The organism is Streptomyces sp. NPDC002133 (assembly GCF_040296405.1).
In the GTDB taxonomy this organism is placed as follows: domain Bacteria; phylum Actinomycetota; class Actinomycetes; order Streptomycetales; family Streptomycetaceae; genus Streptomyces.
Genome location: NZ_JBEOXF010000011.1, coordinates 57,672 through 168,450, shown reverse-complemented (window position 1 = coordinate 168,450; position 110,779 = coordinate 57,672). Strand labels below are relative to the sequence as shown.

The window sequence follows — 110,779 nt, the reverse complement described above, 5'->3', positions numbered from 1 at the left end:
GCTCGCTAGAAATCGGACTCGAAGTCGATGCGCCCAGCTCGTTGGCCAGACGCGACAGGTCAGTCCCGCCGCACAGCAGACCGCGACCCCGGCCGCGACCAGCCAGACCTGGCCGGTCGGAGCGTCGCCGAGGCCCAGCCCGATCCGGTCGAGGGAGGATGTCCGCGCGAGCAGCCGGGTCAGCGGGCCGGACAGCAGCGGGGCGCAGACCGCGGCCGGGACGGCCAGCAGCAGCGCCTCCAGCGCGGAGAGACCGGCGATCCGGCGGCGCGAACCGCCGCGCGCCCGCAGCAGATCGGTCTCGCCCGCCCGCTCCGTGCTGAGCAGTCGCGCCACCAGCAGCAGTGCGTACCCGGCGAGCAGCACCAGCTGCACGGCGACGATCATCAGCGTGGACCGGGACACCAGCAGAGCCCGCTCGGTCCGGTCGAGCACCGCGGGGAGCGCGGTCGTCACGGTCGCGCTGCCCCGGAACACCGGGTCCTTGCGGAGCGCTTCGGGGCCGCGCACGGCCGCCTCGCGCAGCGCGCCGATCCGGTCGGTGGCGACGGTCCGGTAGTCGGCCGCCGCCACCCAGGCGGTGGAGTCCGACGAGGTGCGGCCGGAGGCGAGCACGGACGGGTCGGTGAGCAATGGTCCGTACGTCGTGAAGACGACGGTACGGACCCCGCGGCCGCCGAGAGCGTCCAGCTGCCAGTACGGATCGCCGGTGTCGGCGGGCCGGTAGACACCCGTCACCCGGACCGTCAGCGGCGTGCCGGCCAGCCGGTCGGTGAGCGTGATCCGCGCCCCGGGGCGCAGCTTCAGCAGCTCGGCGGCGGCTTCGGGCAGTGCGACGGGCACGGGGGCGGTACGCGCGGCGGGGGCCGGTCCCGGCAGTGTGCCCGCGACGAGCCTGATCCGGGACCGGTCCAGGGCGGCGACGTGGGTGAGGTCGGGCTGGCCCTTGCGGGCTTCGGGAGCCTGGAGCGAACGCGGCAGCGCGTACGCGCCCGAGCGCTCCAGCTTCCGTACGGTCACCGGCAGCCCGTCGAAGGTCTGCCGTGCGCCGCGGACCGCGGCCTCGTGCGCCGCGTCCCGCCGGTCCGGCGGCACGTCCGCGCTGATGACGAGCGACGCGGAGGCGGCGGCCGGGCCGCGCAGGGTGTGTCGCAGTGCCGCGTCCCCGACCGACCCTTCGAGCGCGGCGAGGGAGGCGAGCACGGATGTGGTCAGCAGCACTGCGAGGAGTGCGGCCGCGAGCAGCAGGCGGTGCGCTCCCACGCGCAGGAATATGAACCCCGTCACCCGTACCCCCGGTCCAACCCCCATCGAACGTTCATCGGATGCTTTCAGAGGGCACCCGGACGGGAAACCGCTTCCAGGGGGGTTACGGCCGACCTTGACGTGATCGTGACCGATAACCGGACCCGGGAACCCGGGACCCGGCGGTTCAGCCCGCGGAGTTGACCATGGACGCCGCGGCGTAGGTGAGGTACTTCCACAGCTGCTGCTCGTGCTCCTCCGAGAGGCCCAGCTCGTCGACGGCCACCCGCATGTGCTTCAGCCAGGCGTCGTGCGCGGCCTTGTCGACGGTGAACGGCGCATGGCGCATCCGCAGCCGGGGATGGCCGCGGCGATCGCTGTAGGTGCGCGGGCCGCCCCAGTACTGGATGAGGAACAGCGTGAACCGCTCCTCGGCAGGGCCGAGGTCCTCCTCGGGGTACATCGGGCGCAGCAGCGGGTCCTCGGCGACACCCTCGTAGAAGCGCCGTACCAGGCGCCGGAAGGTCTGCTCGCCACCGACCTGCTCGTAGAAGGTCTGCTCCTGAAGTGTGCCCCTCGGAATCTCGTTCACCGTTCCATCGTCTCAGACAGGCCGACGGAAGACCTGGGTCCTAGGTCCTTCCCCGGATCCGGCCCGGGACTCCGTCCGAAAGCGGCCGCCAGGTGCTCGCCTCCCGCCCGGGCGCGCAGGAAAGTGGAGGTATGGGTGCACAGCGGGACGCTCCTGCGGTGCAGGACCCTTTCGCGGGTCCCGCCGCCGAGGTGCGGCGCGCGCTGGTGCGGCGCATCGCCGCGACCGGCGCGCTGGAGGATCACGCCTGGCGGGCGGCCTTCGAGGAGGTGCCGCGGCATCTCTTCGTGCCGTACTACTACGTCTCCACCTTCGCCGGTTACGAGCGGCTCTGGTGCGGCGACCACGATCCGGACCGGCGCGAGCGGTGGCTGAGGGGTGCGTACGCGGACGGGCCGCTCGCCACTCGCGTACGGGACGGGCGGCTCCTCTCCTCCAGCAGCCAGCCGTCGCTGATGGCCCGGATGCTGGACGCGCTGGGGGTACGGGACGGGCACCACGTCCTCGAGATCGGCGCCGGCACGGGCTACAACGCCGCCCTGCTGTCGCATCGGCTCGGCGACGCGCTCGTGACCACCGTCGAACTCGACCCGGAGATCACCGAGTCCGCGCGGGCCCATCTCACAGCGGCGGGCTACCACCCCACCATGATCACCGTTGACGGTGCGCGCGGCTGCCCCGAGCGCGGCCCCTTCGACCGGATCATCGCCACGTGCGCCCTGCCGTCCGTACCGCAGGGCTGGCTCGCGCAGTGCCGTCCGGGCGCCCGGATCCTCGCCCCGCTCGCCACCGGGCTGGTCGCGCTGCACGTACAGGACGGCGGCCATGCGGAAGGGCGCTTTCTGCACACCCCTGCGTATTTTGTCCCGCTTCGCGGTGGTATGTCGGTGCGCGCATCGGTCCCGCGCTCCGCCGGACTGCCGCGGCGGGCGGCCGACAGCGAGCTGTTCCACTTTCTGCTCGCCCTGACCGCGGGCAGCCTGGATCCGCACGAAGCGCTCTCGCTCTGGCAGCGCGAGCAGCGGCCGGAGCGGGAGCGCTTCGGTGTCACGGTCAGCGGCCGGCACCAGTGGGCCTGGCTGGACGACCCCGAAGGGCCGTACGCCTGGCCCCTGGCCGCTACTGGCCGCGACGAAGGGTGATCGTCGTCCAGGCGCCGACGTGCACCCGGTCGCCGTCCTTCAGCGGGACGGGGACAAAGGGCTGGATCGGCTCCTCGCCGCCGTTCACCGTGGTGCCGTTGGTCGAGTTCTGGTCGACCACCGCCCAGGTGCCGTCCGGCTGGTGGACGAGGACCGCGTGCTGGTGCGAGACGCCCGGGTCCTCCGGCGGGACGGAGAGGTCGATGTCCGGCTGCTCACCGGTGGAGTGCCGGCGACGGCCGATGGTGACCTGGTTGCCGGAGAGCGGAAGCTTCTGCTCCGGGGAGTACGCGGGCAGATTCAGCCCGGCGGCCTCGGGGCCGCTGCGCTGCATCATCGCCATGAAGTACGCACGGTCGGGCGCGATGACCGCCGTCCAGCCCGCGGGCGGCCGGTACTGCTGCTGCGGCGGCCCCTGCTGGTGCATGGAGGGAGGCGGCTGCGGCGGCTGCGCCTGCGAGGGCGGTGAGATCACCCAGTCGTCCCCGCCGCCCTGCGGCTGCTGGGGTCCCGGCGCCGGAGCCGGGACGGCCTGCGGGAAACCGGGCTGCGACGGCATCGGGGGCTGACCGGGCCGCTGGAACGTCTGGGGCGGCGCGGGCGGGCCGGACTGCTGGAACGTCTGGGGCGGCGCGGGCGGGCCGGACTGCTGGAACGTCTGCGGGGGCGGGGGAGGGCCCGGCTGCGGCGGCTGCGGCGCCGACGGGTCGCCGGTCAGCGGCTCGGCGGGACGGTTCATCTGCGAGGGCCGCGAGCTCTGGTACTCGAACGGGTCCGGCGGGCGCGGTTGCTGCTGCTGCGCCTGGAAGCCGGGCGGCAGGTTCAACCCGGGCACCGGACCGCCGGGTCCACCCGGCCCCGGGCGGTTCTGCGGGGCCAGCGGCGTGTACGACGTCGCCGTGTTCGTGAGGAAGTTCCAGCGGCACTCCTCGCAGAACGGCGCCATCGCCTCGCGCGGCGTACGGCACTGCGGGCACAGCTCCGCCTGGGCCGTGGCGTCGGGACCCGGGTAGCCGTACCCGGGCGCGGGCGGCGGGGGAGGAGGCGGCGGCACCGCGCCCGCCGGAGCCCCCGCCCCGGCCATGCGATGGCCGCAGACCTCGCACCAGTCGTCGGAACCCGACTGGTGTCCGTTCGGGCAGGTCGGCATGTCGGTGCTTCCCCCTCTCGTTACGTCAGGCCCGCGCAAGGGCCGGACACGTCCTACTGCTTCGCGTTCTGTGCAACGCGTTCCGTTTCATGTCTACTTCTTGACGCGAACTGTCTTCGTGGAGCGCGTTTCGAGTGTCATCTCGTCCGCCTCCGCAACTTTCGCCTTCAGTCGCACAGTACCCGTCGCCACATCGACGACGTCCACCACCTTCGCCAGCAGCTTCGCAGTGTCCTCGTTCCCCGAGGCCGCCGCCAGCTGCACCGCACGCCCCAGTTTCGCCGTCGCGCCGTCCATGTCCCCCGACTTGCGGGCGTCCAGGCCCTGCTGGATGACCTGTGCCAGTTCGGCCTGCCCGGTGTAGTGCGCGACCTGCGGGTTGATCGATGTCGACGCCGCCATGTCGTCCGTCCACACCGCCCGCACCAGCCCCTGGGAGAGGGTTTGCGGGGTGCCGCCCGCCAGGTCGGGGAGGATCAGCGAGACCCGGGCCGCGAGCATCTCCTGGCCGATGTTCGCCTGCGGCACCTGCACACACACGTGATAGTCGCGGGACTCGTCGCCCCACGAGCCGGTGGGGTAGTCACCGGCACGAGGCCCCGCCTCCGTGCGCCGGCCGGTCAGCTCCTCGACCGTCGGCGCCACCTGCTTCACGAACTTGATCTCCACACCGACGGGTGTCCACAGCCGCAGCGACACGTCCGCGACCTCCTTGCCCATCGCGTTCTCCATCATCTGCGTGAAGTCCGCGGCCAGACCGGACGGGTCGGCGACGATGTCGGCGCTGCCGAGGAGCGCCGAGGCGATGCCGGTGACCTCCTTGACCTCCCAGTCCGTCCCCACGCCGCGGGCGTCACAGGTGAAGCGGCCGGCGCAGGCGTCCAGGGCGGCCCGGAGGTCCTGCGGCGACTCGTGCTCGTTGCGGCCGTCGGTGAGCAGAATTCCGTGCCGGATGGTGACGTCCCCCGACTGCAACAGCCGGTCGGCAAGGCGCAGCCAGGTGCCGATCGCGGTGCCGCCGCCCGCGCTCAGCCTGCGCAGCGCTTCCTTGGCCTGCGCGCGCGTCGTGGCACTGGCGACCGCCAGACCGCCACCGCCCGGGTAGACCTCGTTGGCCACATGTGTGCCTGCGACCACGGCGAAGGCCGTGCCGTCGCGCAGGGTGTCGATGGCCGCGGCCGTGGCGTCGCGCGCGTTGCGCATCTTCGTCGGCGGGTAGTCCATCGAGCCCGAACAGTCGACCATGAGCACCACGGCGGCGCTCGATCCCCGACCCGGTATGGACGAGGGGGAGGCGGTCACCCCGGTGAGCGGGACACCGCCGCTCGTACCGCCTCCCGTGGAGGTGACCGTGACGATCGCGTTCACCTCGCGACCGCCCTCCGGCAGGAACTCGTTCTGGTACACATCGACGGAGAACTGCGGCACGGTCGACTTGGAAAAGTTCGCCATCTGATCCGGCTCCTTGAGCTCCACGTAACAGACAGAAATGACAAAGGGGTTGCCGATCGGGCGAAGAGGACGAGGCCTTGTTCAGGCCGATCCTGCCCCCTGTGCCGGGACGGCGAACGGGAGCACGGCCACTGTTACGTTGTCGTGGCCGCCGCCGTCCAGAGCGTGACCGACCAGCACCTGGGCCGCGGCCAGCGGGCGGCCCGCCGCGTCCTGCGGCAGGATCCGCGCCAACTCCTCCGCGGCCTCCGCGTAGTTCCACAGGCCGTCCGTGCAGACGACGACCACACCGGGGCGGTCCGGCTTGAAGGCGGCCGTGTGCGGCTCCAGCTCGTACGCGTCCGCGCCGAGCCAGCCCGTGATGGCGTGGGCGCGCTCGTCCGCGTACGCCTCGGCCTCGCTCATCAGACCCGTGGAGACCATCTGGGCCGCCCATGAGTCGTCCTCGGTGAGGCGGGCGGGCGGGCCGCTGCGGTCGTCGGGCACCCAGTACGCCCGGCTGTCGCCGACCCAGCCCACGACCAGCAGACCGGCCGCGACGACGGCGCCGACGACTGTGCACGCAGGCGCGTTCTGATGGCGGTGCGGATCGTGCTCCATCGCCCCGGCGGGCTCGGCCGCCAGCGAGTTGACCGCCTCGGCCGCCGCGACGATCGCCTCGTGCATCGCCTGCTGCGGATGGCCGCCACGGGGCAGCGACTCCAGCAGCGACTCGTTGGCCGTGGCTGCGGCCGCCGCGGAGGCGTCGTCCGGGCGGGTCGCCGACGACACGCCGTCGCAGACGATCGCGATGACGGCGGGCGAGCCGTCGGGCAGCGCCGTCGAGGAGACCGCGAACGAGTCCTCGTTGCGGTGGTGGCGCAGTCCGCGGTCGCTGACCGCGGCCACCGCGCCGAGCTCCTGCTCCATGTGGTCGCGCTCACGGGGCTGGGCGTGCCCGCAGTGCTCGCAGTAGCCGTCCGTGTCGACATGGCCGGCGCGGCAGGCGACGCACAGCTTCGTCCCGGCGGGGGGTGCCGCGTACGCCGGGGCCGGGGCGGCGGCGCGGGGGTCGGGCGCGGCGAGCTCGAAGTCGCCCGATGTGGACGCGGTGTCGGCGGCCGGGCCGGCCGGGGGCAGCGCGGCGTCCGGGCGGTCGAAACGTACCGCCGTCGCGGGCAGCGGACGGCCGCCCGCGGGCGTGCCGGAGGGCGCGACCACGCCTGCGTCCGGTGCCGTGCCCGGAAGCTCGGCGGGCGGCTGCGGGCCCGGTGGGGCGGCGCCGGAGCCGTCCCGGTCGCCGGTCACCGGCCGCTCCACCGGGGAGCCGATGGCGATCGTGGGCTGGTCCCGCGGCGGCTCGGGTACGGCCGACAGGTCGTACCCGCAGGCACCGCAGAACAGGTCGGTCGACTCCAGAGGCTCCTCGCAACTGGGGCACGCGGAGAGCTGGTGCATCCGGTCCATCACTCACACCCACGTCCGGGGGCGGAAACGGTTGGCCCGCTCCACCAGTTCGATGCGCTCCTCGCCGTGCTGCGCGAGCCGGGCGAGCACCCGGAACGAGCGTTCAAGTCCGAAGCGCAGTCCGCGCTCGTCCAGTTCGCTGCCGAGCAGGACTGTCGCGGTGGGCCGGGCCCCGGGACTACCGGAGAGTACCCAGTCCAGTGCCGTGCCCAGCACCTCTGTGGACAACCGTTCCCGGCGCACCGCGTCCAGGCCGAACCCGTGGAGGGCCGTGACCTGGTCGGCGGCGGCGGTCAGATCGTCGATCAGCGGATCGTGCGCGGCGCGTCTGCGCAGCCTCGCGCGGACCGCGGCGACCCGTGCGGCCGTGTAGTGGATCGACGCCTCGGGCACGGACTCCAGCGTTCGCACGGCCCCGACGCGGTCGCCCGCGGCGAGCTGCACCCGGGCCAGGCCGAACGCCGCGCTCACATAGCTCGGGTCCGTCGTCCACACGAGCCGGTAGTACTCCGCGGCGTTGTCCAGCTGGCCCAGCACCTCGGCGCAGACGCCGAGCGCGAGCTTCGGCGCGGCCTCGCCGGGGAAGGCGTCGTAGATCGCGTCGAAGGACAGCGCGGCGGTCTCGTTGTCACCGGTCGAGAGGGACGCGATGCCGCGGTACCAGACGACCCGCCAGTCGTCCGGGTGCCGGGACTCCAGATCGGCCAGCGACGTCGTCGCGGAGCCGAGGTCGTCCATCTCGAGGCGGGCGCGCAGCTCCCGCAGCCGCAGCTCCACGGAGCTCGCGGGCGCGGCGTGCAGTGCGGCGATCAGCTCCGCGGGGGCGGAAGCCATCAGGCCCGCGAGGAATCCCGCGTTCGGGTCGCCCGGGTCGACGCGTGGCACCGGGAGCGCCAGCGCGGTCGCCCGCGCATCGAGCCCGACGAGCTGCGGTTGCGCCGCGACGGCGGTCTGCGGTGCCGGCACCTCGGTACGGGGCGAGGGCACCGCGGCCTGCGTCTGCGCGTACGCGAACGCGGGTGTCCCCTGTCCTGGGCCTCCGGCGCCCGGGAGGCGGCCGGGTGAACCTGGCACCCCGGCGCTCCCGGCTCCGCCGGGCAGGGCGTGCGTCGCGGCCCGGCCCCCGTTGCCGCCGCCGGCCACGCCTCCTCGGAGGAAGCCGCCCTTGCGGGCCGCCGCTCGTGCACCCAGCACCGACACCTCGCCGTCCAGCTCGGCGAACAACTCCGCGTCCGTCACGCGCAGTTCCGTGCCGAACAGCGTCGACAGCGACGGCCTGGGCCGACCCGTCTGCAGCGCGACGACCTCCCGCAGCACGCCCGTCAGCTGGTCCGCCATCTCCTGTGCGGAGGCGAACCGGCGCGCCGGATCGGGGTCGGTCGCGCGCACGAGCAACCGGTAGAAGGACTCGTAGGTCCGGAACACCTTGATGTTGTCGGGGTCGGGCAGGGAGTCCACGAACACGTTCGTGTAGCCCTGGAAGTCGAATGTCAGGACCGCCAGCGTGCGCGCGACCGTGTACAGGTCGGAGGCGACCGACGGGCCCACCTCCGCGACCTCGGGGGCCTGGTAGCCCACGGTGCCGTAGATCGCCGACTCGTCGTCGTCCATCCGGCGGACCGCGCCCATGTCGATGAGCTTGAGCTGGTCCTCGGTCTGGATGGCGTTGTCGACCTTGAAGTCGCAGTACAGCAGGTTGCGGCTGTGCAGATGGCCGAGCGCCTCCAGCGCCTCGATGCCGTACGCGCAGGCCTGTTCGATCGGCAGCGGGTCGCGCTTCCCGTCGGGTGCCCGGCGCTCGTTGGCGATCTCCTTGAGGGACTTGCCGCCGACGTACTCCATGACGATGTAGCCGTCGAGCGAGCCGGTCCGCTGGTCGAGGTGCTCGACGAAGTTGTAGATGCGGACGATGTTGGAGTGCTCGATCTCCGCGAGGAATCGGCGCTCCGAGATCGCCGCGGCCATGGCGTCCTGGTCTCCGGTGTCCAGCAGGCCCTTGAGGACGACCCAGCGGTCGGAGACGGCACGGTCGATGGCGAGGTAGACCCAGCCGAGGCCGCCGTGCGCGAGGCAGCCGATCACCTCGTACTGCCCGTGCACGACGTCGCCCGCGCTCAGCTTCGGCACGAACGAGTAGGGGTGGCCGCACTTGGTGCAGAAGCCCTCCGTGCGGCCCGGGCGGTCGCCGCGCGCACGCCCGACCGGCGCGCCGCAGTCGCTGCGGCTGCAGAACCGCTTCCGCTCGGGGACCTCGGGGTTCTCCATCACCGCGGAACGCGGGTCGGGGCGCGGCACCTCCGGCATCGAGACCAGGCCCGCGCCCAGCCTGCCCCGTCCGGAAGTGGAGGAGGTGGAACCGGAGCTGCGGACCGACACCGAACGGCCGGTGCTGCGGCCCGACAGCGAACGCGACAGCCGGCCCGAGACCGACCGTCGCGACGTCGAGGAGCGTGACGACCGCGAGGACCGGGACGACGACCGGGCGGACGACCGCGAACCGCTCCTGGCCGAGCTGCTGTTGCTGCCGTGGGCGCCACCGCCGGTGATGCCGGTGGGCGGGGACGACAGCGAGCCGTTCACCGAGACGACCGGGGCGAGGCCGCAGGTGTCGCAGTACAGCTCGCCGCCGCCGACGTCCTCGTACGATCCCTCGCACCCGGGCCGCTGGCAGGCGGGCACGGCACCGGCACCGCTCGCACCGCCGCCCGCGCCCGCCGCCGAGGCCTGCGCGGTGTCGGGCGCGAGGCCGCAGGTGTCGCAGTACAGCTCGCCGCCGCCGACGTCCTCGTACGACCCCTCGCAGCCGGGGCGCACGCACTTGTTCATGTCACTCACGATTCCCCCTGTCGGCCGGTACGGTCTCTGGGCCCCGCCTGTCGCGGCACCAGGACATCCGCCGCCGCCTGCTGATAGCGCAGCACCGCCTGCTCCGCGGCGCGCAGATCGCAGGGCGCGCTCCACAGCATCCGGCGCGCCGCGTCGTAGCGCTCGATCAGCAGCGGATCCTCCGCCATTCCATGGCGGGCGACCTTCGCCTTGTACGCGTCGAGCCGCCCGCGCAGCTCCGCACGGACCGCGAGCGGAGCCGTCACGGCCGTCAACGACTCGCGGGCGCGCATCAGTTCGTCCTCGGCATCCCGCTCCAGCGACTCCAGCAGCGGCGAGAGCCGGTGCCACCTGGCGTGCCGCCGGTACTCGGCGGCCATGGCGAGCCGCTCCTGCAGGGCCGTCGGGGGCCCGCTGACCGCGGGGACCTCGGACGCGGCGATCTTCGCCAGCACCTCACCGCGTGCGACCCGCGCCTCAGCGAGGGTGCGGTCCGCGCGCGAGAGCAGGTCCCGCAGCCGGATCAGCCGGTCCTCGGAGTCCTGCCGCACCGCGAGGACCGCCTCGATCTCACGCCGTACGTCCTCCAGGGCGCGGGCCGCCCGGTCGTAGCGGTCGGTGTCGGGGCGGCCGCCGCCCGGCGCCGAACTCACCGGTGCGGGCGTCCAGAACGCCAGCGGATCCGACACCACCTGCGCCCGCAGCGCGGACAGCTCGTGCGTGATCGACTCCAGGTCGTCGCCGGCCGGATGCTCGCCCGGCCGCACGCCCACCGAGTGCGCGAGGGAACGGGTGCGCTGCAGCTCGGCGGCGAGCAGATCTATCCGGGCGGGCAGCGCCGACCAGACCGAGTCGGCGGCCACGACCATGTCCAGCGAGCGCGCGTACAGCTGGTTCATCCGGCTGACCAGGGCCTCCAGCGTGAACCGCTCGGACAGCTTGGCCGGTCCGGTGATCGACGGGGACGGGTGCGCGGCGGAGCTCGCGATCGTGACACTCGGGCCGCGCAGCCGGTCGGTGAGCTCGACCAGGTCGTCCTTGTTCGGCCAGCGGCGCCGAGCCCGCAGCTCACGCGCGGCCGTGAGCGCCGCGGCGTACGCGTCGAAGTAGCCCCACAGCAGCGTGATCGCCTGCTCCGTGGAGGCCCAGCGGTCCTTGGTGACCCCCGTCAGCTCGGCGCCCTCCAGGAGCCTGCGGCCCGCGTGGTCCTGCAGGGCGAGGAGCGAGGTCTCTATGGCCTCGTGCTCCTCCCCGAGCCGCGCCAGCGCACGGTCCACCTCGTCCCGGTCCATTACCGGCCCGGGGGGTCCCGCGACGCCCATCGATCACCTCTCCGCTCATGCTTCGGTCCACTGCCGCGCATCCCGTCCGGCCCGGCCCGGGCCGGACGCGGACCGGGCAGGTCCTCGTGGTCCCGGTCCTCGTGGTCCCGGTCTCAATTGTTCCGGTACTTCGGCGCCGGCGGGCCGGATATACCGGGCAGGTCCGCCTTCAGCCACTTTGCGTACGCCGTCATCCAGGGGCCCCTGCGGTAGTCGTCGAGGACCTTGTTGACCCGGCGGACGAGGTCGTCCTTGCCCAGTTTGGCGGCCACGCCGTAGTACTCGGTGGTGAAAGGCTTGCCGCCTTTCAGTTCGACGGCCGGGTCCTGCGCCGCCTGGCCGGCCGCGAGGGCGGCGTCCGTCACGACCGCGTCGACCTCGCCGAGCTGCAGCCGGACCAGGCAGTCCAGCTGGTTGGAGACCGTGAGCCGGTCCTTGTCGCCCGGCCCGCCGTCGCCGTCGTCCTTGAAGACCGCGCCGAACGACTCCTTCTCCAGCGCCTCGTAGGCCGTTGAGCCCTCGGCCGAGCAGACCTTGCGGTCGGCCAGGGACTTGTCGTAGCCCGTGATGGGGGACTCCCGCGGGGCGAGCACCTGCTGCCCCGTCTGGAAGTACGCGGTGGAGAAGGCGACCTGCTCGATCCGGGCGCAGTTGATGGTCATCGTCCGGACGACCAGGTCGACCGTGCCGCTGTTCAGTGCGGCGATGCGCTGGTTGGTGGGAATGGCACGGAAGATGACGTCGTCGGGACTGCCGAGAATGTCCTTGGCGATGGCCCTGGCGAGATCGATGTCGAAGCCCTCCAGTTTGCCGTCCGCCGTGCGGTAGCCCCACCGGTAGCTGTTCTGGTCGACGCCGACGATCAGCTTGCCGCGCTGCTTGATCTCGGCGATCGCAGGCCCGTCCGCCGGGGACGGGGTCAGCGACCGCTCCGGGTCCGTGCACTCGTCCGCCTTCGCGGGCACCGCGGCGACCGAGCCCGTGCCCGGCACGCCGGTCGACGCATCGGGCGACGTGGCGTGCGGACCGCCGTGCGAGAGCGGCAGCAGAGTCAGGGACGCGGTCAGCGCACAGGCAGCCGCCATTCCGGCGACGCCTCCCCAGCCGCGGAGCCTGCGCAGCCGGCCCGGCCGCGGCGACGGCCTCGCCGCGCCCGCGTCCGGGGTCACGTCCGGCATCCCGCCGGACACTCCGTCCCCCATCTCTCCCCCTCTCACCGGTACTCCGAAAGCCTGCGGCCGATGCCCAGGACCGCGCCCACCGCGCCGAGCACGGCCAGCACCGCCGCGCCGACCGGCAGTGCGGTCAGCGCGCCGCGCCCGTCCTCGGCGGACTTGGTGAACTCGGCCTGCTCGTGCGCGAGCGCCTGCTCCAGCGCGTTGTCCACGCGGTCGAACGACTGGCCCGTGGACTCCTTCTCGCCGATCACCTTCGCCAGCGCGCCCTCGTAGTCACCGGCCTTGTCGGTGTCGCTGGCCGACTTGTGGCGGGACTTCCACTCGGAGACCGCGGAGACGGCGGCGGCGACCGGGGTGCGGCCCTCGCCGTCGTCGGCGAGGGTGCGGGCGCGGCCGAGGGAGTCGCTGAGCCGGTCCATGCCCGACGTGTAGTCCGTCTCGTACTTGTCGCTCTTGCCGTCGGCCGTGAGGACGGCGCCTCGTGCGACCAGCGTCAGGTTCTCGTTGGCCCGGGCCTTGAGGCTGTTGATCCGGGCGTCGTTGAGGACTTTCAGCGACTCCTGGCCGTGGGCCCGGGCGTCGTTGAGCTCGGTCCTGGCCACCGTGTGCCCTACGGCCAGCCACAGCAGGACCACTGTCGACGCGGCGGTGGCCGCGAGCAGCCCGTGGTTGAACACCCGGTTCGTCCGGTGGTAGTTGCGGCGCTGCGCCCAGACCAGCACGCCCAGCGCGCCCACTCCGATGGCGAGCGACAGGAACGGCCAGAGGCGGGCGTCGCCGTGGTCCTCGTCCAGGCGGGCGGTCTCCGCCTCGTACAGCTTCTGGGCGGCGGGGAGCAGCTCGCTCGTCATCTGCTGGTTCGCGTACCGCAGATACGCGCCGCCGAGGGGGAGGCCCTGGCGGTTGTTGGCCCGGGCCCGCTCGATCAGGCCCGTGTAGCGGGGGAGCTGCTCGTTGAGCGTGGCGATGAAGCGGCCCGACTCGGTCGAACCGTCCGTGTTCGCCGCGGCCTTGACGAGCAGCAGCGACGCGTTGGAGATGTCCTTGCGGTAGCGCTCGCGGACCTCCGCGGGCTCCTGTGCGCCGGCCAGGAAACCGCTCGCCGCGGCCGTGTCGGCGTCGGCCAGTGAGCGGTAGATGCTCGCGGCGTCGGCGCTCAGCGGCTGGCTGCGGTTGACGACGGCGTCGGCGGCGGACGCGCGGTCGGCGATCTCGAAGGCGGTGACGGCGCCGAACGCCACGACGAGAGCGGCGAGCACGGCGCCGATGATCCGCAGCCTGCCCGGCTCCGTCGTCGCCGCAGCGCGCAACTGCGCCGTCGTCTCGGCCCAGGCGCTGCGGCGTGCGAGCGTCCCGGGAGGCGGCGCCGACTGGTCCCCCGACGGCCGCGAGCCCTCGTACCCCGGCTGCCCCGGGACAGGCGCGCCCGGCGGAGCCGGTGGCGCGGGCGGTCCCGCGCTCGGTGTGTATGTCACTCTGACCTCCCCCTCGGTCACTGACGGCGTCCCGCACCCCGCGAGGTCGGGGACGACTGCCCGGCCAGAAGTATGGCCGCAGGGGCGGACATCCACACCCAGGATTGACTGGATCTTGAGCTATCTCGTCTGTCGCGTCAATGCTGCCAATGCGCCCCCTGCCCCGAACCCCCACCATGAATACGCCACACGGACCCGATCGGTTCCCACTCCGGCCCCACAACTCGCCTGCCGCGGACCCACGCGCCGGGCCTCTGTGTGGGGGCGTCGTCGCGGGCCGGCTCGACCTCAAGGCCCTCGCGGCGGCGGTCGGCGGCAAGCGGGCTCCGCCCCAGCCCTCTTTGCGGGGACTCCGCCCCCGAACCCCGGCGCCTCCACACCCCTACGTCCCGCGGACGTGGGGACGGCCGCTCCTTGGGAGCCCGTCCGGCGTTCGAGGCGGACATCCGGGCCGCCCGGACGGAACCGGACTGCGCCGCCCGGGGCCGGGGCGGAGCCCTTACGCGGCGGAGCCGCACGTCGACACAGCCGGGAGGGGCGGGGAGAGGTGAGCCGCACGCAGGCGGCCCCCAGGCACCCCCGCCCGACTCGCCTGCCGCCTACGCGTAGTGCGCCCGCAGCCGCGCCCGGGTCGCCGCCGGGGCGGCGAGATGGTCGAGGCCCAGGAGGGCCGCGCCGAGGACGGGCGGGGACGTGACCACGGAGAGCGTCGCCTTCGGCGCGCGGGCGGCGAGGAGTTCGGCGATGCGCCCGTCGAGCCGGGGATGCCGCGCGGCCAGCACACTGCCGCCCAGCACCACCGGCGCCTCCTCGTCGAGCAGGCCGAGCCGGCCCAGGGCCACGGTCGACATCGCGACGACCTCGTCCGCGAGCCGGTCGACGATCGCCCCGGCCACAGGGTCCCCTGCCGCGCCGGTCGCGAAGAGCACCGGGGTCAGCTCGTGCTTGCGCCCGGCGGGAATGCGGCCCAGATGGAGCGCCTCGATGAGCGCGTACATCGACCCGAGACCGAAGTGCGCCGGAAGAGCCCGCGCCAGCTCCGTCGGCTCGCCGCGCCCGTCCTCGGCCCGCGCCGCGAACCACAGCGCCTCCTCCGCGAGTCCGGCACCGCCGCCCCAGTCCCCGGAGATCTTGCCGATCGCCGGGAAGCGTGCGGTTCGGCCGTCGGGCAGCATGCCCACGCAGTTGATGCCCGCGCCGCACACGACGGCCACGCCCCGGGGTTCGTCGACGCCCGCGCGAAGGATGGCGAAGGTGTCGTTGCGCACCTCCACCGTGCGGCCCCAGCCACGCCCCCGCAGCGCGACCGTGAGCTCCTCCTCCTCGACCGGGAGGTCGGCGTTGGCGAGGCAGGCGGACACGTGCTCGATGCCGTCGATGGCCTCGCCCCGCGCCCTGGCCTGCTCCATGGCCTTGCCGACCGTCGAGGCCAGCGTGTCGAACGCCGCCTCGATGCCGACGTACGGCGGCTGGAAGCCGCCGCCCCGGCCGGAGGCGAGCACCGATCCGTCGGCCCCGACGAAGGCCACGTCGGTCTTGCTGTTGCCCGCGTCGACGGCGAGGACTGAAGCGGTCACGCCCACGTGAGGTGCTCCCGGTTGTGCGCGATCAGCCGGTCCGTGAGCGTCTCGGCGTACTCGTACTGGCCGATCAGGGGGTGCGAGAGCAGCGCCTTGAAGACCCGGTCGCGGCCGCCGCGCAGCGCCGCCTCCAGGGCCAGCTCCTCGTACGCGGTGACGTTGGCGATCAACCCGCTGTACAGGGGGTCGAGTTCGGGTACCGGCAGCGGTGTGGCTCCCTGCGCGCCGACGGCGGCCTGCACCTCGACCACGGCGTCGTCGGGGAGGAACGGCAGCGTCCCGTTGTTGTACGTGTTGACCACCTGGTACGGGCTGCCTCCCGCCCGCCGCCCGCCACCACCCTCGACGGAGGGCCCTTCGGGCCCGCTGCTTGCACTGCCGAGCAGCGAGGCGGCCAGATCGACCGCCGCCTCCGAGTAGAAGGCCCCGCCCCGCTTGGCCAGCAGCGCGGGCTTCTCGTCGAGCGCCGGGTCCCCGTACATCTCCAGCAGCTGCTTCTCCATCGCCGCGACCTCGGCGGCCCGCGACGGCTTGGTCCGCAGTTCTTCCACGACCGCGTCGTGCGCGTAGAAGTAGCGCAGGTAGTACGAGGGGACGACGCCGAGCCGGTCGACGATCTGGCGGGGCAGCCGCAGGTCACCGGCGATGGTGTCGCCGTGCTCGGCGAGCAGCTTCGGCAGGACGTTCGCCCCCTCGGGGCCGCCGAGGCGCACACCGGTCTCCCAGGTGAGGTGGTTGAGGCCCACATGGTCCAGATGCACGTCGCCCGGCGTCACCCCCAGCAGCCCGGCGAACTTCCGCTGGAGGCCGATCGCCACGTTGCACAGACCCACGGCCTTGTGACCGGCCTGGAGCAGCGCCCGCGTCACGATGCCCACGGGGTTGGTGAAGTCGATGATCCAGGCGTCCGGGTTGGTGCGCCGCACTCGTTCGGCGATGTCGAGCACCACCGGTACCGTGCGCAGCGCCTTGGCGAGACCGCCTGCGCCGGTGGTCTCCTGGCCGATGCAGCCGCACTCCAGCGGCCAGGTCTCGTCCTGCTCCCGCGCGGCCTGCCCGCCGACGCGCAGCTGCAGCAGGACGGCGTCGGCGCCGGCCACCCCGGCGTCCAGATCCCCGGTCGTCACGATGCGGCCGTCGTGTCCCTGCCTGGCGAAGATCCGCCGGGCGAGACCGCCGACCAGTTCCAGACGGTCGGCCGCGGGGTCGACGAGGACGAGTTCACTGATCGGGAGGGTGTCCCTCAATCGGGCGAAGCCGTCGATCAGTTCGGGTGTGTAGGTGGATCCGCCACCCACGACTGCGAGCCTCATGTGTGTTCTAGCCCTTCACTCCGGTCAGGGTGACGCCTTCGACGAACGCCTTCTGGGCGAAGAAGAAGACGATGATCACGGGGGCCATGACCAGCACGGTCGCGGCCATGGTCAGATTCCAGTCCGTGTGGTGGGCGCCCTTGAACGACTCCAGGCCGTAACTCAGCGTCCACGCGGCCGGGTTCTCCGAGGCGTAGATCTGCGGACCGAAGTAGTCGTTCCAGCAGTAGAAGAAGTGGAACAGCGCGGACGCCGCGATCGCGGGCCTGGCCATCGGCAGCACGACCTTGATCATCGTACGGAACTCGCCGCAGCCGTCGATCTTCGCGGCCTCGGTGTACTCGCGGGGGATCGTCAGCAGGAACTGGCGCATCAGGAAGATCGTGAACGCGTTGCCGAACGCGAACGGGATGATCAGCGGCCAGAGCGTGCCGGCCAGGTCCAGCTGCTTCGCCCAGAACAGGTACATGGGAACGATGATCACCTGTGGCGGCAGCATCATCGCCGCGATCACCAGCATCATCATCACGTTCCGCCCCCGGAAGCGGAATTTCGCGAGCGCGTACGCCACGGGGAGACTGCTCGCCACGGCGAGCACTGTGCCGAGCCCCGCGTACAGCAGGGTGTTGCGCCACCACGTCAGAAAGCCGGGAGTGTTCCACACGGTGGCGAAGTTGCCCCACTCCCAGGTGTGCGGCCACAGCTCGCGGGTGAGTGCCTGGCTGTCGCTCATCACCGCGGTCAGGAACACGAAGACGAACGGCAGCAGGAAGAACAGGGCGGCGGCGACGGCCAGTGAGTGGACCGCGATCCACTCCAGAGCGGCCCTGCGTCGCGCCGCCCGCCTGGCCGCCGTACCACTCGTCGCGGCGGACGCGGTCGGCCCGGCATCGAGCGGCGGTGAGAATGTCGTCTGCGTCATCGTCGGTCAGTCCTCCGTCCCCATGAAGCCGCTGCGCCGGCGCATCAGGAACCCGGTGAAGATCATGGCGAGCACGAACAGCACGAGCGCAACGACACACGCCGCCCCGGTGTCGAACCGCTGGAAACCCAGGTTGTAGACCACCTGCGGAACCGTGAGCGTGGACTTGTCGGGGTAGCCGGGCTCGAACTGCTGCCCGGAGCCGCCGATCACGCCACTCGCCACTTTCGCCGCCACCAGCGGCTCCGTGTAGTACTGCATCGTGGCGATCACCCCGGTGATCACTGCGAACAGCACGATCGGCGAGATGTTGGGCAGCGTCACGTACCGGAAGCGCTGCCATGCGCTCGCGCCGTCCAGCTCGGCGGCCTCGTACTGCTCCCTGGGGACGTCGAGCAGCGACGCCATGAAGATGACCATGAGGTCGCCGATGCCCCACAGCGCGAGCAGCGTGAGCGACGGCTTCGACCAGGTGGCGCTGTTGAACCAGTCGGGCTCGCCGAGTCCGAGCGTGCCCAGAATGGTGTTGGTTGGCCCCGTGCCCGGGTTGAGCAGGAAGACGAACGCCATCGTCGCCGCCACCGGCGGGGCCAGGTAGGGCAGGTAGAACAGGGTGCGGAAGATCCCCGCCCCGGTCTTGACCTTGGTGATCAGCAGCCCGATGCCGAGCCCGAAGGCGACCCGGCAGGTGACCATGACGAGCACCAGCCAGAGCGTGTTGCGCAGGGCGGGCCAGAAGAAGGGGTTGTCCTGGAGGACGTACGCCCAGTTCTTCAGCCCCACCCACCGGGGCGCCGTGAACCCGTCGTACTCCATGAAGGAGAAGTAGACGGTCGAGATCAGCGGGTACGCGAAGAACACGCCGAACCCGACCAGCCAGGGCGAGAGGAAGCCGAGGGTCCGAAGCGCACCGCGCGTGCGCTTCGCCCTCAGCCCCGGTGACACAGGCACAGGAGCGGTGGTCATCTCAGCCGGCCTGCTCGTTGTCCTTGTCGACCTGCTCGTCGTTCTTCTTCAGCAGCGCGCCCAGGTCCTTCTCCGCGCCCTTCTCGTAGGCGAGGCCGTTGTCCTGGAGCGTCAGCAGGAACGCGCCGCCGTTGACGGACGAGGGGGCGTGCGAGCTCTTGGGGTGCTGGGCGATGTCCACGAACGTGCGGTACAGCGGATCGCTGTTCAGCTTCGGCGAGTTCAGCGCCTCGACGGTCGACGGAACGTTGTGGATGGCGTTGGCGAAGGAGACGACCGCGTCCGTGTCGGTGGAGAGGTACTTCACCAGTTCCCAGGCGGCGTTCTTCTTAGGGCTGTTGCTCGCGATGCCGAGGATCGTGCCCGACAGATAGCCCTTGCCGTAGTCGGCGACCTGGTCGTCCGGCACCGGGAACGGCGCCGCGCCGATCTCGAAGGGCAGCTTGGCGTCCGAGGCCATCTTGCCGCGCCACTCGCCGTCCATCTGCATGGCGACCTGGCCCGTGTGGAACGGGTGCTTCGGGCCCCACTCGTCACCGAACGAGGTGCGGAACTTGTTGAGCTTCTGGAATCCGCCGAGGTCGTCCACCAGCTTCTTCTGCCAGGTGAACATCGACGTGACGGCCGGGTCCTGCGCGGTGTCGGACTTGCCGCTCCCGTCGAGGTACGTCACGCCGAAATTGCCGCCGTAGTGCTCGACCGTGGTCTCGTAGCCCCCGTAGAGCGGCATGAAGCCGAGCTGCTCGAAGCCGTCACCCTTGGTCCTGGTCAGCTTCTTCACCACGGCGTCGAACTCGGACAGCGTCTTCGGGGGCGCCGTGATCCCCGCCTTCTCGAAGGCGTCCTTGTTGTAGTAGAGGCCGTACGCGTCCCCGAGCAGCGGCACCGTGCACCGGGTGCCGTCGTGCTGGGTGTACTTGGCCATCTGGGGCAGGAAGGTCTTCTCCGGGTCGATCTTCGACTTCTCCAGGAACGGCTTCAGATCGGTGAGCGCCTTGGAGGAGCAGAACCGCCCCACGTTGTCCGTGGTGAAGGACGACACCACGTCCGGGGCGTTCGAACCGCCGGCTCGCAGCGATTGCTGGATTTTGGCGTCGGTGATGCCCTTGACGACCTTCACGCTGATGTTGGGGTGCTTGTCCTCGAACGACTTGATGTTGGACTCGATCGCCGCGACCTCGCCCGGCGCGGACCAGCCGTGCCAGAACGTGAGGGTGGTCCTGGCGTTCGGGTCGTCCGTGGCGGCGCCCTCGTTCGACCCCGTGCAGGCCGATGCGAGAAGAGATATCGCGGCCGTCGCCGCGAGCGCGACAGCCGTGGTCCGACGGTTTGTGGGCATGGCGGTGTCTCCCTGTGACAGGACGGGCCGGGGGAAGGGGGCGGGTCAAAGGAGCGTGGAAGGTCCGGAGATTCGTTTCAGCGTGACGTGTCGAAGACTTCGTCGCGGGTGGTCGCCAGTGCGCTCTCCAAGGCGCCGCGCAGCACCGGGTGCTTGCGTACGGAGCCGAGGACCAGCCGGGGCCGGGCCGCAGCCAGTTCGGTGAGTTCCGCCTGAACGCGATCGCGCAGCGGCTCCCCTCCGGCGGCGATCACCTCGCCGGACAGGACGACGAGCTCCGGGTCGAGCACGGCGACCATGGACGCCAGCCCGGTCGCGAGCCCGGTCGCGTAGGCTTCCAGCAGCTGCCGGTACGGCCCCGCATCGGCCTCGGCGGCCCGGGCGACCAGCGTGGTGGCGACCTCGGCGTGCGGGCCGTCGCCCAGGACCTCCACGCCGAGCTCACGGGCCAGCCGCGGCAGCGCCTGCGCACCGGCCAATTCCTGGAAGCCGCCGCTGTTCGCCTTGGTCACATGACGGACGAGCGGCGTGCCCGGCACCGGCAGGAAGCCGACCTCTCCCGCACCGCCCGTGAAGCCGCGATGCAGCCTGCCGCCGATGACGACGGCGGCGCCGAGGCCCTCCTCGTTCCACAGCAGTACGAAGTTCTCGTGGCCGTGGGCGGCGCCGAGACGCTGCTCGGCGACGGCGACGAGGTTGACGTCGTTTTCGTACTCGACCGGCATCGGCAGGACCGCGGCCAGCTCGTCCAAGAGGGTGGGGGAGTGCCAGCCGGGCAGGTGCGATGCGTAACGCAGCCGCCCGGTGGACGGGTCGAAGGCGCCGGGTGTGCCGACGACCGTGCGATGGACATCGGCGCGGGTGACGCCGGCGGCCTTGATCGCGCCGTCGAGCGATTCGGTGACCTGGCGTACGACGCTGTCGGCCCGCCGCCCCGGGGTGGGGAGCTCGAACTCTCCGACGGTCTCGCCGGTGATGTCGGCGACGGCGGCGCGAATGCGCTGCGGGGTGACGTCGAGCCCGGCGGCGTAGGCGGCGCGGGCGTTGACGGCGTACAGCTGGGCGCTGGGGCCGGGTCGCCCCTCGGTGGTGCCGGTGGCGACGACGAGTCCCACGGCCTCCAGCCGGGCGAGAAGCTGGGAGGCGGTGGGCTTGGACAGACCGGTGAGTTTGCCGATCCGGGTCCGGGACAGCGGTCCGTGCTCGAGCAGGAGATCGAGTGCGGCACGGTCGTTCATGGCTCGCAGTACGCGCGGGGTACCGGGCGTGGTTCCGGCCACGGGGTTGCACCTGCCCTTCGAACCTGCACTGTTAGGAAAGTTTCCTATCGGCTCGAACGTAGGCATCGGCCGTTTCGGCGTCAAGGGTGCGATCGGGTCTCGCGGGTGGCGTTATGCAGTTGTGTCCTGCGTCACAAGGTTTGAGGGCGGTTGACTTGTCATGTCTGCTGCAGGCACGATCTCGCAGCAGTCCGAGAAATTCATTTGGGGGAAGTCAATGCGCATTGCACGTAAGGGCGCCGTAATTCTCGGGGCCGTCCTCCTCGCGATGACCACCGCGACGCAGGCTCAGGCGGCGACGTATCCCTACTACAAGGATTCCGTGGACAACGGACCCTGTGGTGCGGGCCGTCACATCGGAATTCCCCAGGGGCCGTCCGGTCACGAGTACATGAAGTACTACGCCGTCTACGACTTCGATCCGGATTGGGCCATTTCCGCGTGCCGTGTCTGGATCGACCAGTGGAAACTCTCCGAATCCACCTGGGTGAGCAAGGAAGGGCGGAGCATCTACGGGACGGCCAGCGGTCAGTACGCCCAGAGCAACTGGGTGTACGACGGCCCGGGCTACAAGGACCGTGTCTGCATCACCAGGGATGTTCAGGGGCCCGGGGGCGTGTCGACCAAATGCACGTCGTGGTACTAGAGGGGGGTAGGGCATCCCCTGACCTCATGTGAAAGGGGCGCCGGTCACGGCGCCCCTTTTGCTGTTGCAGGATTGTGTACCTGCTATTCGGATGTGAGTGCGTGCCGACGTTACGCACTCACCGCTCCGGACTACTTCGACATGTTCGCCGGGGGATTTATCGGGGACGCCGCCACCGACTGCGGCGAGGTGTTCGAGGCGTATGCCGACGGGGCGGCCATGCCTGCCGTCGGGTCCTTGACCGGCTGCTCACCGTCGGCCTGGAGCGGCAGGCCACCGACGATCCGGATGCCCTCCTCGTCGAAGGCGCGTTTGATCCGCCAGCGCAGCTCGCGCTCCACGGCGAGCGCCTTGCCCGGCATCGTCTTCGCGGAGACCGAGACGGTCATCTGGTCCAGCAGCAGCTCGGTCAGGCCGAGCACCTCGATCGGGCCCCACAGGCGCTCGTTCCATGGCTCGTCCTTGGTCATCGTCGCGGCGGCCTCCTCGATGACCGTACGCACGCGGTCCAGGTCCTCGGTCGGACGCACGTTCACATCCACCGAAGCGGTCGCCCAGCCCTGGCTCAGGTTGCCGACCCGCTTGACCTCGCCGTTGCGGACGTACCAGATCTCACCGTTGTCACCGCGCAGCTTCGTCACCCGCAGCCCGACCTCGACCACCTCGCCCGAGGCCACGCCCACGTCGATCGAGTCGCCGACGCCGTACTGGTCCTCAATGATCATGAACACTCCGGACAGGAAGTCCGTGACCAGGTTCCGGGCGCCGAAACCGAGTGCCACGCCCGCCACACCGGCCGAGGCCAGCAGCGGCGCGAGCTCGATGTTCAGCGCGCCGAGGACCATCAGGCCCGCCGTGCCGAGAATCACGAACGAGGAGACCGACCGCAGCACCGAACCGATCGCCTCGGACCGCTGACGGCGCCGCTCGGCGTTCACCAGGAGACCGCCGATGGCCGTGCCCTCGACCGCCTGGGCGCTGCGGTTCATGCGCTCTATCAGCTTCGTGAGCGCACGCCGTACGGCGATCCGCAGCAGCACCGCGATCACCACGATGAGGAGGATGCGCAGACCGACGCTCAGCCAGGTGGACCAGTTCTCCTCCACCCAGCTTGCGGCGTTGGTGGCCTTCTCCGTGGCCTTGTCGATGGTGACGGGCGGGTCGGACGGACCGGCGGCCAGGAACACGGCGGATACCTCCAGGGCGTGCGTGGGCGGTCCCACCACACTAACGGGGCACACCTCCCGTCCCGGCCGCTCCGTCCGCGGGAGACAGGGCCCTCACCGGGGCATTCTCGGGACGGAGGGGCGTGGGCGTGTGGTCGACCGCACACAAAATCCCTCCGGCCCGTTACGGGGACGTAGTGGCGCCACGACCAGGCAGGAGGAGAGACTGGGGGCAGATCGTCCCGGCGCGAGCCACGCGTCGCCGGCGTACAAGGAGGCATCCGTGCCGCATGTCCTGGTCCTCAACGCGTCGTACGAGCCGCTCGGCGTCGTACCGCTCCGCCGCGCGCTCGTCCTCGTCCTCGAGAACAAGGCCATCTGTCTCGAGGAGTCCGGCGCCTTCATGCACAGTGCGACCCGAGTGATCCCCGCGCCCAGCGTGGTGAGACTCAAGCGCTTCGTGCGGGTCCCCTACCGGGGGCCCGTTCCTCTGACCCGACGCGCGCTGTTCGCGCGTGACGGGGGCCGCTGCATGTACTGCGGTGGCGTCGCAACCAGCGTCGACCACGTCATCCCGCGCAGTCGCGGCGGTCAGCACGCCTGGGACAACGTGGTGGCGGCCTGCCGCCGCTGCAACCACGTCAAGGCCGACCGGCACCTGCGCGAGCTGGGCTGGCGGCTGCGGCATCAACCCGCTCCGCCGAGCGGCCTGGCCTGGCGCATCATCGGGACCGGGCATAGGGACCCGCGCTGGCTGCCGTACTTGCAGCCGTACGGCGCGGACGACGCGATGGCCCGGATCGACGGCATCTCCGCCTGATGATCCGGGCCTTTGTACGGCCCGGGCCCGCCACGGGGCCCGGGCGTGCGTGCCCGGGTGCGCGTGTGGCCCCCGGCCCCGCGGCCACCGACGTCCCGGCCGCCCGGGGTGCGCGTCCGCGCGCGAACGGGAGGGTGGTCGTGCCCTCCACATCCACAGCCCTTCGGGCTGGGGAGTCACCCCCCACACGCTGGGGCTTCGTCCTGGCGGGATCAGGGGCCACCTCCCAGGCGAAGCTCTGGGGAGGAACGACTGCCGACGAACCGTCGGCAGGACGGCAGCGCGTAGAACCACCCACGACCCAGGGGGTGTCAGCCCCCGGCCACCGCATACGCCTCCACCGACCACAGCGAGTACCCGTACTGCGTCGCGCGCGCATCCCCCTGCACCCGGACGAACCGCGTGCCCGGCGCGTCCATCCGCACCGTCTCACGGCCGCCTCGCCCGTCCCGGACCGTCGCCGCCGTCCGCCACACGCGCCCGTCCGCGGACACCTGGATGCGGTACCTCGCGGCGTGCGCGTCCTGCCAGTGCAGGACGACATGCCCCACCCGCGCCGGAGCCGCGAGCTCCGCCTGCCACCAGGCGCCGTCCTCCGCCGGCGAGGACCACCGCGTACCGGGGTCGCCGTCCGTCGCCGCGGACGCGGGGAAGTCGGGGGTCTCGTCCCCGGACGAGGAAGCGGACGCGGCCCCGTTCCGGAGCAGATCCGGCCCGCCCGTCTTCGGGTACGCCCGCACCGTCAGGGTGCGCTCCTCTCCGCCGAAGGTGAACGGCACCTGGTACTCGCCCGCCGGCGTCCCCGGCGGCACGGTGACCTCGACCGGCACGGCCGTGCGCGTACCCCGTGGCACCCGTACCTCCTTCGGCACCGCCACCGTGATGCCCTTGGGCGCCTTCGCGGTGAGCGCGCCCCGCACCTCGTCGGGACGCTGCGCCGCGACGTACGCCTCGGTCCGCTGCGGGCCGCCGCCGATCGGCGCGTCCAGCTCGCCCCGTACGAGTGCCAGCCGGGCCCGCGGCTCGTCCGAGAACCACGGAACGAGCCCCCGCACCGGCGGCGCCGCGGCGCCCGACCACACGATCCGGACCGCGTCCGCCTGCAGCCCGGCCGTGCGGGCCTGGGTCCAGCCGGACGCGGCGAGCGGGCCGACGCGCCGCCAACCCTCGCCCGGCACATGAGCCTCCAGCGCCCCGGCGGAGCCGTCCGCGCCAGGCTCGGTCATCGCGGTGACCGCCTCGACGGGCCGGGCCCGGTCCAGATGCACCGTGTACACGGAGGCGGTACGGCTCACCGACCCGGCCTTGCGGTCCGCGCCCGTCCATGCCGCGGACTCCTTCGCCGCCCGGTCGAGGAACGGGTCGAGCACGCCCTTGCCGACCATGACGTGCTGCCCGCGGATCGCCGCGCGCAGCGGCGCCAGTGCCAGCGAGGCCCGCCACGCCGCCTCGCCGTCGCCGCGGGCCTGCGCCTGCAGCATGTCGACGGCGAGCTCGCCGGCCTGCCCGTACCGCGCCAACTGGTCCAGCCAAGGCCCCACTTCGGCGTCCAGGCCGGCGAGCCGCTGCGGCGCCTCGCGCATCACCGTGAACTCCGCTCGCAGCCGCCGCGCGGCCTCGTCGCGCGCGGGCGCTTCGGCCGTGGTCCGGGACCGCCAGAACCCGGCCAGCAGCGGTCGCAGATACGCGGATTCGTGCGGGCTGAGGATCGACGAGGCATGGTTCCCGGCGAGCGCGCCGAGGGCCTCCCGGGTCTTCGCGGCGTCGTCCGCGACGCCCCCCGAGTCGGCGCCCGCGACACCGCCCGCGAGGTCCGCTATCGCCGCTTCCCAGGACTCCTGCGGCCGGTACCCCTTGGGGTTCCAGGCGTAGTCGGCGGCGGTGAAGAGGGGGATGCGCGACGCCGTCGCCTGCTCCATCGCGTTGGCGAGCAGCGCCGCCGAGCCGGTCGCGACGGCCGGCTCACGGCCCGTGTAGGGACCGAGGAAGATACGGTCCTGGGCGTAGTCGTTGACCGGGTAGTTGTCCATGGTGACCAGCGGATGCCGGAACACCGCGCGCGCCCCGGCCAGTTCCCGCCCGGTGATCGTGCGCGGTACGACGCCCACACCGGTCCAGGCGACCTGTACCCGCGGGTCGAGTCGCGCGGCGAGCTCCTGCCGGTACTCGGTGGCGCCGTCCTGGTAGTACTCCGTCGGCATGAGCGTGAGCGGGGCGGCGCCGGGGTGGCGCTCGGCGAGATGCCCGGCCAGCTCCCCTGCGAGCCGCGCCTGAGCGGCCGCGGCGGCCTCCGGGCCCGAGCCGAACGTGTCCGCGTCCCGGTCGCAGTGCCACTCGCTGTAGCTCACGTCCTGGAAATGCAACTGGAAGGCGCGCACTCCGAGCGCCCACATCGCGTCGACCTTGCGCTTGAGGGCCTTGATGTCGTCGTCGGACGCCAGACACATGGACTGCGCGGGGGCGACGGCCCAGGCGAGCGTCACATGGTTGCGGCGGGCCCGTTCGGCCAGCTCGCGGAACTCGGCGCGCTGGCCGGCGGGGTACGGCTCACGCCAGCGGGCCTGCCGGAACGGGTCGTCGCCGGGAGCGTAGAGATAGCGGTTCTGCTTGGTGCGGCCCATGAAGCCGATCTGCGCCAGCCGCTGTTCCCGGCTCCACGGCTGTCCGTAGAAGCCTTCCGCCATGCCGCGCACGGCCGTGCCGGGCCAGTCGCGCACGACGGCCCCGGCGACCGCACCGTCCTTGGTCAGCTGCCGGAGTGTCTGCACGCCGTGGAAGAGCCCGTCGTCGCCGACGCCGTCCAGGGCGACGGTGTCCCGGCCGGAGACGCGTCCCACGGCGGCGCGGTAGCCGCCTGCGGGCAGATCGGCGCGCTCGGGTGCGCGCAGGGCACGCAGGGCGTCCTGCGCGGCGGTGCCGCCGAGAAGGACCAGCGGTCCACGGCCGGGAAGCGTGGTGTGGACCGTCCGCACCCCGGCGGCGCGCAGCACGGCGCGGGCCGCTTCGGCGGCGTACGGGTCGCTGCCGGGGTCCGCGATGAGGGTCACCTCCTCGCCGAGCGGCACGGCGGGCCCGGCGGCCCTGAGCGTCTGCGGCCGCGGCCACACGGGCGGCAGGGCCGCGACGCCTTCGCGGTCCGGCACCGTGGTGGCGGTGGGTGCGGCGGGTTCGCCGGGCGCGGCGACGGCGCCTGGAGCGGTTCCGAGGAGTCCGCCGATGACGGCGACGGCGACGGCGGTCGCCGTCTGCTTGCTGCGCCCGAACCGCACGTACGGCTCCCCTCGCTCGCCCGGTGCCCCGTCGAAACGCACCGAGCCCACCACCCGTGTGGTGAACGTGTCAATGCGCGCGCCTGTTGTGTCCCCTTTGCCTATCGGCGCGCGAAGGCCGCTCAACTCCCTTACGTGGAGCAGAATGTGACACGGAACACGTTGACGAGAGACGTACGTCTGCGGCCGTGCCTGCTGGGTAGGGCTGCTATGTCCTGTTGCCCACCCTTAGGAGGCCACCTGTGGCCGCTTCCGCGCAGCTTCTGCTCTCCGCCCTGTCCAAACAGGTGCCGGGCCCCGATCTGGTGCCGGGCCCTCTGACCAGCGAGCCGCCCCTCGCCGACGCCGCACCCCTGACCAGCGAGCCGCCGCTCGCCGAAGCCGCCCCTCTCACCAGCGAACCCACCGCCCCCGGCACGGCCGGCGGCACGGAGTCCCCAGGAGTCTGAATGGGCCTGGCCCGCCTGGCCGCGCTGCACGGTGTCGCCACCACCCACTCGCCGTCGGCGGGCGTCACCCTTCCCGTTCCCGACACCACCGTCGTCTCGGTCCTCGCCGCGCTGGACGTGGACGCATCGACCCCGGAGGCGGTCCGGTCGGCCCTCACCGCTGCCGAGAGCGCCGCCGAGGACCGGCTGCTCCCCGCGACGGTGGTGCTCTGGCTCCCGGCGCCGGCACCGCCCGTCGCTCTCCCGCACGGCACGAGGGTGCGGGTGCGTCTGGAAGGCGGCGGCACCCGCGAGTGGCGCGAGCCGGCGTCGCAGCGCCAAGGGGCCGCCAAGACCTCCGGCGCCACGTCGCCTTCTGCCGCGCCCGCCGGATGGGCCCAACTGCCTTTCGGAGTACACCGGTTGGACGTGCGCACGGCCGACGAGCGGAAGGCGCGCGCCACGCTCGTCGTCGCGCCCGAGGCCGTGGCCCGGCCCGAGGGCCGGGTGCACGGGTTCCTGGTCCAGCTCTACTCGCTGCTGTCCGGGCGTTCGTGGGGCATGGGGGACCTCGGGGACCTCGCCGAGCTGACGGCCTGGGCCGGCAGGGCGCTCGGGGCCGGCTTCGTCCAGGTGAACCCGCTGCACGCGGCGGTGCCGGGCGCGCCGACCGATCCGTCCCCGTACCGGCCGAGCTCGCGCCGATTCCCCGATCCCGTCCATCTGCGGATCGAGGACATCCCCGAGTACGCGTACGTCACCGGCCAGGACCGTGTCCGGCTCGACACGCTCGTGGAGAAGGCCGCCGGACTGCGGACCTCCGTCCTCGACAAGGGCGCGCTCATCGACCGCGACGCCGTGTGGGAGCTCAAGCTCCAGGCGCTCGAACTCGTGCAGCGCGTCGCGCTCGGCCCCGGGCGGCGGGCCGCGTACTGCGACTTCCTCGCCGCGCAGGGCCAGGCGCTCGACGACCACGCCACCTGGTGCGCCCTCGCCGAGGTGCACGGGGCCGACTGGCACGCCTGGCCCGCCGCGCTGCGCGACCCGCGCTCCGCGGAGACCTCGCGGGCCCGGAGCGAGCTGATGGACCGGGTCGACTTCCACTGCCGGCTCGCCTGGCTGACCGACGAGCAGCTGGCCGCCGCATCGAGCGCCGCCACCGCCGCCGGGATGGGCGTCGGCATCGTCCACGACCTCGCCATCGGGGTGCACCCGGGCGGCGCGGACGCCTGGGCGCAGCAGGACGCCTTCGCCGCGGGCATGTCGGTCGGCGCGCCACCGGACGCCTTCAACGCGCGCGGCCAGGACTGGGGCCTGCCCCCGTGGCGCCCGGACGTTCTCGCCGCCTCGGCCTACGCCCCGTACCGCGGGCTGCTCCGCGGTCTCCTCCGCCACGCCGGCGCGCTGCGCCTCGACCATGTCATGGGGCTGTTCCGCCTCTGGTGGGTGCCGAGCGGCGCCGAGCCGACCGAGGGCACGTACGTCCGGTACGACGCGGAGGCCATGCTCGCCGTACTCGTCCTGGAGGCCCATCGCGCGGGCGCCGTCGTCATAGGAGAGGACCTCGGCACCGTCGAGCCCGGCGTGCGGGAGGCCCTCTCGCGCCGCGGGGTGCTCGGCACGTCCGTGCTGTGGTTCGAGCGCGACTGGGCCGGCACGGGCCGCCCGCTGCCCCCGGAGAGCTGGCGCGACGGTTGCGTGGCGACCGCGACCACGCATGATCTGCCGTCCACCGCGGCCCGCCTCACCGGCGAGCACGTCGCGCTGCGCCACCGGCTCGGACTGCTCACGCGGCCGCTGGAGCTGGAGCGTACGGAGGACTCCGCGGAGGTCGCGGAGTGGCTCGCGTATCTGACCAGGCTCGGGCTGCTGCCGGAGGGCACGGGTGCGGAGGAGGGGGAGATCCGGGCGGTCTACCGCTTCCTGCTGCGCACCCCGGCCCGCATGGTCGGCGTGTGGCTGCCGGACGCGGTGGGGGACCGGCGCCCGCAGAACCTGCCGGGCACGTGGGACCAGTACCCGAACTGGCGCCTGCCCGTCGCCGACTCCGAGGGCCGCCCCCTCACCCTCGAGGACCTGGCGGCGTCCCCGCGGCTGCACGCGCTGATGGAGGTGTTCCGGGCGCGGGGGGCGCGAGGGTAGGCGGCGGTACGCACAGGCCTGTTCGGTGGCGGTACACACCAGCCCGTTCGGCGGCGGTGCGGGGCGCAGGTCACGCCCGTCCGGCAGGTGGGGACGGACGCCCCTGCTCGTCCCGCGGTGCGGGCTGCACGCGAGGGCAGAGGGGAGGGCAGGGGTGTCCGTGGGAGGCGCACCCCGGACCCCCTACGGGCACCCCGGGCGCGCGGGGCGCAGGAGCGTTCGCTACGTTTGCACCGTGGACAAGAAGAACGCCCTGCGCGCCGGCGCCGTCGCGGCCGGTACGACGCTGATGATGCTGCTCATGTCGGGCCCCGCGCACGCGGTGATCCGCGACGACGGCGACGACCCGGGCCCCGGCCTGAGCGTGGCCGAGACGCTCGGCCTGTACGTCGCGGCGCCGATCGGTCTGTTCCTCCTCATCGCCGGTCTGGTCATGGTCCTCGACAAGTCGAAGAAGCAGGCCTGACGGCCAGAGCCTGACGCCGGACCCCGCAAGACGCCCGAAGGCGCCGTACGGTACGCGCACGACGCGTACCGTACGGCGCTCTCGCGCATCCACGGAGCGCGGGCGCCGCGCGCCCTACGCCGCCATCGACCCAGCAGGTTCCGCAGCAGCCTCGTCAACTGCTCCGCCTCCTCCGCGTCGAGCCCTTCCTCCAGCGCCTCCCGCTGCACCGCGAGCCCGGCCGCCACGGCCTCGTCCACCAGCTCGCGCCCCCCGCTCGCTCGGCGTCACCCGCAGTCCACCCTGGTGCTGATCCCGGGCGGCGTGGCGCTGGGTGCGCGCCACGCCGGTGCCGGGCCGGGGGGCTCGGCTGGCGTCACAGCCCGCCGGTGAACAGCAGCCGGTTGGGTGAGCCCTTGGAGATGCTCTTCACCACGTTCTTGGTGCTCTGCGCGACGACCCAGTCCGAGACCGCCCGGACGTCCGCACCCGGATTGGCGGCCCGGTAGAGCGCGGCGACGCCGGCCACATGCGGGGCCGCCATCGACGTACCGTTCATGGCGGTGCTGCCGCCACCCATCAGCGCGGAGACGATCTCGTCACCCGGGGCGTAGAGGTCCAGGCATCTGCCGTAGTTGCTGAAGTCGGTCTCGGCGTCCCTACGGTCGGTCGCACCGACCGTGAGGGCGCTCGGCGCGCTCGCGGGCGAGATGCCGCAGGCGTCCTCGGCGGAGTTGCCCGCCGCGATCACCGGCAGGACGCCGCCCGCGAAGACCGCGTCGGCGGCGGCGTTCGCGGTGGGGGAGGTGGCGCCGCCCATCGAGGCGTTCAGGACGGCGGGCTGCTGGGCGTTCCTGGCGACCCAGTCGAGACCCGCGATGATCCCTGACCAGGCTCCCTCGCCGTTGCAGTCCAGCACACGGACGCTGACCAGGGTGGCCTGCGGCGCGGCACCGTACGTCGCCCCGGCCGCCGTACCCGCCACATGGGTGCCGTGTCCCTCGCAGTCCTGCCCCCGGCGGCCGTCGCCGATCGCGTCGAATCCGAACACGGCGCGCCCGCCGAACTCGCTGTGCGCGAAGTCGATGCCGGTGTCGACGACGTAGATGGTCGCCCCCTTGCCGGTGCCCGTCACCCCGTACTGCCCGTCCAGCGGGAGGCCCCGCTGGTCCGAACGGTCGAGTCCCCAGCTCGCGGCGGGGACCGCCCGGCCGGGCGTGTCGGTGCGGTGGGCGAGGCGGCTGCGGCCTGTGTCGTGGGTGGAGACCTTCGAGTCCTCCTCCACGGCGGCGACCCCGGGCGCCAGCCGCACCGCGGCCAGTTGATCCGCGCTCAGCGAGGCGGAGAACCCGCGCACGGCCCGGTTGTACGTGTACCGCGCCTTCACCCCCGCCTGCCGCGCCACCTCGGCGGGCTCGGCACCCGGCTTCAGCGACACGATGTAGCTGCCCCTGATCGGCTCCGCCGCGTGGTGCAGGGGCGCGGGGCCGGGGGCGGGCAGGTGGACGGGCCCATGGTCCTGGGCGGCGACCGTCCCCTGGGCGACGAGAGGGAGAGCGGCGAGCAGGGCGGCGGTCGCGCCGCGCGCGAACAGTCGCATGGAGACTCCAATCGGAACGATGATCATGTCACCGCTCTCTTCGACCCGGTCGCCGCCGCGCTTGAGCCACTGTCAGCCGTTCGCGTGTCCGCCTTCATCGGCTTCAGTGGCTTCATCGGCTTCAACGGCAGATCTCACCCCGGCTGCGCGCATTCGCCCGTGCGGTCCCCGCACTGAGCCGCTCCTGCGGGCTCGCCTCCCGCAGGACCCCGGGCGGACCATCCCACTCGACGCCCCCTGCAGGCGGTCTCAGCTGTACGCACGGCCCCACGTGACCCATGACCTCGCCGGGCCTGGCGGTGCGGGTGTCGACGACGTACGTCCCTTTCGCCGGCCTCACCGGCCTCACCGGTCCCCGCCCCGAACGACCTCGGTCAGACGCCGGGCAGTCGCCACGCTGCACCTCCCGAGCGCGACGAGCGGCACGGCCGACGCCAACCGCGGCGTCAGTCGCCTTCCTCCAGCAGGCAACCGAGGAGTACCGGCAATGCGCATCATCGACGGACACGACCTGAGCAACGCTGCCTGGCGCAAGTCTAGTTACGGCAACGCCAACGGCGCCGAATGCCTGGAAGTCGCCCCCAACCTCCCCCACACCGTCCCTGTCCGCGACTCCAAGAACCCAGCCGGCCCCGTCCTCCTCTTCCCCGCCCCCGCCTGGGCCGCCTTCATCGCACACCTGCACCGCCACGAGGCGGCATAGGCTCCGCCGCATGCCGATACCACTGAGCGCGTCCGTGCAGAAGCTCCTCGACACCTCCGTGCCCGCCGTGCTCGCCACCGTCAATCCGGACGGCAGCCCGCAGACTTCGGTGGTCTGGGTGGGCCGCGACGGTGACGTCCTGCTGATCTCCTCGCAGGCCGGCCGCCGGAAGGAGCGGAACGTCATCCGCGAGCCGAGGGTCAGTGTGACCCTGTACGACCCGGCCGACCCGCTCCGGTACGTCGAGATACGCGGCCGGGCCGCCGTCACGGAGGACATCGGTCGCGAGTTGGCGTGCGCGCTGGCGGAGCAGTACGAGGGGCCGGGCGCGGGTGCCGAGTATCTGGAGCTGCCGCCGGACGTGGTCCGCGTGGTCATCCGGATCACACCGGAGCGGGTGCTGGGGACCGCCGCGACGTGAGCGGCGCGGCCCGCACACGAGGCGCGCAGCCCGGGCCGTACGACGGCTGAGCAGCTTGTCCGCATGGCCGAGTGGGACGAGTGGGACGTCAAGAAGCTGCAGATCCTACGGACGCTGCGGGACCGCGGCACCGTGACCGCGACCGCCGAGGCGCTCCTCATGACGCCCTCGGCGGTGTCGCAGCAGCTGACGAATCTCGCCAGGCGGCTCGGCGTCCGGCTGCTGGAGGCACACGGGCGGCGGGTGCGGCTGACGGACGCGGCGCACCTCGTGCTGCGGCACGCCGAGGCGGTGTTCGCCGAGCTGGAGCGGGCCGACGCGGAGCTCGCCGGGTATCTGCGGGGCGAGGCGGGCTCGCCGCGAGGGGCGCCGTCCGGACGCGGCTGGATGCGGCGGTCATCGAGCGCCGGGCGGCTGAACAGCGCTTAACATACAAGAAATTGACGGGGCAACGAATACTGGCGCGGGATGACTGGGGCGATCATTTTCGGGCAGAGTTGATCCGCGGTCACCCCCCCCCGCACCAGGACGCAGACTGGAGAGCACGATGAAGAACGGCCTCGTCACGTTCGACGACACACAGGTGCCGTTGTACTACACCCGGAAGACTGCCGACATCCTGTACAAGTACGGCCCCGGACCGCGCGTCCACTTCCACATGGGGCTCTTCGCCCCCGGCGCCCTCAACACCACCGTGTCCCAGCGTGTCCTGAAACGACGCATCGTCGCATCGCAGGAAGCCATCGTCGAGCATGCCGCACGTACGTGGGGGGCGTACGCCACCCCGCCCGCCGACGTCCTCGACATCGGCTGCGGGGTGGGCGGTGGCTCGCTCTACTGGGCGCAGGAGCACGGCTCCAGAGTCACCGGCCTCACCGTGGCGGCCGATCACATACCTGTCATCCAGGACTTCGCCCTCCAGGCCGGTGTCGGCGACCGGGTCACACCCCTTCTCGCCGACGTCCACGACTACGCCGCCGAGCGCGCGTACGACGCGGCATACGCCAACGAGAGCTCCGGCTACATGGACCGCGAGCGGCTCTTCCAGGTCGTCGCGAAAGCACTGCGGCCCGGTGGCTGGTTCGGCATCCAGGAGCACTTCATCTGCCGCCCGGAATGGACCGAGTTCATCGACGGGTACTACAAGACCCGGCTCGGCACCCTCACCGAGTACATATCCGCGGCCGAGGCGGCCGGTTTCGAGCTGGAGCAGGACGAGGACGTCACCGACCGCGTCGCCGAGTTCTGGGTGCAGTCCATGGCCTGGAACACCGCGGAGCTGGAGCGTGCCGAGCGTGGCGGGGAGCCTTGGGGCAGCGCATGGTCGCGCGACCGGCTCACCGAGTCGGCCCTCACCCATGGCAAGCTCTTCCGGATCTGGCGCGACCATGCCATGGAGACCCGGCTGCTGCTCTTCCGGCTGGGAGGGCGCTGACCGTGATCGCCGAGCATGGCCACACCTCTCGGATAGGCTGGCAACTCCCGCCGTTCTACTGCCCGTTCAACGAGGGACTCGTCCACCCCAAGGTTGCGGAACTGGAGCAGCGGGCCGTCGAGTGGACCGACACGTTCGGGATCTATCCCGACGCCGTCGAGCGGGCCTGGGGGCTGGCCACCCACAGTGCCGACTTCTCCTGCCGCATCATCCCGTACGGAGACGTTGAGCCGCTGCTGCTGTTCATACAGTGGAACTACTGGGCCAACGCCGTCGACGACTGGCAGGACTCCGGATCCTCCACGATCAGTACGGCCGACATCACCGACCACAGTGTCCGGCTGGCGAGGGCCATCGAGGCGCCCGGCTCCGCCATGCTCCCGCCGGGTCCGCTGACCGCCGCGCTGGACGATCTGGTGACCCGTACGCGGGCCATGCTCACCCCCTTCCAGCTCCGCAGATTCACCGAGGGTGCCCGGGACTGGCTCTTCGGCGCCGGCTGGCAGGCCGCCAACGCCGAGCGCGGTGTCATGCCCAGCCTGAACGACTTCGTCGCGGTGGGAGCGTTGGCGAACGGAACCCGGTTCTCGCTCACCTGGTCCGACGTGGCGAACGGCATCGGACTTCCGCCGGACGTGCTGTACTCGCCGCCGGTACAGGCCGTCACCGATGCCGCGGGCTTCATCGTCAGCGCGGACAACGACCTGTTCTCGTACAACAAGGACGACGACCAGGAGCCCTGGGAACAGAATTTGATCAATGTCCTCGCCCACCACCACAGCTGTTCGCCGCGGGAGGCGCTGCCCGCGGCCGTGGCCCTGCGGGACCGGGTGATGACGCTGTTCATCCGGCTGCGCACCCAGCTCGCCCGGGACGCGGACGAGCAGCTCGGTCGCTACCTCGACGCCCTGGGCCACTACGTCGCCGGCAGTGTCGAGTGGCAGAACCTGGCGCCGCGCTATGCCAGTCCGCGCAACCGCAATGAGCTCCCCGTCGAGGGAGCCTCCTTCGGCATCACCTACCGCGACACGCCCAGCGACCCGAGTACCGAGCCGCTGCCGCTGCCCGCACTCGCCTGGTGGTGGCGGCAGCTGGAGGAGTGAGCGCAGGAGCGCGAACACGGCGAGGGCCCGCGCCTGAGCGCGGGCCCTCGCCCGGTCACCTCGGCCGTCGGCTCACCGGCGGCTGAACCAGCGGGCCCACCAGGGCCGTCGGCGCTGTTGGCCCGGGATCCCGGCCGACGGAGCGGTCACGGCCGGCGCGGGCGCCGGGGGCACGGCCTCCGGCAGTGGCGCCGACGCGGACGGCGCCGGCTCGGCCGGGGCGTCCCCGGCCGCCACCGGACGGGGCGTGAACTTCACCGGAAGGGCCACCAGGTGCTGGAACATGAGTGAGCCGCGTCGCTGCAGCTCGTGGTCGGGGACGGCCATTTCCAGATCGGGCAGCCGCGCCAGCAGAACCTCGATACCGGTGTCCGCGATGGCCCGGCCGATGTCTTGGCCAGGGCACTCGTGCGGACCGCCGCTGAACGCCAGGTGCGAGCGGTTCCCGTGCACCGGCACCGACAGGTCGGGACGGATCTCCGGATCGACGTTTCCGGCGGCCAGACCCAGCAGCAGCATGTCGCCGCTCTTGATCTGCTGCCCGCCCAGCACCGTGTCGCCGGTCGCCCAGCGGCCCAGCACGGTGTTGATCGGCGGCTGGTCCCACAGCACCTGCTCCAGTGCGTCGGGAAGGGTCATGTGTCCGCCGGACAGGCTGGCCCGGAACCGGCGGTCGGTGAGCACCATCCGCACGGTGTTCGCGATCAGGTTGGCGGTGGTCTCGAAGGCCGCGATCAGGACGACCCGGACGTGCGCGAGGACCTCCATGTCCGTCAGATCCGAGGGGTGCTCCAGCAGCCAGGAGGTGAGATCCCGGCCAGGGGTGGCCTTCTTGGTCTCCAGGAGCTGCTGCAGGGTGGTGGTGACGTACTGGTCGCTCTCCAGGGCCGTCTCGGTGCCACGCAGCATGTCCCGGGCCGCGCGGACCAGCCGAGGCCCGTGCTCCTCGGGCGCGCCGATGAGCTGGGTCATCACCAGCATCGGCAGCTGGGCGGAGAAGTCCTCGACCAGATCGGCGTGACCGTCCGCCACGAAGGCGTCGACCAGTTGGTTGGCGAACCGGGTCACATAGCGGCGGATGCCTCGCCGGTCGAATCGCTCCAGCGATTCCATGACCGCGTCGCGCAGCCGCTCGTGCACCGGACCGTCGGTGAAGTTGCACACCGGCCCCCACGTGACCATGGGCCCCAGCGGATGGTCGGGGGCGACCCGCCCCTCGCGCATGTCGCGCCAGGTGCGAGGGTCACGGGCGAAACGGGACGGCGTGCGCGCCACGTCCAGGTTCTCGCGGTGTCCGAGGACCAGCCAGGCCGGGAGGTCGCCGTGCACCAGGACCGGGGCGACCGCGCCGTGCTCGGCACGCAGCTTCTCGTACAGGGCCATCGGGTCGGCCTCGGCCTCGGGGCCGTACAGGCGGTGCAGCCCGTCGGGTCCGAGGCCGTGCGCCGGGCAGCCCGGCGGCGGGGTGGGGGGAGTGGTCACGATGCCTCCGGAGTTACGGCTAGGGAGTGCAGATAGCGCATCAGCGCCATCAGGACGTCTCTGCTGGAGTCGCGCCGCCGTGCGTCGCAGACGAGTATCGGTACGGACACGGGCAGATCGAGGGCTCCGCGAAGCTCCTCGAGGGAGTGCTCGGGCGCGCCGGGGAACGAGTTGATGGCCACCACGAAGGGAACGCCGCGTTCCTCCAGCCGGCCGATCACGTCGAAGCTGACCTCCAGACGGCGGGTGTCGACCAGCACGACCGCACCCAGCGCCCCTTCGAACAGTCCGCGCCACAGGAACCAGAATCGTTCCTGCCCCGGTGTGCCGAAGAGGTAGAGCACCAGTTCCTTGTTGATGCTGATCCGGCCGAAGTCCATCGCCACGGTGGTCGCGGTCTTGCGCTCCACGCCCACCGTGTCGTCGACGCCGACCCCGGCCTGGGTCATCGTCTCCTCGGTGGTCAGCGGCCGGATCTCGCTCACCGAGCCGACGAGGGTCGTCTTTCCGACTCCGAACCCGCCCACGATCACCACTTTGACGGCGGCGACGGCGGTGTCCGGCAGTATGTCCTCGCGCCGGGGCCCCGCGGGCTGCTCAGAGCTTCTGAAGTCCATCGATCACTGCCTCAATCAAAGCGCGGTCGGGGAGTTGGGAGGGCGCAACGGGCGCACGTGCCAGCACCTGCTTCTCGGCCAGCAGGTCGCTGACCAGTACGGTGACGACGCTCACCGGGAGCCCGGAGTAGGCGGAGATCTCCGCCACCGAGAGCGGTGAGTGGCACATCCGTACGATCGCGGCCTGTTCCGGCTGCATGCCGGGCCTGGGCCCCGACCTGGCCACGATCAGCGTGACCAGGTCGAGAGGGGTGGGGGCGGAGGAACCACTGCGCCCGCCCGTGATGACGTAGAGGCGCTCGGGACTGGCATCCTCCCAGCCCCGGTCCTCGTTGCTCACCTGGTCTGTCCGTCATGACGCGGCGGACTGCTGAGGTGCGCTCCGATGCGGATGACCAGGTCCCGCATCCGCTGCCCCATCAGGCCGGCGTCCACTCCTTCGTCGGCGAGCACCGCGAGGAAGGCTCCGGCACCCGCCGCCATCAGATAGAAGAAGCCGCCGTCCATCTCGATGACGACGAGGCGCATCTTCCCTTCGCTGTGGGGAAGTTCGGCACCCACGGCGCCGGCGAGGCTCTGCAGTCCCGCGCAGGCCGCGGCCAGCCGGTCCGCGGTGTCGTTGTCCGAGCCGTACTGGGCCATGCGCAGCCCGTCCGACGACAGCACGACCACGTTACGCGTCTGCGGAACTCCCTCTGCGAGGTCCTTGAGCATCCAGTCCATGTTGGCCCGCTGCTGAATCACTGCTGGTTCCCCTTGTTTGCCGATGCCGAGGAGGCGTCGCCGTCGCCGTCCTGTGTGGTGTCACCGGACAGGCCGCTCTGGAAGGCGGTCAGCCAGATACCTGGCTGCACCTGTGGTGCCGCCTCCGGTTCGGGTGCGGTCGGGGCGGGGTTGGGCGGCGCAGTGACCCGGTGCTTGCGGCGTCGCTGCGGCAGGCCGTTCTCGGTGCGCTCGGTCACGAGAGGCAGCTCTTCCTCCCGCTCTTGCGCCGGCTGCGGTCCCGTGACCGGCCGGCTGGACTGCTGCTGCGGCAGTTGTGTGGCTGCCCTGGGCCCCGATGCGGTTCCGATGCCGTGCGCCAGGCCGGTCGCGGCCGATGCGCTCGTGATCAGCGCCTGTGGGACGACGAGCACGGCCCGGACTCCTCCGTACGCCGAGGAGCGCAGCGACACCTGGAAGTTGTACGCCTGTGCCAGCCGGCCGACCACGGCCAGGCCCAGTCGTGGGGTCTCGCCCAGGTCGTTCAGGTCGATGCCCTGCTGCGCCTGGCGGAGCATGCGCTCGGCCCGCTTGCGGGCCTCCTCGCTCATGTTGACGCCACCGTCCTCGATCTCGACGGCGATGCCCGACTGCACCTCGACCGCGGTCAGATGGACCCGCGTGTGCGGGGGCGAGTAGCGGGTGGCGTTGTCGAGCAGCTCGGCCAGCGCGTGGATGAGCGGTTCGACGGCCAGGCCGACGACGGCGACTTCGGAGACCGAGTGGAGTTCCACACGCTGGTAGTCGATGATCCGTGACATCGCGCCGCGCAGCACGCTGTACAGCGGCACGGCCCGGCTCCAGGTGCGGCCCGGCCGCGCCCCGCCGAGCACGGCGATGGAGTCGGCGAGCCGGCCGATCAGCGCGGTGCCGTGGTCGAGCCGCAGCAGATCACCGAAGACGTCCGGGGTCCGGCCGTGCCGATCCTCCATCTCCCGCAGTTCCTGCGCCTGTTGGTGGACGATCGCCTGCACGCGCCGGGCGATGTTCACGAAGGCGCGCTGCGCCGACTCGCGCAGGTCCTCCTCGGCGACGACCGCGTCGACGACCGACTTCAGCACCTCCCGGTGCGCCGCCCGGAACTCGGGGGTCAGCCCTTCCACGTGCGGGCCGGACTTGTCCGCCGAGTCGAGCCAGGCGAGGACGTCCTCGGGGAAGTCGCCCCGGCGCAGGCGCTCCATCATTTCCGGCAGGGCCTCGTGGGCCAGCCGTACGGTCTCGACCTCCTGGCGGACCAGCGCGTTCTGCTGCTCCGCGATCTTGTGGCGCAGCTCCGTGACGAGCCGGCCCCTGCGTGCGGCCTCACCGGAGGTCACGGCGACGGCGAGGACGGCTGCTCCGCCGATCCAGGCCGCCGGGACACGCACCGACGAGGAGACCAGAATCATGACCAGCACGGTGGCTGCCGCGGTCGCAACGGCAGGCAGCAGCCACATGTACGACGACATGGGCCGGGCCGTTCCGGGCGGCGAATCCTCTCGGATCATCAGCACCCTCAAACCATTGAAAGAAAGATCTTACGACAATGGCCGGGAGCATAACGGCTTGTGCCAGTGGGAGTTGACACGAGGGCATGTGATTCACCGATGCGAGCGACCCCAAAGCGCCTTCGCCCGCCCAATGCGGGGCATTGGGCGGGCGAAGGGTTCGGGTCGGGCCGGGAGATCAGGCTGCGGCCGCGTCCGCCGCCTGAGCCTTCAGGGCACGCTCGATGCCCGCACGCGACTCCGAGATCAGCCGGCGCAGCGCCGCGTTCGGAGCGGCGGATTCCAGCCATGCGTCCGTCGCGTCCAGTGTCTCCTGCGACACCTGGAGCGAGGGGTAGAGGCCGATCGCGATCTGCTGGGCGATCTCGTGGGAGCGGGACTCCCACACGCCCTTGACCGCCGCGAAGAACTTCTCCGTGTACGCGGCGAGCAGCTCGCGCTGGTCGGTCTGGACGAAGCCGGCGATGACCGCTTCCTGCACGGCGTTCGGCAGCTTGTCGGACTCGACGACCGACGCCCACGCCTCGGCCTTGGCATCGGCGGTCGGTCGGGCGGCCCGGGCGGTCGCCGCGTGGCGCTCACCGGCTGCCGTCTTGTCGCGCTCCAGCTCGGCGGCGATCTCCTCCTCGTCGAAGTCGCCGGTCGCCGCCAGGCGCTCCACGAACGCCCAGCGCAGCTCGGTGTCCACGACCAGGCCCTCGATCGTCTCCCGGCCCTCCAGCAGCGCCGCCAGCAGCTCCAGCTGCTGCGGGGTGCGCGCGGTCGCCGCGAACGCCCGCGCCCACGCCAGCTGGTGGTCGCTGCCGGGCTCCGCCGCGCGCAGGTGCGCCAGCGTCGCCTCCGTCCACCGGGTCAGGCCCGCCTCGCGCCACTCCGGCGCCGCGTACAGGTCGATCGCCAGCTTCACCTGCCGATGCAGCGACTGGACGACGCCGATGTCCGACTCCTTCCCGATGCCCGACAGCACCAGCGACAGATAGTCGCGGGTCGCCAGCTCGCCGTCGCGCGTCATGTCCCAGGCCGACGCCCAGCACAGCGCGCGCGGCAGCGACTCGGTGAAGTCGCCCAGGTGCTCGGTGACCGTCCTCAGCGACTCGTCGTCGAGACGCACCTTCGCGTAGGACAGGTCGTCGTCGTTGAGCAGGGCCACCGCCGGGCGCTGCTTGCCCACCAGCTCCGGGACGGCGGTGAGCCCACCGTCGATGTCCAGCTCCACCCGCTCGGTCCGTACGAGCGCGCCGTCGCGCAGGTCGTAGAAGCCGATCGCGATCCGGTGCGGTCGCAGCAGCGGCTCGCCCTTCGCGCCCGCGGGCAGCGCGGGGGCCTCCTGCTTGACCGCGAAGGAGGTGATCACGCCGGACGCGTCGGTGTCGATCACCGGGCGCAGGATGTTGATACCGGCGGTTTCCAGCCAGGCCTTCGACCAGGTCTTCAGATCGCGGCCGCTGGTCTCCTCCAGCGCGCCGAGCAGATCCGTCAGCCGCGTGTTCCCGAACGCGTGCCGCTTGAAGTACGCCTGCACGCCCCGGAAGAACTCGTCCATGCCGACATATGCGACGAGCTGCTTCAGCACCGACGCGCCCTTGGCGTACGTGATGCCGTCGAAGTTCACGAGAACGTCGTCGAGATCGCGGATCTCGGCCGTGATCGGGTGCGTGGACGGCAGCTGGTCCTGGCGGTACGCCCAGGTCTTCTCCGAGTTCGCGAACGTCGTCCACGCGTTCGGCCACCGGGTGCCCGGCGCGTACGCCTGGCAGGCGACCGAGGTGTACGTGGCGAACGACTCGTTCAGCCACAGGTCGTTCCACCACTCCATGGTGACCAGGTCGCCGAACCACATGTGCGCCAGCTCGTGCAGGATGGTCTCGGCCCGCCGCTCGTAGGCCGCGTCGGTCACCTTCGAGCGGAAGACGTACTGGTCGCGGATCGTCACCGCGCCCGCGTTCTCCATGGCGCCCGCGTTGAACTCCGGCACGAAGAGCTGGTCGTACTTCGCAAAGGGGTACGCGTAGTCGAACTTCTCCTGGAACCAGTCGAAGCCCTGCCGGGTGACCTCGAAGATCGCGTCCGCGTCGAGGTACTCGGCGAGTGACGGACGGCAGTAGATGCCGAGCGGGACGCTCCGCCCGTCCTTCTCGTACGAGCTGTGCACGGAGTGGTAAGGACCGACGATCAGCGCCGTGATGTACGTGGAGATCCGCGGTGTCGGCTCGAAGGCCCAGACGTTGTCCTTGGGCTCCGGGGTCGGCGAGTTGGAGATCACGGTCCAGCCCTCGGGCGCCCTGACCGTGAACTGGAAGGTGGCCTTCAGATCGGGCTGCTCGAAGGAGGCGAACACCCGGCGGGCGTCCGGCACCTCGAACTGGGTGTAGAGATAGGCCTGCTGGTCGACGGGGTCGACGAACCGGTGCAGACCCTCACCGGTGTTCGTGTACGAACAGTCCGCGACGACCTTCAGCTCGTTCGGCCCCGCGTGCAGATGGTGCAGCGCGATCCGCGAGTCCCTGAAGATCGCGGCGACGTCGAGCGACTTCCCGTTCAGGACGACCTCGTGCACGGCGGGGGCGACCAGGTCGATGAAGGTCTCGGCGCCGTGCTCGGCGGAGTCGAAGCGCACAGTGGTCACGGACCGGTAGGTGCCGCCCTCCTGCGCCCCGGTGAGATCGAGGTCGATCTCGTACGAGTCAACGGTGAGCAGGCGCGCCCGCGCTTGCGCCTCTTCACGGGTCAGGTTTGTGCCAGGCACCCGGTCATCTCCTCGGTATGTGACGTTTCCGGTCATCCTTCCACGTGGCCGGTCCGGCAGTGCGGTGGCATCAGGGTGCGCACCTGGGTAGCATCGATGGTATGAAGATTAGTGTGAGCCTTCCGCAGGAGGATGTCGCCTTCGTCGACGAATACGCGATGAGAACCGAGGCCGAGTCCCGGTCTGCCGTGATACACGCCGCGATCGAGCTACTGCGCGCCGCGCAACTGGAGGCGGAGTACACGGAGGCCTTCGAGGAGTGGGACGCGAGCGAGGACGCTGCTCTGTGGAACCGGACGAGCGCGGACGGGATCACCGATGAGACGGGGTGACATCTACCTCGTCGATCTGGAACCGGCGCGCGGGAGCGAGGCCAACAAGGTCAGGCCGGCCGTGATCGTGTCGAACGACGGCGCCAATCAGTCGGTCGAGCGGAACGGCAGAGGGGTGGTCACTGTGGCTCCACTGACGTCGAACACGTCCCGCGTCCTCACCTTCCAGGTCCTTCTTCGCGCTGACGAAAGCCGTCTGCCCAAGGACTCCAAAGTCCAGTGCGAGCAAGTGCGGGCCGTTGCCGCGGATCGCATCCTGCAGAGGGTCGGCTCGGTGCCGCGACAGCGCATGGCCGAGATCGACGTGGCGCTCCGGCGCCACCTCGCTCTCTGACGCCCGCCGGGCCCGTCGCCCGGCCCCGGCCCTCCGCGTGGAACTTCGGGGCCTCCGCATCCGGCGGAACTCCCCGAAGGCGAAGGCCGTCTCGCTCGTCGCGTCCAGGAGGGGCGCGGCACATCGATGTCCGCGAGGCCGCCGTCAGCCGTTGGTGCACGCGCTGCCCACGGCCGGGTTCAGCAGTCCGCAGACCGGCGCCCGCATGCCGGCTGACGGCGACATGGGACGGTTCCCGCGGCACTGGCGGGTCGGCGCCCTCGCGATCCGGGTCCTGGCGCGATCTTGTCGCTCCTGGCCTCGGAACCGAACGCATTGACCGATTTCCGCCAGCGCGGCTGCGCGCCCGTGCGGAGCCTGGACCCATGACGACCGCCACGAAGTACCAGGCCCGCCCCATCGCCCCCGCCGGCCTCGAGGAACTGCGCGCCACCGACGACGCGGGACGGCCGTGCGTCCCGTACACCGCCACCGATGGCGGCGCCCCGCTGCGGTGCTGTCTGCGCGCGAGCCGGGCGGGGGAGCGGATCGCGCTCGTCTCGTACGCGCCGCTGCGACGGTGGGCGGCGCGGAACGGGGCCGAGCCAGGGGCGTACGACGAGCAGGGGCCGGTCTTCATCCACGCCGGCGACTGCGGCGGGCCGGGGCCCTCGGAGGCATACCCCTTCGCGCGCCCGGGCGCCCTGCGCACCCTGCGGCGCTACGACGCGGAGGGCCGGATCGTCGGTGGCCGGCTCCTGGAGATCCCGGAGGCGGCCACCGAGGGGTTCGATCAGGCCTTCGCGGAGGCCTTCGCCGACCCGGCGGTCGCCCTGGTGCACGTCAGGGCCGTCGAGTACGGCTGCTTCCACTTCGAGGTCAGGCGCTGAGCTCCTCCGCGACCAGCTCCGCGATCTGCACCGCGTTCAGCGCGGCGCCCTTGCGGAGGTTGTCGCTGGAGAGGAAGAGGGCGAGGCCGTTGTCGACGGTCTCGTCCACCCGGATGCGGCCCACGTACGAGGCGTCCTTGCCGGCGGCCTGCAGCGGGGTCGGGATCTCGGAGAGCTCGACGCCCTCCGCGTCCTTCAGCAGCTCGTAGGCGCGCTCCACGTCGATCGGGCGCTCGAAGCGGGCGTTGACCTGGAGCGAGTGCCCGGAGAAGACCGGGACGCGCACGCACGTGCCGGAGACCTTGAGCTCCGGGATCTCCAGGATCTTGCGCGACTCGTTGCGGAGCTTCTGCTCCTCGTCGGTCTCGAAGGAGCCGTCGTCGACGATCGATCCGGCGAGCGGGAGCACATTGAAGGCGATGGGGCGCTTGTAGACGCCGGGCTCGGGGTACTCCACGGCCTCGCCGTCGTGGGTCAGCTCGGTCGCGCGGTCCGCGACCTGCCTGATCTGGCCGTCGAGCTCGGCGACACCGGCCAGGCCCGACCCGGACACGGCCTGGTACGTGGTGGCGACCAGCGCGACGAGGCCGGCCTCCTGATGCAGCGGCTTCAGCACGGGCATGGCGGCCATCGTCGTGCAGTTCGGGTTGGCGATGATCCCCTTGGGGCGGTCCTTGACCGCGTGGGGGTTGACCTCGGAGACGACGAGCGGGACTTCGGGGTCGCGGCGCCAGGCGGAGGAGTTGTCGATCACGACGGCGCCCTGGGAGGCGACCTTCTCGGCGAGCGCCCTGGAGGTGGCGCCACCGGCCGAGAAGAGCACGATGTCCAGGCCGGAGTAGTCGGCGGTGGCGGCGTCCTCGACGGTGATCTCCTGGCCCTGCCAGTCGATCGTGGAGCCCGCGGACCTGGCCGACGCGAACAGCCGGAGCTGGTCGACCGGGAACTTCCGCTCGGCGAGGATCTTGCGCATGACCGTGCCGACCTGCCCGGTGGCTCCGACGATTCCGACCTTCACGGGGACTCCTCCGTACGTTGCTGCCAGCTGGGTGGCCTGGATGGCTCTCCATGATGCGTGTGTCCCCGGCCGCCTTGTCCAATCCATTGTCCGGGGTATGAGAAGGGCGGGCGCCCTGTCGGACGCCCGCCCTCACATTCCGTACCGGTACGGCTACGGAATGACCTTCTCGATCACGACACTGCCGGTGCCCGCGGCCGTGCCGCGCGCGTTCAGCAGCTGTACCTCGCCGAAGAACTGCCGGCCCTCGGGGGCGGCGCTGCCCACCACGACCTCGGCGGCGACCTGCGCCGACGCGCCGTTGGCGAGAGTCACCGACTGGGTCTCGTCGACCTTGACGGTGCCGAGCGAGGACGCGAAGAACACGTCCCGGTAGTTGTACTCGGTGGTGCCGGCCGGGACCGCGAAGCCGACGATCTTGATCGTGTACGTGCCGGCGGCGGGCTTGACGAGGCTGACCGCCTCCTCCGAGTCGCCGTCCGCGGACTGGCCGACCTGCTCGTCGCCCAGCCAGACCTCCAGGTCGAGGTCGGCCGCGGTGTCCGAGACGCCGCCGATGGCGACGTCGAGACGCTCGACGCCCTCACCGATGGTGACGCTGGTCTCCTGCGTCTCGTGGTTGGCGATCGTCGGACGGGTCACCTTCGCCGAGCCGAGCGAGCCGCCCTTCAGCTTGCCGTCGAGGGCGGCGAAGCCGTTGGTGACCTTCCAGTCGACCGCGGTCGGGGTGCCGACCTTGGCCTCGGGGAGGGTCTTCACAGCCGGGTCGAACGCGGCACCGAGCACCGAGACGTCCAGCTTGTACGGGTTGTTCAGCAGCGGCGACGTACGGCGGGACTCGACCTCGATCTCCCAGACACCCGGCTGCGGGTCGGCGTACGACCGCAGGTCGGGGCGGCAGGTGTTGGCCGGGCTCACGTAGTTGGGGTAGCAGAAGATCGACGAGCTGTCCTCGACGGCCACACCGTACGGGTGGATCGAGATGAAGCGCGTCTGGCTCTTGCCGGCCAGACCGCCGAGCGCGACCTCGAGGGTCTTGGCGCCCTCGGGAACCGTCACGAAGTACGACTTGTGGCTGTTGCGCTGCACCGAACCGGACGCCGAGAAGGAGTACGACGGCTTGGCCAGCTCCTGCGAGGCGACCACGGTGGCGAGGATCTGCTTGTCCACGCCCTCGCTGCGGACGTCGTCCACCTCGAGGATCGCGCTGTGGACACCAGCGGTGACGGCCCCCGCGTCGACCTTGACGGTGACCGGCTTGTTCAGCGGCAGCATGACGGAGCCGGAGCCCGGCAGGTCGAAGGTGCCGTCGTTGTACTTCCAGTCCAGCTCGTGCCGGATCGGCCAGGACGGTCCCGTCTTCCGGGTGATGGTGACCTCGTACGACTTCTTCTTGCCGGTCTTGAGACCGCCCTCGCGGTCGTAGAGGCCGGTGCCGAAGCCCGGGGTCTTGAGGAACTGGTCGATCGCGGTGTCGACCGGGGCCTTCACCGCGTACTCGTGGGCGGTGGCGCCGTCCTTGATGGCCTTCCACGCGTCCACGATGTCGATCAGACCGGAGCCCTGCTCGTGCGCCGCCACCCCGCTGATCCGGTTCGCGGTGCTGGTCAGCGCGGTGCGCAGCGTCGCCGGGGTGAGGTCGATCCTCCGCTGCTTGGCGGCGGAGATCAGCAGCGCGCTCGCGCCGGCGGCCTGCGGCGAGGACATCGAGGTGCCCTGGAGCATGCCGTAACCGGCAGGCAGCGCGTAGCCGGCATCCGCCACCGGCGAGCCGGGCACCCAGGTCTGGATGGTGTTGATGGCCGCGCCGGGGGCGGTGATGGTCGGGGCGAAGCCGCCGTCCTCACGCGGGCCGCGCGAGGAGAAGGGGAACATGGCGTACTTCTTCTCCACGGCCGAGCCGTAGTTGGCGGCCCACGTCTCCTTGGAGATCGCCGCGCCGACGGAGAGCACCTTGTCGGCCAGACCGGGGTCGCCGATGGTGTTGATGCCGGGGCCCTCGTTGCCGGCCGAGATGACCAGCTGGACGCCGTACTCGTCGATGAGACGCGTGTAGAGCTCGGCGCGGGCGTTGTTGCCGTCGTTCAGCGCCGGCAGACCGCCGATGGACATGTTGACGATGTCCACACCGCGGTTGATGACCAGGTCGGCCATGCCCTCGGTGAGCGCCACGTTGGTGCAGCCGCCGCTCCAGGAGCAGGCGCGCGAGGAGACCAGCTTCGCGCCGGGGGCCGCGCCGTTCATCCGGCCGCCGAACAGGCCGTTGGCGGCGGTGATACCGGCCACGTGGGTGCCGTGCGAGCCCTCGATGATGCCGACGTTGACGAAGTCGGCCTTCCGGCCGACCCAGTCGCCGCCCAGCGGGTCCATCGGGACGTCCTTGCGGATCTCGATCACGAAGGGGATCCGCTCGACGACCTCGGTCGCCGGGTTGTCCGTGCCGAAGTACCCGATCTGGTGGCCGTCCTTGTACGGCTTCATCGGGGCGTTGTCCGTGAAGTCGAAGTCCTGGTCGGTGTCGACGCGGACGGTGCCGGTGGCCGGGTCGTAGAGCAGGCCGAACTCGTCGGTGGTGTCGCCGTCGCGGTTGACGTCGCCCTGCATGTCACCGTTGGCGGTGATCGACTCGCGGAACCGGCTCCACTGGAAGCTGCCCTCAGGGGCCTTCCAGGTGCTGCCCACGGCCGTGAACACCGGGCCGTCGACGGGCGTGATCTGGGCGCGCCAGGTGCCGTCGCCGTCGGTGATCGGGTCGGTCGCGGTCACCCAGTCGGCGATCTTGCGCTCGCCGGTCGTGGTCTTCTGGAGCGCCGGGTGACCGAGGTCGACACCGGAGTCCATGATGCCGATGGTCACGCCACGGCCGTCGTACTTCGGGTTGTCCTGGACGAAGTCCACCGCGCCCGTCTCGAACGACGGGTTGTACGGGTTCTTCGCGGGGGTGTTCCTGCCCGGCGCCGGGTAGAGGCCCGCGGTCGGAGCGGTGGCCGCGTCCTTGCTGCGGTCGGCTGCCGGGGTGGGGTCGTCCAGCTCGATCTCGTGCTTGAGGTCGATGCCGTGAACGGTGGGCAGCTTGGTGGCCGCCTTGATGGCGGCCTCGGCCCTGGCCGTCGGCAGTGTGGCGCGTACGTAGCCGAGCTTGTCGTACGTCCTGCCGACCGAGCCGCCCTGGACGGCGTCCAGCTGAGCGGCGACCTGCTCGGTCTGGCCGGGCGCGGTGGCGACCATCAGCGTGACGGACTTGTCGCCCTTGGTCTCGGCCTCGGCGAGCAGTTCGGCGTCGGCGGCGCCGAGCTTGTCGGCAGGCGCGGTCTTGACCGGTGCGGAGCCGGCCGGATCGTCGGCGGAGGCTGCCGAGAACGCGGGCGTGGCGCCGGTGGCGACCAGTGCGGCCACCAAGGAGGCGGCCGCCGCCACTCGGGCCACGCGTCTCGGCCCGGATATGGAGCTCTGGGACTCGGAGGTCATCAGCATCCCTGTGAGGTGAATTCGGGTCCGGATTTCGGTGCCGGATGACCGCTCACCCTGTCGTAAGAGACAGGGGTTTGTGGAGAGTTGCCGGGGGCGGGATGTGGTCATGGCGCACATCCGCCACTGGCGGAGAGCGCCCTACGAGGACAGAGAGCTCGATAACCGGCATTCCGGCGGCGAGGATCGTTTAGCGTCTGACGATTTGAGCTGTGGACGATTTCGGTCGTCGTCGAGCCTCGCCGGGCCCTTAACCTCGCCGCATGAGCCAGGAGTTGAGGGTGGCGGCCTACGCCGTGTGCGTACGGGACGGACAGATCCTGCTCGCCCGCTGGGTGGCGCGCGACGGCGCGAAGCGATGGACCCTGCCCGGCGGCGGGATGGACCACGGGGAGGACCCGCTCGACACGGTCGTCCGTGAAGTCGCCGAGGAGACCGGGTACGAGGCCGAGGTCACCGCGCTCCTCGGGCTCGACTCGATGCGGGTCCGCCGCCCGCGCAGAGGCAGGGTCGGCGCGGGCTCGGACTTCCACAGTCTGCGCATCGTCTACGAGGGCCGGATCACCGGCGGCGAGCTGCGCCCCGAGGCGGACGGCTCCACCGACCTCGCCGCCTGGCACCCACTGGACGCCGTCCCCGGCCTCGAACGGGTCGGGCTCGTCGACATCGGCCTGGGCCTCTGGCGCGACCGGCCCGCGGTGGGCCGGGTGGACGGACACCATCCGAAGCACCCATCGGTGAACGGCTGAAACACGCCCAACTGCCGACAGGGCGGGCAACGCGCGCCGTCCCGGCGGAGTCCTGCCGGTCGAACCCACTCACAGTCGCTCGCAGACAGGAGAGTTCGTATGACAGTGCGTACCGTCCGGACGGCCCTGACCGGAGCGGTGGTGGCGGCAGCGGTCGCCGCCACCACCGCCTTCGTCGCTCCCGCGGCGAACGCCGCATGGCCGGGAACCGGCGGCGGCCACGACGGCACCCGCGCCGCGGTCGAGGCGGCCGTGCGCGCCGGAGTACCCGGTGTCGTGGCCCGCGCCCAGGAACCGGGCGGCGCCTGGGACGGCACCACCGGCCTCGGGAACACCGCCACCGGCCGCGAGCGGCTCCCGCAGGACCGCTTCCGCGTCGGCTCCATCACCAAGACGTTCGTCGCCACCGTCCTGCTGCAACTGGAGGCAGAGGGCAGGCTGAGCCTCGACGACCGCGTCGAGAAGTGGCTGCCCGGCGTCGTCCGCGGCAACGGCCACGACGGACGGAGGATCACCGTGCGGCAGCTCCTCAACCACACCAGCGGCGTCCACAACTACACCGCCGACCCCGACTTCGGGGCGAAGGTCTTCGGTCCCGGTTTCTTCGAGCACCGCTACGACACCTGGAAGGACCGTGAACTCGTCGCCGTCGCCATGGCGCACAAGCCGGAGTTCGCGCCCGGCACCGGCTGGAGCTACTCGAACACCAACTACGTCCTCGCCGGAATGGTGATCGAGGAGGTGACGGGCCGGCCGTACGGGAAGGAGGTCGAGCGCCGCATCCTGCGCCCGCTCCGGCTGCACGCGACCAGCGTGCCCGGCACCGCTGCCGGGATGCCCCGGCCCAGCGGCCGTGCGTACTCGAAGCTGTCCGACGACCCCGCAGCGGACAAGGTCCACGACGTCACGGAACTGAATCCGTCGGCCGCCGGCGCCGCCGGCGAGATGATCTCCAACACCTCGGACCTCCAGCGCTTCTACCGTGCGCTGCTGGGCGGAAAGCTCCTGCCCGCGGAGCAGTTGAAGGAGATGACGGACACGGTGCCGCTGTCGCCGGAGAGTCCCCGGTACGGCTACGGGCTCGGCCTGATGCGCACCGAGCTGTCCTGCGGAAAGGAGGTCTGGGGCCATGGCGGCGGCATCCACGGCTCCCTCTCCGAGGCGGTCGCCACCCGGGACGCCCGCCACTCCCTCGCGCTGAATCTGAACGCCGACTGGACGGGGGACACGGCGGCGATCGTCGAGGCCGAGTTCTGCTGACGCCCGGCCGCCCGGCCTGTCTGCCCCGCTAACGGGGCAGCACGACCACGTAGGCGGCGGGATCCCGTTCCGGCGCTGCCATCAGGGCCGTACGGAGCACCGTCGCCTGCTGGTCGTGGGTCTCCCGCAGCTTCTTCGGAGTGATGCGGACGACGGTGATGCCGAGCCGCTCCAGGTGCTCGCGCTTGCGGGTGTACTCGTCCCACTCCGGGTCGGCGGCGGCGCCGTGGCGCGGGGCGCGGGTGTCGAGCTCCACGGCGACGGCCTGCTCGGGCCAGTAGGCGTCGACGCCGCCGAGGTGGGGGCCGCCGGGCAGACGCAGATCCACGTTCCACACCGGCTCGGGGAGGTCGTACGCCCGTACGAGCCGGTACAGCCGGCCCTCGGCCCGGGCCCGGCCCTCGGCGAGCAGCGAGTCCACGGCGCCCACGACGTGGGGCCGCGACAGCAGCCGGGCACGGGTCAACTCCCGTACCACCGCGGAAGGTTCGCAGTGACCGTTGCGGACGGCCTCCGTGAGCAGCCGGCGCACGGACACGGCGTCGGAGAGCCGTGCGACGGAGTCCGCGAGCGCGCGGGCCACCGGGGCGACGGGCAGCCCCGTCACTTCCTCCGGTCTCGGCGGTGTGAGCGTCCGGATGAGCCGGGCGCAGCCCGCCGACCGGAGCCTGCGGGTCCGCGGCACCAGCACGTCGATCCGGTCGAGCGACGGCAGCGGCGGCGCCGAGGCGAACCCGTGCAGCGCGAGGGCGGCGAGCCCGGTGATCATGGCCTCTCGCGGTACACCGGGCCGGTCGGCGTACAGCAGCACGGCGTGCAGCCGCTCCTCGCTGGTCGGCGGCCCGGGGTGCAGCACGTACACGCCCGGCAGCACCTGCTGCCAGGGGCCGCCCGGCCTGCACTGTTCGGCGGCCTTGGCCGCCGGCACACCGTGCTCGCGCAGCTGCGCGGTGGTCAGGACGCGGCTGCGGGCGTCGGACAGGTGGCTCAAGGGGCGGGGGGAGAGCGGGGTGTTGTGGTTCATGACCCGCCAATTCCCGCGCTCCCGGCGGCTCCTAACCGCTGTTACAGAGCCGTCGACAATTCTGGACAACACCGTCCTAAAGTACGGACGTTCGACTGCCGATCAGCCCCCCGGCTCCCGGTGCCGCTGCGTGGGCCTTTCCCCACCCCGGCCCCCTTCCCGGCTGTGCCGATGTGCGGCTCGGCGCGCGGAGGACTCTGCCCCCAGCCCTCCGTCGGGGCTCTGCCCCGGCCCCCTACGCCCTGCGGGCGGCACCGGGCGCGGACCGGACCGGTCCGGCGTTCGACGGCGGACATACGGGTCTGCTGCGCGGTGCCGGGCGTATGCCAAGCCTGTTCGGGGTTCGGGGACGGACACCCGGGCCCACCGCGCGGTCCGGGCGCCCGCCAAGCCTGTCCGGGGTTCGAGGTCGGCCGTGCGGGCCCACCGCGCGGTTCGGTCGCGGTCGGGGTCCGCGGGGCCCGCCGGTCGGGCGCGGGGCAGCGTCGCCGCGGGCGGGACGCCGGGGGAGGGGGCGGGCGCCGCCCCCTCCCTCTCAGGCAGTCCGCGCCGCGTCCCGCGCCTGCGCGCGCAACGCGCGGGCGAGGTCGTCGCGGGACTCGAGGACGAGGCGCCGGAGGGCCGGCGCGGCGGAGGCGTGTGCGGCCAGCCACGCATCGGCGGCCCCGAGCGTCGCCTCGCTGTCCTGGAGCCCGGGGAACAGCCCCTGCACCACGTCCATCCCGATCTGGATCGAGCGCTCGGCCCACACCCGCTCGATCGTCTCGAAGTACTTCTCCGCGTACGGCGCGATGAGCTCCCGCTGCGAGGCCTGCACAAACCCCGAGATCGTCGCCGTCACCAGCGCGTTGGAGAGCGTGTCGGACTCCACGACCTGTGCCCACGCCTGGTCCTTGACCGCCGCGGACGGCCGCGCGGCCAGGCACCGCACCTGGTAGCGCTTGCCGGACGCGGTGTCGTCCCGCGCCAGTTCCGCGCCGATCGCCGCCTCGTCGGCGACCCCGTGCGAGGCGAGCGGCTCCAGGAAGGCCCAGCGCAGTTCCTGGTCGACGTCCAGCCCGTCGATCTTCGCCGTACCGTCCAGCAGCCCCTGCAGCAGCTGCAGATCCGCGTCCGTCGTCGCCGCCGACGCGAAGAACCGCGCCCACGTCAGCTGGTGCTGGCTCCCCGGCTCCGCCATCCGGAGCTCCCGCAGCGCGCACGCCGACAGCAGCCGCGCACCCTCCTCGCGCCACTCGGGCGCCGCGTAGTGCACCAGGGCCGTACGCGCCCACGCGTGCACCATCTGCAGCACACCGATGTCCGACTCGCGGCCGGCGAAGTCGAGAACCAGCGCCACGAAGTCCCGTGCCGGCATCAGGGCGTCCCGCGTCAGGTTCCACAGCGCCGACCAGCAAAGCGCCCGCGCGAGCGGATCCGTCACGGCACCCAGGTGCGACCGCAGCGTCTCCAGCGAGCCCTCGTCGAAGCGGATCTTGCAGTAGGTCAGGTCGTCGTCGTTGACCAGGACCAGCGCCGGCCTCTCCGCGCCGGTCAGCTCCCCGACCACCGTCCGCGCCCCGACGACGTCCACCTCGGCGCGCGCGTAGCGCACCAGGTCCGTGCCCTCGTGCCGGTACAGCCCGACCGCCACCCGGTGCGGCCTCAGGTGGTCGCCGTCCTGGACCACGGCCAGCTCGGTGATGCGGTCCCCGGCGTCGTACGTCACGGCGGGGGTGAGGGAGTTGACGCCCGCCGTCTCCAGCCAGGACCGCGACCACGCCGCCATGTCCCGCCCGGACGTCTCCTCCAGGACGGACAGCAGGTCGCCGAGCTGCGTGTTCCCGTACGCGTGCCGCTTGAAGTAGCGCCGCGCGCCCTCCAGGAACGCGTCCCGTCCCGCGTACGCGACGAGCTGCTTCAGCACCGACGCGCCCTTGGCGTACGTGATCCCGTCGAAGTTGAGCTTCGCGTCCTCCAGGTCACGGATGTCGGCCGTGATCGGGTGCGTCGACGGCAGCTGGTCCGCACGGTAGGCCCACGCCTTGCGGTTGTTCGCGAAGGTCACCCACCCGTTGCGGAAGCGGGTCGCCTCCACCATCGAGAAGGACCCCATGAAGTCCGCGAAGGACTCCTTCAGCCACAGGTCGTCCCACCACTGCATGGTGACCAGGTCGCCGAACCACATGTGCGCCATCTCGTGCAGGATGACGTTCGCCCGCCGCTCGTACGACGCCTGCGTCACCTTCCCCCGGAAGACGAACTCCTCCCGGAAGGTCACGCACCCCGGGTTCTCCATCGCGCCGATGTTGTACTCGGGCACGAAGGCCTGGTCGTACTTCCCGAACGGGTACGGACAGTCGAAGTGGTCGTGGAAGAAGTCCAGGCCCTGCTTGGTGACGAGGAAGATGTCGTCCGCGTCGAAGTGCTTGGCCAGCCCCTTGCGGCACATCGCTCCGAGCGGGATCTCCAGCGTCGTGCCGTCGTCGAAGGTGCGCGTGTAGAGGTCGGTCTCGTAGTGGTACGGACCGGCGACGACGGCCGTGATGTAGGTGGAGATCGGCTCGGTCTCCGCGAAGCGCCAGGTCTCGCCGCCCTCCCGTCGCCCGCCACCACCCTTCTGCGGAAGCTCCCCCAGACTTCGTCCGGGGATACCCCCATCGCGCCCTTCGATTCCCGACTCCTCCGCGCCGTTGCTCCAGACCGTCCAGCCCTCGGGCGCGGCCACCTCGAATCGGAAGGGGGCCTTGAGGTCCGGCTGCTCGAAGTTCGCGAAGACACGGCGGGCGTCGGCCGGCTCGTACTGCGTGTAGACGTAGACCTCGCCGTCCTCCGGGTCGACGAACCGGTGCAGGCCCTCGCCGGTCCGGCTGTACGCGCACTGCGCGTCGACGACCAGGACGTTCTCGGCGCGGAGCGCGGGGAGCGCGATCCGGGAGCCGTCGAAGACGGCGGCCGGGTCCAGCTCCTCCCCGTTGAGGGTGACGGCGGTCACGGACGGGGCGACCAGATCGGCGAAGGTGCCTGCGCCCGGTTCGGCCGCGCGGAAGCGGATCGTCGTCACGGAGCGGAACGTCCGCGGCTCCGGACCGTCTTCCTCGATCGCGGACCGCAGATCGAGGAAGACCTCGTACCCGTCGACGGCCAGCAGTGCGGCCCGCTCGCGGGCCTCGTCGCGGGACAGATTCTCTCCGGGCACGGCCACTCCTTCGTGTCTCGTTTGAACAGCACCGATCCTCGCATGTGCGCCTGACCGCCGATATCGGGGAATGCCCGCGGCGACCGGCGATGTTCCACGGGGGAGCTGTGCTTCCCACACGAGGAGAGACATGTCCGAGAGCAGGACCCCTGCCGACTTCTGGTTCGATCCCCTGTGCCCGTGGGCCTGGATGACCTCCCGCTGGATGCTCGAGGTCGAGAAGGTCCGGCCGGTGGACGTCCGCTGGCACGTCATGAGCCTGGCCGTGCTCAACGAGGACAGGCTGGACGAGCTGCCCGAGCAGTACCGCGAGCTGCTCAGGACGGGCTGGGGCCCGGTCCGTGTCGTCATCGCCGCCCAGCAGAAGCACGGTGACGACGTCGTCGGCCCGCTCTACACCGAGCTCGGCACCCGCATCCACAACGACGGCCGCGGAGCGACCCCCGAGGTGATACTGGAGGCCCTGGCCGCGGTGGACCTCCCTGCCGAGCTCGCGGAGTACGCCGAGTCGGACGCGTACGACGTCGAGCTGCGCGCCTCCCACCGGGAGGGCATCTCCAAGGTCGGCCAGGACGTCGGCACGCCGGTCATCGCGGTGCCGGGCGCGGACGGCGAGCAGATCGCCTTCTTCGGCCCGGTCGTCACCCCGGCGCCCAAGGGCGAGGCGGCGGCGAAGCTGTGGGACGGCACGCTGCTGGTGGCGTCGGTCCCGGGCTTCTACGAGATCAAGCGGACGCGCACGAACGGTCCCGACTTCTCCAACCTCTGATCGTTTCACCCGTGCCCCGCACGGAAGGGCCCCCGCGAGTCACTCCCCCCAGAGCTCCTGGGAGGTGCCCATTCGCGGGGGCCCTCCTTCATTCCGCCTGCAGGTGAAGGTTGAGAAGACGATCACGAGCAGGACGACTGTGCTCGCCCCGTCAGGGGGCGATGAGCGGGGTGCGCTCCTTGGCTTCGGCGTAACGCTTCGCCACGTCCTGCCAGTTGACGACCTGCCACATGGCGTCGATGAAGTCCACCTTCTGGTTCTTGTACTGAAGGTAGAACGCGTGCTCCCAGGCGTCGAAGACCAGGATCGGCACCGACCCCTGTCCGACATTGCCCTGGTGGTCGTACACCTGCTCGACGATGAGCCGTCCACTGACCGGCTCGTACGCGAGGACGCCCCAACCCGAGCCCTGCGTGGTCGCGGCGGCCTTGGAGAGCTGCGTCCTGAACTTCCGGAAGGAGCCGAACGACTTGGCGATCGCGTCCGCGAGCTCGCCCACACCGTCCGCGGCCAGCGGCTCACCGCCACCTTCGCCGGTCATGTTGTGCCAGTAGATGCTGTGCAGGATGTGCCCGGAGAGATGGAACACGAGGTTCTTCTCCAGCCCGTTGATCGCTCCCCACTGCTCCTTGTCGCGCGCTTCCTCCAGCTGCTCCAGCGTGTCGTTGGCGCCCTTGACGTAGGCGGCGTGGTGCTTGTCGTGGTGCAGCTCGATGATCTTCGGATTGATCACCGGCTCCAGCGCCGCGTAGTCGTACGGAAGTTCAGGAAGCGTGTACATGGCCATGTCCGAGCCCTCCGAGCTGCTTATTGCAAGTGATTCGCAATTGCATGTTAGCAGCAGGAGGGCCCGGAAGTTGATCAGCCCTTCGTCCTAGGACAAGGCGTCGCGGGCGATCGCGGCGAGATCGGCGAAGTCGGTGACCACGGCGTCGACGCCGAGGGCGTAGTGCCGCTCGTACTCGGCGAAGGCGTCGCCGAACGCGATCGGGTCGGTGCCGCGACGCAGGTCGGCGGGCAGATACTGGTTCTCCGCGCGGAAGGTGTAGGCGCCGACCTTCAGCCCTGCCGCGTGCGCGTCGGCGAGCAGCGGCGAGGGCGGGACGACGGAGGACTTGTCCGGGCCGATCCACCGGGCGTACGTCGCCATCTCGTGCAGTCCGGCCGGCGTCATCATCTCCCGGTAGGTGACCGGGTGGCCGTAAGGGCCGCCGGTCGTGCCGAGCGCCTGCCACAGCGGCACCCCCAGCCGTTCGCCGGCGATCCGGTGCAGGCTGTCCGGCTCGAAGGACTGCACGACGCACTCGTGGGGACGCAGACGGGCACGGCGGATCGCGACGGCCAGCGGTGGCTCCAGAGGAAGGCCGATGGAGCGGAAGTACGTGGGGTGCTTGGTCTCCGGGAAGACGGCGACGGTGCGGTGGTGCTGCCGGGACAGGGCCCTGGCCAGGTCGACCACCTCCTCGAACGTCATGATCGGTTCGCGCCGGTCGAAGACGGTGTTGCGGTTGCGGACGGCCGGGAGGCGCTCGACGGCGCGCAGGGTCTTCAGCTCCGCGAGCGTGAAGTCCTCGGTGAACCAGCCGGTGACGGCCCGGCCGTCGATGGTCTTCGTGGTCCTGCGGTCCGCGAACTCCGCGTGCGCGGCGATGTCCGTCGTCCCCGAGATCTCGTTCTCGTGCCGCACCACCAGACGGTGGTCGCGGGTCACCACCAGATCCGGCTCGATCCAGTCGGCCCCGGCCCGCACCGCGTATGTGTACGACGCGGCCGTGTGCTCCGGCCGCCACCCGGCGGCTCCCCGGTGCCCGATGACGACGGGCCCGCGCGGCCGGTGCGGCGCAGCCGCGACCGCGGCCCCCGCGCCCGCCGTGGCGGCGGTCGAGGCGGCGGTCGCCCCCGCCGCGAGAAGTATCGAACGGCGCCTGAACCCTGCGGACATGGAGTCCTCCCGTCACTCGACTTCCGGCAACGCGTGGCGTCGCGCTCGGGCGGTCCGCCAGGTCGCCGCTTGCGCTCCACGACACGGCACCAAGACTTCGGGCAGGCCACACGCAGTTGTCGAGGACGGTTCAGTCGGAGGACGGTTCGCCGACGGTCCTTCGGGTCATCGCTCGGCGCGACGGCCGGCCACCCGGGCAGGGCCGTAGCCGGACACGCGAAGGACCCCCGGGCCGTCCTCGGCCCGGGGGTCCCGTGTGCGCGGCGGCTGCCGGCGCCGTCAGTCCGTCGAGGTCTGCTTCGTCGGCTCCGCCGACGCGCGGCGCTTCTGCAGGAAGAGGCCGCCGGCGGCCAGCACCAGCGTCATCAGGCCGGTCGCGAGGAGCTGGTCGCGGGTGCCGGGCTGGCGGAGCATCAGCACGAAGATCCCGAGCATGCCCGCGATCGCGACCCAGGTGAGCACCGGGAACAGCCACATCCGCACCACGAGCTTCTCCGGAGCCTCGCGCTCCACCCGTCGCCGCAGCACCAGCTGGGAGACGGCGATGAAGAGCCAGACGACGAGGATCACCGCGCCGATCATGTTCAGCAGCCACGGGAAGACGTCGTCAGGACGCCAGTAGCTGAGCAGCACGCACAGGAAGCCGAAGACGGAGGAGACCAGTACGGCGATCCGCGGCACACCCCCGGAGATCCGGCCGATCGCCTTCGGGCCCTGGCCACGGGCGACCAGCGAGTACGCCATGCGCGAGGCGCCGTAGATGTTGGCGTTCATCGCGGAGAGCAGGGCGACCAGCACCACGATCTGCATCACGGTGCCGGCGCCCGGGATGTCGAGGTGGTTCAGGGCGGTGACGTACGGGCCCTTGTCGGGGTTGGCGACGTCCGGGTCGTCCCACGGCACCAGTGTGACGATGACCGCCATCGAGCCGATGTAGAACACCGCGATGCGCCACATCGCCGTACGCACGGCCTTGGTGACGCCCTGGACGGGGTGCTCGGACTCGGCGGCCGCGATGGTGACCGTCTCCAGGCCGCCGTACGCGAAGACGGACGCCAGCAGACCGATGACGAGGCCCTCCGAGCCGTTCGGCAGGAAGCCGCCGTCGCCGGTGAGGTTGGCGGTGCCGGGGGCCTCCGTGCCGGGCAGGAAGCCGAGGATCGCGAGGCCGCCGAGGATCAGGAACAGCGTGATCGCGCCGACCTTGAGGGCGGCGAACCAGAACTCGAACTCGCCGAAGTTCTTCACGGCCGCGAGGTTCGTCCCGCAGAACACCAGCATGAACAGGGCGACCCAGGCCCACTCGGGCGTGCCGGGCAGCCAGCCGCTGACGATCTTCGCCGCGCCGATGCCCTCCAGGCCGACCGCGACGGACAGCAGCACCCAGAAGGACCAGCCGGCCGTGAAGCCCGCCCAGGGTCCGATGGCCCGCTCGGCGTGGACCGAGAACGAGCCGGAGGCCGGATTCGCGGCCGACATCTCGCCGAGCATGCGCATCACCAGCATGACGAGCAGGCCGGATATCGCATAGGCGACGACGATCGACGGTCCGGCGGCGGCGATACCGGCTCCGGAGCCGACGAAGAGACCGGCTCCGATCACCCCGCCGAGGGCGATCATCGAGAGATGGCGCTGCTTGAGGCCGTGCGCGAGCGCGGAGTCGGCCTTGTGGTCGACGGGCGCGGGCGCCGAGGTCCGAGACATGGGTATGCCCTGTTCGTGGGGGACGAGGGGATTGGCCCACAGTCTGAGGCCCATTCCGCTCACAGGGCTCGGATGACCGCTATACGGACAAGATGCTCACACAATGTGAAGGGTCAGAAACGGTCGGCCCGAGTCTCACGCCACTCCCGTACCCCCGCCACGACCAGCACCGCAGCCGCCGCCGCCGCCGACCAGAGGACCTGCGGCCGCGCACCGTCGTCGAACAGCATCAGCACCACCACAGCCGCCATCCCGGCCAGCGCCACCCAGGTCAGCCACGGGAAGCCCCACATCCTCAGGACCAGCTTCTCCGGTGCCTCCCGCTCGATGCGCCGCCGCAGCCGCAGCTGTGACACCGCGATCAGGGCCCACACGAACAGCAGCACCGCGCCGACGGCGTTGAGCATGTAGAGGAAGACGGAGTCCGGCCATTTCAGATTGAGCAGGACGGAGACGAAGCCGAAGGCCACCGAGGCGAACACGGCCCGCCGAGGCACCCCGCCCCCGGAGACCTTCAGCAGACCGGCGGGCGCCTCGCCGCGCTCGGCGAGCGAGAAGACCATCCGCGAGGAGCCGTAAAGATTGGCGTTGAGGGCGGACAGCAGCGCCACGAACACCACGATGTTCATGATCTGCCCGGCCGCAGGCACCCCGATCGCGTCGAGGACGGCGACGTACGGGCTCTGTCCCGGCTTCATCGCGGTCCACGGCAGCACGGTCACGATGACCAGCATCGAGCCGACGTAGAAGAGGAGGATGCGCCACACCGCGCTGCGCACCGCACGCCCGACCGCGCGGGCCGGGTCCTCGGACTCGGCGGCCGCGATCGTGACGACCTCCAGACCGCCGAAGGCGAAGACGACCGCGAGGACTCCGGAGACGACGCCCTCCCAGCCGTTCGGCAGGAAACCCCCCTGCCCGGTCAGATTGCCGAGCCCGACCGGCTCCGTGTCGGGCAGGACACCGAAGATCGCCAGCGTGCCCAGCAGCAGGAACAGCACGATCGCGCCCACCTTCAGGGCGGCGAACCAGAACTCGAACTCGCCGAAGTTCTTCACGGCCGCGAGATTGGCGGCGGTGAAGACCATCATGAAGATCAGCACCCAGGCCCACTGCGGCACGCCCGGCACCCAGCCGTTGGCGATGGTCGCCGCGCCGGTCGCCTCCACGGCGAGCACGACCACCAGCAGGAACCAGTACAGCCAGCCCACGCTGAAGCCGGCCCAGCGGCCGAGCGCCCGCTCCGCGTGCACCGAGAAGGCACCGGAGGCGGGCATCGCCGACGACATCTCGCCGAGCATCCGCATCACCAGCATCGCCAGCGTGCCGGCGAGTAGATACGACACGACGATCCCGGGCCCGGCGACCGCGATCCCGGCTCCGGAGCCGACGAAGAGACCGGCTCCGATCACCCCGCCGAGGCCGAGCATCGTCAGATGACGCTGCTTCAGCCCGTGCGAGAGAGGTTCGGCCTCGGTGGCCAACGGGGTGGGCGGTGCGTCGTGCATGGTGCTCGTCACTCTCGGGAATTTGGCAAGAATCCACAGTCTCCCCGAGCTCGGCACCGATCGCCAAAAACGGGATCTTCGGCCCGCCACCTCAGTGACGAGTGTCACGCGCCCCGGGCGCTTACCCTGTGCTCTTTGTGAGGAACCCACCAATGCGTCGGCCGGCCCTTTGTCATCGGCTGACGGTGATCGGTCGTTCACTCCTGGGTTAACGTCGCCATGTCCACACCGATGTGAGTACCCACTCTCCACACCCTCGCGGAGTCCCGATGAGCACTGCTGCCGCCCCCGTCCGATCCGGACTGGTTCTCGCCGACCTGCTGCCCACCAGCCGTACGAAGTCCGCGGTGGACGCGGCCCTGGTCGTCGGCGGCGCCGCGCTCACCGGCATCGCGGCCCAGATAGCCGTCCCGGTCCCCGGCTCCCCGGTGCCGGTCACGGGCCAGACCTTCGCCGCGCTCCTCGTCGGCACGGCGCTCGGCGCCCGCCGTGGCTTCCTCGCTCTCGCGCTGTACGCAATCGCCGGTGTGGCGGGCATGCCGTGGTTCGCCGAGGCGTCCTCCGGGTACGCGATGCCGTCGTTCGGCTACATCCTCGGCATGCTGCTCGCCGCGACCATCGTCGGAGCCCTCGCCCGCCGTGGCGCGGACCGCTCCGTCCTGCGCACCGCCGGCAGCATGGTGCTCGGCTCCGCGATCATCTACGCGGTCGGCGTGCCGTACCTGGCCCTCGCCACCGGCATGACGCTCTCCCAGGCCGTGGCCGCGGGCCTCACCCCGTTCCTCGTCGGTGACGCGCTCAAGGCCGCGCTGGCGATTGGCGTGCTGCCGGGCGCCTGGAAGCTGCTCGGCCGCCGCGGCTGACACGTATGCGAAAGCCCCGGTCCGCTCGCGGCGGACCGGGGCTTTCGCGTACGTGCGCGCCTGAGCCGGGGAACTAGGCGTCGACCTCGGCCTTGCGCCTGCTCTTGTCCTTGGACTGGAGCACGAAACCGATGATCATCACGACGGCCGCGACCATCAGCGACAGCAGCACGACCTCGCGGTTGGCGTCGTCGAAGAGCATGTAGCCCAGCACGAAGACGATCATCGCGGCGGTCGCCCAGGTCAGGTACGGGAAGAGCCACATCTTCACCGTCACCTTCTCCGGGACCTCACGCATCAGGATCCCGCGCATCCGCAGCTGGGTGAAGCAGATCACCAGCCAGACGAAGAGTGCGACGGCACCCGACGAGTTCAGCAGGAACAGGAAGACCGTGTCCTTGAACGCGTAGTTGAAGTAGACGGCGAGGAAGCCGAAGACCACGGAGCCCAGGATCGCCCACATCGGCACGCCCTTGGCGTTGACCTTGGCGAAGGCCTTGGGGGCGTCACCGCGCTCGCCCAGCGAGAACGCCATGCGCGAGGCGGTGTACAGGCCGGAGTTCAGGCAGGACAGCACGGCCGTCAGGACGATGACGTTCATGATCTGGCCGGCGGCCGGGATGCCGATGGAGTCCAGGGCCGCGACGTACGAGCCCTTCTCGACGATCGACTTGTCGTTCCACGGCAGCAGAGTCAGGACCACGAAGATCGAGCCCAGGTAGAAGACGCCGATCCGCCAGATCACGCTGTTGGTGGCCTTGGTGACCGCGCGGCGCGGGTCCTCGGACTCACCTGCGGCCAGCGTGACGATCTCGCTGCCCATGAAGGAGAAGACGACCATCAGCACACCGGTGAGGATGGCGCCCGCGCCGTTGGGCAGGAAGCCGCCGGCATCGGTCAGGTGCGCGAAGCCCGCGCCCGGGTTGTCGGAGCCCGGCAGGATGCCGAAGACGGCCAGCAGACCGATGACCACGAACGCGCCGATGGCGACGACCTTGATGCCGGCGAACCAGAACTCGAACTCGCCGTACGACGAAACCGAGACGAGGTTGGTCGCGGTCAGCACGACCATGACGATCAGCGCCCAGGCCCACTGCGGCACGGCCGGGACCCAGCCCTCCAGGATCACGGCACCCGCGGTCGCCTCGACCGCCAGCACCACGACCCAGAAGAACCAGTACAGCCAGCCGATGGAGAAGCCCGCCCAGCGGCCGAGCGCGCGGTCGGCGTACGCGGAGAACGAGCCGGAGTTCGGGCTCGCGGCCGCCATCTCGCCCAGCATCCGCATGACGAAGACCACCATCGCGCCGACGAGGAGGTACGACACGAGGATGGCCGGGCCGGCCGCGGCGATACCGCCGGAGGACCCGACGAACAGGCCGGCGCCGATGACGCCGCCGATGGCGATCATGGACAGATGGCGGTTCTTCAGTCCGGCCTTGAGACCGTCCGAAGGCTGGGGAATGCCGGGTTCTCCGGTGCTTCCGCCTGCCTTCGTAAGGGTCGACTGCGAGGTCATGGACGATTCCTTACGTGTGCGGTTCGCTCGGGTTACGAGCCCGTGCATTCAAACCGGTGACTCGCCGGTACGGAAGACCTGATTCCGTTTCGTGATATTGGGCACCTTTCGTCCGGTCGTGCGACCGAAACCCGTACCGACCCCGCTGACCGCTACCCGGCCTCCCGCGTGCCACACTCGGATCATGCGCGTGTACCTCGGCTCCGACCATGCCGGCTTCGAACTCAAGAACCACCTCGTCGAGTGGCTCACGGCCCACGGCCACGAGCCCGTCGACTGCGGCCCCCACATCTACGACGCCCAGGACGACTACCCGCCGTTCTGCCTGCGTGCCGCCGAGCGGACCGCCGCGGACCCGGACAGCCTCGGCGTCGTCATCGGCGGCTCCGGCAACGGCGAGCAGATCGCCGCGAACAAGGTCGAGGGTGTGCGCGCGGCACTGGCCTGGAGCGTGCAGACGGCCACACTGGGCCGTGAGCACAACAACGCCAATGTCGTGGCCGTCGGCGCCCGCATGCACACCACCGACGAGGCGACGACGTTCGTCGAGGTCTTCCTGAAGACGCCCTACTCGGGTGAGGAGCGTCACTCCCGTCGCATCGAGATGCTCTCGGCGTACGAGACCACCGGCGAGCTCCCCCCGATCCCGGCCCACCACCCGCAGGAGCCCACCGCCTGATGCCCGAGGGGCACACGATCCACCGACTGGCCGCCGACTACCGGGAACGGTTCGGCGGCCGGTCCGTCCGGGTGACGAGCCCGCAGGGGAAGTTCGCCGACTCAGCGGCGCTGCTCGACGGCACGGTGCTGGAGCGCACCGAGGCCCACGGCAAGCACCTCTTCCTCGGCTTCGGCGGCGAGGAATGGGTCCACATCCACCTCGGCCTGTTCGGCAAGGTGAACTTCGGCGACGTCCCGGCGCCCCCGCCCGCCGAGACCGTGCGGCTGCGGCTCGCCCACGCGCGGGCGTACGTCGACCTGCGCGGCCCGACCACGTGTTCCCTCATCACGGACCCCGAGAAGCGCGCGATACACGAGCGCCTCGGCCCCGATCCGCTCCGCACGGACGACGGCCCCGAGCGCGCCTGGGCACGGATCTCCCGCTCCCGTACGACCGTCGCGGCCCTGCTCATGGACCAGAAGGTCGTCGCGGGCGTCGGCAACGTCTACCGCGCGGAAGTCCTCTTCCGTCATGGCATCGATCCGTACCGCCTGGGGAAGGACCTCACCGAGCGCGAGTGGCACGCCGTCTGGGCGGACCTGGTCGCGCTCATGCGTGAAGGCGTGCGGAACAACCGCATCGACACCGTCCGACCCGAGCACACCCCCGAGGCCATGGGCCGCCCGCCGCGCGTCGACGACCACGGCGGCGAGGTCTACGTCTACCGCCGGGCCAGCCGGCCCTGCCACATCTGTGGCGGCGAGATCCGCACCGCCGATCTCGCCGCCCGCAACCTCTTCTGGTGTCCGACCTGCCAGGGGCCGGGCCGGTCGGGGACGTGAGGACGCCTCCCGCCCGCTAGAAGCCGTGCGGCAGCCACGGCGCGAGGTCCGAGCCGAAGGCGAGCGAGGCCTCGGCCAGCGCCCCGCCGCGCAGTTCGCGCACCCGCCCCGCGCCCGCCAGCGAGGAGAGCGTCACCCCGCCGAGGTACGCAGAGCCCAACTCCCTTGCGGACAGCGCCAGATCGGCCTCGTCCGCGGTGCGCTCGCAGGACGCGCCCTTCATGTCGCCGGTGAGCCGCCAGCGCCCCTCGTTCCAGGGGCAGAAGGCGTCCTCGACCTCGAACACCACGTCCACCGGCGCCTGGTAGGTCCGTGCCGCCAGCGCCGCGCCCAGGTCCACCAGCCGTACGTGCATCGAGTCGCGCACGAGAACACCGCACCGGCGGATGTCGGTCACCAGCTGCAGCAGCGGGTCGTCCACGGGCCGCATCCCCGCACGGACCGTCGAGGTCAGGTCGATGTCGAAGAGGAACCGCCACAGTGCCGCGTACGCCGCAGGGTCCAGCGCGTCGATGTGCCGGAGCATGATCGAGCCTTTCGCTCCCGACGCCTGCCACTCCGGCTTGTTGCGGAAGCGGACGTATCCCACCAATTCGCCGTCCCGCTCGGCGAGCACGCACTGCATGGGCGACGCGCCCTCCCGCTCGCCCCGGGGGTCGAGCAGCGGCAGCCGCTCCCAGCCGGGCGTCCGGGCGATCATGCCGGGCCGTGAGCCGATCGTGCGCAGATACACGGCCTCGCACGCCTCGGCCGCCTCCGCGACCGGAACGAACCGCAGTCGTACGCCGTCCGTTCCGGGCGGCGCGACGATCCGCACCCGGGACGTGTCGATCTCCAGATTCAGCTGATGCGTCCCGACGCCGTACCCGAACCGTCCGTAGATCTCCGGCTCGGACGCCGTCAGCACGGCGAGCGGTTCACCCCACATGTGTACGTCATCCAGCTGACGCCGCATCATCGAGGTCAGCACTCCGCGCCGCCGGTGCGTCGCCGCGACGCTCACCATCGTCACGCCGGCGGCGGGGACGAACGCGCCGCCGGGCACCGACACCTGGTAACTGAACGCCCCGGCCGTACCGACGCACTCGTCGCCGTCCCACGCGGCGATCGAACGGTCGAACTCCGTCAGCGTGCGAAACAGTTCGCGTTCCTCCGGGGCCTCGGGCACTCCGCCGAAGGCGCGCTCCAGCTTTCCGTACCACTCGTCCCACTGTGCCCGCTGGAGCACCCGCAGTTCAGTCGTCATGTGCCATCCCTACCAGGGGTGTCCGATCCGCCGCGACCCGATTTCGAACGCAATGTCACAGGGGCCGCCCTGCACGCCACCCGAGCGGGTGGATAGGGTCCACGACGATGGCACGTGGCGCAGCAGACTCACTCACGGCCCGGCTGCGGAAGTCCGCACACCGGGCCCGCACCGCGCTGCGCAAGTCCGGCGTCGACTACTTCCGAGGCGACGGCTCGGACTGGATCGCCCTGGTCGGACTGCTGCTGACCATCCCGGCGATCGCGTGCGGCACGATAGCCCTGCCCGTCTGGTTCTCGCCGGCGGCACTCGTCCTCCCGATCGTGGCGGGCGGTCTGCTGCTGCGGCCCGCCAGTCTCCTCGGGCTGTACGCGGCTGCGGCGGGCGCGCTCATCGTCGAGTCGCTCACGCTGGGCCCGTACATGGAGGGCCCGGCGCGGGTCACCCCCGGAACGGTGCTGGTCGTGGCGGCCTGCGGCTTCTTCGGACTGCTCATCGCACAGTTCCGGGCCCGGGTCGGCGTGCCCTGGCGGCGCGGCGGCACGATGCTCTTCGACCTGCGTGAACGCCTTCGGGTGCAGAGCGCGCTGCCCCGGCTGCCCAAGGGCTGGCACCGCGAGATGGCGCTGCGTCCGGCCGGCGGACAGTCCTTCTCCGGCGATTTCGTGGTCGCGGCCCGGACCAACGGCGGTCGCACACTCGAAGCCGTCCTGACCGACGTCTCCGGCAAGGGCATGGACGCGGGATCGCGCGCCCTGCTCCTGTCGGGCGCGTTCGGCGGACTCCTCGGCTCGCTGCCGCCGCACGGCTTCCTGCCCGCCGCCAACGGCTATCTGCTGCGCCAGGACTGGGACGAGGGCTTCGCGACCTCCATCCATCTCGTCCTCGACCTGGACTCCGGCGACTACGAACTCCTCTCCGCCGGCCATCTCCCCGCCCTCCAGCTCCACGCGGGTTCGGGCCGCTGGGAGGAGAAGTCCGCGGAGGGGCCACTGCTCGGCGTGTACGCCGGCGCCCAGTTCGACCCGGTCAAGGGGACACTGCGGCCGGGCGACGTGCTGATGCTCTTCACGGACGGCCTGGTGGAGGCGTCCGACCGCGAGATCGCCGAGGGCATGGACCGCCTCACCGGCGAGGCCGACCGCTATGTCGCGACCGGCTTCGAGGGCGCGGCCTGGCACCTCATCGAGGCCGTGGCCAAGGACGTCAACGACGACCGCGCCCTGCTTCTGCTCCGCCGCGAGCTGTGACATGAACCCCTCCGGGTTCTGAGAACGGACACCCGGGTCGATCGGCGCCCCCGTACAGTCCGCTCATGCCCTTCCTCACTCTGACCGACGTCGAGGCCGTGGCCCGCGAGGCGCACGCGGCGCAGACGGACAAGGCGGGACGCCCGTACACGGAGCATCTGCAGGCCGTCGCCGACGGCGTCCGCGCCCGTGGCGGCAGCGACGAGCAGATCGCCGCGGCATGGCTGCACGACGCCATCGAGGACGACGCCCTCTCCCGCGACTGGCTGGACGCCGCCGAACTCCCGCAGTCCGTCAAGGAGATGGTCCTCGCGCTGACCAAGCGCAAGGGCGAGGACCTCGCCGACTACACCCGACGCATTCTCGCGACGCCGGGCGCACTCCTCGTCAAGGAGTCCGACCTCGCCCACAACGCAGACCCTGACCGCCTGGCCGTCCTCGACGATGCGACCCGGGCCCGGCTCACCGCGAAGTACGCGACGGTGCGCCGGCTGCTGGGCCTGACAGCCGAGTGACGTCCCGCCGGAACGCCCAGGACAGCTCCGGCTCCGTCGCGAAGCGCAGAGCCCGCCGCACCGGAGGCGTACAGAGCAGCGTCACCGCCGCGGCCATCGTCAACGTCACCACGAGCTCTCCGCCCGGTGTGGCGAGCCACGGATGCTCCGCCGCCAGGCCCATGTAGTCGAAGGTCTTCACCAGGAAGCCGTGCAGCAGATACCCGCATATGGTGCCCGCACCCAGCACGGTGAACCAGGTCCGCCCGCGCGGCACCCAGGCCAGGAAGGCCGCCGTGAGCACGAGCGCGCAGGCGAACAGGCCGAACGTCATGAGCGGCCCCGCCCACCACGGCGCGCCCAGGTCCCCGGCCCCGGCCGAGCGGTAGAACCAGCCCATCCTCAGGTCCGGCGCGATCCAGTAGGTGAACACCGCCGCGCCCGCGACCACCGGCAGCGCCAGCAGCCGCACCTCGCGCCGCCGCACCAGCTGGAAGTGGACCGGCTTGAGCGAGAGCCCGAGCACGAAGAACGGCAGGAACTGCATCACGCGCTGCAGCTCGAGATCCCCGCCGATGCCCGTCGTGAGCGAGCCGAGCGCGGCGACGACCAGCGCGAGCGGCAGTGGCCACCGGATCGCGCGCCACAGGGGAGTGGACAGCCGCCAGACGAACAACGCCAGCAGGAACCAGGTGAGGTAGAAGGGGTCGGTCAGACTGAACGGGTGCCCGGGGTCGCCGTCGCCCCAGCGCTTGTGGAGCGTGTACGCCACCTCGAAGACGACGTACGGCACGACCACCCCGCTCACCAGCCGCTTCAGCTGGCCGGGCCGGGCGTCGAAGTTCCGCGAGAAGTAGCCGGAGATGATGATGAACGCCGGCATGTGGAAGGTGTAGACGAGCATGTACAGCGCTCGGGTGGCGCGACTGCCCTCCATCACCGGTTCCCACGCGTGCGCCACCGCCACCAGCACGATGGCCAGGTACTTGGCGTTGTCGAAGTAGGGGTCGCGTCTCCCGGCCGATGCCGCCGCGGGCGGCACGTGCGGGCGTGCCGCCGGTGCCGGTGACGCCGGTTCCTTCGCCTTCGCCGTCGTCTCGGGGACGGGCTCCGGCTCCCGGGAGGCCTCGGGGAGTCGGTCCCTCTGCAATCCATTCGGAGCGTGGAACATTCGAGGCACCCTAGCCCTGCGGAATGGATTACGTAAAACCCGCTGGAGGGCGCGTCCATTCGCCACTGAAACTACCGTCAAACGCGCAATATGCCCTAGTTAATACCGCTTAAACGGTGCAAATCGACACGCCGAATGTGAGGGTGAATTTCCTCACCGCAATTGCCTGAATTTCCTGTGACCGGGCTGTGTGTATTTCGCGCCCGGCGGGTAGGTGCCGTGTGTCGGTGCGCCATGGCCGGGCCTGTCGGCCCGGCCCGGTGTGACGTGATCCATCAGCCGACGATGTGTCAGCCGGCAGCCAGCACCAGGGGGTTGGTGGCACGATGGACGTGACGGGGGTGTGCTGGGCCGCATGCTCCCGGGCGGGGCAAGGGTGGACCGACCGAGGGTGTGATCAGTTGTGGCCATTTCGCTGTCTGTGGTGCTGCTGTTGGCGATCATCCTCGTGGTGATGATCCGCGGCGGTTCGATCAAGGCCGGACCCGCGATAGTCGCGGCGCTTTTCGGCTTCTTCCTCGCGTCGACCGGCATGGCGCCGTCGATCAACAACTTCCTGAACTCGCTGGCCGACTCGCTCAACGCGATCCAGTTCTGACGCCGACGCGCACTTCTGGCGTCGGCGCGCACCGCAGTACGACAACGACTCAGGGCCAGGCCGGAGGACGAACCTCCGGCCTGGCCCTGAGCCATGCGGAGCGGGCGACGGGAATCGAACCCGCGTAGCTAGTTTGGAAGACTAGGGCTCTACCATTGAGCTACGCCCGCGAGGATCGCGCCGCAGGTCATGAAGGCCGCGGCACGAAGAGCATCGTAGCGGGTTCCTGCCGCTCGCCGCACACCCATTCCGTACCGGGCGCGTACGTACGAAACAAAGGGGCAGGAGCACTGGCTGCGGGCATGTACCCTACGTGTCGCACCGACGGGGTGTGGCGCAGCTTGGTAGCGCGTCCGCTTTGGGAGCGGAAGGCCGTGGGTTCAAATCCCGCCACCCCGACCACCAGTCCTGATCACAGCTCAAGATCACGTTGTGGGGCTCATCCCGCTTGCGGTTACTATGCAAGCTGTGTGCCCGTGTGTCTGACGAGTGTCTGAAGAGCCGGGCCCGATCCGCTGAGTCGCCGCAGGACATCCCACCGCGGTGACCACAGCAGAACCCCTGATTTCAGCCACCAAGGAGACCGAACCGTGAAGAGCGCCGTGGAGACCCTGAACCCGACCCGGGTTCGGCTCACTGTCGAGGTGCCCTTCGAGGAGCTCAAGGACAGCCTCGACGCGGCGTACAAGAAGATCAACCAGCAGGTCACGGTCAAGGGCTTCCGTAAGGGCAAGATCCCGGCCCGGGTCATCGACCAGCGGTTCGGCCGCGGTGCGGTGCTGGAGGAGGCCGTCAACGACGCCCTCCCGAAGTTCTACACGCAGGCGGTCAACGAGGCCGAGGTCAACGTCCTCGGCCAGCCCGAGGTGGACATCACGGAGCTGAAGGACGGCGAGACGCTGGCCTTCACCGCCGAGGTGGACATCCGCCCGACGATCGAGATCCCGGACTACTCCGGCATCTCCGTCGAGGTCGACGCCATCGAGGTCAGTGACGAGGATGTGGAGAAGTCCGTCGAGCAACTGCGCTCGCGCTTCGCGTCCACTTCCCCGGTCGAGCGCGCCGCCGCCGAGGGCGACGTCGTGACGATCGACCTGGAGGCCAAGGTCGACGGCGAGGTCCTCGCGGACGGCGTCGCGGACGGCGTGCAGTACACGATCGGCTCCGGTGAGCTCCTCGACGGCATCGACGAGGCCGTGACCGGCCTGGAGGCCGGCGGCGAGGCCACCTTCACCTCGCAGCTGAAGGGCGGCTCCGCCGAGGGCCAGGACGCCGAGGTCACCGTCAAGGTCACCCAGGTCGCGGCCCGTGAGCTCCCCGAGCTCGACGACGAGTTCGCGCAGATGGCGAGCGAGTTCGACACCCTCGAGGAGCTGAAGGCCGACAGCCGCAAGCGCCTCGAGAACATGAAGGAGTACGACCAGGCCACCCAGGCCCAGGAGCGCGTCCTGGACAAGCTCCTGGAGCTGGTCGAGGTCCCGATGCCCGAGAAGCTCCTCGAGGACGAGGTCAACACCCGCAAGCACAACCTCGAGCACCACCAGCTCGGTCAGATGGGTCTGACCCTCGACAAGTACCTGGAGATCCAGGGCAAGACCGCCGAGGAGTTCGAAACCGAGACCAAGGAGCAGGCGGTCAAGGGCATCAAGACCCAGTTCGTCCTCGACGAGCTGGTCTCCAAGGAGAAGCTGAACGTCAGCCAGGAGGAGCTCACCGAGCACCTCATGCGCCGCGCCGCCTCCTCCGGCATGTCACCCGACCAGTTCGCCCAGGCCGTCGTCGAGGGCGGCCAGGTGCCCATGCTCGTCGGCGAGGTCGCCCGCGGCAAGGCGCTCGCCGTGGTCGTCGAGGCCGCGACGGTCACCGACACCAACGGCGAGGTCGTCGACCTGAGCGACGACGAGGACGAGGTCGAGGAGGCCGCGGAGGTCGCCGCCGCCGCCACCGGTGGGGTCGACGCCGACGCCGCCGCCGCGAAGGACGCCGAGGACGAGACCGAGGCCTGAGCCTCGCGCTGATCCCGTACGACGGGCCCGGACGCGCCCTGTGCGCGTCCGGGCCCGTCGCCGTACCGGAGCCGCGCGCACCGGCCTCCCGGCCGAATCGCCGCGGGTCGCGGCGGAGCCTGCTCAGGTGGGCGTACGCGGGGCGCTGACGTGGGCGTCCACGACGCCTGCACGCTCCCGCACCTTGCGCTCCCAGCGAACAGTTCGAGAAGCGGGATGGCGCCCGCCCACCAGCGCGTTAGGGTCCATGAGTACGAGGGCAGGGGACTACCCGCCCAGGGGATCTTCCAGCCCCCGGTAGTACGAAGACGCTGAGACGGCCGCAGCCGTCAGAGACGAGCAGGTGGATTACGTGACGAATCTGATGCCTAACGCCGCCGGTGAACCGTCCATCGGTGGAGGCCTCGGCGACCAGGTCTACAGCCGGCTGCTCGGCGAGCGCATCATCTTCCTGGGTCAGCAGGTCGACGACGACATCGCCAACAGGATCACGGCGCAGCTCCTCCTTCTGGCCGCAGACCCCGAGAAGGACATCTACCTCTACATCAACAGCCCCGGTGGCTCGGTGACGGCCGGCATGGCGATCTACGACACCATGCAGTACATCCCGAACGACGTCGTCACCATCGGCATGGGCATGGCCGCCTCCATGGGCCAGTTCCTGCTCACCGGCGGCACCGCGGGCAAGCGCTTCGCGCTCCCGCACACCGACATCCTGATGCACCAGGGCTCCGCCGGTATCGGCGGTACCGCATCGGACATCAAGATCCAGGCCGAGTACCTGCTGCGCACCAAGAAGCGCATGGCGGAGATCACCGCCCACCACTCCGGCCAGACCGTCGAGACGATCATCCGCGACGGCGACCGCGACCGCTGGTTCACCGCCGGGGAAGCCAAGGACTACGGGCTCATCGACGAGATCATCTCCCTCGCTTCGGGCGTTCCGGGCGGTGGTGGCACCGGGGCCTGATCCCCGGCACCGGGGCCGCCGGGCCTGATCCCCGGCACCAGGCCCCGGACTCCGCACCCCACCCAGACCCTCAGCCCGCCGAACGCCACCAGGATGGTGAACACCGACATGCACATGCAGAACAATCTCTCCGCGAGCGGCCTCTACACGGGCCCGCAGGTGGACAACCGCTACGTCGTTCCCCGCTTCGTCGAGCGCACCTCGCAGGGTGTGCGCGAGTACGACCCGTACGCGAAGCTCTTCGAGGAGCGCGTGATCTTCCTCGGCGTCCAGATCGACGACGCCTCCGCCAACGACGTCATGGCGCAGCTGCTGTGCCTGGAGTCGATGGACCCGGACCGCGACATCTCGATCTACATCAACAGCCCCGGTGGTTCGTTCACCGCGCTGACCGCCATCTACGACACGATGCAGTTCGTGAAGCCGGACATCCAGACGGTCTGCATGGGCCAGGCGGCCTCCGCCGCCGCCGTCCTGCTCGCCGCCGGCACCCCCGGCAAGCGGATGGCCCTGCCGCACGCCCGTGTCCTGATCCACCAGCCCTCGACCCAGACGGGCCGGGAGCAGCTCTCCGACCTGGAGATCGCGGCCAACGAGATCCTGCGCATGCGTGAGCAGCTCGAGGAGATGCTGGCCAAGCACTCGTCGACGCCGATCGAGAAGGTCCGCGACGACATCGAGCGCGACAAGATCCTGACCGCCGAAGAGGCCCTCTCGTACGGCTTGGTCGACCAGATCGTCTCGACCCGCAAGAGCACGGCCGCAGCGGCCGCCTGACGCCCGACCTTCCCTTGGCGCGGTACACGTCAATGTGAACCGCGCCAAGGGGGGCCCGAACGAGGGGCCCGGCAAGGTACCGTCGGATATGAGGCACCAGGAGCCGCTGAACCAAGCGCTCCCAGGCGAAGGGGAAGCACCTCGTGGCACGCATTGGTGATGGCGGCGATCTGCTCAAGTGCTCGTTCTGCGGAAAGAGCCAGAAGCAGGTGAAGAAGCTCATCGCAGGCCCCGGGGTGTACATCTGCGACGAGTGCATCGACCTCTGCAACGAGATCATCGAGGAGGAGCTCGCCGAGACCTCCGAGGTGCGGTGGGAGGAACTCCCCAAGCCGCGCGAGATCTACGAGTTCCTCGAGGGGTACGTCGTCGGGCAGGAGCCCGCGAAGAAGGCGCTCTCGGTCGCGGTGTACAACCACTACAAGCGCGTCCAGGCCGGCGAGACCGGCGGCGCGCAGGGGCGGGACGACGCGATCGAACTCGCCAAGTCCAACATCCTGCTGCTCGGCCCCACCGGCTCCGGCAAGACGCTGCTGGCCCAGACGCTGGCTCGCATGCTCAACGTCCCGTTCGCCATCGCCGACGCGACGGCGCTGACGGAGGCGGGCTATGTCGGCGAGGACGTCGAGAACATCCTGCTCAAGCTGATCCAGGCCGCCGACTACGACGTCAAGAAGGCCGAGACCGGGATCATCTACATCGACGAGATCGACAAGGTCGCCCGCAAGAGCGAGAACCCGTCGATCACACGGGATGTGAGCGGTGAAGGGGTCCAGCAGGCGCTGCTGAAGATCCTGGAGGGCACGACCGCCTCCGTGCCCCCGCAGGGTGGCCGGAAGCACCCCCACCAGGAGTTCATCCAGATCGACACGACCAACGTGCTCTTCATCGTGGGCGGCGCCTTCGCCGGCCTGGAGAAGATCATCGAGTCGCGGGCGGGAGCGAAGGGCATCGGCTTCGGCGCCACGATCCGCTCCAAGCGGGAGATCGAGGCGAGCGACCAGTTCCAGGAGGTCATGCCCGAGGACCTGGTGAAGTTCGGCATGATCCCCGAGTTCATCGGCCGACTGCCGGTGATCACGTCGGTCCACAACCTGGACCGCGAGGCGCTGCTGAAGATCCTGGTCGAGCCGCGCAACGCCCTGGTCAAGCAGTACCAGCGGCTGTTCGAACTCGACGGCGTCGAGCTGGACTTCGACCGCCCTGCGCTCGAGGCCATCGCCGACCAGGCGATCCTCCGCGGCACGGGCGCGCGCGGCCTGCGCGCCATCATGGAGGAAGTCCTCATGTCCGTGATGTACGAGGTGCCGTCGCGCAAGGACGTGGCGCGTGTCGTCATCACGGCAGACGTGGTGCACAACAACGTGAACCCGACACTGGTGCCGAGGATCGTGAAGAACGACGGGCGGCACGAGAAGAGCGCGTAGCGCTCGACACACGTACGAAGACCGAGGCGCCCGGCCGGTTCGACGAACCGGCCGGGCGCCTCGGTACCGTTTCAGCCGCTAACCCCAGTGGAGATTGGTTCCTTCGGCCGTCTCGCACATCAGTTTCAGAGTGTTGCCGTCAAACACTCCCACCTGTGTCCAAGCCAGTCGGATGCCTCCGTTGTCCGTGGCCGAGGTTCCCCAGCTCTGGGATGTCCCGGAACCGGAGTGGAGACGCTTCCACGGCCAGGCGTGATTGGTGCCGTTGCTCTTGCGGGTGACGAGCCGGACGCCGACGTTCATTCCGTCCGCCTTGCGGTCCTGGACCGTGAGTGTCACAGGGTTCAGGCGCGTGCGGCTTGCGAAGTTCCACGTTCCCCCACCGGTTGCCGGCGGTGTGACGATGACACCGCCGATCACAGGGCTGCACCTCGAGTCGTAATGGGCCGCGGCAGCCGGTGTGGCGGCCAATGGCACGAGGAGGCATGCAACGCCTCCAGCTGTCGCATGCATGGCTCGCCTGCGCACAATTGCCCCCAAGGATGATCGAGTTGGTCAGACTTGATCGGCTCCAACCCATCGAATGCCAGTTCCAGGTGGGAATGTCGAGAGGACCACTCGGACGCCAGGCCGGTCCCGCCGACTGGTCGAGCGCGCCTTCGTGCCGCCTGTTCCTGCGGATCAGACCTTGGTGCGCGAGGCGTTGTAGAGCTTGGCCGCCAAGCCTGCGACCTCGTCCTGCGGGACGGCCTTGCCGCCCGTGCCCACGATCTGCGCCACGTTGATGACGTTCACGGCGGCGATGGTGCTGTAGTCGGCCCAGACGCAGATCGGAAGCTCGAGCTCCTTGGCTCCGACGCCCGACGAGGCAGCGTCGCCGGTGGGCGTGAACTTGGCGCTCTGGCACTTCATGAGCGCACCTTCGAAGCCTTCGGGCTCGACAGCGGTGGGGCTGCCGACCAGCTCGACCTTGAAGTCCTCCTCGTCGTCCTTCTCGCCCTCCTCGAGCTTCTGGAAGTAGCCGTCGATCGCCTTCTCCGGGTCGGGGACCTCGCCCCACAGTCCGTTGAGGCTCAGCGACTTCGCCTTCGACGGATCGCTCGGGTCCCCCGCCTTGTACGTGGCGCCCGCCTCCTGAGGGTTCTTGATCCCCAGGAGGGTTTCGACCTCCTTCTTCTCCTTGGCGGTAAGAGACTCCGGGCTGTCCTTGTCCTTCTTGAACTCACCGACCGTGGCCGCCGGGGTGATCTTGTACCCCTTGGTGTCATCGGCCACCGCGCTGTTGCCGCTGCCGCCGAACACGAAGTACGCGCCGACGCCGATCGCCGCGACCACCGCGACCGCGCCGATGATCAGGCCCGTCTTCTTGCCGCCGCCCTGGGCCGGCGGCGGGGGCGGGTAGGCGCCGGGGCCCGCGCCGTACGGGGGCTGCTGGGGAGGCTGGCCGTAGGGGGCGGGCTGCTGCGGGGGCTGGCCCCAGCCCTGCTGCTGCGGCGGGACGCCCTGGGGGGCCTGCTGGGGGTACCCGTAGCCGGGCTGAGGAGCCTGCTGCGGGTAGCCGTAACCGGGCTGCGGGGCCTGCGGCGGCTGGCCGTACGGACCCGGCTGGCCGTACGGCCCGGGCTGCTGGGGCTGACCGTCGTACGGGCCCGGCTGGTTGTAGCTCATTCCTGGGTTCCCCTCCAGATGCTTCTGCGTTCCGAACATCCTGTCGGAACGGGCACCGTCCAGGGGTGCGGGGGCGCACACCGTTACGGAACATTCCCGTTTCAGAACCGGACCGTGACACCTCTAAACTGTGACCCGTGACCGAGAACACTCATCAGCAGCCAGCCAGCAACCCCGAACTGCCGACCCAGTACGCGCCGGCCGAGGTAGAGGGGAAGCTGTACGAGCGCTGGGTAGAACGCGGTTACTTCGAGGCCGACGCGAACAGCGAGAAGCCTCCGTACACGGTCGTCATCCCGCCGCCGAACGTCACGGGCAGCCTCCACCTGGGCCACGCCTTCGAGCACACGTTGATCGACGCCCTCACCCGTCGCAAGCGGATGCAGGGCTACGAGACGCTGTGGCAGCCCGGCATGGACCACGCCGGTATCGCCACGCAGAACGTCGTCGAGCGTGAGCTCGCCAAGGAGGGCAAGTCCCGTCACGACCTCGGCCGTGACGAGTTCGTCGAGCGCGTCTGGCAGTGGAAGGCGGAGTCCGGCGGTCAGATCTCCGGGCAGATGAAGCGGCTGGGCGACGGTGTCGCCTGGTCGCGCGAGCGCTTCACGATGGACGAGGGCCTCTCCAAGGCCGTCCAGACCATCTTCAAGAAGCTCTACGACGACGAGCTGATCTACCGCGCCGAGCGCATCATCAACTGGTGCCCGCGCTGTCTGACGGCCATCTCGGACATCGAGGTCGAGTACCAGGACGACGACGGCGAGCTCGTCTCGATCCGGTACGGGGAGGGCGACGACTCCATCGTCGTCGCGACGACCCGCGCCGAGACGATGCTGGGCGACACGGCCGTCGCCGTCCACCCCGAGGACGAGCGCTACCAGCACCTCGTCGGACGCGAGATCGAGCTGCCGCTGACCGGCCGCCGTATCCCCGTCGTCGCCGACGAGCACGTCGACCCGGAGTTCGGCACCGGCGCCGTCAAGGTGACGCCCGCGCACGACCCGAACGACTTCGAGATCGGCCAGCGGCACGGTCTGCCGAACCTCGCCGTCATGGACGAGCGCGCCGTCATCACCGCACACGGCCCCTTCCAGGGCCTGGACCGGCTGGAGGCCCGCAGCGCCATCGTCGGCGCCCTGCGCGCCGACGGCCGGATCGTCGCCGAGAAGCGCCCCTACGTCCACTCCGTCGGCCACTGCTCGCGCTGCAAGACCACGATCGAGCCGCGGCTGTCCATGCAGTGGTGGGTCAAGGTCGGTCCGCTCGCGAAGGCCGCGGGCGACGCCGTCCGCGACGGCAAGGTCGCGATCCACCCGCAGGAGATGGAGAAGCGGTACTTCGACTGGGTCGACAACCTCCACGACTGGTGCATCTCGCGCCAGCTGTGGTGGGGCCACCGCATCCCCGTCTGGTACGGCCCGAACGGCGAGATCGTCTGCGTCGGACCGGACGAGGAGCCGCCGAGCGGCGAGGGCTGGACCCAGGAGACCGATGTCCTCGACACCTGGTTCTCGTCCGGCCTGTGGCCGTTCTCCACGCTCGGCTGGCCGGAGCAGACCGAGAGCCTCGCGAAGTTCTACCCGAACTCCGTCCTGGTCACCGGCTACGACATCCTCTTCTTCTGGGTCGCCCGGATGATGATGTTCGGCCTGTACGCGATGGACGGCACCCCGCCGTTCCACACCATCGCCCTGCACGGCATGGTCCGCGACCAGTTCGGCAAGAAGATGTCGAAGTCCTTCGGCAACGCGGTCAATCCGCTGGACTGGATGGACAAATACGGCTCCGACGCGCTGCGTTTCACGCTGGTACGCGGCGCCAACCCGGGCGTCGACGTCCCGATCGGCGAGGACTGGGTCCAGGGCTCGCGCAACTTCGCCAACAAGATCTGGAACGCGACGCGCTTCGCGCTGATGAACGGCGCGACGGTCGAGGGCCCGATGCCCGACCCGTCCGCCATGTCGGCGACCGACCGCTGGATCCTCTCGCGCCTGAACTCGGTCGTCGCCGAGGTCGACGCGTACTACGAGGACTACCAGTTCGCGAAGCTGTCCGACACGCTCTTCCACTTCGCGTGGGACGAGGTCTTCGACTGGTACGTCGAGCTGTCCAAGACCACGTTCATGGGCGGCGGCGAGGCCGCGAAGGTCTCCGCACGTGTCCTGGGCGAGGTCCTCGACGTCACGCTGCGGCTGCTGCACCCCGTGGTGCCCTTCGTCACGGAGACGCTGTGGACCACGCTCACGGGCGGCGAGTCCGTCGTCATCGCCGAATGGCCCAGGGACAGCGGCTTCCGCGACGAGGCCGCCGAGCGGGAGATCGAGCTGGTCCAGCGGGTCGTCACCGAGGTCCGCCGGTTCCGCTCCGACCAGGGTCTGCAGCCCGGCCAGAAGGTCCCGGCCAGGCTGACGCTGGACGGCACCGCGCTCGCGCCGCACGAGGGCGCGATCCGGCAGCTGCTGCGCCTCCAGCCGGAGGGCGAGTCCTTCCACGCGACGGCGACGCTGCCGGTCGCGGGCACGGAGGTCGCGCTGGACCTGTCCGGGGCGATCGACATCGCCGCGGAGCGCAAGCGGCTCGCGAAGGACCTCGCGGCGGCCGAGAAGGAGAGGGCCCAGGCCACGGCGAAGCTCGGCAACGAGGCGTTCCTGGCCAAGGCCCCGGACAATGTCGTCGACAAGATCCGCGGCCGGCTCGCGAAGGCGGACGACGACATCGCGCGCATCACCGCTCAACTGGCCGCCCTGCCGCAGGCCTGACGGGCGGGGGTCCGGCCGCCGCCTGCCGGGCCCTCGCCTGCCCGGGCGGGCTCCTCCCGAGCCCGCCCGGGCCTCCGGCCTTTCGAGCGTGTCCGGCGTTCCGGAACGGGCACGAGGGTCGCGGGGCCGTGCCGGCCGCACCCGAGTCCGGATCGGCGCTCGCTCGCGTGCGCCGCACCCGCCACCTTGGATGTTGGACGCATGCCGCCCGCCGTCCTCGCGCTGCGCAGCGCCGTCGCGGCGGGGCGCCGGTACGCGGACCGCTGGGCGGTCTCACCGCGTGCCGTCGACGCCGTCACGGCGCTCAGCTGCTTCGCGCCGATGCTGCTCGACGTGCCGGGCCTGGCCCAGGCGGACAACTCCCTGGGCCGGGTGAGCGCGACCGTCGTCCTGGCGGCCGGCGCGGCGACGCTGCTGCTGCGGCGCCGGGCGCCATGGGTGCCGTACCTGGTCGCCCTCGGCTGTCCGGGCCGGCTGCACGAGCTGACGTTCATCCAGTTCGCGTTGTACTCGCTCGGCCGGTTCCGCGGGCGCACCGCCGGCGTCATGGCCACGCTCGGCCATGTCCTCACGGCGTACGCCCTGTTCGACACCCCCGGCCGGCCGGCCCATCTCGGGGACTCCCACAGCGAGTTCCTGAGCCTGGTCGTGCCGATCGGCGTCCTCGCGTCGGGCGTCGGGATCGCCGCGTACCGCCAGGACCTGATCCGCGAGCTGGAGGCACAGCGCGCGGAGACCCTGGCCCTCCAGGCCGTGCAGAAGGAACGCACCTCCGTCGCCCGCGATGTGCACGATCTGGTGGGCCGTGAGCTGACCGTGCTCACCGTGCGGGCCGAGGTGCCGGCGGTACGGGCCCGGGCCGAACCGCAGGCGCCGATTTCGACGAGCTCGCCGAAACGGCCCGCCGCGCCGATCACATGCTGAACGAGATCATCGTGCGGCGCGCCGACGAACGGACCGCGACGCCCGGCCTCGAGGGCCTCCCCGCCCTCGCGGCGGAGGGGGAGCGGATGGGCAGCCCGGTGCAGCTGGAGATCAGCGACCGGGCCGGCCGGATCTCGCCGCTGCGGCAGACGGCGGTGTACCGGGTCGTCCAGGAGTGCCTGACGAACGCCGCCAAGCACGCTCCGGGCGAGACGGTGACCGTGAGCATCGACGTGGAGGGCCGCGGCTGCGGATCGACTTCGGCAATTCGCTGTCGGCCGAGGACCCGGCCCGTGAGCGGCCCGTGTCGGCGGGACCGGCACCTTCTCGATGCGCGAGCGGGTGGAGAGCATGGGCGGCACGCTCACCGCGGGTCCGCGGGAGGGGTCGTACCACGTGCCGGCCCTGCTCCCGTCGGGCCTGTGAGGACCGCGGGGGCACGGGCAGGCGGGCCTCGGCCGTCGTGTCGGTGGGCCTCCGTAGACTGGCAGCGTGAGTGAGCAGCAGCAGCCGGATCCCTTCGACGACGCCGAAGACACCGACGGCGTCGACAACGTCCACGAGCCCGACGTGTTCGACGAGATCGTCGACGCGGAGACCGACCGTGACCCCGACCTGGCGGTGATCGAGGCCGGCAGCCGCACCCTGCGCACCCAGGCCGGGCCGCCCCAGGGTGACCAGATGCCCACGCGGCCCGCCGACCCGGAGGTGGACAAGGCACTGCGCGAGGTCGAGACGGACCTCGCGACCCGCTGGGGCGAGACGAAGCTGGAGCCGTCGGTCAGCCGGATCTCCGCGCTGATGGACGTGCTGGGCGAGCCCCAGCGCGCGTACCCGTCGATCCACATCACCGGCACCAACGGCAAGACGTCCACGGCCCGCATGATCGAGGCCCTGCTCGGCGCCTTCGAACTGCGCACCGGTCGGTACACCTCGCCCCACGTCCAGTCGATCACCGAGCGGATCACCCTGGACGGCGTGCCGATCGCCCCCGAGCGCTTCGTCGCCACGTACCACGACATCAAGCCGTACGTGGAGATGGTCGACGCGGCCCAGGAGTTCCGGCTCTCCTTCTTCGAGGTGCTGACCGGCATGGCGTACGCCGCGTTCGCGGACGCGCCCGTCGACGTGGCCGTCGTCGAGGTCGGCATGGGCGGCAGCTGGGACGCGACCAATGTCATCGACGGGTCGGTCGCCGTCGTCACCCCGATCGCGCTGGACCACACCGACCGGCTGGGTGACACCGCGGCAGCGATCGCGGGCGAGAAGGCCGGCGTCATCAAGCAGGGCGCGACGGTGATCCTGGCGCAGCAGCCGGTGGAGGCCGCGCAGGTCATGCTGAAGAAAGCCGTCGAGGTGGACGCGACGGTGGCCCGCGAGGGCATGGAGTTCGGGGTCGTGTCCCGTGAGGTCGCGGTCGGCGGGCAGCTGCTGACGCTGCGCGGGCTCGGCGGGGAGTACGAGGAGATCTTCCTCCCGCTCTACGGCGCCCACCAGGCGCACAACGCGGCGGTCGCGCTCGCCGCGGTCGAGGCCTTCTTCGGCATCGGTGAGCAGCACGCGCGCACGCTCGACATGGACGCGGTCCGCTCGGCGTTCGCGTCCGTCGTCTCTCCCGGCCGTCTCGAGGTCGTGCGCCGCAGCCCGACAGTCGTCCTGGACGCCGCGCACAACCCCGCGGGGGCCCAGGCGGCCGCCGACGGCATCACGGAGGCCTTCGGCTTCTCGCGGCTCATCGGTGTCGTCGGCACCAGCAGCGACAAGGACGTGAAGGCGATCCTCGAAGCCTTCGAGCCGGTCTTCACGGAGATCGTCGTCACGCAGAACTCCAGCCATCGCGCGATGAACGCCGACGAGCTGGCCGCGGTCGCCGTGGAGGTCTTCGGCGACGAGCGGGTGGTCGTCGAGCCGCGCCTCGACGACGCGCTGGAGGCGGCGGTGACGCTCGCCGAGGAGGAGGCGGAGTACGCGGGCGCAGGCGTCCTGGTGACCGGCTCCGTGATCACGGTCGGCGAGGCACGCCTGCTGCTGGGAAGGGGCTGAGTTCCATGCGTACGCTCTGTGCGTCCACGCTGATCGGCGAGTTCTTCGTGATCGGTTTCGCCGGTCTGGTGGCGATGAAGACCGACGGGCCGTCCGTGACGCTGGTCTGGACGGTCTGCGGCATCGCGATGCTGCTGTCCGTGCTGCTGTGCGGGATGATCACCCGCCCCGGCGGGGTGCAGCTCGGCTGGGTCCTGCAGATCGGCCTGATCGCGAGCGGATTCGTGGTCCCGGTCATGTTCATCCTCGGCGTGGTGTTCGCCGCCCTGTGGTGGGCCTCGGTCCACTACGGACGCAAGGTGGACGAGACGAAGGCGGCATGGGCCGCGCAACAGGCCGTTAGTCCTTCGTCAGAGCCTGACGCTGCGTAACGGGTGGCGTCGGGGGCCCTGTAGCCTCTGCATGCCGGCATGTCCAGCACCCCCCACCCCGAGACCGACTCCCGGACTCGACATCCGAGACTCGACATCCGAGACTCGGGACACCTGAGACCCGCACTCGAAGGAGCCCGCACCGTGAGCCAGCGCACGCTCGTCCTGCTCAAGCCCGACGCCGTACGCCGCGGCCTGATCGGCGAGATCATCGGCCGTATCGAGAGCAAGGCCGGCTGGCAGATCACCGCGCTGGAGCTGCGCACGCTCGACCGCGAGACGCTGGAGCAGCACTACGCCGAGCACGTGGGCCGGCCGTTCTACGAGCCGCTCGTCGAGTTCATGCTGTCCGGCCCGGTCGTCGCCCTCGTCGTCGAGGGCGAGCGCGTCATCGAGGGCATCCGCACCCTGGCGGGCCCGACCGACCCGATCGCGGCCGCCCCCGGTTCCATCCGCGGCGACTACGGCACGATCGTCCGGGAGAACCTCATCCACGCCTCGGACTCCGAGGAGTCCGCCATCCGGGAGCTGAAGCTCTTCTTCCCGGCGGTCTGACGGCTCTTCCTCCCCGGGTCCTTCCTGATTGCTCGTCAGCCATCCAGGGCCCTGGCCTGGGGCGACCGAAGGAATTTCGGTCGCCCTTCGGCATACGAACCCCGAAACCGGGAACGCATCGCTCCGAATCGTCGTCACCCTTACTGAGGCGGGCCAGCGCGCGGTGTCCGTGCAGGCGCCACTACGATGGAAGCCTTCACGCCACAGCGCCCGTGCAACACCTCCTGCCTACCTGAAAAGCCATCAAAGCTCGATTTGGGAAGGCCCGACGCATCCTCATGGGAAACAAGGGGAACTCAATGTCGTTCATCGGCCGTGACATGGCTGTCGACCTCGGGACCGCCAACACGCTGGTGTACGTGAGGGGTCGTGGGATCGTCCTCAACGAGCCGTCCGTCGTCGCCATCAACACGAACACCGGCGGCATCCTCGCGGTGGGCGCCGAAGCGAAGAAGATGATCGGCCGCACGCCGGGGAACATCGTCGCGGTGCGCCCGCTGAAGGACGGCGTGATCGCCGACTTCGAGATCACCGAGCGGATGCTCCGCTATTTCATCCTCAAGATCCACAAGCGCCGCTGGGCGGCCCGCCCGCGCATCGTCGTCTGTGTGCCCTCCGGCATCACCGGAGTCGAGCGCCGCGCCGTCATCGAGGCCTCGACGCAGGCCGGTGCCCGTCAGGTGCACATCATCGAGGAGCCGATGGCCGCCGCCATCGGAGCGGGTCTTCCGGTCCACGAGGCCACGGGCAACATGGTGGTGGACATCGGCGGCGGCACCACCGAGGTCGCCGTGATCTCCCTCGGAGGAATCGTCACGGCACAGTCCATCCGGGTCGCCGGTGACGAGCTGGACAACGCGATCATCCAGCACATCAAGAAGGAGTACAGCCTCCTTCTCGGCGAGCGCACCGCAGAGAACATCAAGATCACCATCGGCTCGGCGTACGCCATGGACAAGGAGGAGCACACCGAGATCCGCGGCCGTGACCTGGTGTCCGGCCTGCCGAAGACCGTGGTCATCTCCGCCGCCGAGGTCCGCAAGGCCATCGAGGAGCCGGTCAACGCGATCGTCGACGCCGTGAAGACCACGCTCGACAAGTGCCCGCCGGAGCTCTCCGGCGACGTCATGGACCGCGGCATCGTCCTCACCGGCGGTGGCGCCCTGCTGCGCGGCCTCGACGAGCGGCTGCGCCAGGAGACCGGTATGCCCATCCACATCGCCGAGGACCCCCTGGACTCGGTCGCGCTCGGCTCCGGCAAGTGCGTCGAGGAGTTCGAGGCGCTCCAGCAGGTGCTGGACGCCCAGCCGCGCAGGTAGCGGACACGACCGAAGCCTTCCCCGGCCGCCCGTCCGGCCCGGGGGACCCCCGTGCGGGCGCTGCCGGACCCGAACGGCGGATCGTTGGTATAACGGCACAAAGCAACATCACAGAGCACAACGGCACGCAGCACACACATTCCTATGAGGAAGGCACGGCCGCCGCACGTGAGGGACACGAAAGAGAGCCGGCTGCTCCTGGTCCTGCTGATCGCCATCGCGTTCGCGCTGATCACGGTGGACATCCGCGGCGGCCAGGAGTCACCGGTGGGCGGCGCCCGGCAGGCTGCAGCCGCGGTGTTCGGACCGGTCGAGAACGGCGTGGCAGCCGCCGTCGATCCGGTCGGCAACGCCATAGGAGCGATCCGGGACTCGGGGGAGCGCCACAGCCGGATCGCCGTGCTGGAGCGGGAGAACGCGGCCCTCAAGGCGAGGCTCGGCAGCGATGCCCGCAACCAGAGCCGGCTCCGCCAGCTCGACGACATGCTGAAGAAGGCGGCCAACGGGCAGTACGGCATCAAGGCCGCGGAGGTCATCGCCATAGGAGCGGCGCAGGGCTTCTCCTGGACCGTCACCATCGACGTCGGTTCCCGGGACGGCATCCTCCGCGACATGACCGTGCTCAACGGCGACGGGCTCGTCGGCCGCGTCACCACCGTCGGTCCGGACACCGCGACCGTACTCCTCGCCAACGACCCGGACTTCACGGTCGGTACGCGGATGGAGGGCAGCGACGAGCTCGGCTTCGCGACCGGTCAGGGCGACCAGCCGCTCTCCGTGCAGCTCCTCAACGGCAGGGCGAAGGTGAAGAAGGGCGACCGGCTGGTCACCTTCGGCTCGCAGGCCGACAAGCCGTTCGTGCCCGGAGTCCCCGTCGGCGAGGTCGTCCGCGTCGACCCCTCCGGCGGCGACCTCACGCGGACCCTCTTCGTCCGTCCGTTCGCCTCCTTCTCCAAGCTCGACATCGTCGGAGTCGTCGTCCAGGCGCCCCGCACCGACCCGCGCGACACGGTCCTCCCGGCGAAGCCGAAGCCGACTCCCACGCCCACGGTCACGGTGACGGTCACCCCGTCGCCCAACGGGCAGGGACAGGGCGAGGGTGAGGGCGAGGACCAGGGCAACGCCACGGACAACGGCACCGGTACGGACACCGCGGTGGACAACGGCACCGGTACGGACACCGCGGCTGATACCGGCCCGGACACCGGCCGGAACGACGAGTAGCAGGAGGAGCCGAACACCATGCGCTTCAACCGGATGCTGCTCTCCACCACGCTCGTGGTGGTCGCCCTCGTCGTCCAGGTCTCCGTCCTTGCCCGGCTCCACCTCCCCGGAGCCGTCCCCGACCTGCTGCTGCTCGTCGTCCTCGCCCTGGCGCTCGTGTACGGGCACGTCAGCGGCGCCCTCATCGGCTTCGGCGCGGGCCTGCTCGCCGACCTCGCCCCGCCCGCCGACCACGCCGCGGGACGCTACGCGCTCGTGCTGTGCGTCATCGGCTATCTCGCGGGCCTGGTGAGGCCGGAGACCCGCCGGCTCACCTCGGCCACGGGCCCGATGCTCGTGGTCGTCGCCGCCGCCGTCGGCTCCACGCTGCTGTACGCGGGCGTCGGCGCCCTCGTCGGCGACACGGCCGCCCGCCATGTCGGCCTCGGTTCGCTGCTGTTCACCGCGGCCGTGTACGACCTGCTGCTCGCGCCGTTCACCGTGCCGCTGATCATGGCGCTCGCCAGACGCGCCGAGAGCGATCCGCTCGCCGACAGCCAGGCCGGCGCGTCCGACGTGTCCAACGCCTGGACGTCCTTCGGCACCGGACTGCGGATCGGCAGCCAGCGCAGCGGTGGACTGCGTGTGAAGGCGGCCAGGACGCGGGTGTCCCGCGCCGGCCGCATCAAGGGAATCAAGCGACTGTGATCGAGGGGGCAACGGCAGCGTGAGCAACATTCCCGAGACCGGGCGGACTCCTCGCGTCCAGATCCGGCTCGTCGTCATCCAGGTCCTCGTCTTCTCCCTCTTCGCCACCCTCGGCGGACGCCTCTGGTTCGTCCAGATCCGCGACGGCGAGGAGTACGCCAAGGAGGCCTCGGGCAACGGCGTCCAGCAGGTCGTCCAGCCCGCCGTCCGCGGCGCGATCCTCGACGCCCGTGGAGTGCCGCTCGCCGACAACGAGACGCGCCTCGTGGTCTCCGCGTCGCGCACCGACCTCATGAAGATGAAGGACGACGGCAAGGGCGTCCTCACCCGGCTCGCCGGGGTCCTCGGCATGAAGCCGAAGGACGTCATGGACAAGGTCCGGCTCTGCGACGCCGAGACCCCGCAGCCCTGCTGGAACGGTTCCCCGTACCAGCCGATCCCGGTCACCGACGAGGCCACCACCCAGCAGGCCCTCCAGATCCGCGAGCGCGCCGAGGACTTCCCCGGCATCACCGCCGAGCCCACCGCCGTACGCCGTTACCCGGCCCCCGGCAAGGCCAACACCTCGCAGGTCCTCGGCTATCTCTCGCCCGTCACCGACGGGGAGATCGAGAAGGCCAAGGACACCGATTCGCCGTTCCTCCGCTCGGACCAGGTCGGCCGCTCCGGACTCGAGCGTACGTACGACAAGGAGCTGCGCGGCAAGGCCGGCGTCACCCGCTACGAGGTGGACAACCTCGGTCGCGTCATGGGCCAGGCGAAGGCGGACAAGGCCGAGCCGGGCGCCAATGTCGTCACCTCCGTCGACGCCCGCGTCCAGGCGGTCGCCGAGTGGGAGCTCAACAACGCGATGAAGGAAGCCCGCAAGGTCTTCGACGACAACACCAACCGCAACTACAAGGCGGACTCGGGCGCCGTCGTCGTCATGGAGGCGAAGACCGGCCGTGTGGTGGCGATGGCCTCGCTGCCCACCTACGACCCCAACGCCTGGGTCGGCGGCATCTCCGCCAAGGACTACGCGAAGCTGACCGGCAAGAAGTCCAACTTCCCGCTGCTGAACCGGGCCATCCAGGGCCAGGCCGCACCCGGCTCGATCTTCAAGGTCGTCCCGACCACCGCGGCGGTCAACGCCGGCTACGACTTCAAGGGCCGCTACCCCTGCCCCAGCTCGTACTCCATCGGCAACCAGGTCTTCAAGAACTTCGAGTCCCAGGGCCACGGCAGCATCACCCTCGGCCAGGCCCTCGAGGTCTCGTGCGACACGGTCTACTACGCCCTCGCCCACCAGCAGTGGCTCAAGGACGGCGGCCTCAAGCCGAAGAAGAACGCGGCGGACTGGTTCTACAAAACCGCCCACCAGTTCGGCCTCGGCGCCGAGACCGGGATCGACCTGCCCAACGAGGAGACCGGCCGGGTCCCCGACCGCCGCTGGAAGCAGAAGTTCTGGGAGGCGAACAAGGACTACTGGTGCAAGATCGGGAAGAAGGGCGGCACCTACATCCAGCAGCTCTCGTACGAGAACTGCCTCGAAGGCAACATGATGCGCGCCGGTGACTCCGTCAACTACTCCATCGGGCAGGGCGACACGCTCGTCACCCCCATCCAGATGGCCACGATCTACGCCGCCATCTCCAACGGCGGCACGCTCTACGACCCCACGGTCGGCAAGGCGGTCATCAGCGCCGACGGCAAGAGCGTGCGCGAGATCAAGCCCAAGGCGCACGGCAAGCTGCCGATGGACGCCAAGACGCGCAAGCTGATGGACGAAGCCCTGGCGGGCGTCGCCACCCGCGGTACGGCCGCCTGGCGATTCGGCGGCTGGCCGCAGGACAAGATCCCGATGCACGCCAAGACCGGTACGGCCGAGGTCCACGGCAAGCAGACGACCTCGTGGTTCGCCACGTACACCAAGGACTACTCGATCGTGATGACGATCTCCCAGGGTGGTACGGGCTCCGGTGCCTCGGGCCCCGCCGTGCGCAACATCTACAACGCGCTCTACGGGCTGGACATGGAAGGCAACCAGGACCTCAAGAAGGCCCTCCTGCCGCAGCCGCAGAAGACCCTGCCGAAGATCAACCCCGACGGCACGATCGACGCCCCGCAGATCAAGCCGTACGCGCCGCAGAAGCCGAAGCCGGAAGAGGACAGCACGCTGGCGGGCCCGCCGGCCGCGACCGGGCGGAGGGACTGACCCATGGCCGGAACCCACGGCTTCTCGGTCGCGCGGTACGCCCCCGAACGCGGGCCCTGGGCCCGGCTCACCGCCCGGGACTCGATGCTGCGGCGGCTCGACTGGCCGATGCTGCTGTCGGCGATCGCGCTCTCGCTCATCGGCTCGCTGCTCGTGTGGTCGGCCACCCGCAACCGGACCGAGCTCAACCAGGGCGACCAGTACTACTTCTTCTTCCGCCACCTGCTGAACACCGGCATCGGCATCACCCTGATGGTCGGCACGATCTGGCTCGGGCACCGGACTCTGCGCGGTGCCGTTCCGGTGCTGTACGGGATCTCCGTCCTGCTGGTCCTGCTGGTGCTCACACCGCTCGGCGCGACGATCAACGGTGCGCACGCCTGGATCCAGGTCGGCGGCGGATTCTCCCTGCAGCCCTCCGAGTTCGTGAAGATCACGATCATCCTGGGCATGGCGATGCTGCTGGCGGCCCAGGTCGACGCGGGCGACCACGTCCACCCCGACCACGGCACCGTCGCCAAGTGCCTCGTCCTGGCGGCCGTCCCGATGGCGATCGTCATGATGATGCCGGACCTCGGCTCGGTCATGGTGATGGTCGTGATCGTCCTCGGCGTGCTGCTCGCCTCCGGCGCCTCCAACCGCTGGGTCCTCGGGCTGATCGGCGCGGGCGTGGCGGGCGGCGTGCTGGTCACCGCGCTCGGCCTGCTGGACGAGTACCAGATCAACCGCTTCGCCGCCTTCGCCAACCCCGAGCTCGACCCGGCGGGCGTCGGCTACAACACCAACCAGGCGCGCATCGCGATCGGCTCCGGCGGGCTGGTCGGCACCGGGCTCTTCAAGGGTTCGCAGACGACGGGCCAGTTCGTGCCCGAGCAGCAGACCGACTTCGTCTTCACGGTGGCGGGCGAGGAACTCGGCTTCCTGGGCGCGGGCTTCATCCTCTTCCTGCTGGCCGTGGTGCTGTGGCGGGCCTGCCGGATCGCCCGCGAGACGACCGAGCTGTACGGCACGATCGTCGCGGCCGGGATCATCGCCTGGTTCGCCTTCCAGTCCTTCGAGAACATCGGGATGACGCTCGGCATCATGCCGGTCGCCGGGCTCCCGCTGCCGTTCGTCTCGTACGGCGGCTCGTCCATGTTCGCCGTGTGGGTGGCCGTCGGACTGCTCCAGTCGATCCGTGTCCAGCGGTCTATAACGGCCTAGGAGCGGCACGCCCCGGACCGAGAACGGCTCGGTTCGTACTGACGCGGGGGCGCCAGGGCGACTAGATTTTGTTCATGGCGGACACGAAGCGGGAAATCGAGCGCAAGTACGAAGCCAGTGCCGGGGCCGAGCTCCCGGACCTGACCGGCGTGGCCGGGGTGACGGCCGTCGTCGACCGGGGCGTGACCGAACTCGACGCCGTCTACTACGACACCCCGGAGCTCCGCCTCGTCGCGGACGGGATCACGCTGCGGCGGCGCACGGGCGGTGACGACGAGGGCTGGCACCTGAAGTTCCCCGTCTCCGTCGGCATCCGCGACGAGATCCGCGCTCCCCTCGCGGACACGCTGCCGGGTGCGCTTGCGGGCCTCGTCCGCTCGCGTACGCGCGACGCCGAGCTCGTGCCCGTCGTCCGGCTGCGCTCCTCGAGGGACGTCCGCCACCTGGCCGACGACCAGGGCGAACTCCTCGCCGAGCTGTCCGTCGACTCCGTGCGCGCGGAACGCCTCACGGAGGGCGGCGGCGAGACGTCCTGGGCCGAGATCGAGGTCGAGCTGGCCGACGACGCCGACCCCACGCTGCTGGACGCGGTCGAGGAGCGGCTCCGCAAGGCGGGTGTCCTCCCGTCACCGGCGACGTCGAAGCTGGCGCGGGCGCTGGAGGAGACCGCGCCCGGCTCCGCCGAAGCCGAGACCGCCGCGGGGGCCGCCGCCGCGCCGGACGAGGCCGACGCCTCCGCGCGCGCCGGCAAGAAGACCAAGGCCGCCAAGGCCGCCAAGGCCGCCCAGACCGTCAGGGACCGCGGGGCGCGGCTCGGACCCAAGGACGCCGGAGAGTTCGTCCTCGCCTATCTGCGGGAGCAGCGGGACGCCATCGTCGCGCTCGACCCCGCCGTACGGCGGGACCTCCCCGACGCCGTGCACCAGATGCGGGTCGCCACACGCCGGATGCGCAGTGCTTTCAAGACGTACCGGAAGATCGTCGACCGGGAGGTGACCGACCCGCTCGGCGACGAACTCAAGTGGCTCGCCGGGGAGCTGGGCGCCGCCCGCGACCAGGAAGTGCTCGCCGAACGGCTGCGCGACCGGATCGACGCGCTGCCGGGGACGCTGCTGCTCGGCCCCGTTCGGGGGCGGCTGCGGATCTGGGGGAACGCGCACCGAGCGGACTCGCGGCGCCGTTCCGTCGCCGTACTAGACACCGAGCGGTACCTCGCCCTCCTGGGTGCCCTCGACGCGCTCCTCGACGAGCCGCCCCTCCTGGATGCGGCCACCGCGAAGGCCACCGACGCCCTTCCCAAGGCCGTGATCAAGGACTACGGCCGCCTCGCCGACCGGGTCGCACACGCCCTCGGCCTCCCCGCCGGCCATGACCGCGACCTCGCGATGCACGACGCGCGCAAGGCGGCCAAGCGCGCCCGCTATGCCGCGGAGGCCGCCACGCCCGCACTCGGCAAGCCGGCCGGGAAGTTCGCCAAGCGCATGAAGGCCGTGCAGACCGTCCTCGGTGACCACCAGGACAGCGTCGTCGCCCGCGACACCCTCCGCGACCTCGCGATCCAGGCCCACGCCGCCGGCGAATCGACCTTCACCTGGGGGCTTCTCTACGGCCACGAACAGGCATCGGCCGCCGAACGGGAGCGGGAGCTTCCCGCCGTATGGCAGAAGGCGTCGCGGCCCCGGCTGCGCGTGGCACTGGCGAGCTGACCCAGGCGGCTTCCGTGCCTCAGGGGCGGGCGAAGGGCACCTCTCGATCGGGTTACGCTTGAGAATCGCTCTTTGCCAGCCCACGAAGGTTTCCTGATGTCTGCCGAGTCGGTCTTCCCACAGCTCGAAGCTCTGCTCCCGCATGTGCAGAAGCCCATCCAGTACGTCGGTGGTGAACTGAACTCCACGGTCAAGCCGTGGGAGAGCTGCGACGTGCGCTGGGCGCTCATGTACCCGGACGCGTACGAGGTCGGACTGCCCAACCAGGGTGTCATGATCCTCTACGAGGTACTGAACGAGCGCGAGGGCGTCCTCGCCGAGCGCACGTACAGCGTGTGGCCGGACCTCGAGGAGCTGATGCGCGAGCACGGCGTGCCGCAGTTCACCGTGGACGGCCACCGCCCCGTCAAGGCCTTCGACGTGCTGGGCCTGAGCTTCTCCACGGAGCTCGGGTACACCAACATGCTCACGGCCCTCGACCTCGCCGGCATCCCGCTGGAGGCCAAGGACCGCACCGTCGACGACCCGATCGTCCTCGCCGGCGGCCACGCCGCCTTCAACCCCGAGCCGATCGCGGACTTCATCGACTGCGCGGTCATCGGTGACGGCGAGCAGGCCGTCCTGGAGATCACCGAGATCATCCGCGCCTGGAAGGCCGAGGACCGCCCCGGCGGCCGCGAGGAGCTGCTCTTCCGCCTCGCGAAGACCGGCGGCGTGTACGTTCCGCGCTTCTACGACGTCGAGTACCTGCCCGACGGCCGCATCGGCCGCGTCGTACCGAACAAGTCCGGCGTGCCGTGGCGGGTGTCCAAGCACACCGTCATGGACCTCGACGAGTGGCCCTACCCCAAGCAGCCCCTCGTCCCGCTCGCCGAGACCGTCCATGAGCGCATGTCCGTCGAGATCTTCCGCGGCTGCACCCGCGGCTGCCGCTTCTGCCAGGCCGGCATGATCACGCGCCCCGTGCGGGAGCGCAGCATCACCGGCATCGGCGAGATGGTCGACAAGGGCCTCAAGGCGACCGGCTTCGAGGAGGTCGGCCTGCTGTCGCTGTCCTCCGCGGACCACAGCGAGATCGGCGACATCGCCAAGGGTCTCGCCGACCGGTACGAGGAGGACAAGATCGGCCTGTCCCTCCCGTCCACCCGCGTCGACGCGTTCAACATCGACCTGGCGAACGAGCTGACCCGAAACGGCCGCCGCTCCGGTCTGACCTTCGCCCCCGAGGGCGGCTCAGAGCGCATCCGCAAGGTCATCAACAAGATGGTCTCGGAGGAGGACCTGATCCGGACCGTCGCCACCGCGTACGGCAACGGCTGGCGTCAGGTGAAGCTGTACTTCATGTGCGGCCTGCCGACCGAGACCGACGACGACGTGCTGCAGATCGCCGACATGGCGACCAAGGTGATCCAGAAGGGCCGCGAGGTCTCCGGTTCGAACGACATCCGCTGCACGGTGTCGATCGGCGGCTTCGTGCCCAAGCCGCACACCCCCTTCCAGTGGGCCCCGCAGCTCTCCGCCGAGGGCACCGACGCCCGTCTCGAGAAGCTCCGCGACAAGATCCGCGGCGACAAGAAGTACGGCCGCTCCATCGGCTTCCGCTACCACGACGGCAAGCCCGGCATCGTCGAGGGCCTGCTCTCCCGCGGTGACCGCCGCATCGGCGCCGTCATCCGCGCCGTCTACGAGGACGGCGGCCGCTTCGACGGCTGGCGTGAGCACTTCTCGTACGACCGGTGGATGGCGTGCGCGGAGAAGACGCTGCCCGAGTTCGGCGTGGACGTCGACTGGTACACGACCCGTGAGCGTACGTACGAGGAGGTCCTGCCCTGGGACCACCTGGACTCCGGTCTCGACAAGGAGTGGCTCTGGGAGGACTGGCAGGACTCTCTCGACGAGACCGAGGTCGAGGACTGCCGCTGGACGCCGTGCTTCGACTGCGGTGTCTGCCCGCAGATGGACACGTCCATCCAGATCGGCCCGACGGGCAAGAAGCTGCTTCCGCTGACGGTCGTGAAGTGACGGTCGTCACGTAACACTCCTGCGACGGCCCGGCCCGGGGGGAACCCCGCGCCGGGCCGTCGCGTCTTCCCGATCATGGACCTGGAGAAGCGGGAGCCGTCACCTTCGCCCGAGGGCTGTCTGACGGCGGCCATCAGGATCCCCGTACGGATCGTGGTCCTGCTCGTCGTCGTGCCCGTACGCATGGTCTGGGACGCTCTCGTCGTGTGCGGCCGGGCGCTGCACCGGGTGCTGCTGCGTCCGGCCGGCCGCGCGCTGGAATGGCTGTACGAGACGGCGCTCGTCCCGCTGGGCCGCGGGACCGCCTGGATCGCCGCAGCGCTCGCCATGGGGGTGTGGTGGCTGGCCAGGGCCGCCTTCTACTGGCCGTGGCTGGGACTGTGGCGGTACGTGATCGTGCCGGTCGTCGCCCACGGCGTCGTGGCTCCGCTGGCCTGGCTGTACCGGGCCGTCCTGACTCCGGTCGGTCATGGACTGGCCTGGGTGTACGCCCGTCTGCTCACTCCGCTCGGCCACGGCGTCGGGTGGCTCCTGTGGGCGGTCCTCGTCCGGCCGTGGACCGCGCTGTACCAGTGGGTGCTGACCCCGCTGGGCCACGGCGTGATCTGGCTGTGCGCGCACGTCCTCGCCCCGGCCGGCCGCGGCCTGTGGGCCGCCGTCGTCTGGCTGATCCGCGCGCTGGTCGTCGCGCCCGCCGTCTTCGTGTACCGCCGGATCCTGACGCCCGTCGGCCGCGCCCTCGCCGTCGTCGGGCGGGAGATCGGCGACGCGTTCGTGGTCGCCTGGCGTGTCGCCGGCTACGTGTCGCGGGCCGTCGGGCGTGCACTGAAGTGGCTGGCGTGGAATCTGCTCGGGCGACCGGCGAGCTGGTTCTACCGCACCGTCTGCACCCCGGTGGGACATTTCCTCCGCGACCAGGTCTGGGCCCCGGTCAGGCAGGCGTCCGTCGAGGCCGGACGGGCTGTGCGAGGGGCGCTCGCCTCGGCCCGGGAGACCGTGCGGCAGGCGCGCCGGGACGCCTGGCGCGCGCTCGTCGGCGGGCCGCGCGAGCCGCGGGCCGTGGAACCGGCATCGGCCCGGGCGCGTAACCTGGAGGAGACGCAACACATACCGACTGTCCCCGGTGTGGCGCCCGGACCCGGGATCTCCCTGCACAAGCGGGCGTGAGCCGGGCGGGACGTCCTCCGGGGGAACCGCAGGCCACACAGGGCGGCGCACGAAGGCGCCCGCCCCGCACCGAGGAGAAGAACCACTGGGCAAGCGACAGCCCGAAGGCCCGCCGCCCGCACCCGCGGTGCAGCGCATCCGACTGCGCTACACCAAGCGCGGCCGCCTCCGGTTCACGAGCCACCGCGACTTCCAGCGCGCCTTCGAGCGTGCGCTGCGCCGCGCCGAGGTGCCGATGGCGTACTCGGCGGGCTTCACTCCGCACCCGAAGGTGTCGTACGCGAACGCCGCGCCCACCGGCACGGGCTCCGAGGCCGAGTACCTGGAGATCGCGCTCACCGAGGCCAGGGACCCCGAGAGGCTGCGGGTCCTGCTCGACGAGTCGCTGCCGGACGGGCTCGACATCACGGACGCGGTCGAGGCGCGTACGTCGGGTCTGGCGGACCGGCTGACCGCGTCCGTGTGGGAGTTGCGGCTCGACGGCGTCACGGTCGAGGACGCGCAGAAGGCCGTCGATGCCTTCCTCGCGGCCGAGACCGTGGAGGTCCAGCGCCGGACGAAGAACGGCATGCGGACCTTCGATGCACGCGTTGCCGTGGCCGGGCTGCAGGCGGACTCTCCACAGCCTGATAGGCCCGGAGAGGGGCCCTGTGCGATACTGCGGCTGGTTGTGCGGCACGTGACACCTGCCGTGCGACCCGACGACGTCCTGTCCGGTCTCCGAGCTGTGGCCGACCTGGCGCCGCCGGTCCCCGCAGCGGTGACCAGGCTGGCGCAGGGGCTCTTCGACGAGGAGTCCGGCACGGTGACCGACCCGCTCGCGCCCGATCGCGAGGCAGTCACGGCCGCCCCACCCATGGCCGCCGGACTCGCCTCCCCCTAGCTCCGCTGGGGTTCCAACGACGGCGCCGGAAGGTGGCGGTCCCGCGCAAGGGCAGTCGTCGTAGCGCCGCCCTCGTACTCGGGAGCCACCTGGGTCGGGCAGCGCGCAGACCAGGAGACTTTCGCCAGGCCGTGCGTACATCGCGTACGGAACCGGCGAGCCAGACATACAGCTCCCGTGCGGCGCCCGCGCCCCGGACAGCGGCTTTCGCGCTCATCGCGTGGACGTGCCGCCGGACCGGAACCAGACGCGGCGCCCGGGAGCGTGACGGGAGAACCGCCCGCATGCTCGAGCCGAACGACCCCGGCGTGACCGGGGACGACAACATCCAGGACAACGAGAACTCCACACCCAGCGACACGCTGCCCCCGCGCCGCCGTCGCCGTGCCGCGTCCCGCCCGGCGGGTCCGCCGACGGCAGCGGCGGTGCAGACGGTGACGGATGTGACCGCGTCCGTCTCGTCACCCATACCTGCACCGTCCGCGGAGGCGCCCGCCGCCGAGGCGGCGGAGCCGCGTACGCGCCGTCGGGCCACGCGCAAGGCGACCGCGCCCGCGGGTGCGCCCGCCACCGGCGAGGCCGTTGCCGAGACCGCCGCTGCGGCGGACGCCCCCGAGGCCGCCGCCGCCGCATCAGAGGCCGCCGCTGACGGGGAGACCGCCCCGGCGCCTGCCCGCACGCGTCGCCGCGCGACCCGTAAGGCGACCGCTCCGGCCGACGCGCCTGCGGCTGCCGAGGCCTTCGTCGAGCCCACTGCCCCATCGGAACCTGTCGCGGAGGCAGCTGCCGAGCCCGCCGCTGAGGCGACCGCGCCGCGTACGCGGCGCCGTGCGACGCGCGAGGTGACCGCGCCTGCCGCCACCGAGATCGTTGCCGAGCCCACTGCGGCGCCTGCCGCCGCCGAGCCCGCCGCCGAGGCGCCCGAGCCGCGTACGCGCCGTCGGGCCACGCGCAGGACGGCCGCCCCCGCGGGCTCGCCCGCACCGGTGGAGGCGGCCGTGGCCGCCGGCGCCGTCGAAGACATTGAGGAAGGTGCCGTGAGCGAGAACGCCGCGGAGACCGAGGGCGCCGCGAAGGCGCCCGCGCGCCGCACCCGCCGCCGGGCGACCGCCCCGGCCGGTGCGCCGGAGGCGGCGGAAGCTGCCCCCGAGGCCGTAGAGGCCGTGAAGACTGCGGAGACCGAGGAGGCCGAGGAGGTTCCGAGCGGCCGCACGCGTCGCCGTGCCACCCGCCGGGTCGGCACGGCCGTCCAGGAGGACGAGGCCGCGGCCGGAGGCGAGGGCCTGCCCGCGGACACCGTCGCGCAGATCGCCGCCGACGAGGCCGAGGTCGAGGCGGCCGAGCGAGCCGCTTCGCGTGGCCGTACGCAGCGCCGCGCCGCCGCGCCGAAGTTCACCGCCACCCCCCAGCCGGAGAAGGCCGAGGAGCCCGCGCGCGGGCGCCGTGCCGCGCGGCCCGCCGTGGCCGTGTTCCAGGCGCCGGTGTTCACCGAGCCGATGTTCCAGACGCCGGAGACCGCCGCTGCCGCGGCCGCCGCCGAGGCCGCCGAGGTGGCCGAGGAGGAAGAGGCCGTCGAGCCCGCCCCGGTCGCCGAGACCGCCTCGCGCCGTCGCCGTCGCCGCCGTGGCGAGTCCGTCGAGGTCGCCGAGGTCGCCGAGGAGCCCGAGACCGAGGCCGTCGAGGAGCCCGAGACCGAGGCCGTCGAGGAGCCGGAGGCCGAGGCCGTCGAGGAGCCGGAGGCCGAAGCCGAAGAAGCCGAGGCTGAGGAGACCGAGGAGGCCGACGAGTACGAGGACCGGCCTTCGCGCCGCCGCCGCCGCGGTGGCCGTCGCCGTCGCCGTGGCGAGGCCGTGGAGGCAGAGGGTCCCGAGGCCGCCGACGAGGCCGAGCAGGGCGAGGAGGAGACGGAGGAGGAGACCGAGGACGAGGACGAGGACGAGGGCCTCACGCCGTCCGCCGCCGGCACCAGCAGCAGCCGTCGTCGCCGTCGCCGGCGTCGTCGCAGCGGTGAGCCGGCCGAGGTCGAGCCGGGCACCGACGAGCCGGAGCGCACGGTCGTCAAGATCCGTGAGCCCCGCCCCAAGGCCGAGCCGTCCGACGAGGTGCAGTCCATCAAGGGCTCGACCCGTCTCGAGGCGAAGAAGCAGCGCCGCCGCGAGGGCCGCGAGCAGGGCCGCCGCCGCGTCCCGATCATCACCGAGGCGGAGTTCCTCGCGCGCCGCGAGGCCGTCGAGCGCGTGATGGTCGTCCGCCAGAACGGCGACCGCACCCAGATCGGCGTCCTCGAGGACAACGTGCTCGTCGAGCACTACGTCAACAAGGAGCAGTCGAGCTCGTACGTCGGCAACGTCTACCTGGGCAAGGTGCAGAACGTCCTGCCGTCCATGGAGGCCGCCTTCGTCGACATCGGCAAGGGCCGCAACGCCGTCCTGTACGCGGGTGAGGTCAACTTCGAGGCGCTCGGGCTCGCCAACGGCCCGCGCCGTATCGAGTCCGCGCTCAAGTCCGGCCAGTCCGTCCTCGTCCAGGTCACCAAGGACCCGATCGGTCACAAGGGCGCCCGGCTCACCAGCCAGGTCTCCCTGCCCGGCCGCTACCTGGTCTACGTGCCCGAGGGCTCGATGACCGGCATCAGCCGCAAGCTGCCCGACACCGAGCGCGCCCGGCTGAAGACCATCCTCAAGAAGATCGTCCCCGAGGACGCGGGCGTCATCGTCCGCACCGCCGCGGAGGGCGCCAGCGAGGACGAGCTGAGCCGCGACGTCGAGCGGCTGCAGGCGCAGTGGGAGGAGATCCAGAAGAAGGCGAAGAACGGCAACGCCCCGACCCTCCTCTACGGCGAGCCGGACATGACTGTCCGTGTCGTCCGCGACATCTTCAACGAGGACTTCTCGAAGGTCATCGTCAGCGGTGACGAGGCGTGGGACACCATCCACGGCTACGTCTCACACGTCGCGCCCGACCTGGCGGACCGGCTGAACCGCTGGACCTCCGAGGTCGACGTCTTCGCGACGTACCGGATCGACGAGCAGCTGATGAAGGCGCTGGACCGCAAGGTCTGGCTGCCGTCCGGCGGTTCGCTGGTGATCGACAAGACCGAGGCGATGATCGTCGTCGACGTCAACACCGGCAAGTTCACCGGTCAGGGCGGCAACCTCGAGGAGACCGTCACCAGGAACAACCTGGAGGCGGCCGAGGAGATCGTGCGCCAGCTGCGGCTGCGCGACCTGGGCGGCATCGTCGTCATCGACTTCATCGACATGGTGCTGGAGTCCAACCGGGACCTGGTGCTGCGGCGACTGCTGGAGTGCCTGGGCCGGGACCGTACGAAGCACCAGGTCGCCGAGGTCACCTCGCTGGGTCTGGTCCAGATGACCCGTAAGCGGGTCGGCCAGGGGCTGCTGGAGTCGTTCTCGGAGACCTGCGTCCACTGCAACGGCCGTGGCGTGATCGTGCACATGGAGCAGCCGACCACCGTCGGTGGCGGGGGCGGCGGCAAGCGTGCGAGGAAGCGCGGCCGCGGCGGCGCCGAGCACGTCCACGAGCACGAGGTCGTTCTCGAGGCGCCGGGTGGCGAGGCTCCGCCCGCCGACGAGGAGATCGAGGCCGAGATCGAGACCGAGGCCGAGGTCGCGGCGGAGGCCGCGGCGCCGGTCGCGCTGCCCGAGCCCGCCTTCGCCCCGGACGAGGAGCTGTACGGCAGCGCCGCCGAGGCCGAGGCCGCAGCGACCCGGGGCCGTGGCCGCCGCAGGGCGACCCGCAAGGCGACCGCTCCGGCGGGCGCGCCGAAGCAGGCCGCGCCGGCGCAGCCCGAGCCGGTGCAGGAGGCCATCGAGGCCCCCGCCGCCGAGCCCGTCCGCCCGGTCGAGGAGGAGCCGGCCCCCACAGGCCGTACCCGCCGCCGTGCCACCCGCAAGGTGACGGCCCCGGCCGGCTCGCCGAAGGGGACCGAGGCTCCCGTCGAGATCGTGGCCGAGGTGCCGGCGGTCGTCGCCGAGGTGCCGGCGCCCGAGCCCGTGGCCCCCGCGGCCGAGGCCCCGTCGGCCGAGGCCGAGGCGGCCGTCGCCGCTCCGCCGCGGGCCCGTCGGCGGGTGACCCGCAAGGTCACCGCTCCGGCCGGTTCGCCGTCCGGCACGGACGAGGCCGCGGTCGTCGTGGTCGCCACGGCGCCGCAGGCGTCGGAGCCGGAGGCCGCGGAGGACGTCGCGGAGGTGCCGGTCAAGAAGGCGACCCGCACGACCGCCAAGAAGGCCACGGCGAAGAAGGCCGCCACCAAGAAGACGGCGGCCAAGAAGACCGCGGCGAAGAAGACGACCGCCAAGAAGGCCACCAAGGCGGCCGCCAAGAAGACCGCCGCCGCGGAGCAGCAGACGCTGCCGTCCGTGACGGCGGCCGCGCCCCCGGCCGTGGAGAGCTGAACAATCGGTGGCCGGTGTCTGAACGTTCGCGTCCCGTCCCTCATGATTGAGGGACGGGACGCGGCGTTTGTGGCGCAATCGATGCCTGGCCCGTTAACGCACCAGAAATTGACTAGGAAATTCCTGATAATGTGACGGCGGTCGCTGCCGGGTCGGGGCCCCGCCCGGAGACTACGGTCGGTGACCGGCCCGGTTAAAGGGACAGACCGGTCCCAGCAATTCCTCGGTAGGGCGTCGGCCTTCGCGCCGGAGGGGTACGCGCGGCCCACAGGACGCCCCGCAGCCCCTGACCTCTGCCACATAGAGCTCTTGCGGTGTTCAAGGAGGACGTCCAATGCCGAGCAGCAACGAGCAGCCCATCCCCGCTGCCCGCCCGGTCATCGGTGAAGAAGAGATCGAAGCCGCCGTGCGCGTACTGCGCAGCGGCCGGGTCGTACAGGGCCCTGAGGTGGCCGCTTTCGAGGAGGGCTTCTCGGAGCTCGTGGAGGGCCGTCACTGCGTGGCGGTCAACTCCGGTACCTCCGCGCTGCACCTCCTTCTGATGGCTTTGGGCATCGGACCGGGTGACGAGGTGATCGTCCCGTCGTTCTCGTTCGCCGCCTCGGGCAACGCCGTCCGCCTGGTCGGCGCCGACGTCGTCTTCGCCGACATCGAGGCGGACACGTACTGCCTCGACCCGGCCGCCGTCGAGGCCGCCATCACCCCGCGCACCGCCGCGATCATGCCGGTGCACCTGTACGGCCACCCGGCCGCGATGGACAAGATCATGGCCATCGCCGACAAGCACAAGCTCGCCGTCGTCGAGGACGCCTGCCAGGCGCACGCGGCCGCGCTCAACGGCACCCCGGTCGGCGCCTTCGGCTCCGGCGGCACGTTCAGCTTCTACCCGACCAAGAACATGCACAGCCTCGAGGGCGGCATGATCTCGACGGCCGACGCCGAGATCGCCCGCACCCTCCGCCTGCTGCGCAACCAGGGCATGGAGCAGCGGTACGCGAACGAGATCGTCGGCGCCAACATGCGCATGACGGACGTCGCCGCCGCCGTCGGCCGTGTCCAGCTGTCGAAGCTGGGCGGCTGGACCGAGCAGCGCATCGCGAACGCCGCGTACCTCTCGGAGAACATCACGACGCCGAACATCGTGACGCCGGTCGTCGCCGAGGGTGCCCGCCACATCTACCACCAGTACACGGTCCGGGTCCGCGGTGACCGCGACGCCGTCATGGCCGGGCTCACCGAGGCGGGCGTCGGCAACGCCGTCTACTACCCGACCCCGATCCACCGGCTGAAGCCGTACTGGGTGCCGGACCAGAAGGCCGGCCGCAACTGGGACCTGCCCGAGACCGAGCGTGCGGCTGCCGAGGTCGTCTCGCTCCCCGTCCACCCCTCGCTGTCCGAGAACGACCTTGAGCGCATCGTCACCGCTGTGAACGCGCTGGGAGAGAATCTGTGACTGCCGCTGCACTGCGAGCCGGGCTGATCGGCCTCGGCTCCATGGGACGCCACCACGCGCGCGTCCTGGCCGGTCTCGACGGTGTCGAGCTGGTCGCCGTCGTCGACCCGATGGGCGACAAGAACGGCTGGGCGCAGGGCGCCCCCGTGCTGTCCACCGTCGAGGAGCTGATCGCCCTCGGCATCGACTACGCCGTCGTGGCCACCCCCACCGGTCTGCACGAGGAAGTCGGACTGAAGCTGGCCGAGGCCGGGGTCTGCGCGCTCGTCGAGAAGCCCGTCGCGGACACCGTCGACGGCGCCCGCCGCCTCGTCGAGGCCTTCGAGTCGCGCGGCCTGGTGGCCGGTGTCGGCCACATCGAGCGCTGCAACCCGGCGCTGCGCTCCCTGCGCTCCCGGCTGGAGTCGGGCGAGCTCGGCGACGTCTACCAGGTCGTCACCCGCCGTCAGGGCCCCTTCCCGCACCGCATCGCCGATGTCGGCGTGGTCAAGGACCTCGCCACCCACGACATCGACCTCACGGCCTGGGTCACCGGCCGCGAGTACACCTCGATCGCGGCGCACACGGTCTCCAAGTCCGGCCGCCCGCACGAGGACATGGTCTCCGCCGTCGGCAAGCTCAGCGACGGCACGATGGTCAGCCACCTCGTCAACTGGCTGAGCCCGCTCAAGGAGCGCTTCACCTCCGTCACCGGCGAGCGCGGCTGCTTCATCGCCGACACCCTCACCGCCGACCTGACGTTCTACTCGAACGCGGCCGTGACCACCGAGTGGGAGGCGCTGAGCGCGTTCCGCGGTGTCGCCGAGGGCGACATGATCCGGTACGCCATCCCGAAGCGCGAGCCGCTCCTCGTCGAGCACGAGCTGTTCCGCGACGCCGTCCTCGGCAGGTCGCAGGACATCTGCACGCTGCGCCAGGGCCTGCGCACCGTAGAGGTCGCCGCGGCCGTCATCGACTCCGCCAACACCGGCCTCACGGTGAAGCTCGAGAGCGGGGACCGCGCGAGCTCATGACCGCCGACCACACCGCATGGCCCGGCCGCGGTACCCGCGGCCGGATCGTGATGCTCGTCGACAACAGCGTCCACGGTGACTCTCGGGTCCAGAAGGCCGCGGCGTCCGCCGCCGCGGTCGGCTGGGACGTGATCCTGCTCGGCAAGTACTCGGGCAAGGGCGAGGACACCTGGAAGCTCGGTGACGCCGAGGTCCGGTTGATCCGGATGAACGCCAAGCTGTCCGTCAAGCCGAAGGATCTGCGGGGCGCGCCGCTGCGGCGGCCGCTCGCGTACTCCTCGGACCGGATCCACGCCTTCCGGGTGCAGCAGGTCAAGGCCTGGCGCGCGGATCTGCGGGTCCGCACCGACGAGCTGAAGGCGACGGGCAGCGCCGGGCTCGGCGCCACGCTCAGCAAGGGCTGGCTGACCGTCCCCAAGGCCGCCTCGAGGGCCACCTCCAAGTGGGTGACGCTGCGCGGCCGCGAGACCAAGAGGCTCGCGAAGATCAGGCGGACCCGCTCCGCGCCGCTCGACAAGCTCACCACCCGGTTCTGGCTCGCCACCATGGGCGACCGTGCCTGGCGGCGTCTCGACCCGGGCGTGTGGGACTTCGAGCTGAACTTCGGCCCCGTGATCGACGCGCTGAAGCCCGATCTGATCCACGCCAACGACTTCCGGATGCTCGGCGTCGGCGCCCGCGCCACGCTGCGCGCCCGCGCCGCGGGCCGGAAGACCAAGCTGGTCTGGGACGCCCACGAGTTCCTGCCCGGCGTGCGCTCCTGGGCGAACCAGCGCAAGCTCCCCGCGATGGTGGGGTACGAGCGTGAGCACGCCAAGTACGCGGATGCGGTCATGACCGTCTCCGGCGGACTCGCCGACCTGCTGCAGAAGACGCACGGACTGGCCGAGCGCCCGGCCGTCGTCCTCAACGCGCCGGACGCCGAGGCCACCCAGAAGGTCATCGACGAGCCGGTGCCGGACATCCGTGAGCTGTGCGGCATCGGCCCCGACGTCCCGCTTCTCGTCTACAGCGGCCTGGCCGCCGCCCAGCGCGGCCTCGGCATCATGGTCGAGGGCCTGCCGCAGATCCCGGACGCCCACGCGGTGTTCGTCTGCGGGGACCCGCAGGCCGCGTACGTCCGCGGACTGCTGAAGCGCGCCGAAGAGCTCGGTGTGGGCGACCGTGTCCACGCCGTGCCGTACGTGCCGCACTGGCAGGTCGTGCCGTTCCTGTCGGGCGCCGATGTCGGCGTCATCCCGATCCACCACTGGCCGAACCACGAGATCGCGCTGATCACCAAGTTCTTCGAGTACTCGCACGCGGGCCTGCCCCTCGTGGTGAGCGATGTGAAGACGATGGCGGAGGTCACCCGCGAGACCGGCCAGGGCGAGGTGTTCACCGCACAGGACACCGACGACTACGTCCGCGCGGTCGAGGCCGTGCTCGCCGACCCGAAGAAGTACACCAAGGCGTACGAGAAGGAAGGCCTGCTCGAAGGCTGGACCTGGGAGGCCCAGGCCAAGGTTCTCGACGGCGTCTACACGAGACTTCTGCAGGGGGCGGGGGATGACCAGAACCCCTGACGTCACCGTCGTCGTCGCCGTCTACAACACGATGCCGTACCTCACCGAGTGCCTGAACTCGCTGGTGGGGCAGAGCATCGGGGTGGACCGGCTGGAGGTCGTGGCCGTCGACGACGGCTCGACCGACGACAGCGGCCGGGAGCTCGACCGCTTCGCCGAGCGCTACCCCGGCACCGTGAAGGTGCTCCACCAGGCCAATTCCGGCGGCCCGGCCGCGCCCAGCAACCGGGCCCTGGAACTGGCCACCGGCCGTTACGTGTACTTCATCGGCTCCGACGACTACCTCGGCAAGGAAGCGCTGGAGCGGATGGTGGCCTGCGCCGACGAGCACGGCTCCGACGTCGTCGTCGGGAAGATGGTCGGCACGAACGGCCGCTACGTCCACCAGGTGCTCTACCGGCAGAGCGACCCGGACATCAGCCTGTACGACTCGGCGCTGCCGTTCACGCTGGCCAACACGAAGCTGTTCCGGCGAGAGCTCGTGGAGCGGCACAAGCTGCGCTTTCCCGAGGACCTGCCGGTCGGCAGCGACCAGCCGTTCACCATCGAGGCGTGCGTCCGGGCGAAGAAGATCTCGGTCCTCGCCGACTACACGTACTACTACGCGGTGAAGCGCGGCGACGCGAGCAACATCACGTACCGCGCCAACCATCTGGCACGGCTGCGCTGCACCGTCGAGATCATGAAGTTCACGGCCGGTCTCATCGAGGCGGGCCCGCAGCGTGACGCGGTGTTCAAGCGCCACTTCACCTGGGAGCTCGCCAAGCTGGTCCAGGACGACTTCCCGGCCCTCGACCGGCAGACCCAGGTCGAGGTCTGCGCCGGGATCGCGGCCCTGGCCGACGAGTACTTCACCGAGCCGCTGCGCGACTCGATGGACGTCAAGCGGCGGGTACGGATCGCGCTGGCCCAGCGCGGCGCCGTCGGCGAGCTCGACCGTGCCATCAGCGACGAGGCCGCCCACGGCGCCCCCCCGATGCTGCTGGAGGACGGTCGTGCGTATGTCCGCTACCCCGGCTTCCGCGACCCCGCCCTGGGCCTGCCCGACCGGCTCTTCGAGGTCATCGGCGAGTCCGTGCCCAAGCAGCTCGCCGACGGCACCGGGCTGGTCTCCGCCGAGTGGCGGCAGTCCGGCCAGGACCTGTCGCTGGCCCTCGCGGTCCGCGTCCCGGTCGCCGGGGAGACGGACTCCGCCGTCATCAGGCTGGCCGCCAAGGCCATGCCGAAGAGCGCCGACAAGCCGGGTGCCCGCCGGCTGCCCGTCGGCACCGAACTCCCCTCCCCGGCAGGGGAGTTGAGCCGTACCGCGACCGCCGACGGCACGGGGACGGTGCTCAGTGCCCGGATCCCGGTCCAGCCCGTGCGGGCCAAGCTCGGCGTCCGCGCCTATCTGGACGTGGCAGGCTCGACGTACGAGGTCCCGGTGAAGACCCTGGGCCTGCCGCTGCCCCTGGCACGGCGCTGGCGCGAGGCGGTCCCGTACCGTGTCTCCGCCAACGCGAACGCCAAGGGACGGCTGGTGATCACCACCGCTCCGCTCTGGGAGTCCTCGTCCGGCGAGGGCGGCCGGCTGCGCCACTTGATGTCCCGTGTGAAGAGGAAACTGACCCGATGAATATCTGTGTAGTCGCGCTCGGCAAGATCGGGCTTCCGCTCGCCGTGCAGTTCGCCGCCAAGGGCCACAAGGTCATCGGCGCCGACGTCAACGAGAAGGTCGTCGAGCTGGTCAACGCCGGCACCGAGCCCTTCCCCGGCGAGCACGACCTGGACGTCAAGCTGAAGCAGGCCGTCGACGCGGGGCTGCTGTCCGCCACCACCGACACCGCCACGGCAGTCGCGCAGTCCGAGGCCGTTGTGGTCGTCGTCCCGCTGTTCGTGGACGCCGAGGGCACCCCGGACTTCGGCTGGATGGACGCCGCCACCCAGGCCATCGCCAAGGGCCTCAAGCCCGGCACCCTCGTCTCCTACGAGACGACCCTGCCGGTCGGCACCACCCGCACCCGCTGGGCGCCGATGCTGGAGCAGGGCTCCGGCCTGACCGCCGGTGAGGACTTCCACCTGGTCTTCTCACCGGAGCGCGTCCTCACCGGCCGTGTCTTCGCCGACCTGCGCCGCTACCCGAAGCTCGTCGGCGGCATCGACGAGGCCTCGACGCAGCGCGGTGTGGAGTTCTACGAGCAGGTCCTCGACTTCGACGAGCGCACCGACCTGCCGGAGCCCAACGGCGTGTGGGACCTGGGCACCGCCGAGGCCTCCGAGCTCGCCAAGCTCGCCGAGACCACGTACCGCGATGTCAACATCGGCCTGGCGAACCAGTTCGCGCGCTTCGCCGACAAGAACGGCATCGACGTCAAGAAGGTCATCGAGGCCTGCAACTCGCAGCCGTACAGCCACATCCACCAGCCCGGCATCGCCGTCGGCGGCCACTGCATCCCGATCTACCCGCGGATGTACCTGTGGAACGACCCGGAGGCGACCGTCGTGCGCTCGGCCCGCGAGGCCAACGCCGCCATGCCGGAGTACGCCGTCGACCTGCTGGCCGCCGCCTACGGCGACCTGCAGGACGTGAACGTGCTGGTGCTGGGCGCCGCCTACCGCGGTGGCGTCAAGGAGACCGCCTTCTCCGGCGTCTACGGGGTCGTCGAGTCGCTGAAGGCGCGCGGCGCTGTGGCGTTCGTCTCGGACCCGATGTACACGGCCGAGGAGCTGGCCGCGCACGGGCTCACCCCGCACCAGGGCGAGAAGGTCACCGCCGCGATCCTCCAGGCCGATCACGCCGAGTACCGCGAGCTGGCCGCCTCCGACCTGCCGGACGTGACCGTCCTCGTGGACGGCCGCCGCACCACCGACCCGGCCCGCTGGGAGGGCGTCCGCCGCGTCGTCATCGGCGGCTGAGAAACACCTCACACCTGTGGGCGTCCCCGGCTCTCCGGGGGCGCCCACAGCCGTGTCCGGGCGAAGCCGACAGGGCCGCCGCGGCCCTGGCCAAAGCCGGGCTGAGGGTTGCGTCATGCTAGCGTTCTGGGGTGTCTCCCACCCCTGCTACCCAGCGCACAGAGGTCCGTCGGAGCGACGGCGGACGCAGGCATGTGATCTACCTTGCGATCGGCTTCCCGCCGGCCGCGAAAAGCTGCGCCTACCGGATGACCGAGACGGCCAACCAGTTCATCGCCCAGGGCTGGGACGTCACCGTGGTGACCATCCAGCAGGAGTCCTGGGAGCGTGACTTCGGTCTCGACCACACCCTCTCCGAGCGCGTCGACCCGCGCGTCCGCGTCGTCGAGCTGCCGCTCGTGCGCGAGGACCTCGAGACGGACCTCCGGAAGTTCCCCGAGTCCCGTGCGCTGAACCCCGGCAAGTGGGTGCAGGACTACCGCCAGGCGGGCATGAGGGCCTTCCCGGAGCCGATCTACGGCGGCTGGCGCCACGACCTGGAGAAGGCCGTCCAGCGGCTGCACCGGGAGAAGAAGGCCGACCTGGTGCTCGCCACCTGCGTGCCGTACGTGAACATGGCCGCCGCGCTGAAGCTGTGGGAGACCGCGCGCGTGCCGTACGCCATCGACTTCCGCGACGGCTGGTCCGTCGACGTCATCGACGGCGGCGAGGCCTTCACCCACGACTCGGTGTCCGGCAAGTGGGAGCGCAAGGTCCTCACTCACGCCGTGTCGCACTGGCTGGTCAACGACCCGATCGCCGACTGGTACCGGGAGCGCTACCCCGACCTCGCCGACAAGATCCACGTCGTGCGCAACGGGTACGACGAGGCCAGCGTCCCCGCCGCGACCCGCACCCCGGATCCGGAGAAGGGCCTGGTCTTCGGCCACCTCGGCGTGGTGACCTCGCCGCCCAGGATCCTCAGGTCCGTGCTCGACGGCTGGCGCATCGCCCGCGAGCGGGACCCGCTCGTGGCCCGCTCCAGCCTGGAGATCCGCGGCCAGATCGGCTCCGGCGCGCACCGCGAGGCCAACGCCCACATGGAGCTCATCCGGCAGTCCGCCGGCGACGCCGTCTCCTTCGGCGGCCCCGCCCCCAAGGCCGAGGTGCCGGAGATCTTCGCCTCCTGGGACGTACTCCTCCTGATGATCATGGGTGGCAAGTACATGACCTCGGGCAAGGTGTACGAGTACATGGCCACCGGCCTGCCCGTGATGTCCGCGCACAAGGTCGAGCACGACGCCACGACCGTGATGACCGGGCACCCCCTGTGGACCGGCGCCTGCGGCTTCGACCCCGAGAAGCTCGCCGACCTCTACTCCACCGCCGCGCGCATCGCGTTCGAGGCGACGGACGAGGAGCGGGCCGCGGCGAAGGCGCACGCCGCTCAGTACGCACGAGCGGCCCAGATGGGCCCTGCAGTCCGCAAGCTGACGGAACTGGTGACATCCGGACAGGCGTCCCCCTCCGTGCGGACCAATGACGTGGAGGGCCTCCCCGCATGATCGACGTTCTCCTGATCGCGGGCACCGTGCCACAGCCCGCGGTCCTGAAGGCATCCCTGGACAAGTTCCGCGAAGCCGGCGCCACCGTCCGGCTTGCCGGGCTGTTCGACATCGCGGACATCGACGCCGACGGCCTCGACCTCGCGGGCCTGCACTCGCTGCCCGAGGCCGGCGCGGCGCACGGCGAGAAGTTCCTCAAGGGCACCGAGAAGGGCTCCGCGCTCAGCCGCACCTGGAAGTTCGTCCAGCGGGACCGCTGGGTGCGCTCCCGGGCCCGCAGGGCGGACGTGCTCGTCGCGCTCGACCAGCCCGCGGTCTACACGGTCTGGCGGCTGTCCCAGCGCAACCGCCGCGCCGACGCGGTCTTCGGTATCGTCCCGGCCCTCAAGGCGGTCGCCGACCGCCGCGAGCGCCCCGGGCACTACGCGCTGAGGGGCGTCTACCGCAGCCTTCCCTCGCCCGTCGTGGCGGCCCGCACCGTCACGCGCACGGCCCGCCGCGGCGCCAACGGCGTGTACCGGAAGGCGACATCGCCGCGCGTGCTGCGCACCTCGGTCGGCGCGAAGGCCTGGCGGGCCATCGTGTCCGCCCCCCGCGTCCCCGACACCCCCCGTGCCGAGCTGGCGCACCGGGTCAGCCACAGCATGTCCAAGGGCGGCCGCAAGGCCGGCGCCTCGATCGTGCTGAACTCCGCCGCCGCCCGGATCGCCGACGGCGCGCTCAGGGCGGAGCTGCTCGCCGAGGCCGCCCGCAAGGACATCGCCCGCGGCCACGACGACCCGAAGGCCCGCGCCCAGGCCATCAAGGCCCTGCTCGCCCTGGCCGACCAGCGCTTCGCGAACCACGACGCCAAGCAGGCCGCGCACGCCCTGTCGTCGGCGCTCACGCTGGCCTTCCACCGGGCCCTGCACTTCGACGACCTGTCGTCGCCGCTCAGCTCCGACACCGACGGCTACATGGCGCCGTTCCGCGCCAGCAAGGCCTTCGCCGCGCTATCGGCGCCGCGCGGCCGCGAGCTGCCCGCCGCGGCCGGGCTGCCCGCCGACCGTCCGCTGCGGCTGCTTGTCACCACGTACTCCAACGCGAACTTCCTGAAGCCGATCATGGATCGGTACGCCGATCACCCCGGCGTCGAGATCCGCTTCCTCGACCTCAAGGCGGACGACGAGCTGCGCCCGCTCGCCAAGGGCGGCCAGCGGATGATGGAGTACCTGCTCGGCGGCCAGCGCGGCTTCGGCAACAAGGTCGAGGACGCGCTGCGGCCCCACCTGGACTGGGCCGACACCGTCTTCGTCGACTGGGCCACCAACGCCGCGGCGCTGTTCACGCTGGTCGACCCGGGCACGACCCGGATCGTCGTACGGCTGCACAGCTACGAGGCGTGGACCTTCTGGCCGCACCTCGTCGACCGCTCCCGCATCGACGACCTGGTGTTCGTCGGTGACCACCTGCGTGACCTGGCCGTCGACATACTCCCCGACCTGGGTGAGCCCGGCGGTCCGGAGCTGCACGTCATCGCCAACGCGATGGACCTGGAGCGCTACCAGCTCCCGAAGGCCGAGGCGGACGCCCGGTTCACGCTCGGCCTCGTGGGCGTCAGCGCCGTCGCCAAGGACCCCCGCTGGGCGCTCGACGTCCTGCGTGAGCTGCGCAGGCACGACAGCCGCTACCGGATGGTCATCGTCGGCGACGGCCTCGACCCCAAGGCCAGCGCCGCCGCCCGCCGCTACGACGACCTCCTGCGCGAGGACCTCGAGGAGCTGGAGGCCGAGGGCGCGGTCGAGCTGTACGGGCGCACCGAGGACGTGCCGGGCGCGCTCACCGGGATCGGTGTCATCCTCAGCAGCTCGGTCCGGGAGAGCTTCCACTGCGCCCTGGTCGAGGGCGCGGTCAGCGGGGCGCTCCCGGTGGTCCGCGACTGGCCCTTCTTCGCGGGCAAGGAGAACGGCGCCCGGACGCTGTACCCGGCCGACTGGATCGTCACGACGCCCACGGAGGCGGCCGAGCGGATCCTCGAGTGGACCGGCTCCGAGGAGCGCTGGCGCGAGGCCACGGCCGGTGCGGCGAAGCTGTCGCTGTCGACGTGGGACTGGTCGGTCGTGAGCGTCGAGTTCGACAAGCTGTTCCTCCACGAGGACTGACAGCGCTTCGGCCGAGCATGCGGCCCCGCACCACCCGTGGGTGGTGCGGGGCCGTTGCCGTATCCGCCGGAGGCTGCCCCTAGGCGACGCGCTCGGACAGGACCCCGTCCTTCTCGTCGAACAGCGCACCGGTCTGCGGGCACTCCCACACCCCCGGCTCGCCCTCGCGCTCGGTCAGGCGCACGCCCGCGCGGCCGACCCAGCCGATCTGCCGCGCCGGAACGCCGACGACCAGGGCGAAGTCGGGTACGTCACGCGTCACGACGGCACCCGCGGCGACCATCGCCCACCGGCCGATGCGGACCGGGGCGACACACACCGAGCGCGCGCCGATCGAGGCACCGTCGGCGATCTTCACGCCGACGGCCTCCCAGTCGCCGCCGCGCTTCTGCTTGCCCTCGGGGTCCACGGAGCGCGGGTTGAGGTCGTTGGTGAGGACCACGGCGGGACCGATGAAGACACCGTCACCGAGCTCCGCCGGTTCGTAGACCAGCGCGTAGTTCTGCAACTTGCAGTTGTCGCCGATCTGCACACCCGTACCGACGT

At 71.0% G+C, this 110,779-nt stretch carries 86 protein-coding genes, 2 tRNA genes and 2 pseudogenes (1 of these 90 running past the window's edge); 50 read left to right on the top strand and 40 right to left on the bottom strand.

Going from position 1 to position 110,779, the window contains the following annotated elements; translation table 11 throughout:
* On the bottom strand, nt 1–1,287 hold a 1,287-nt coding region (locus ABT078_RS15265), incomplete at its 3' end, for an FtsX-like permease family protein (RefSeq protein ID WP_351227699.1).
* Nucleotides 1,288–1,432: 145 nt separating this feature from the next.
* Nucleotides 1,433–1,837 carry a globin gene (locus tag ABT078_RS15260; protein WP_351227697.1) on the bottom strand — a complete coding sequence of 135 codons (405 nt, stop codon included), beginning with the start codon at nt 1,835–1,837 and terminating at the stop codon, nt 1,433–1,435.
* Nucleotides 1,838–1,968: 131 nt separating this feature from the next.
* Here ABT078_RS15260 and ABT078_RS15255 point away from each other — a divergent pair, with 131 nt between their 5' ends.
* Nucleotides 1,969–2,979 carry a methyltransferase domain-containing protein gene (locus ABT078_RS15255; RefSeq protein ID WP_351227695.1) on the top strand — a complete coding sequence of 337 codons (1,011 nt, stop codon included), beginning with the start codon at nt 1,969–1,971 and terminating at the stop codon, nt 2,977–2,979.
* On the opposite strand, the gene ABT078_RS15250 is transcribed toward ABT078_RS15255, so the two are convergent.
* The 13 genes from ABT078_RS15250 to ABT078_RS15190 all read right to left on the bottom strand — a co-directional run bounded on the left by ABT078_RS15250 (nt 2,957) and on the right by ABT078_RS15190 (nt 21,228).
* Nucleotides 2,957–4,129, bottom strand: coding sequence for an FHA domain-containing protein (locus ABT078_RS15250; protein ID WP_351227693.1), 1,173 nt, complete (start codon nt 4,127–4,129; stop codon nt 2,957–2,959). The genes ABT078_RS15255 and ABT078_RS15250 overlap by 23 nt on opposite strands.
* Before the next feature lie 93 nt (nt 4,130–4,222).
* Nucleotides 4,223–5,581 carry a vWA domain-containing protein gene (locus tag ABT078_RS15245; protein ID WP_351227691.1) on the bottom strand — a complete coding sequence of 453 codons (1,359 nt, stop codon included), beginning with the start codon at nt 5,579–5,581 and terminating at the stop codon, nt 4,223–4,225.
* 81 nt (nt 5,582–5,662) lie between these two features.
* Nucleotides 5,663–7,027, bottom strand: a complete 1,365-nt coding sequence (locus ABT078_RS15240) for a PP2C family protein-serine/threonine phosphatase (protein ID WP_351227689.1) — start codon at nt 7,025–7,027, stop codon at nt 5,663–5,665.
* A 3-nt stretch (nt 7,028–7,030) separates the two neighbouring features.
* The gene (locus ABT078_RS15235) at nt 7,031–9,853 is read right to left on the bottom strand and encodes a serine/threonine-protein kinase (protein WP_351227726.1); all 2,823 of its coding nucleotides are present in this window, start codon (nt 9,851–9,853) and stop codon (nt 7,031–7,033) included.
* Nucleotides 9,854–9,858: 5 nt separating this feature from the next.
* Nucleotides 9,859–11,175 (bottom strand): hypothetical protein, encoded by a 1,317-nt coding sequence (locus tag ABT078_RS15230; RefSeq protein ID WP_502981221.1) that lies wholly within the window; start codon nt 11,173–11,175, stop codon nt 9,859–9,861.
* 113 nt (nt 11,176–11,288) lie between these two features.
* On the bottom strand, nt 11,289–12,353 hold the full coding sequence (locus tag ABT078_RS15225) for a glutamate ABC transporter substrate-binding protein (RefSeq protein WP_502981224.1): 1,065 nt from the start codon (nt 12,351–12,353) through the stop codon (nt 11,289–11,291).
* A 35-nt stretch (nt 12,354–12,388) separates the two neighbouring features.
* Nucleotides 12,389–13,828, bottom strand: a complete 1,440-nt coding sequence (locus tag ABT078_RS15220) for a GlnX family signal transduction membrane protein (RefSeq protein WP_502981220.1) — start codon at nt 13,826–13,828, stop codon at nt 12,389–12,391.
* Nucleotides 13,829–14,427: 599 nt separating this feature from the next.
* The gene (locus ABT078_RS15215) at nt 14,428–15,411 is read right to left on the bottom strand and encodes an N-acetylglucosamine kinase (protein WP_351227685.1); all 984 of its coding nucleotides are present in this window, start codon (nt 15,409–15,411) and stop codon (nt 14,428–14,430) included.
* Entirely contained in the window at nt 15,402–16,721 is a 1,320-nt protein-coding gene (locus ABT078_RS15210) for a 6-phospho-beta-glucosidase (protein ID WP_351227683.1), read from the bottom strand. Before ABT078_RS15210 ends, ABT078_RS15215 begins: the two co-directional genes overlap by 10 nt.
* Before the next feature lie 7 nt (nt 16,722–16,728).
* Nucleotides 16,729–17,643 (bottom strand): carbohydrate ABC transporter permease, encoded by a 915-nt coding sequence (locus ABT078_RS15205; RefSeq protein WP_351227681.1) that lies wholly within the window; start codon nt 17,641–17,643, stop codon nt 16,729–16,731.
* Nucleotides 17,644–17,649: 6 nt separating this feature from the next.
* Entirely contained in the window at nt 17,650–18,609 is a 960-nt protein-coding gene (locus ABT078_RS15200) for a carbohydrate ABC transporter permease (RefSeq protein WP_351227679.1), read from the bottom strand.
* Nucleotide 18,610: 1 nt separating this feature from the next.
* A complete protein-coding gene (locus ABT078_RS15195; RefSeq protein WP_351227677.1) occupies nt 18,611–19,948 on the bottom strand; it encodes an ABC transporter substrate-binding protein in 1,338 nt (445 codons plus the stop codon).
* A 77-nt stretch (nt 19,949–20,025) separates the two neighbouring features.
* Nucleotides 20,026–21,228, bottom strand: coding sequence for an ROK family transcriptional regulator (locus ABT078_RS15190; RefSeq protein WP_351227675.1), 1,203 nt, complete (start codon nt 21,226–21,228; stop codon nt 20,026–20,028).
* Between the two features lie 217 nt (nt 21,229–21,445).
* On the opposite strand from ABT078_RS15190, the gene ABT078_RS15185 reads away from it, so the two are divergent.
* Nucleotides 21,446–21,874 carry a hypothetical protein gene (locus ABT078_RS15185; protein WP_351227673.1) on the top strand — a complete coding sequence of 143 codons (429 nt, stop codon included), beginning with the start codon at nt 21,446–21,448 and terminating at the stop codon, nt 21,872–21,874.
* A 131-nt stretch (nt 21,875–22,005) separates the two neighbouring features.
* Here ABT078_RS15185 and ABT078_RS15180 read toward each other — a convergent pair whose 3' ends face one another.
* Entirely contained in the window at nt 22,006–23,061 is a 1,056-nt protein-coding gene (locus ABT078_RS15180; RefSeq protein ID WP_502981223.1) for a mechanosensitive ion channel family protein, read from the bottom strand.
* A gap of 262 nt (nt 23,062–23,323) precedes the next feature.
* On the opposite strand from ABT078_RS15180, the gene ABT078_RS15175 reads away from it, so the two are divergent.
* Nucleotides 23,324–23,860: an HNH endonuclease gene (locus ABT078_RS15175; protein ID WP_351227671.1), complete on the top strand. Its 537-nt coding sequence runs from the start codon at nt 23,324–23,326 to the stop codon at nt 23,858–23,860.
* A gap of 311 nt (nt 23,861–24,171) precedes the next feature.
* Here ABT078_RS15175 and ABT078_RS15170 read toward each other — a convergent pair whose 3' ends face one another.
* A complete protein-coding gene (locus ABT078_RS15170) occupies nt 24,172–27,129 on the bottom strand; it encodes a glycoside hydrolase family 84 protein (RefSeq protein WP_351227718.1) in 2,958 nt (985 codons plus the stop codon).
* 242 nt (nt 27,130–27,371) lie between these two features.
* On the opposite strand from ABT078_RS15170, the gene ABT078_RS15165 reads away from it, so the two are divergent.
* The 3 genes from ABT078_RS15165 (at nt 27,372) to ABT078_RS15155 (ending at nt 30,165) form a co-directional block, all read left to right on the top strand.
* Nucleotides 27,372–27,578 (top strand): hypothetical protein, encoded by a 207-nt coding sequence (locus tag ABT078_RS15165; RefSeq protein WP_351227669.1) that lies wholly within the window; start codon nt 27,372–27,374, stop codon nt 27,576–27,578.
* Nucleotides 27,579–29,699 carry a 4-alpha-glucanotransferase gene (gene malQ / locus ABT078_RS15160; protein WP_351227667.1) on the top strand — a complete coding sequence of 707 codons (2,121 nt, stop codon included), beginning with the start codon at nt 27,579–27,581 and terminating at the stop codon, nt 29,697–29,699.
* A 235-nt stretch (nt 29,700–29,934) separates the two neighbouring features.
* Nucleotides 29,935–30,165 carry a hypothetical protein gene (locus ABT078_RS15155; protein WP_351227665.1) on the top strand — a complete coding sequence of 77 codons (231 nt, stop codon included), beginning with the start codon at nt 29,935–29,937 and terminating at the stop codon, nt 30,163–30,165.
* A gap of 131 nt (nt 30,166–30,296) precedes the next feature.
* Here ABT078_RS15155 and ABT078_RS15150 read toward each other — a convergent pair.
* Both ABT078_RS15150 and ABT078_RS15145 read right to left on the bottom strand, forming a co-directional pair.
* Nucleotides 30,297–30,444: pseudogene (locus ABT078_RS15150) on the bottom strand (MarR family transcriptional regulator); the annotation flags it as partial.
* 76 nt (nt 30,445–30,520) lie between these two features.
* Nucleotides 30,521–31,744 carry a S8 family peptidase gene (locus tag ABT078_RS15145; protein ID WP_351227663.1) on the bottom strand — a complete coding sequence of 408 codons (1,224 nt, stop codon included), beginning with the start codon at nt 31,742–31,744 and terminating at the stop codon, nt 30,521–30,523.
* A gap of 487 nt (nt 31,745–32,231) precedes the next feature.
* On the opposite strand from ABT078_RS15145, the gene ABT078_RS15135 reads away from it, so the two are divergent.
* From ABT078_RS15135 to ABT078_RS15115, 5 genes and pseudogenes are all read left to right on the top strand, one after another.
* A complete protein-coding gene (locus tag ABT078_RS15135) occupies nt 32,232–32,447 on the top strand; it encodes a DUF397 domain-containing protein (RefSeq protein WP_351227659.1) in 216 nt (71 codons plus the stop codon).
* 10 nt (nt 32,448–32,457) lie between these two features.
* The gene (locus ABT078_RS15130; RefSeq protein ID WP_351227657.1) at nt 32,458–32,868 is read left to right on the top strand and encodes a PPOX class F420-dependent oxidoreductase; all 411 of its coding nucleotides are present in this window, start codon (nt 32,458–32,460) and stop codon (nt 32,866–32,868) included.
* Nucleotides 32,869–32,931: 63 nt separating this feature from the next.
* A pseudogene (locus tag ABT078_RS15125) lies at nt 32,932–33,237 on the top strand (LysR family transcriptional regulator); the annotation flags it as partial.
* A 178-nt stretch (nt 33,238–33,415) separates the two neighbouring features.
* A complete protein-coding gene (locus ABT078_RS15120) occupies nt 33,416–34,303 on the top strand; it encodes an SAM-dependent methyltransferase (RefSeq protein ID WP_351227655.1) in 888 nt (295 codons plus the stop codon).
* 2 nt (nt 34,304–34,305) lie between these two features.
* The gene (locus tag ABT078_RS15115; RefSeq protein ID WP_351227653.1) at nt 34,306–35,406 is read left to right on the top strand and encodes a terpene synthase family protein; all 1,101 of its coding nucleotides are present in this window, start codon (nt 34,306–34,308) and stop codon (nt 35,404–35,406) included.
* A 72-nt stretch (nt 35,407–35,478) separates the two neighbouring features.
* Here ABT078_RS15115 and ABT078_RS15110 read toward each other — a convergent pair whose 3' ends face one another.
* The 6 genes from ABT078_RS15110 to pepN (ABT078_RS15085) all read right to left on the bottom strand — a co-directional run bounded on the left by ABT078_RS15110 (nt 35,479) and on the right by pepN (ABT078_RS15085) (nt 42,500).
* The gene (locus ABT078_RS15110; protein WP_351227651.1) at nt 35,479–36,888 is read right to left on the bottom strand and encodes a cytochrome P450; all 1,410 of its coding nucleotides are present in this window, start codon (nt 36,886–36,888) and stop codon (nt 35,479–35,481) included.
* Nucleotides 36,885–37,505, bottom strand: coding sequence for a GTP-binding protein (locus ABT078_RS15105; protein WP_351227649.1), 621 nt, complete (start codon nt 37,503–37,505; stop codon nt 36,885–36,887). The genes ABT078_RS15110 and ABT078_RS15105 overlap by 4 nt, the downstream gene beginning before the upstream one ends.
* On the bottom strand, nt 37,486–37,845 hold the full coding sequence (locus ABT078_RS15100; RefSeq protein WP_351227647.1) for a DUF742 domain-containing protein: 360 nt from the start codon (nt 37,843–37,845) through the stop codon (nt 37,486–37,488). The genes ABT078_RS15105 and ABT078_RS15100 overlap by 20 nt, the downstream gene beginning before the upstream one ends.
* Complete coding sequence (locus ABT078_RS15095) at nt 37,842–38,228, bottom strand: roadblock/LC7 domain-containing protein (protein WP_502981222.1); 387 nt, start codon at nt 38,226–38,228, stop codon at nt 37,842–37,844. The genes ABT078_RS15100 and ABT078_RS15095 overlap by 4 nt, the downstream gene beginning before the upstream one ends.
* Nucleotides 38,229–38,245: 17 nt before the next feature.
* Complete coding sequence (locus ABT078_RS15090) at nt 38,246–39,754, bottom strand: ATP-binding protein (RefSeq protein WP_351227716.1); 1,509 nt, start codon at nt 39,752–39,754, stop codon at nt 38,246–38,248.
* A gap of 178 nt (nt 39,755–39,932) precedes the next feature.
* Complete coding sequence (gene pepN / locus ABT078_RS15085; RefSeq protein WP_351227643.1) at nt 39,933–42,500, bottom strand: aminopeptidase N; 2,568 nt, start codon at nt 42,498–42,500, stop codon at nt 39,933–39,935.
* Between the two features lie 101 nt (nt 42,501–42,601).
* On the opposite strand from pepN (ABT078_RS15085), the gene ABT078_RS15080 reads away from it, so the two are divergent.
* From ABT078_RS15080 to ABT078_RS15070, 3 genes are all read left to right on the top strand, one after another.
* Nucleotides 42,602–42,832, top strand: coding sequence for a ribbon-helix-helix domain-containing protein (locus ABT078_RS15080; RefSeq protein ID WP_351227641.1), 231 nt, complete (start codon nt 42,602–42,604; stop codon nt 42,830–42,832).
* On the top strand, nt 42,819–43,166 hold the full coding sequence (locus ABT078_RS15075) for a type II toxin-antitoxin system PemK/MazF family toxin (protein ID WP_351227639.1): 348 nt from the start codon (nt 42,819–42,821) through the stop codon (nt 43,164–43,166). The genes ABT078_RS15080 and ABT078_RS15075 overlap by 14 nt, the downstream gene beginning before the upstream one ends.
* A 365-nt stretch (nt 43,167–43,531) precedes the next feature.
* A complete protein-coding gene (locus tag ABT078_RS15070) occupies nt 43,532–44,035 on the top strand; it encodes a DUF1203 domain-containing protein (protein WP_351227637.1) in 504 nt (167 codons plus the stop codon).
* Here the strand turns inward: ABT078_RS15070 and ABT078_RS15065 are convergent.
* Both ABT078_RS15065 and ABT078_RS15060 read right to left on the bottom strand, forming a co-directional pair.
* Nucleotides 44,025–45,053 carry an aspartate-semialdehyde dehydrogenase gene (locus tag ABT078_RS15065; RefSeq protein ID WP_351227635.1) on the bottom strand — a complete coding sequence of 343 codons (1,029 nt, stop codon included), beginning with the start codon at nt 45,051–45,053 and terminating at the stop codon, nt 44,025–44,027. The genes ABT078_RS15070 and ABT078_RS15065 overlap by 11 nt on opposite strands.
* 153 nt (nt 45,054–45,206) lie before the next feature.
* Complete coding sequence (locus ABT078_RS15060; protein ID WP_351227633.1) at nt 45,207–48,521, bottom strand: S8 family serine peptidase; 3,315 nt, start codon at nt 48,519–48,521, stop codon at nt 45,207–45,209.
* A 263-nt stretch (nt 48,522–48,784) separates the two neighbouring features.
* Between ABT078_RS15060 and ABT078_RS15055 the strand changes: the two genes are divergently transcribed.
* Nucleotides 48,785–49,270, top strand: coding sequence for an NUDIX hydrolase (locus ABT078_RS15055; RefSeq protein ID WP_351227631.1), 486 nt, complete (start codon nt 48,785–48,787; stop codon nt 49,268–49,270).
* Between the two features lie 99 nt (nt 49,271–49,369).
* A complete protein-coding gene (locus tag ABT078_RS15050; RefSeq protein ID WP_351227629.1) occupies nt 49,370–50,530 on the top strand; it encodes a serine hydrolase domain-containing protein in 1,161 nt (386 codons plus the stop codon).
* A gap of 28 nt (nt 50,531–50,558) precedes the next feature.
* On the opposite strand, the gene ABT078_RS15045 is transcribed toward ABT078_RS15050, so the two are convergent.
* Both ABT078_RS15045 and pepN (ABT078_RS15040) read right to left on the bottom strand, forming a co-directional pair.
* Nucleotides 50,559–51,554: a hypothetical protein gene (locus ABT078_RS15045; protein WP_351227627.1), complete on the bottom strand. Its 996-nt coding sequence runs from the start codon at nt 51,552–51,554 to the stop codon at nt 50,559–50,561.
* Nucleotides 51,555–52,089: 535 nt separating this feature from the next.
* The gene (pepN, locus tag ABT078_RS15040) at nt 52,090–54,732 is read right to left on the bottom strand and encodes an aminopeptidase N (RefSeq protein ID WP_351227625.1); all 2,643 of its coding nucleotides are present in this window, start codon (nt 54,730–54,732) and stop codon (nt 52,090–52,092) included.
* A 130-nt stretch (nt 54,733–54,862) separates the two neighbouring features.
* On the opposite strand from pepN (ABT078_RS15040), the gene ABT078_RS15035 reads away from it, so the two are divergent.
* Nucleotides 54,863–55,501, top strand: a complete 639-nt coding sequence (locus ABT078_RS15035) for a mycothiol-dependent nitroreductase Rv2466c family protein (RefSeq protein ID WP_351227623.1) — start codon at nt 54,863–54,865, stop codon at nt 55,499–55,501.
* A gap of 151 nt (nt 55,502–55,652) precedes the next feature.
* Here ABT078_RS15035 and ABT078_RS15030 read toward each other — a convergent pair whose 3' ends face one another.
* From ABT078_RS15030 to ABT078_RS15015, 4 genes are all read right to left on the bottom strand, one after another.
* Nucleotides 55,653–56,288: a superoxide dismutase gene (locus ABT078_RS15030; protein WP_351227621.1), complete on the bottom strand. Its 636-nt coding sequence runs from the start codon at nt 56,286–56,288 to the stop codon at nt 55,653–55,655.
* 87 nt (nt 56,289–56,375) lie between these two features.
* Nucleotides 56,376–57,443, bottom strand: a complete 1,068-nt coding sequence (locus ABT078_RS15025; protein WP_351227619.1) for a glycerophosphodiester phosphodiesterase family protein — start codon at nt 57,441–57,443, stop codon at nt 56,376–56,378.
* A gap of 279 nt (nt 57,444–57,722) precedes the next feature.
* The gene (locus tag ABT078_RS15020; protein WP_351227617.1) at nt 57,723–59,147 is read right to left on the bottom strand and encodes an amino acid permease; all 1,425 of its coding nucleotides are present in this window, start codon (nt 59,145–59,147) and stop codon (nt 57,723–57,725) included.
* A gap of 113 nt (nt 59,148–59,260) precedes the next feature.
* Nucleotides 59,261–60,655, bottom strand: a complete 1,395-nt coding sequence (locus ABT078_RS15015) for an amino acid permease (protein WP_351227714.1) — start codon at nt 60,653–60,655, stop codon at nt 59,261–59,263.
* Nucleotides 60,656–60,924: 269 nt separating this feature from the next.
* On the opposite strand from ABT078_RS15015, the gene ABT078_RS15010 reads away from it, so the two are divergent.
* Nucleotides 60,925–61,518 (top strand): biotin transporter BioY, encoded by a 594-nt coding sequence (locus tag ABT078_RS15010; RefSeq protein ID WP_351227615.1) that lies wholly within the window; start codon nt 60,925–60,927, stop codon nt 61,516–61,518.
* 73 nt (nt 61,519–61,591) lie between these two features.
* Here ABT078_RS15010 and ABT078_RS15005 read toward each other — a convergent pair whose 3' ends face one another.
* On the bottom strand, nt 61,592–63,037 hold the full coding sequence (locus ABT078_RS15005) for an amino acid permease (RefSeq protein ID WP_351227613.1): 1,446 nt from the start codon (nt 63,035–63,037) through the stop codon (nt 61,592–61,594).
* A gap of 184 nt (nt 63,038–63,221) precedes the next feature.
* Here ABT078_RS15005 and ABT078_RS15000 point away from each other — a divergent pair, with 184 nt between their 5' ends.
* Nucleotides 63,222–63,716, top strand: coding sequence for a ribose-5-phosphate isomerase (locus ABT078_RS15000; RefSeq protein WP_351227611.1), 495 nt, complete (start codon nt 63,222–63,224; stop codon nt 63,714–63,716).
* The gene (locus ABT078_RS14995; RefSeq protein ID WP_351227609.1) at nt 63,716–64,540 is read left to right on the top strand and encodes an Fpg/Nei family DNA glycosylase; all 825 of its coding nucleotides are present in this window, start codon (nt 63,716–63,718) and stop codon (nt 64,538–64,540) included. The genes ABT078_RS15000 and ABT078_RS14995 overlap by 1 nt, the downstream gene beginning before the upstream one ends.
* 16 nt (nt 64,541–64,556) lie before the next feature.
* Here ABT078_RS14995 and ABT078_RS14990 read toward each other — a convergent pair whose 3' ends face one another.
* Complete coding sequence (locus tag ABT078_RS14990; protein WP_351227607.1) at nt 64,557–65,786, bottom strand: GNAT family N-acetyltransferase; 1,230 nt, start codon at nt 65,784–65,786, stop codon at nt 64,557–64,559.
* Between the two features lie 107 nt (nt 65,787–65,893).
* On the opposite strand from ABT078_RS14990, the gene ABT078_RS14985 reads away from it, so the two are divergent.
* Together ABT078_RS14985 and ABT078_RS14980 are read left to right on the top strand one after the other, a co-directional pair.
* Entirely contained in the window at nt 65,894–67,036 is a 1,143-nt protein-coding gene (locus ABT078_RS14985) for a SpoIIE family protein phosphatase (RefSeq protein ID WP_351227606.1), read from the top strand.
* A gap of 65 nt (nt 67,037–67,101) precedes the next feature.
* Nucleotides 67,102–67,551 carry an HD domain-containing protein gene (locus ABT078_RS14980; protein WP_351227604.1) on the top strand — a complete coding sequence of 150 codons (450 nt, stop codon included), beginning with the start codon at nt 67,102–67,104 and terminating at the stop codon, nt 67,549–67,551.
* Here ABT078_RS14980 and ABT078_RS14975 read toward each other — a convergent pair.
* Entirely contained in the window at nt 67,499–68,701 is a 1,203-nt protein-coding gene (locus tag ABT078_RS14975) for an acyltransferase family protein (RefSeq protein ID WP_351227602.1), read from the bottom strand. The two genes, ABT078_RS14980 and ABT078_RS14975, sit on opposite strands and share 53 nt — an antisense overlap.
* 403 nt (nt 68,702–69,104) lie before the next feature.
* Between ABT078_RS14975 and ABT078_RS14970 the strand changes: the two genes are divergently transcribed.
* Nucleotides 69,105–69,299 carry a hypothetical protein gene (locus tag ABT078_RS14970; protein WP_351227600.1) on the top strand — a complete coding sequence of 65 codons (195 nt, stop codon included), beginning with the start codon at nt 69,105–69,107 and terminating at the stop codon, nt 69,297–69,299.
* Between the two features lie 99 nt (nt 69,300–69,398).
* Here ABT078_RS14970 and ABT078_RS14965 read toward each other — a convergent pair.
* Nucleotides 69,399–69,469 (bottom strand) — tRNA-Gly (locus tag ABT078_RS14965).
* 155 nt (nt 69,470–69,624) lie between these two features.
* On the opposite strand from ABT078_RS14965, the gene ABT078_RS14960 reads away from it, so the two are divergent.
* The 5 genes from ABT078_RS14960 to clpX all read left to right on the top strand — a co-directional run bounded on the left by ABT078_RS14960 (nt 69,625) and on the right by clpX (nt 74,479).
* Nucleotides 69,625–69,701, top strand: a tRNA-Pro gene (locus ABT078_RS14960).
* A 188-nt stretch (nt 69,702–69,889) separates the two neighbouring features.
* Nucleotides 69,890–71,305 (top strand): trigger factor, encoded by a 1,416-nt coding sequence (gene tig / locus ABT078_RS14955; RefSeq protein WP_351227598.1) that lies wholly within the window; start codon nt 69,890–69,892, stop codon nt 71,303–71,305.
* 364 nt (nt 71,306–71,669) lie between these two features.
* The gene (locus tag ABT078_RS14950) at nt 71,670–72,275 is read left to right on the top strand and encodes an ATP-dependent Clp protease proteolytic subunit (protein WP_351227712.1); all 606 of its coding nucleotides are present in this window, start codon (nt 71,670–71,672) and stop codon (nt 72,273–72,275) included.
* 93 nt (nt 72,276–72,368) lie between these two features.
* Entirely contained in the window at nt 72,369–73,052 is a 684-nt protein-coding gene (locus ABT078_RS14945) for an ATP-dependent Clp protease proteolytic subunit (protein WP_351227596.1), read from the top strand.
* A 143-nt stretch (nt 73,053–73,195) separates the two neighbouring features.
* Nucleotides 73,196–74,479 carry an ATP-dependent Clp protease ATP-binding subunit ClpX gene (gene clpX / locus ABT078_RS14940; protein WP_351227594.1) on the top strand — a complete coding sequence of 428 codons (1,284 nt, stop codon included), beginning with the start codon at nt 73,196–73,198 and terminating at the stop codon, nt 74,477–74,479.
* A gap of 78 nt (nt 74,480–74,557) precedes the next feature.
* Here the strand turns inward: clpX and ABT078_RS14935 are convergent, their stop codons facing one another.
* Complete coding sequence (locus ABT078_RS14935; protein ID WP_351227592.1) at nt 74,558–74,899, bottom strand: hypothetical protein; 342 nt, start codon at nt 74,897–74,899, stop codon at nt 74,558–74,560.
* A gap of 261 nt (nt 74,900–75,160) precedes the next feature.
* Nucleotides 75,161–76,147, bottom strand: coding sequence for a hypothetical protein (locus ABT078_RS14930; protein WP_351227590.1), 987 nt, complete (start codon nt 76,145–76,147; stop codon nt 75,161–75,163).
* Between the two features lie 137 nt (nt 76,148–76,284).
* Between ABT078_RS14930 and ABT078_RS14925 the strand changes: the two genes are divergently transcribed.
* The 22 genes from ABT078_RS14925 (at nt 76,285) to ABT078_RS14820 (ending at nt 110,233) form a co-directional block, all read left to right on the top strand.
* Nucleotides 76,285–78,906, top strand: a complete 2,622-nt coding sequence (locus ABT078_RS14925; RefSeq protein ID WP_351227588.1) for a valine--tRNA ligase — start codon at nt 76,285–76,287, stop codon at nt 78,904–78,906.
* Nucleotides 78,907–79,107: 201 nt separating this feature from the next.
* Nucleotides 79,108–79,830 carry a histidine kinase gene (locus ABT078_RS14920; RefSeq protein ID WP_351227586.1) on the top strand — a complete coding sequence of 241 codons (723 nt, stop codon included), beginning with the start codon at nt 79,108–79,110 and terminating at the stop codon, nt 79,828–79,830.
* Nucleotides 79,831–80,322: 492 nt separating this feature from the next.
* Nucleotides 80,323–81,873: a bifunctional tetrahydrofolate synthase/dihydrofolate synthase gene (folC, locus tag ABT078_RS14915; RefSeq protein WP_351227584.1), complete on the top strand. Its 1,551-nt coding sequence runs from the start codon at nt 80,323–80,325 to the stop codon at nt 81,871–81,873.
* Between the two features lie 5 nt (nt 81,874–81,878).
* A complete protein-coding gene (locus ABT078_RS14910) occupies nt 81,879–82,244 on the top strand; it encodes a DUF4233 domain-containing protein (RefSeq protein ID WP_351227582.1) in 366 nt (121 codons plus the stop codon).
* 144 nt (nt 82,245–82,388) lie between these two features.
* Nucleotides 82,389–82,799, top strand: coding sequence for a nucleoside-diphosphate kinase (ndk, locus tag ABT078_RS14905; RefSeq protein ID WP_351227580.1), 411 nt, complete (start codon nt 82,389–82,391; stop codon nt 82,797–82,799).
* 299 nt (nt 82,800–83,098) lie between these two features.
* Nucleotides 83,099–84,118: a rod shape-determining protein gene (locus ABT078_RS14900; protein ID WP_351227578.1), complete on the top strand. Its 1,020-nt coding sequence runs from the start codon at nt 83,099–83,101 to the stop codon at nt 84,116–84,118.
* Nucleotides 84,119–84,286: 168 nt separating this feature from the next.
* Nucleotides 84,287–85,342, top strand: coding sequence for a rod shape-determining protein MreC (gene mreC / locus ABT078_RS14895; protein WP_351227576.1), 1,056 nt, complete (start codon nt 84,287–84,289; stop codon nt 85,340–85,342).
* 18 nt (nt 85,343–85,360) lie between these two features.
* A complete protein-coding gene (gene mreD / locus ABT078_RS14890; RefSeq protein ID WP_351227574.1) occupies nt 85,361–86,029 on the top strand; it encodes a rod shape-determining protein MreD in 669 nt (222 codons plus the stop codon).
* A 19-nt stretch (nt 86,030–86,048) separates the two neighbouring features.
* Nucleotides 86,049–88,223, top strand: a complete 2,175-nt coding sequence (gene mrdA / locus ABT078_RS14885; protein ID WP_351227572.1) for a penicillin-binding protein 2 — start codon at nt 86,049–86,051, stop codon at nt 88,221–88,223.
* A 3-nt stretch (nt 88,224–88,226) separates the two neighbouring features.
* A complete protein-coding gene (rodA, locus tag ABT078_RS14880) occupies nt 88,227–89,426 on the top strand; it encodes a rod shape-determining protein RodA (protein WP_351227570.1) in 1,200 nt (399 codons plus the stop codon).
* A 74-nt stretch (nt 89,427–89,500) separates the two neighbouring features.
* A complete protein-coding gene (locus ABT078_RS14875; protein WP_351227568.1) occupies nt 89,501–91,132 on the top strand; it encodes a CYTH and CHAD domain-containing protein in 1,632 nt (543 codons plus the stop codon).
* A gap of 96 nt (nt 91,133–91,228) precedes the next feature.
* Nucleotides 91,229–93,154 (top strand): TIGR03960 family B12-binding radical SAM protein, encoded by a 1,926-nt coding sequence (locus tag ABT078_RS14870; protein WP_351227566.1) that lies wholly within the window; start codon nt 91,229–91,231, stop codon nt 93,152–93,154.
* Nucleotides 93,155–93,229: 75 nt separating this feature from the next.
* Nucleotides 93,230–94,321 (top strand): hypothetical protein, encoded by a 1,092-nt coding sequence (locus ABT078_RS14865; RefSeq protein ID WP_351227564.1) that lies wholly within the window; start codon nt 93,230–93,232, stop codon nt 94,319–94,321.
* Nucleotides 94,322–94,448: 127 nt separating this feature from the next.
* Nucleotides 94,449–95,204, top strand: coding sequence for a TIGR03936 family radical SAM-associated protein (locus ABT078_RS14860; RefSeq protein WP_351227562.1), 756 nt, complete (start codon nt 94,449–94,451; stop codon nt 95,202–95,204).
* A gap of 284 nt (nt 95,205–95,488) precedes the next feature.
* Nucleotides 95,489–99,622 (top strand): Rne/Rng family ribonuclease, encoded by a 4,134-nt coding sequence (locus tag ABT078_RS14855; protein WP_351227560.1) that lies wholly within the window; start codon nt 95,489–95,491, stop codon nt 99,620–99,622.
* Between the two features lie 334 nt (nt 99,623–99,956).
* The gene (locus tag ABT078_RS14850; RefSeq protein WP_351227558.1) at nt 99,957–101,075 is read left to right on the top strand and encodes a DegT/DnrJ/EryC1/StrS family aminotransferase; all 1,119 of its coding nucleotides are present in this window, start codon (nt 99,957–99,959) and stop codon (nt 101,073–101,075) included.
* A complete protein-coding gene (locus ABT078_RS14845) occupies nt 101,072–102,088 on the top strand; it encodes a Gfo/Idh/MocA family protein (protein ID WP_351227556.1) in 1,017 nt (338 codons plus the stop codon). Before ABT078_RS14850 ends, ABT078_RS14845 begins: the two co-directional genes overlap by 4 nt.
* The gene (locus tag ABT078_RS14840; protein WP_351227554.1) at nt 102,085–103,653 is read left to right on the top strand and encodes a glycosyltransferase family 4 protein; all 1,569 of its coding nucleotides are present in this window, start codon (nt 102,085–102,087) and stop codon (nt 103,651–103,653) included. The genes ABT078_RS14845 and ABT078_RS14840 overlap by 4 nt, the downstream gene beginning before the upstream one ends.
* Nucleotides 103,637–105,268: a glycosyltransferase family 2 protein gene (locus tag ABT078_RS14835; RefSeq protein WP_351227552.1), complete on the top strand. Its 1,632-nt coding sequence runs from the start codon at nt 103,637–103,639 to the stop codon at nt 105,266–105,268. The genes ABT078_RS14840 and ABT078_RS14835 overlap by 17 nt, the downstream gene beginning before the upstream one ends.
* Nucleotides 105,265–106,548: a nucleotide sugar dehydrogenase gene (locus tag ABT078_RS14830; RefSeq protein WP_351227550.1), complete on the top strand. Its 1,284-nt coding sequence runs from the start codon at nt 105,265–105,267 to the stop codon at nt 106,546–106,548. The genes ABT078_RS14835 and ABT078_RS14830 overlap by 4 nt, the downstream gene beginning before the upstream one ends.
* A 248-nt stretch (nt 106,549–106,796) precedes the next feature.
* Nucleotides 106,797–108,092 (top strand): glycosyltransferase, encoded by a 1,296-nt coding sequence (locus ABT078_RS14825; protein WP_351227710.1) that lies wholly within the window; start codon nt 106,797–106,799, stop codon nt 108,090–108,092.
* On the top strand, nt 108,089–110,233 hold the full coding sequence (locus ABT078_RS14820) for a glycosyltransferase (RefSeq protein ID WP_351227548.1): 2,145 nt from the start codon (nt 108,089–108,091) through the stop codon (nt 110,231–110,233). Before ABT078_RS14825 ends, ABT078_RS14820 begins: the two co-directional genes overlap by 4 nt.
* Nucleotides 110,234–110,312: 79 nt before the next feature.
* Here the strand turns inward: ABT078_RS14820 and ABT078_RS14815 are convergent, their stop codons facing one another.
* A protein-coding gene (locus ABT078_RS14815; RefSeq protein WP_351227546.1) for an acyltransferase crosses the window boundary here: on the bottom strand, nt 110,313–110,779 show its 3' portion. It continues 136 nt past the right edge of the window; the window shows 467 of its 603 coding nt (coding positions 137–603); its start codon lies beyond the right edge, outside the window — the gene reads right to left on this strand; the stop codon is at nt 110,313–110,315.

Excerpts from the sequence above, each read along its gene's own strand:
- ABT078_RS15095 (WP_502981222.1), bottom strand. The coding sequence starts at position 38,228 with ATGGACTGGATGCTCAAGGACCTCGCAGAGGGAGTTCCGCAGACGCGT.
- ABT078_RS14990 (WP_351227607.1), bottom strand. The coding sequence starts at position 65,786 with ATGACGACTGAACTGCGGGTGCTCCAGCGGGCACAGTGGGACGAGTGG.
- ABT078_RS14900 (WP_351227578.1), top strand. The coding sequence starts at position 83,099 with ATGTCGTTCATCGGCCGTGACATGGCTGTCGACCTCGGGACCGCCAAC.
- ABT078_RS14840 (WP_351227554.1), top strand. The coding sequence starts at position 102,085 with ATGACCGCCGACCACACCGCATGGCCCGGCCGCGGTACCCGCGGCCGG.
- ABT078_RS15210 (WP_351227683.1), bottom strand. The coding sequence starts at position 16,721 with ATGAGGCTCGCAGTCGTGGGTGGCGGATCCACCTACACACCCGAACTG.
- ABT078_RS14945 (WP_351227596.1), top strand. The coding sequence starts at position 72,369 with ATGGTGAACACCGACATGCACATGCAGAACAATCTCTCCGCGAGCGGC.
- ABT078_RS14850 (WP_351227558.1), top strand. The coding sequence starts at position 99,957 with ATGCCGAGCAGCAACGAGCAGCCCATCCCCGCTGCCCGCCCGGTCATC.
- ABT078_RS15185 (WP_351227673.1), top strand. The coding sequence starts at position 21,446 with ATGCGCATTGCACGTAAGGGCGCCGTAATTCTCGGGGCCGTCCTCCTC.
- ABT078_RS15055 (WP_351227631.1), top strand. The coding sequence starts at position 48,785 with ATGAGCCAGGAGTTGAGGGTGGCGGCCTACGCCGTGTGCGTACGGGAC.
- ABT078_RS15250 (WP_351227693.1), bottom strand. The coding sequence starts at position 4,129 with ATGCCGACCTGCCCGAACGGACACCAGTCGGGTTCCGACGACTGGTGC.
- ABT078_RS14875 (WP_351227568.1), top strand. The coding sequence starts at position 89,501 with ATGGCGGACACGAAGCGGGAAATCGAGCGCAAGTACGAAGCCAGTGCC.
- ABT078_RS14870 (WP_351227566.1), top strand. The coding sequence starts at position 91,229 with ATGTCTGCCGAGTCGGTCTTCCCACAGCTCGAAGCTCTGCTCCCGCAT.
- ABT078_RS14910 (WP_351227582.1), top strand. The coding sequence starts at position 81,879 with ATGCGTACGCTCTGTGCGTCCACGCTGATCGGCGAGTTCTTCGTGATC.
- ABT078_RS15195 (WP_351227677.1), bottom strand. The coding sequence starts at position 19,948 with ATGCCCACAAACCGTCGGACCACGGCTGTCGCGCTCGCGGCGACGGCC.
- mreD (WP_351227574.1), top strand. The coding sequence starts at position 85,361 with ATGCGCTTCAACCGGATGCTGCTCTCCACCACGCTCGTGGTGGTCGCC.
- ABT078_RS14835 (WP_351227552.1), top strand. The coding sequence starts at position 103,637 with ATGACCAGAACCCCTGACGTCACCGTCGTCGTCGCCGTCTACAACACG.
- ABT078_RS15240 (WP_351227689.1), bottom strand. The coding sequence starts at position 7,027 with ATGGACCGGATGCACCAGCTCTCCGCGTGCCCCAGTTGCGAGGAGCCT.
- ABT078_RS15000 (WP_351227611.1), top strand. The coding sequence starts at position 63,222 with ATGCGCGTGTACCTCGGCTCCGACCATGCCGGCTTCGAACTCAAGAAC.
- ABT078_RS15235 (WP_351227726.1), bottom strand. The coding sequence starts at position 9,853 with ATGAACAAGTGCGTGCGCCCCGGCTGCGAGGGGTCGTACGAGGACGTC.
- ABT078_RS14930 (WP_351227590.1), bottom strand. The coding sequence starts at position 76,147 with ATGAGCTACAACCAGCCGGGCCCGTACGACGGTCAGCCCCAGCAGCCC.
- ABT078_RS15060 (WP_351227633.1), bottom strand. The coding sequence starts at position 48,521 with ATGACCTCCGAGTCCCAGAGCTCCATATCCGGGCCGAGACGCGTGGCC.
- ABT078_RS14830 (WP_351227550.1), top strand. The coding sequence starts at position 105,265 with ATGAATATCTGTGTAGTCGCGCTCGGCAAGATCGGGCTTCCGCTCGCC.
- ABT078_RS15230 (WP_502981221.1), bottom strand. The coding sequence starts at position 11,175 with ATGGGCGTCGCGGGACCCCCCGGGCCGGTAATGGACCGGGACGAGGTG.
- ABT078_RS15135 (WP_351227659.1), top strand. The coding sequence starts at position 32,232 with ATGCGCATCATCGACGGACACGACCTGAGCAACGCTGCCTGGCGCAAG.
- ABT078_RS14855 (WP_351227560.1), top strand. The coding sequence starts at position 95,489 with ATGCTCGAGCCGAACGACCCCGGCGTGACCGGGGACGACAACATCCAG.
- ABT078_RS15015 (WP_351227714.1), bottom strand. The coding sequence starts at position 60,655 with ATGCACGACGCACCGCCCACCCCGTTGGCCACCGAGGCCGAACCTCTC.
- ABT078_RS15080 (WP_351227641.1), top strand. The coding sequence starts at position 42,602 with ATGAAGATTAGTGTGAGCCTTCCGCAGGAGGATGTCGCCTTCGTCGAC.
- ABT078_RS14980 (WP_351227604.1), top strand. The coding sequence starts at position 67,102 with ATGCCCTTCCTCACTCTGACCGACGTCGAGGCCGTGGCCCGCGAGGCG.
- ABT078_RS14825 (WP_351227710.1), top strand. The coding sequence starts at position 106,797 with ATGACCGAGACGGCCAACCAGTTCATCGCCCAGGGCTGGGACGTCACC.
- rodA (WP_351227570.1), top strand. The coding sequence starts at position 88,227 with ATGGCCGGAACCCACGGCTTCTCGGTCGCGCGGTACGCCCCCGAACGC.
- ABT078_RS15035 (WP_351227623.1), top strand. The coding sequence starts at position 54,863 with ATGTCCGAGAGCAGGACCCCTGCCGACTTCTGGTTCGATCCCCTGTGC.
- ABT078_RS14975 (WP_351227602.1), bottom strand. The coding sequence starts at position 68,701 with ATGTTCCACGCTCCGAATGGATTGCAGAGGGACCGACTCCCCGAGGCC.
- ABT078_RS15045 (WP_351227627.1), bottom strand. The coding sequence starts at position 51,554 with ATGAACCACAACACCCCGCTCTCCCCCCGCCCCTTGAGCCACCTGTCC.
- ABT078_RS15200 (WP_351227679.1), bottom strand. The coding sequence starts at position 18,609 with ATGACCACCGCTCCTGTGCCTGTGTCACCGGGGCTGAGGGCGAAGCGC.
- ABT078_RS14950 (WP_351227712.1), top strand. The coding sequence starts at position 71,670 with ATGCCTAACGCCGCCGGTGAACCGTCCATCGGTGGAGGCCTCGGCGAC.
- ABT078_RS15255 (WP_351227695.1), top strand. The coding sequence starts at position 1,969 with ATGGGTGCACAGCGGGACGCTCCTGCGGTGCAGGACCCTTTCGCGGGT.
- ABT078_RS14865 (WP_351227564.1), top strand. The coding sequence starts at position 93,230 with ATGGACCTGGAGAAGCGGGAGCCGTCACCTTCGCCCGAGGGCTGTCTG.
- ABT078_RS15120 (WP_351227655.1), top strand. The coding sequence starts at position 33,416 with ATGAAGAACGGCCTCGTCACGTTCGACGACACACAGGTGCCGTTGTAC.
- ABT078_RS15075 (WP_351227639.1), top strand. The coding sequence starts at position 42,819 with ATGAGACGGGGTGACATCTACCTCGTCGATCTGGAACCGGCGCGCGGG.
- ABT078_RS15205 (WP_351227681.1), bottom strand. The coding sequence starts at position 17,643 with ATGACGCAGACGACATTCTCACCGCCGCTCGATGCCGGGCCGACCGCG.
- ABT078_RS15225 (WP_502981224.1), bottom strand. The coding sequence starts at position 12,353 with ATGCCGGACGTGACCCCGGACGCGGGCGCGGCGAGGCCGTCGCCGCGG.
- ABT078_RS15245 (WP_351227691.1), bottom strand. The coding sequence starts at position 5,581 with ATGGCGAACTTTTCCAAGTCGACCGTGCCGCAGTTCTCCGTCGATGTG.
- ABT078_RS15010 (WP_351227615.1), top strand. The coding sequence starts at position 60,925 with ATGAGCACTGCTGCCGCCCCCGTCCGATCCGGACTGGTTCTCGCCGAC.
- ABT078_RS14820 (WP_351227548.1), top strand. The coding sequence starts at position 108,089 with ATGATCGACGTTCTCCTGATCGCGGGCACCGTGCCACAGCCCGCGGTC.
- ABT078_RS15030 (WP_351227621.1), bottom strand. The coding sequence starts at position 56,288 with ATGGCCATGTACACGCTTCCTGAACTTCCGTACGACTACGCGGCGCTG.
- ABT078_RS14995 (WP_351227609.1), top strand. The coding sequence starts at position 63,716 with ATGCCCGAGGGGCACACGATCCACCGACTGGCCGCCGACTACCGGGAA.
- ABT078_RS14985 (WP_351227606.1), top strand. The coding sequence starts at position 65,894 with ATGGCACGTGGCGCAGCAGACTCACTCACGGCCCGGCTGCGGAAGTCC.
- ABT078_RS15090 (WP_351227716.1), bottom strand. The coding sequence starts at position 39,754 with ATGATCCGAGAGGATTCGCCGCCCGGAACGGCCCGGCCCATGTCGTCG.
- ABT078_RS15025 (WP_351227619.1), bottom strand. The coding sequence starts at position 57,443 with ATGTCCGCAGGGTTCAGGCGCCGTTCGATACTTCTCGCGGCGGGGGCG.
- ABT078_RS15050 (WP_351227629.1), top strand. The coding sequence starts at position 49,370 with ATGACAGTGCGTACCGTCCGGACGGCCCTGACCGGAGCGGTGGTGGCG.
- malQ (WP_351227667.1), top strand. The coding sequence starts at position 27,579 with ATGGGCCTGGCCCGCCTGGCCGCGCTGCACGGTGTCGCCACCACCCAC.
- ABT078_RS15005 (WP_351227613.1), bottom strand. The coding sequence starts at position 63,037 with ATGACCTCGCAGTCGACCCTTACGAAGGCAGGCGGAAGCACCGGAGAA.
- ABT078_RS15020 (WP_351227617.1), bottom strand. The coding sequence starts at position 59,147 with ATGTCTCGGACCTCGGCGCCCGCGCCCGTCGACCACAAGGCCGACTCC.
- ABT078_RS15130 (WP_351227657.1), top strand. The coding sequence starts at position 32,458 with ATGCCGATACCACTGAGCGCGTCCGTGCAGAAGCTCCTCGACACCTCC.
- ABT078_RS15070 (WP_351227637.1), top strand. The coding sequence starts at position 43,532 with ATGACGACCGCCACGAAGTACCAGGCCCGCCCCATCGCCCCCGCCGGC.
- ABT078_RS14920 (WP_351227586.1), top strand. The coding sequence starts at position 79,108 with ATGCCGCCCGCCGTCCTCGCGCTGCGCAGCGCCGTCGCGGCGGGGCGC.
- ABT078_RS15105 (WP_351227649.1), bottom strand. The coding sequence starts at position 37,505 with ATGGACTTCAGAAGCTCTGAGCAGCCCGCGGGGCCCCGGCGCGAGGAC.
- ABT078_RS15145 (WP_351227663.1), bottom strand. The coding sequence starts at position 31,744 with ATGCGACTGTTCGCGCGCGGCGCGACCGCCGCCCTGCTCGCCGCTCTC.